General features: G+C 70.0%; 116 protein-coding genes and 1 riboswitch (2 of these 117 cut by a window edge). Of the genes, 69 read left to right on the top strand and 47 right to left on the bottom strand.

Annotated elements, in window-relative coordinates:
- The 4 genes from P5G59_RS13380 to P5G59_RS13365 form a co-directional block, all read left to right on the top strand.
- Positions 1-103: the 3' portion of a GNAT family N-acetyltransferase gene (locus P5G59_RS13380; RefSeq protein ID WP_301219487.1), read on the top strand. 524 nt of this gene lie to the left of the window's left edge; only the last 103 of its 627 coding nucleotides appear in the window; its start codon lies off the left edge, out of view; it ends in the stop codon at positions 101-103.
- Between the two features lie 82 nt (positions 104-185).
- Entirely contained in the window at positions 186-836 is a 651-nt protein-coding gene (locus tag P5G59_RS13375) for a hypothetical protein (protein WP_301219486.1), read from the top strand.
- Between the two features lie 62 nt (positions 837-898).
- A complete protein-coding gene (locus P5G59_RS13370; protein WP_301219485.1) occupies positions 899-2,287 on the top strand; it encodes a glycine--tRNA ligase in 1,389 nt (462 codons plus the stop codon).
- Between the two features lie 30 nt (positions 2,288-2,317).
- Complete coding sequence (locus P5G59_RS13365; protein WP_301219484.1) at positions 2,318-4,888, top strand: phosphatidylglycerol lysyltransferase domain-containing protein; 2,571 nt, start codon at positions 2,318-2,320, stop codon at positions 4,886-4,888.
- Here P5G59_RS13365 and P5G59_RS13360 read toward each other — a convergent pair.
- Positions 4,878-5,939, bottom strand: a complete 1,062-nt coding sequence (locus P5G59_RS13360) for a PrsW family glutamic-type intramembrane protease (RefSeq protein WP_301219483.1) — start codon at positions 5,937-5,939, stop codon at positions 4,878-4,880. The two genes, P5G59_RS13365 and P5G59_RS13360, sit on opposite strands and share 11 nt — an antisense overlap.
- A gap of 89 nt (positions 5,940-6,028) precedes the next feature.
- Between P5G59_RS13360 and P5G59_RS13355 the strand changes: the two genes are divergently transcribed.
- The 3 genes from P5G59_RS13355 to P5G59_RS13345 all read left to right on the top strand — a co-directional run bounded on the left by P5G59_RS13355 (position 6,029) and on the right by P5G59_RS13345 (position 9,490).
- The gene (locus tag P5G59_RS13355; protein WP_301219482.1) at positions 6,029-6,430 is read left to right on the top strand and encodes a hypothetical protein; all 402 of its coding nucleotides are present in this window, start codon (positions 6,029-6,031) and stop codon (positions 6,428-6,430) included.
- A gap of 16 nt (positions 6,431-6,446) precedes the next feature.
- Positions 6,447-8,420 (top strand): M13 family metallopeptidase, encoded by a 1,974-nt coding sequence (locus tag P5G59_RS13350; protein WP_301219481.1) that lies wholly within the window; start codon positions 6,447-6,449, stop codon positions 8,418-8,420.
- 161 nt (positions 8,421-8,581) lie between these two features.
- Positions 8,582-9,490, top strand: a complete 909-nt coding sequence (locus P5G59_RS13345; RefSeq protein ID WP_363324686.1) for a serine hydrolase — start codon at positions 8,582-8,584, stop codon at positions 9,488-9,490.
- A gap of 87 nt (positions 9,491-9,577) precedes the next feature.
- Here the strand turns inward: P5G59_RS13345 and P5G59_RS13340 are convergent, their stop codons facing one another.
- From P5G59_RS13340 to P5G59_RS13320, 5 genes are all read right to left on the bottom strand, one after another.
- Complete coding sequence (locus P5G59_RS13340) at positions 9,578-10,048, bottom strand: GbsR/MarR family transcriptional regulator (RefSeq protein WP_301219479.1); 471 nt, start codon at positions 10,046-10,048, stop codon at positions 9,578-9,580.
- Between the two features lie 28 nt (positions 10,049-10,076).
- Positions 10,077-11,771, bottom strand: coding sequence for an ABC transporter permease (locus P5G59_RS13335; protein WP_301219478.1), 1,695 nt, complete (start codon positions 11,769-11,771; stop codon positions 10,077-10,079).
- On the bottom strand, positions 11,768-12,730 hold the full coding sequence (locus P5G59_RS13330; protein ID WP_301219477.1) for an ABC transporter ATP-binding protein: 963 nt from the start codon (positions 12,728-12,730) through the stop codon (positions 11,768-11,770). Before P5G59_RS13330 ends, P5G59_RS13335 begins: the two co-directional genes overlap by 4 nt.
- Positions 12,731-12,782: 52 nt before the next feature.
- Entirely contained in the window at positions 12,783-13,673 is an 891-nt protein-coding gene (locus P5G59_RS13325) for a hypothetical protein (RefSeq protein WP_301219476.1), read from the bottom strand.
- A gap of 88 nt (positions 13,674-13,761) precedes the next feature.
- The gene (locus tag P5G59_RS13320; RefSeq protein WP_301219475.1) at positions 13,762-14,382 is read right to left on the bottom strand and encodes a hypothetical protein; all 621 of its coding nucleotides are present in this window, start codon (positions 14,380-14,382) and stop codon (positions 13,762-13,764) included.
- A gap of 70 nt (positions 14,383-14,452) precedes the next feature.
- Here P5G59_RS13320 and P5G59_RS13315 point away from each other — a divergent pair, with 70 nt between their 5' ends.
- Complete coding sequence (locus tag P5G59_RS13315) at positions 14,453-15,787, top strand: MATE family efflux transporter (RefSeq protein ID WP_301219474.1); 1,335 nt, start codon at positions 14,453-14,455, stop codon at positions 15,785-15,787.
- Positions 15,788-15,803: 16 nt separating this feature from the next.
- Here the strand turns inward: P5G59_RS13315 and P5G59_RS13310 are convergent, their stop codons facing one another.
- Positions 15,804-17,012: an amidohydrolase gene (locus tag P5G59_RS13310; RefSeq protein WP_301219473.1), complete on the bottom strand. Its 1,209-nt coding sequence runs from the start codon at positions 17,010-17,012 to the stop codon at positions 15,804-15,806.
- A 47-nt stretch (positions 17,013-17,059) separates the two neighbouring features.
- Positions 17,060-18,130 carry a LacI family DNA-binding transcriptional regulator gene (locus P5G59_RS13305; RefSeq protein WP_301219472.1) on the bottom strand — a complete coding sequence of 357 codons (1,071 nt, stop codon included), beginning with the start codon at positions 18,128-18,130 and terminating at the stop codon, positions 17,060-17,062.
- 69 nt (positions 18,131-18,199) lie between these two features.
- Between P5G59_RS13305 and P5G59_RS13300 the strand changes: the two genes are divergently transcribed.
- Positions 18,200-19,465 carry an MFS transporter gene (locus P5G59_RS13300; RefSeq protein WP_301219471.1) on the top strand — a complete coding sequence of 422 codons (1,266 nt, stop codon included), beginning with the start codon at positions 18,200-18,202 and terminating at the stop codon, positions 19,463-19,465.
- An 83-nt stretch (positions 19,466-19,548) separates the two neighbouring features.
- Here the strand turns inward: P5G59_RS13300 and P5G59_RS13295 are convergent, their stop codons facing one another.
- The gene (locus tag P5G59_RS13295) at positions 19,549-20,595 is read right to left on the bottom strand and encodes a lactonase family protein (RefSeq protein ID WP_301219470.1); all 1,047 of its coding nucleotides are present in this window, start codon (positions 20,593-20,595) and stop codon (positions 19,549-19,551) included.
- Positions 20,596-20,648: 53 nt separating this feature from the next.
- Here P5G59_RS13295 and nucS point away from each other — a divergent pair, with 53 nt between their 5' ends.
- The 3 genes from nucS to P5G59_RS13280 are packed head-to-tail and all read left to right on the top strand — an operon-like array spanning position 20,649 to position 22,484.
- The gene (gene nucS, locus P5G59_RS13290; protein WP_301219469.1) at positions 20,649-21,344 is read left to right on the top strand and encodes an endonuclease NucS; all 696 of its coding nucleotides are present in this window, start codon (positions 20,649-20,651) and stop codon (positions 21,342-21,344) included.
- Positions 21,344-21,769, top strand: a complete 426-nt coding sequence (locus tag P5G59_RS13285) for an SseB family protein (protein WP_301219468.1) — start codon at positions 21,344-21,346, stop codon at positions 21,767-21,769. Before nucS ends, P5G59_RS13285 begins: the two co-directional genes overlap by 1 nt.
- A gap of 37 nt (positions 21,770-21,806) precedes the next feature.
- Positions 21,807-22,484, top strand: coding sequence for an HAD hydrolase-like protein (locus tag P5G59_RS13280; RefSeq protein ID WP_301219467.1), 678 nt, complete (start codon positions 21,807-21,809; stop codon positions 22,482-22,484).
- On the opposite strand, the gene P5G59_RS13275 is transcribed toward P5G59_RS13280, so the two are convergent.
- A complete protein-coding gene (locus P5G59_RS13275) occupies positions 22,462-23,082 on the bottom strand; it encodes a VOC family protein (protein WP_301219466.1) in 621 nt (206 codons plus the stop codon). The two genes, P5G59_RS13280 and P5G59_RS13275, sit on opposite strands and share 23 nt — an antisense overlap.
- Before the next feature lie 122 nt (positions 23,083-23,204).
- On the opposite strand from P5G59_RS13275, the gene P5G59_RS13270 reads away from it, so the two are divergent.
- A complete protein-coding gene (locus P5G59_RS13270; protein ID WP_301219465.1) occupies positions 23,205-23,648 on the top strand; it encodes a hypothetical protein in 444 nt (147 codons plus the stop codon).
- A 96-nt stretch (positions 23,649-23,744) separates the two neighbouring features.
- Here P5G59_RS13270 and P5G59_RS13265 read toward each other — a convergent pair whose 3' ends face one another.
- Positions 23,745-25,649, bottom strand: a complete 1,905-nt coding sequence (locus P5G59_RS13265) for a BglG family transcription antiterminator (RefSeq protein WP_301219464.1) — start codon at positions 25,647-25,649, stop codon at positions 23,745-23,747.
- Positions 25,650-25,818: 169 nt separating this feature from the next.
- On the opposite strand from P5G59_RS13265, the gene P5G59_RS13260 reads away from it, so the two are divergent.
- From P5G59_RS13260 to P5G59_RS13215, 10 genes are all read left to right on the top strand, one after another.
- Positions 25,819-26,127 carry a PTS sugar transporter subunit IIB gene (locus P5G59_RS13260; protein ID WP_301219463.1) on the top strand — a complete coding sequence of 103 codons (309 nt, stop codon included), beginning with the start codon at positions 25,819-25,821 and terminating at the stop codon, positions 26,125-26,127.
- A 63-nt stretch (positions 26,128-26,190) separates the two neighbouring features.
- Entirely contained in the window at positions 26,191-26,457 is a 267-nt protein-coding gene (locus P5G59_RS13255; RefSeq protein WP_175337259.1) for an HPr family phosphocarrier protein, read from the top strand.
- Between the two features lie 16 nt (positions 26,458-26,473).
- Positions 26,474-28,183: a phosphoenolpyruvate--protein phosphotransferase gene (gene ptsP / locus P5G59_RS13250; protein WP_301219462.1), complete on the top strand. Its 1,710-nt coding sequence runs from the start codon at positions 26,474-26,476 to the stop codon at positions 28,181-28,183.
- Entirely contained in the window at positions 28,180-29,808 is a 1,629-nt protein-coding gene (locus P5G59_RS13245; RefSeq protein ID WP_301219461.1) for a PTS mannitol transporter subunit IIBC, read from the top strand. Before ptsP ends, P5G59_RS13245 begins: the two co-directional genes overlap by 4 nt.
- On the top strand, positions 29,805-30,245 hold the full coding sequence (locus P5G59_RS13240; RefSeq protein WP_301219460.1) for a PTS mannitol transporter subunit IIA: 441 nt from the start codon (positions 29,805-29,807) through the stop codon (positions 30,243-30,245). Before P5G59_RS13245 ends, P5G59_RS13240 begins: the two co-directional genes overlap by 4 nt.
- Complete coding sequence (locus P5G59_RS13235) at positions 30,242-31,411, top strand: mannitol-1-phosphate 5-dehydrogenase (protein ID WP_301219459.1); 1,170 nt, start codon at positions 30,242-30,244, stop codon at positions 31,409-31,411. The genes P5G59_RS13240 and P5G59_RS13235 overlap by 4 nt, the downstream gene beginning before the upstream one ends.
- Positions 31,412-31,497: 86 nt before the next feature.
- The gene (locus P5G59_RS13230; protein WP_301219458.1) at positions 31,498-32,658 is read left to right on the top strand and encodes a type III polyketide synthase; all 1,161 of its coding nucleotides are present in this window, start codon (positions 31,498-31,500) and stop codon (positions 32,656-32,658) included.
- A 25-nt stretch (positions 32,659-32,683) separates the two neighbouring features.
- Complete coding sequence (locus P5G59_RS13225) at positions 32,684-33,211, top strand: isoprenylcysteine carboxyl methyltransferase family protein (protein WP_301219457.1); 528 nt, start codon at positions 32,684-32,686, stop codon at positions 33,209-33,211.
- A complete protein-coding gene (locus P5G59_RS13220) occupies positions 33,208-34,248 on the top strand; it encodes an NAD(P)/FAD-dependent oxidoreductase (RefSeq protein ID WP_301219456.1) in 1,041 nt (346 codons plus the stop codon). Before P5G59_RS13225 ends, P5G59_RS13220 begins: the two co-directional genes overlap by 4 nt.
- 152 nt (positions 34,249-34,400) lie before the next feature.
- The gene (locus tag P5G59_RS13215; RefSeq protein WP_301219455.1) at positions 34,401-34,709 is read left to right on the top strand and encodes a ParB family protein; all 309 of its coding nucleotides are present in this window, start codon (positions 34,401-34,403) and stop codon (positions 34,707-34,709) included.
- Between the two features lie 87 nt (positions 34,710-34,796).
- Here P5G59_RS13215 and P5G59_RS13210 read toward each other — a convergent pair whose 3' ends face one another.
- The 3 genes from P5G59_RS13210 to P5G59_RS13200 all read right to left on the bottom strand — a co-directional run bounded on the left by P5G59_RS13210 (position 34,797) and on the right by P5G59_RS13200 (position 38,863).
- Positions 34,797-36,587 carry a beta strand repeat-containing protein gene (locus tag P5G59_RS13210; RefSeq protein WP_301219454.1) on the bottom strand — a complete coding sequence of 597 codons (1,791 nt, stop codon included), beginning with the start codon at positions 36,585-36,587 and terminating at the stop codon, positions 34,797-34,799.
- Between the two features lie 89 nt (positions 36,588-36,676).
- Positions 36,677-37,609, bottom strand: coding sequence for a hypothetical protein (locus tag P5G59_RS13205; RefSeq protein ID WP_301219453.1), 933 nt, complete (start codon positions 37,607-37,609; stop codon positions 36,677-36,679).
- A gap of 48 nt (positions 37,610-37,657) precedes the next feature.
- The gene (locus tag P5G59_RS13200) at positions 37,658-38,863 is read right to left on the bottom strand and encodes an MFS transporter (protein ID WP_301219452.1); all 1,206 of its coding nucleotides are present in this window, start codon (positions 38,861-38,863) and stop codon (positions 37,658-37,660) included.
- A 114-nt stretch (positions 38,864-38,977) separates the two neighbouring features.
- Between P5G59_RS13200 and P5G59_RS13195 the strand changes: the two genes are divergently transcribed.
- Positions 38,978-39,430, top strand: coding sequence for a MarR family winged helix-turn-helix transcriptional regulator (locus P5G59_RS13195; protein WP_301219451.1), 453 nt, complete (start codon positions 38,978-38,980; stop codon positions 39,428-39,430).
- Positions 39,431-39,433: 3 nt separating this feature from the next.
- On the opposite strand, the gene P5G59_RS13190 is transcribed toward P5G59_RS13195, so the two are convergent.
- Positions 39,434-39,934: a hypothetical protein gene (locus P5G59_RS13190; protein ID WP_301219450.1), complete on the bottom strand. Its 501-nt coding sequence runs from the start codon at positions 39,932-39,934 to the stop codon at positions 39,434-39,436.
- Between the two features lie 47 nt (positions 39,935-39,981).
- Here P5G59_RS13190 and P5G59_RS13185 point away from each other — a divergent pair, with 47 nt between their 5' ends.
- Positions 39,982-40,344 carry a nuclear transport factor 2 family protein gene (locus P5G59_RS13185; RefSeq protein WP_301219449.1) on the top strand — a complete coding sequence of 121 codons (363 nt, stop codon included), beginning with the start codon at positions 39,982-39,984 and terminating at the stop codon, positions 40,342-40,344.
- A gap of 27 nt (positions 40,345-40,371) precedes the next feature.
- Here P5G59_RS13185 and crcB (P5G59_RS13180) read toward each other — a convergent pair whose 3' ends face one another.
- Genes crcB (P5G59_RS13180) through P5G59_RS13170 form a run of 3 tightly spaced genes read right to left on the bottom strand, consistent with a single transcriptional unit; the run spans position 40,372 to position 41,716 of the window.
- Complete coding sequence (crcB, locus tag P5G59_RS13180) at positions 40,372-40,749, bottom strand: fluoride efflux transporter CrcB (RefSeq protein WP_301219448.1); 378 nt, start codon at positions 40,747-40,749, stop codon at positions 40,372-40,374.
- Positions 40,746-41,213: a fluoride efflux transporter FluC gene (locus P5G59_RS13175; protein WP_301219447.1), complete on the bottom strand. Its 468-nt coding sequence runs from the start codon at positions 41,211-41,213 to the stop codon at positions 40,746-40,748. The genes crcB (P5G59_RS13180) and P5G59_RS13175 overlap by 4 nt, the downstream gene beginning before the upstream one ends.
- Positions 41,192-41,716: a universal stress protein gene (locus P5G59_RS13170; protein ID WP_301219446.1), complete on the bottom strand. Its 525-nt coding sequence runs from the start codon at positions 41,714-41,716 to the stop codon at positions 41,192-41,194. Before P5G59_RS13170 ends, P5G59_RS13175 begins: the two co-directional genes overlap by 22 nt.
- 88 nt (positions 41,717-41,804) lie before the next feature.
- Here P5G59_RS13170 and P5G59_RS13165 point away from each other — a divergent pair, with 88 nt between their 5' ends.
- Genes P5G59_RS13165 through P5G59_RS13150 form a run of 4 tightly spaced genes read left to right on the top strand, consistent with a single transcriptional unit; the run spans position 41,805 to position 44,219 of the window.
- The gene (locus P5G59_RS13165) at positions 41,805-42,233 is read left to right on the top strand and encodes a phage holin family protein (RefSeq protein WP_301219445.1); all 429 of its coding nucleotides are present in this window, start codon (positions 41,805-41,807) and stop codon (positions 42,231-42,233) included.
- On the top strand, positions 42,230-42,508 hold the full coding sequence (locus tag P5G59_RS13160) for a hypothetical protein (RefSeq protein ID WP_301219444.1): 279 nt from the start codon (positions 42,230-42,232) through the stop codon (positions 42,506-42,508). The genes P5G59_RS13165 and P5G59_RS13160 overlap by 4 nt, the downstream gene beginning before the upstream one ends.
- Entirely contained in the window at positions 42,498-43,553 is a 1,056-nt protein-coding gene (locus P5G59_RS13155) for a YihY/virulence factor BrkB family protein (protein ID WP_301219443.1), read from the top strand. Before P5G59_RS13160 ends, P5G59_RS13155 begins: the two co-directional genes overlap by 11 nt.
- Before the next feature lie 9 nt (positions 43,554-43,562).
- On the top strand, positions 43,563-44,219 hold the full coding sequence (locus tag P5G59_RS13150; RefSeq protein WP_301219442.1) for an NUDIX domain-containing protein: 657 nt from the start codon (positions 43,563-43,565) through the stop codon (positions 44,217-44,219).
- 9 nt (positions 44,220-44,228) lie between these two features.
- Here the strand turns inward: P5G59_RS13150 and P5G59_RS13145 are convergent, their stop codons facing one another.
- From P5G59_RS13145 to P5G59_RS13135, 3 genes are all read right to left on the bottom strand, one after another.
- The gene (locus tag P5G59_RS13145) at positions 44,229-45,224 is read right to left on the bottom strand and encodes a hypothetical protein (RefSeq protein ID WP_301219441.1); all 996 of its coding nucleotides are present in this window, start codon (positions 45,222-45,224) and stop codon (positions 44,229-44,231) included.
- 328 nt (positions 45,225-45,552) lie between these two features.
- Entirely contained in the window at positions 45,553-47,247 is a 1,695-nt protein-coding gene (locus P5G59_RS13140; protein WP_301219440.1) for a sensor histidine kinase, read from the bottom strand.
- A gap of 4 nt (positions 47,248-47,251) precedes the next feature.
- Positions 47,252-47,911: a response regulator transcription factor gene (locus P5G59_RS13135; RefSeq protein ID WP_301219439.1), complete on the bottom strand. Its 660-nt coding sequence runs from the start codon at positions 47,909-47,911 to the stop codon at positions 47,252-47,254.
- A gap of 106 nt (positions 47,912-48,017) precedes the next feature.
- Between P5G59_RS13135 and P5G59_RS13130 the strand changes: the two genes are divergently transcribed.
- The 4 genes from P5G59_RS13130 to P5G59_RS13115 all read left to right on the top strand — a co-directional run bounded on the left by P5G59_RS13130 (position 48,018) and on the right by P5G59_RS13115 (position 50,392).
- Positions 48,018-48,635 (top strand): hypothetical protein, encoded by a 618-nt coding sequence (locus tag P5G59_RS13130; protein WP_301219438.1) that lies wholly within the window; start codon positions 48,018-48,020, stop codon positions 48,633-48,635.
- Between the two features lie 73 nt (positions 48,636-48,708).
- Positions 48,709-49,446, top strand: a complete 738-nt coding sequence (locus P5G59_RS13125; RefSeq protein WP_301219437.1) for a YcnI family copper-binding membrane protein — start codon at positions 48,709-48,711, stop codon at positions 49,444-49,446.
- Positions 49,443-50,129 (top strand): copper resistance CopC family protein, encoded by a 687-nt coding sequence (locus P5G59_RS13120; RefSeq protein WP_301219436.1) that lies wholly within the window; start codon positions 49,443-49,445, stop codon positions 50,127-50,129. The genes P5G59_RS13125 and P5G59_RS13120 overlap by 4 nt, the downstream gene beginning before the upstream one ends.
- 119 nt (positions 50,130-50,248) lie before the next feature.
- A complete protein-coding gene (locus tag P5G59_RS13115; protein ID WP_301219435.1) occupies positions 50,249-50,392 on the top strand; it encodes a hypothetical protein in 144 nt (47 codons plus the stop codon).
- A 7-nt stretch (positions 50,393-50,399) separates the two neighbouring features.
- On the opposite strand, the gene P5G59_RS13110 is transcribed toward P5G59_RS13115, so the two are convergent.
- The gene (locus P5G59_RS13110; RefSeq protein ID WP_301219434.1) at positions 50,400-50,531 is read right to left on the bottom strand and encodes a hypothetical protein; all 132 of its coding nucleotides are present in this window, start codon (positions 50,529-50,531) and stop codon (positions 50,400-50,402) included.
- 108 nt (positions 50,532-50,639) lie between these two features.
- Here P5G59_RS13110 and P5G59_RS13105 point away from each other — a divergent pair, with 108 nt between their 5' ends.
- Positions 50,640-51,827: a MarP family serine protease gene (locus P5G59_RS13105; protein WP_301219433.1), complete on the top strand. Its 1,188-nt coding sequence runs from the start codon at positions 50,640-50,642 to the stop codon at positions 51,825-51,827.
- 55 nt (positions 51,828-51,882) lie between these two features.
- A complete protein-coding gene (locus tag P5G59_RS13100) occupies positions 51,883-52,902 on the top strand; it encodes an NADPH:quinone reductase (protein WP_301219432.1) in 1,020 nt (339 codons plus the stop codon).
- Here P5G59_RS13100 and P5G59_RS13095 read toward each other — a convergent pair.
- A complete protein-coding gene (locus P5G59_RS13095; protein WP_301219431.1) occupies positions 52,886-54,139 on the bottom strand; it encodes an MFS transporter in 1,254 nt (417 codons plus the stop codon). The two genes, P5G59_RS13100 and P5G59_RS13095, sit on opposite strands and share 17 nt — an antisense overlap.
- 88 nt (positions 54,140-54,227) lie before the next feature.
- Here P5G59_RS13095 and P5G59_RS13090 point away from each other — a divergent pair, with 88 nt between their 5' ends.
- The 3 genes from P5G59_RS13090 to P5G59_RS13080 are packed head-to-tail and all read left to right on the top strand — an operon-like array spanning position 54,228 to position 55,847.
- Positions 54,228-54,773 (top strand): TetR/AcrR family transcriptional regulator, encoded by a 546-nt coding sequence (locus P5G59_RS13090; protein ID WP_301219430.1) that lies wholly within the window; start codon positions 54,228-54,230, stop codon positions 54,771-54,773.
- Positions 54,774-54,804: 31 nt separating this feature from the next.
- Entirely contained in the window at positions 54,805-55,545 is a 741-nt protein-coding gene (locus P5G59_RS13085; protein WP_301219429.1) for an AzlC family ABC transporter permease, read from the top strand.
- Positions 55,542-55,847, top strand: a complete 306-nt coding sequence (locus P5G59_RS13080; protein ID WP_175337226.1) for an AzlD domain-containing protein — start codon at positions 55,542-55,544, stop codon at positions 55,845-55,847. Before P5G59_RS13085 ends, P5G59_RS13080 begins: the two co-directional genes overlap by 4 nt.
- Positions 55,848-56,279: 432 nt before the next feature.
- Here P5G59_RS13080 and P5G59_RS13075 read toward each other — a convergent pair whose 3' ends face one another.
- The 7 genes from P5G59_RS13075 to P5G59_RS13045 form a co-directional block, all read right to left on the bottom strand.
- Positions 56,280-56,933 carry a GntR family transcriptional regulator gene (locus tag P5G59_RS13075; RefSeq protein ID WP_301219428.1) on the bottom strand — a complete coding sequence of 218 codons (654 nt, stop codon included), beginning with the start codon at positions 56,931-56,933 and terminating at the stop codon, positions 56,280-56,282.
- Positions 56,934-57,161: 228 nt separating this feature from the next.
- The gene (locus P5G59_RS13070) at positions 57,162-58,253 is read right to left on the bottom strand and encodes a substrate-binding domain-containing protein (protein WP_301219427.1); all 1,092 of its coding nucleotides are present in this window, start codon (positions 58,251-58,253) and stop codon (positions 57,162-57,164) included.
- A gap of 44 nt (positions 58,254-58,297) precedes the next feature.
- Positions 58,298-59,650, bottom strand: coding sequence for a multiple monosaccharide ABC transporter permease (gene mmsB, locus P5G59_RS13065; RefSeq protein ID WP_301219426.1), 1,353 nt, complete (start codon positions 59,648-59,650; stop codon positions 58,298-58,300).
- A 2-nt stretch (positions 59,651-59,652) separates the two neighbouring features.
- Entirely contained in the window at positions 59,653-61,200 is a 1,548-nt protein-coding gene (gene mmsA, locus P5G59_RS13060; protein ID WP_301219425.1) for a multiple monosaccharide ABC transporter ATP-binding protein, read from the bottom strand.
- 119 nt (positions 61,201-61,319) lie between these two features.
- Positions 61,320-62,504 carry an ROK family transcriptional regulator gene (locus P5G59_RS13055; RefSeq protein ID WP_301219424.1) on the bottom strand — a complete coding sequence of 395 codons (1,185 nt, stop codon included), beginning with the start codon at positions 62,502-62,504 and terminating at the stop codon, positions 61,320-61,322.
- Positions 62,505-62,583: 79 nt separating this feature from the next.
- Entirely contained in the window at positions 62,584-63,087 is a 504-nt protein-coding gene (locus tag P5G59_RS13050; protein WP_301219423.1) for a hypothetical protein, read from the bottom strand.
- The gene (locus tag P5G59_RS13045) at positions 63,084-63,836 is read right to left on the bottom strand and encodes a hypothetical protein (protein WP_301219422.1); all 753 of its coding nucleotides are present in this window, start codon (positions 63,834-63,836) and stop codon (positions 63,084-63,086) included. The genes P5G59_RS13050 and P5G59_RS13045 overlap by 4 nt, the downstream gene beginning before the upstream one ends.
- Before the next feature lie 84 nt (positions 63,837-63,920).
- Here P5G59_RS13045 and P5G59_RS13040 point away from each other — a divergent pair, with 84 nt between their 5' ends.
- The 7 genes from P5G59_RS13040 to P5G59_RS13010 all read left to right on the top strand — a co-directional run bounded on the left by P5G59_RS13040 (position 63,921) and on the right by P5G59_RS13010 (position 67,686).
- The gene (locus P5G59_RS13040; protein WP_301219421.1) at positions 63,921-64,565 is read left to right on the top strand and encodes a LysE family translocator; all 645 of its coding nucleotides are present in this window, start codon (positions 63,921-63,923) and stop codon (positions 64,563-64,565) included.
- A 33-nt stretch (positions 64,566-64,598) separates the two neighbouring features.
- A complete protein-coding gene (locus tag P5G59_RS13035) occupies positions 64,599-65,414 on the top strand; it encodes a shikimate 5-dehydrogenase (protein ID WP_301219420.1) in 816 nt (271 codons plus the stop codon).
- Between the two features lie 81 nt (positions 65,415-65,495).
- Entirely contained in the window at positions 65,496-65,738 is a 243-nt protein-coding gene (locus P5G59_RS13030) for a DUF6458 family protein (protein WP_175337216.1), read from the top strand.
- Between the two features lie 22 nt (positions 65,739-65,760).
- Positions 65,761-66,210, top strand: a complete 450-nt coding sequence (locus tag P5G59_RS13025; protein ID WP_301219419.1) for a MarR family winged helix-turn-helix transcriptional regulator — start codon at positions 65,761-65,763, stop codon at positions 66,208-66,210.
- 62 nt (positions 66,211-66,272) lie between these two features.
- Positions 66,273-66,671, top strand: coding sequence for a MerR family transcriptional regulator (locus P5G59_RS13020; protein ID WP_301219418.1), 399 nt, complete (start codon positions 66,273-66,275; stop codon positions 66,669-66,671).
- 147 nt (positions 66,672-66,818) lie between these two features.
- On the top strand, positions 66,819-67,079 hold the full coding sequence (locus tag P5G59_RS13015) for a hypothetical protein (RefSeq protein WP_301219417.1): 261 nt from the start codon (positions 66,819-66,821) through the stop codon (positions 67,077-67,079).
- Positions 67,080-67,131: 52 nt separating this feature from the next.
- Positions 67,132-67,686 (top strand): dihydrofolate reductase family protein, encoded by a 555-nt coding sequence (locus tag P5G59_RS13010; protein WP_301219416.1) that lies wholly within the window; start codon positions 67,132-67,134, stop codon positions 67,684-67,686.
- A 1-nt stretch (position 67,687) separates the two neighbouring features.
- Here P5G59_RS13010 and P5G59_RS13005 read toward each other — a convergent pair whose 3' ends face one another.
- Positions 67,688-68,620 carry a hypothetical protein gene (locus tag P5G59_RS13005; protein ID WP_301219415.1) on the bottom strand — a complete coding sequence of 311 codons (933 nt, stop codon included), beginning with the start codon at positions 68,618-68,620 and terminating at the stop codon, positions 67,688-67,690.
- Positions 68,621-68,781: 161 nt separating this feature from the next.
- On the opposite strand from P5G59_RS13005, the gene P5G59_RS13000 reads away from it, so the two are divergent.
- From P5G59_RS13000 to P5G59_RS12990, 3 genes are read left to right on the top strand one after another with little or no spacing between them, the layout of a single operon-like run.
- Positions 68,782-69,549: a hypothetical protein gene (locus P5G59_RS13000; RefSeq protein ID WP_301219414.1), complete on the top strand. Its 768-nt coding sequence runs from the start codon at positions 68,782-68,784 to the stop codon at positions 69,547-69,549.
- Entirely contained in the window at positions 69,546-69,962 is a 417-nt protein-coding gene (locus tag P5G59_RS12995) for a phage holin family protein (RefSeq protein WP_301219413.1), read from the top strand. Before P5G59_RS13000 ends, P5G59_RS12995 begins: the two co-directional genes overlap by 4 nt.
- Positions 69,959-70,537, top strand: coding sequence for a DUF3618 domain-containing protein (locus tag P5G59_RS12990; RefSeq protein ID WP_301219412.1), 579 nt, complete (start codon positions 69,959-69,961; stop codon positions 70,535-70,537). The genes P5G59_RS12995 and P5G59_RS12990 overlap by 4 nt, the downstream gene beginning before the upstream one ends.
- Before the next feature lie 90 nt (positions 70,538-70,627).
- On the opposite strand, the gene P5G59_RS12985 is transcribed toward P5G59_RS12990, so the two are convergent.
- From P5G59_RS12985 to P5G59_RS12975, 3 genes are all read right to left on the bottom strand, one after another.
- Positions 70,628-71,947 (bottom strand): sensor domain-containing diguanylate cyclase, encoded by a 1,320-nt coding sequence (locus tag P5G59_RS12985; RefSeq protein ID WP_301219411.1) that lies wholly within the window; start codon positions 71,945-71,947, stop codon positions 70,628-70,630.
- Between the two features lie 59 nt (positions 71,948-72,006).
- Positions 72,007-72,768 (bottom strand): EAL domain-containing protein, encoded by a 762-nt coding sequence (locus P5G59_RS12980; RefSeq protein ID WP_301219410.1) that lies wholly within the window; start codon positions 72,766-72,768, stop codon positions 72,007-72,009.
- Between the two features lie 107 nt (positions 72,769-72,875).
- A complete protein-coding gene (locus tag P5G59_RS12975) occupies positions 72,876-73,571 on the bottom strand; it encodes a hypothetical protein (protein WP_301219409.1) in 696 nt (231 codons plus the stop codon).
- Positions 73,572-73,686: 115 nt separating this feature from the next.
- On the opposite strand from P5G59_RS12975, the gene P5G59_RS12970 reads away from it, so the two are divergent.
- From P5G59_RS12970 to P5G59_RS12940, 7 genes are all read left to right on the top strand, one after another.
- Positions 73,687-75,075 (top strand): APC family permease, encoded by a 1,389-nt coding sequence (locus P5G59_RS12970; protein ID WP_301219408.1) that lies wholly within the window; start codon positions 73,687-73,689, stop codon positions 75,073-75,075.
- A 13-nt stretch (positions 75,076-75,088) separates the two neighbouring features.
- Positions 75,089-75,784 (top strand): aspartate/glutamate racemase family protein, encoded by a 696-nt coding sequence (locus P5G59_RS12965; RefSeq protein ID WP_301219407.1) that lies wholly within the window; start codon positions 75,089-75,091, stop codon positions 75,782-75,784.
- Positions 75,785-75,887: 103 nt separating this feature from the next.
- Entirely contained in the window at positions 75,888-77,258 is a 1,371-nt protein-coding gene (locus P5G59_RS12960) for a ferredoxin reductase family protein (RefSeq protein WP_301219406.1), read from the top strand.
- Positions 77,255-77,782, top strand: a complete 528-nt coding sequence (locus P5G59_RS12955) for an FMN-binding protein (RefSeq protein ID WP_301219405.1) — start codon at positions 77,255-77,257, stop codon at positions 77,780-77,782. The genes P5G59_RS12960 and P5G59_RS12955 overlap by 4 nt, the downstream gene beginning before the upstream one ends.
- Complete coding sequence (locus tag P5G59_RS12950) at positions 77,779-78,531, top strand: FAD:protein FMN transferase (protein WP_301219404.1); 753 nt, start codon at positions 77,779-77,781, stop codon at positions 78,529-78,531. The genes P5G59_RS12955 and P5G59_RS12950 overlap by 4 nt, the downstream gene beginning before the upstream one ends.
- Positions 78,532-78,551: 20 nt before the next feature.
- Complete coding sequence (locus P5G59_RS12945) at positions 78,552-79,220, top strand: response regulator transcription factor (protein ID WP_301219403.1); 669 nt, start codon at positions 78,552-78,554, stop codon at positions 79,218-79,220.
- A complete protein-coding gene (locus tag P5G59_RS12940) occupies positions 79,217-80,425 on the top strand; it encodes a sensor histidine kinase (RefSeq protein WP_301219402.1) in 1,209 nt (402 codons plus the stop codon). The genes P5G59_RS12945 and P5G59_RS12940 overlap by 4 nt, the downstream gene beginning before the upstream one ends.
- Before the next feature lie 13 nt (positions 80,426-80,438).
- Here the strand turns inward: P5G59_RS12940 and P5G59_RS12935 are convergent, their stop codons facing one another.
- Both P5G59_RS12935 and P5G59_RS12930 read right to left on the bottom strand, forming a co-directional pair.
- The gene (locus tag P5G59_RS12935) at positions 80,439-81,872 is read right to left on the bottom strand and encodes an APC family permease (protein WP_301219401.1); all 1,434 of its coding nucleotides are present in this window, start codon (positions 81,870-81,872) and stop codon (positions 80,439-80,441) included.
- Positions 81,873-81,900: 28 nt separating this feature from the next.
- Positions 81,901-82,998, bottom strand: coding sequence for an alcohol dehydrogenase catalytic domain-containing protein (locus tag P5G59_RS12930; protein ID WP_301219400.1), 1,098 nt, complete (start codon positions 82,996-82,998; stop codon positions 81,901-81,903).
- Between the two features lie 113 nt (positions 82,999-83,111).
- On the opposite strand from P5G59_RS12930, the gene P5G59_RS12925 reads away from it, so the two are divergent.
- A complete protein-coding gene (locus P5G59_RS12925; RefSeq protein ID WP_301219399.1) occupies positions 83,112-84,557 on the top strand; it encodes a PucR family transcriptional regulator in 1,446 nt (481 codons plus the stop codon).
- Positions 84,558-84,576: 19 nt separating this feature from the next.
- Here P5G59_RS12925 and P5G59_RS12920 read toward each other — a convergent pair whose 3' ends face one another.
- From P5G59_RS12920 to P5G59_RS12905, 4 genes are all read right to left on the bottom strand, one after another.
- The gene (locus P5G59_RS12920; RefSeq protein WP_301219398.1) at positions 84,577-85,476 is read right to left on the bottom strand and encodes a class C sortase; all 900 of its coding nucleotides are present in this window, start codon (positions 85,474-85,476) and stop codon (positions 84,577-84,579) included.
- Between the two features lie 173 nt (positions 85,477-85,649).
- Positions 85,650-87,254: a SpaH/EbpB family LPXTG-anchored major pilin gene (locus tag P5G59_RS12915; RefSeq protein WP_301219397.1), complete on the bottom strand. Its 1,605-nt coding sequence runs from the start codon at positions 87,252-87,254 to the stop codon at positions 85,650-85,652.
- 100 nt (positions 87,255-87,354) lie between these two features.
- Positions 87,355-90,336, bottom strand: coding sequence for a DUF7927 domain-containing protein (locus tag P5G59_RS12910; RefSeq protein WP_301219396.1), 2,982 nt, complete (start codon positions 90,334-90,336; stop codon positions 87,355-87,357).
- 251 nt (positions 90,337-90,587) lie between these two features.
- Positions 90,588-93,617, bottom strand: coding sequence for a DUF7927 domain-containing protein (locus P5G59_RS12905; RefSeq protein ID WP_301219395.1), 3,030 nt, complete (start codon positions 93,615-93,617; stop codon positions 90,588-90,590).
- Between the two features lie 536 nt (positions 93,618-94,153).
- Here P5G59_RS12905 and P5G59_RS12900 point away from each other — a divergent pair.
- Positions 94,154-95,002, top strand: a complete 849-nt coding sequence (locus P5G59_RS12900; RefSeq protein ID WP_301219394.1) for a serine/threonine-protein kinase — start codon at positions 94,154-94,156, stop codon at positions 95,000-95,002.
- A 71-nt stretch (positions 95,003-95,073) separates the two neighbouring features.
- The gene (locus tag P5G59_RS12895) at positions 95,074-96,171 is read left to right on the top strand and encodes a hypothetical protein (RefSeq protein WP_301219393.1); all 1,098 of its coding nucleotides are present in this window, start codon (positions 95,074-95,076) and stop codon (positions 96,169-96,171) included.
- Here the strand turns inward: P5G59_RS12895 and P5G59_RS12890 are convergent.
- The 6 genes from P5G59_RS12890 to P5G59_RS12865 all read right to left on the bottom strand — a co-directional run bounded on the left by P5G59_RS12890 (position 96,168) and on the right by P5G59_RS12865 (position 102,303).
- Complete coding sequence (locus tag P5G59_RS12890) at positions 96,168-96,797, bottom strand: hypothetical protein (protein WP_301219392.1); 630 nt, start codon at positions 96,795-96,797, stop codon at positions 96,168-96,170. The genes P5G59_RS12895 and P5G59_RS12890 overlap by 4 nt on opposite strands.
- An 822-nt stretch (positions 96,798-97,619) precedes the next feature.
- Positions 97,620-98,072 carry a hypothetical protein gene (locus P5G59_RS12885; protein ID WP_301219391.1) on the bottom strand — a complete coding sequence of 151 codons (453 nt, stop codon included), beginning with the start codon at positions 98,070-98,072 and terminating at the stop codon, positions 97,620-97,622.
- Positions 98,051-98,458, bottom strand: a complete 408-nt coding sequence (locus P5G59_RS12880) for a hypothetical protein (RefSeq protein ID WP_301219390.1) — start codon at positions 98,456-98,458, stop codon at positions 98,051-98,053. The genes P5G59_RS12885 and P5G59_RS12880 overlap by 22 nt, the downstream gene beginning before the upstream one ends.
- A gap of 178 nt (positions 98,459-98,636) precedes the next feature.
- Positions 98,637-99,245 carry a histidine phosphatase family protein gene (locus P5G59_RS12875; protein WP_301219389.1) on the bottom strand — a complete coding sequence of 203 codons (609 nt, stop codon included), beginning with the start codon at positions 99,243-99,245 and terminating at the stop codon, positions 98,637-98,639.
- Positions 99,242-100,774 carry a MutS-related protein gene (locus P5G59_RS12870; RefSeq protein ID WP_301219388.1) on the bottom strand — a complete coding sequence of 511 codons (1,533 nt, stop codon included), beginning with the start codon at positions 100,772-100,774 and terminating at the stop codon, positions 99,242-99,244. Before P5G59_RS12870 ends, P5G59_RS12875 begins: the two co-directional genes overlap by 4 nt.
- Positions 100,771-102,303 carry a MutS-related protein gene (locus P5G59_RS12865; RefSeq protein ID WP_301219387.1) on the bottom strand — a complete coding sequence of 511 codons (1,533 nt, stop codon included), beginning with the start codon at positions 102,301-102,303 and terminating at the stop codon, positions 100,771-100,773. Before P5G59_RS12865 ends, P5G59_RS12870 begins: the two co-directional genes overlap by 4 nt.
- 34 nt (positions 102,304-102,337) lie before the next feature.
- A riboswitch (Fluoride riboswitch) is annotated at positions 102,338-102,400 on the bottom strand.
- Positions 102,401-102,575: 175 nt separating this feature from the next.
- Here P5G59_RS12865 and P5G59_RS12860 point away from each other — a divergent pair.
- From P5G59_RS12860 to P5G59_RS12825, 8 genes are all read left to right on the top strand, one after another.
- On the top strand, positions 102,576-103,094 hold the full coding sequence (locus tag P5G59_RS12860; protein ID WP_301219386.1) for a universal stress protein: 519 nt from the start codon (positions 102,576-102,578) through the stop codon (positions 103,092-103,094).
- On the top strand, positions 103,085-103,849 hold the full coding sequence (locus tag P5G59_RS12855; protein ID WP_301219385.1) for a 2,3-bisphosphoglycerate-dependent phosphoglycerate mutase: 765 nt from the start codon (positions 103,085-103,087) through the stop codon (positions 103,847-103,849). Before P5G59_RS12860 ends, P5G59_RS12855 begins: the two co-directional genes overlap by 10 nt.
- A gap of 90 nt (positions 103,850-103,939) precedes the next feature.
- Entirely contained in the window at positions 103,940-104,371 is a 432-nt protein-coding gene (locus P5G59_RS12850; RefSeq protein WP_301219384.1) for a fluoride efflux transporter FluC, read from the top strand.
- Positions 104,368-104,748, top strand: coding sequence for a fluoride efflux transporter CrcB (crcB, locus tag P5G59_RS12845; protein ID WP_301219383.1), 381 nt, complete (start codon positions 104,368-104,370; stop codon positions 104,746-104,748). The genes P5G59_RS12850 and crcB (P5G59_RS12845) overlap by 4 nt, the downstream gene beginning before the upstream one ends.
- 157 nt (positions 104,749-104,905) lie before the next feature.
- Positions 104,906-106,282, top strand: a complete 1,377-nt coding sequence (eno, locus tag P5G59_RS12840) for a phosphopyruvate hydratase (protein ID WP_301219382.1) — start codon at positions 104,906-104,908, stop codon at positions 106,280-106,282.
- A gap of 109 nt (positions 106,283-106,391) precedes the next feature.
- Positions 106,392-107,615 carry an MFS transporter gene (locus tag P5G59_RS12835; protein ID WP_301219381.1) on the top strand — a complete coding sequence of 408 codons (1,224 nt, stop codon included), beginning with the start codon at positions 106,392-106,394 and terminating at the stop codon, positions 107,613-107,615.
- A 119-nt stretch (positions 107,616-107,734) separates the two neighbouring features.
- Positions 107,735-108,544: a hypothetical protein gene (locus P5G59_RS12830; RefSeq protein WP_301219380.1), complete on the top strand. Its 810-nt coding sequence runs from the start codon at positions 107,735-107,737 to the stop codon at positions 108,542-108,544.
- Between the two features lie 86 nt (positions 108,545-108,630).
- Positions 108,631-108,924 carry a hypothetical protein gene (locus P5G59_RS12825; RefSeq protein WP_301219379.1) on the top strand — a complete coding sequence of 98 codons (294 nt, stop codon included), beginning with the start codon at positions 108,631-108,633 and terminating at the stop codon, positions 108,922-108,924.
- A 6-nt stretch (positions 108,925-108,930) separates the two neighbouring features.
- On the opposite strand, the gene P5G59_RS12820 is transcribed toward P5G59_RS12825, so the two are convergent.
- Entirely contained in the window at positions 108,931-109,209 is a 279-nt protein-coding gene (locus P5G59_RS12820; RefSeq protein ID WP_301219378.1) for a hypothetical protein, read from the bottom strand.
- 124 nt (positions 109,210-109,333) lie between these two features.
- Here P5G59_RS12820 and P5G59_RS12815 point away from each other — a divergent pair, with 124 nt between their 5' ends.
- The 3 genes from P5G59_RS12815 to P5G59_RS12805 all read left to right on the top strand — a co-directional run.
- Positions 109,334-109,756: a hypothetical protein gene (locus tag P5G59_RS12815; protein ID WP_301219377.1), complete on the top strand. Its 423-nt coding sequence runs from the start codon at positions 109,334-109,336 to the stop codon at positions 109,754-109,756.
- A gap of 339 nt (positions 109,757-110,095) precedes the next feature.
- Entirely contained in the window at positions 110,096-110,989 is an 894-nt protein-coding gene (locus P5G59_RS12810) for a site-specific integrase (RefSeq protein WP_301219376.1), read from the top strand.
- Positions 110,986-112,467, top strand: partial view of a hypothetical protein gene (locus P5G59_RS12805; protein WP_301219375.1) — the 5' portion only. The gene runs 270 nt beyond the window's last position; 1,482 of the gene's 1,752 nt are visible here — the first part of the coding sequence; the start codon lies at positions 110,986-110,988; the stop codon falls past the right edge of the window. Before P5G59_RS12810 ends, P5G59_RS12805 begins: the two co-directional genes overlap by 4 nt.

Raw genomic sequence — 112,467 nt, 5'->3', positions numbered from 1 at the left:
GCGGCAGGAGGCGCTGCTGCGCGAGACCGAGATCTTCAAGGGCGAGTGGTCGGACACCGCCGTGTACGCGATCCTCGAGCAGGAGTACCGCGCTCAGAGCTGACCCGGCGGCGCGACACGCCGTCATAGACGGGGTACGCACTACGTCCTCAAGATGACCGACATCTCGAGAGGACGACCCGCCCGTGACCGACCACCCCACGCGCCAGATCCGGGCCGCGCGCCGCCGGCGGGCTGCCGCAGCGGTTCTCGTCGTGTCCACCCTCTCCGTCGCGCTGGGCGGCTGCGCGACCGCGGCGGGCGCTTCCGGAAGGCCCGACCTGCTCACCTGGCGCGGCGCGATGGGCCTCGGCGCCTCCGACCGCCCGATGTGGAGCGAATCGCTCGCTGCGACGGCGGACTGGTCGCCCGACCCCTCGCTCGGTGCCCGGAGCGAGGGCCGCTGGGGCTACTCCTCCGCCTCGACCGGCTGCACACTGCAGCTCGCGGAGGCCCACGCCGGCTACGAGCTCATCGTGCCCGACGACGACCGGGCGAGCACCGATGCCCTCATGGGCACGCTGTGGGGAGCGGAGTGGCCGGCCATGCGCGCGTCTGCCGAGCAGCACCCGCTCCGCGTCACCCGCCCCGGCACCGCCGGCCGCATGCCGAAGGCCGTGGCGGACGGGATGCTGGTGCGCGGCACGGGCACGCGCGCCGGCGTCGAGGTCTGGGCCCGGGCGTACGGCAGGCCCGAGGTCGTCACGTATCTGATGGGCAGCTGCCCGGACGCGAAGGACCTCGCCGCGGTCGAGCGGGCGCTCGCGAAAGTGGCCGTCACCCTCCCGATCCGGTGAGCCGCCCGCATCCTCAGTAGGATGGACGCGTCCCCACACACCCGCACCGCACAGGGAGCACCATGGCAGCACCGTCGAGACTGGATTCCGTCATCACGCTCGCCCAGCACCGCGGATTCGTCTTCCCCTCCGGCGAGATCTACGGCGGCACCCGGTCGGCGTGGGATTACGGTCCCCTCGGCGTCGAGCTGAAGGAGAACATCAAGCGGGAGTGGTGGAACGCGTTCGTGCGCGGCCGCGGCGACATGGTCGGCCTCGACTCCGCCATCATCCTGCCCACCGCCGTGTGGGAGGCCTCCGGTCACGTGCAGGTCTTCAGCGACCCGCTGACCGAGTCGCTCATCACCCACAAGCGCTACCGCGCCGACCACCTGTTCGAGGCGTACGCTGCCGAGCACGGCCACCCGCCGGCGAACGGGCTCGACGACATCGCCGACCCCGACCACCCGGACAAGGTGGGCCAGTGGACGCCGATCCGCCAGTTCTCGGGGCTCATGAAGACCTACCTCGGCGTCGTCGACGACGAGTCCGGCCTCCACTACATGCGCCCGGAGACCGCGCAGGGCATCTTCACCGACTTCGCCCACGTGCTGCAGGCCGCCCGCAAGAAGCCGCCGTTCGGCATCGGCCAGATCGGCAAGGCGTTCCGCAACGAGATCACGCCGGGCAACTTCATCTTCCGCACGCGCGAGTTCGAGCAGATGGAGATCGAGTACTTCGTCGAGCCCGGCACCGACGAGGAGTGGTTCGACACCTGGATCGACCTCGCCTGGGAGTGGTTCACCGAGCTCGGCATCAAGCCGGAGAACATCCGCCGGTTCGAGCACCCGAAGGGCTCGCTGGCGCACTACTCCAAGCGCACCATCGACATCGAGTACCGCTTCGATTTCGTCGGCAGCGAGTGGGGCGAGCTGATGGGCGTCGCGAACCGCACCGACTTCGACCTGAAGACGCACATCGAGCACTCGGGCAAAGACCTGAGCTACTTCGACCAGAACAAGAACGAGCGCTACGTCCCGTTCGTGATCGAGCCCTCCTTCGGCCTGACCCGCGCGCTGATGGCGTTCCTGGTCGACGCCTACGACGAGGAGCAGGTGCCGAACGCCAAGGGCGGCACCGACAAGCGCACGGTGCTGCGCCTCGACCCGCGCCTCGCGCCGGTCAAGGTCGCCGTGCTCCCGCTGTCGCGCAACGAGGCCCTGTCGCCTCTGGCGCGCGGCCTCGCCGACCGGCTCCGCAAGCGCCGCAACGTCGACTTCGACGACTCCGGCGCGATCGGCCGTCGCTACCGGCGCCAGGACGAGATCGGCACGCCGCTCGCGGTCACCGTCGACTTCGACTCGCTCGAGGACGACGCCGTGACGGTCCGCGACCGCGACACGATGCAGCAGGAACGCATCCCGCTCGAGGGCCTCGACCGCTACCTGGCGGAGCGTCTGCGGGAGATCTGAGGCGGAGCGCTTCAGGCGACGGAGGCCGGCATGAGCACCGCAGACACCGCGAGCACCAGGCCCGCTCCCGGCTCGCCACCCACCTCTCCCCCGCCGCCCCACGAGCGCGGTGACGGCTTCGGCCGCGCGCTGCTCCGCTACGCCCGCATCGCACCGGCGAGCATCGCGCTCGCGGTCGTCGCACTGCTCACCTCGGTCGCCGCGGGCACTCTGTACCTGCCTGCGACGACGGCCGGCCAGGCGCAGCTGTGGGCGGCGGGCATCTCCACGACGATCCGCTCCGGTCAGTGGTGGACGCCGTTCACCGCCCTGTTCGTGCCGGAGGACGCCCTCCAGCTGATCGCGACGGTGCTGCTGGCGCTCACCGTCATGGCCGCGGCGGAGCGGTTGCTCGGCACGGCGAGGACCGTGCTCGCGTTCCTTGTCACCGGCGTCGGCGCCGTCCTGCTCGGGGTGCTGCTGCAGTGGGCCGCGCTGAGCGTCGGCGAGCTCTGGGCGACGGTCACCGAGTTCGACACCACCCTCGATCCGACCATCGGGATCGTCGGGACCCTGATCACGGCGAGCGCGTTCGCGAGCGCGCTGTGGCGGCGGCGCATCCGGCTGCTGACCTTCGCGGTCGTCCTCGTCTTCGTGCTCTACAACGGCGACCAGAACAACGTGTACCGGCTCATCGCGGCGCTGCTCGGGCTCGCGCTCGGCGCACTCCTGCGCCGCGGAGGCATCCGGAGGCTGCACCGCAGCTCGCACGCCGAGACCCGCAACCTGGTCGCCGCGATCGTGGCGATCACGGCGTTCGGGCCGCTGCTGGCGCTGCTGCCGCCCGACGGCTTCGGCCCGCTGTCGTTCGTGGCGACGCTGTTCGAGCGGCCGGCGGTGGATGCGGCGAGCGTGATGGCCCGCTGCGACGTCTCGTACACGAGCACCTGCCGCACGGAGCTGCTGATGGTGGCCGTGCAGGGGCCGGGTCCGCTGCTGCTGTCGATCCTGCCGCTCGCGCTCCTCATCCTGACCGCGATCGGCCTGCGCCGGGGACGTCGCTTCGCGCTGCTGCTCGGGATCGTCGTGAACGCGGCGATGCTGCTGCTGCCGCTCACGGCGATCGGCGGCGATGTCGAGCTGGAGGTGGAGAGCGCGAAGGCGCTCACCCCGGCGATCGAGGTGCTGGTCTGGCTGCTCGCGGCGATGGTCGTGCCACTCGCGTCCATCGCGCTGCTCATCGCCACCCGGCGGCAGTTCCAGATCCGCGCGCCGCGTGAGGCTGTCGCGCGCTTCGTCATCATCGTGGTCTGCAGCTTCGGGCTGCTCGCGCTGGCCTACCTCGTCGCGGCCCTCGCGTCGCTGGTCGAGTTCGTTCCCGATGCGACGGTCGCCGACATCTTCGCCTCAACGCTGCGCCGCTTCGTGCCGGCCGGCTTCCTGTCGCTGCTCGGAACCCCGATCGTGCCGACGACGCCGATCGTCGTGCTGCTCTACCACTGGGTGGGCCCGGTGTTCTGGACGGTGTTCGTCTTCGCCACCCTGCAGCTCTACCGGGCGACCTTCACCGGACGCACCATCGCCGACGAGGAGCACTTCCGCGCGCTGCTGCGCGAGGGCGGCGGCGGGACGTTCGGCTTCATGGGCACCTGGCCCGGCAACGTGTACTGGTTCTCCTCCGACGGGGAGTCGGCGATCGCGTACCGGGTGATCGGCGGCATCGCCGTCACGCTCTCCGATCCGGTGTGCCCGCCGGACCGCGCCGAGCGGACCATCGCCGAGTTCGTCCAGTTCTGCGACGTGAACAGCTGGACGCCCGCTTTCTACAGCATCCACGGCGCATACCTGCCCGTCTTCGACGCCCTCGGCTGGCCGACCATGTCGGTCGGCGAGGAGACCCTGATGCACCCGCAGAGCTTCGACCTGGTCGGCAAGCCCTGGCAGAAGGTGCGGCAGGCCCACAACCGCGGCATCAAGGAGCAGATCACGACGCTCTGGACGACGTGGGACGACCTGTCGCCGCTCATCCAGACCCAGATCACCTCGGTCAGCGAGCAGTGGGTCTCCGAGAAGGAGCTGCCCGAGATGGGCTTCACGCTCGGCGGCCTGGCCGAGCTGAAGGACCGCGACGTGCGCCTCTACCTCGCGTTCGGGCGCGACGGCGAGCTGCAGGCGGTCACCAGCTGGCTGCCGAGCTGGCGCGACGGTCGCGTGGTCGGCTACACCATCGACTTCATGCGGCGGGCCGACGGCTCGATGCCCGGGATCATGGAGTTCGTCATCGCCTCCGCCGCCCAGCGCATGCGCGAGGACGGCGTGGAGGTGCTGAGCCTCTCCGGCGCGCCGCTCGCCACCAAGCCGGCCGACGAGGCCGAGGAGCCGACCGAGCGGACGGCGATGGACCGGCTGCTGGCCTTCCTCGCCAAGACGCTCGAGCCGGCCTACGGGTTCGCGTCGCTGTTCGCCTTCAAGAGCAAGTTCAACCCCACCTACGAAACGATCTACCTGGCGTATCCCGACCCGGTGGCGCTCCCGGCGATCGGCAACGCGATCGCGAAGGCCTACCTGCCGGACGCGAACGCGCGCGAGTACGTCGCGCTCGCCAGGACGCTCATGCGCTGAGGTCGTCCGCGGCCCTGCGCGCCTCGGTCGTCCTCCGGATACGCCGTGCGATGGCCCACCAGGTGAGCCCGCTCGCGACCACGAACACGAGGTCGAACAGCAGCAGCAGCAGACCGCGCACCGCCTCCGGCCACGGGAGCACCTGGGCCAGCCAGGCGGCACCGTTGAAGACGCCGTGCGCGGTCGCGACGGCGAGGTAGGCGAGCACCACACTCCAGGTCAGCCGGAACCGGCCCGCCCTGGCCGCACCGAAGACCGCCGCGCCGAGCAGCGCCGAGAACACGGGATGCAGGAACGGCCCCGTGAGCTGCCGCCCGATCGTGGTCACCAGGAAGACGCCGAAGCCCATCCCGTTCTCCTGGCCACGGGCGAACGCCTCCTGCAGGTAGCCGAGGTTCTCGATGACGCTGAACCCGAGCCCGACCGCGCCTCCGACGAAGAGGCCGATGCGCGCATCCTTCACCGGCAGCCGCCACGCCAGGACCACCGCGGCGGAGATCTTCACGAGTTCCTCCACGACGCCCGCGCAGACGAGCGCCACGCCCGACGGGTGAGCCGCGGTCCCGCCGCTCAGCACGTCGATGATGCTGTTGATGGGGCCTGCGACCAGGGTCGCGGCAAGTCCCCCGACCCCGGCGATGATGACCAGCCGCGACGCGCTCAGCCTGTCCTCCGGGCGAAGCCGGTAGGCCATCGTGTACAGGATGGCGGCTGCGGCCGTGGCGGCGCCCGTGACCAGCAGGTAGGGCGAGAGCACGGCGGGGGCGTCGTCCTTCGCGTGCGGGGCGATGGCGCCGAGCAGCAGGCTGGACCCGAACAGCCACAGCCAGATGAACGCGCTGCAGCCGACGATGATCCAGCCGCCGAACCGGCCGATCCACTTGCGCGGAGGACGCGGCGGGCGCACCGGCTGCACAGGCTGATCGGGCGGGCGCGGCGCGGTGTACTCGGTCCAGCCCGCACCGCTCCACCAGCGCAGCGCGGTCGGGTCGGAGGGGTCGCCGTACCACCCGGCCGGCGGCGTCTGCTCATGAGCGGGGACGAAGGTCACCGGGCAAGCATACGGAGCAGGGCGAGCCTCCAGCCGTGCCACGCGATGGTCTGACATTCTGGATGCCGAACCACCCAGGGGGAACCACCATGCGCTTCACAACCACCGGCCAGAAGGCGGTCGTGATCGCTGTGCTCGTGGCCGTGAGCGGGCTGCTCACCCTGCTCCTCGACGCGCTCCACTCGGAGGCGGGCTCGATCGTGCTCACGGTGCTGCAGGTGCTGGCCTGGTATCTGGTCAGCCGGATGTTCCGCGGGCCCGGCGAGCCGGTGCGCGCCGCGCGGCCGTGGTGGCGGATGACCAACCGGCCGCTGCTGAGCGGAGTGCTCGCCGCCGTCTACGGCCTGCTCGCGCTCGTCAACATCGGCTTCTCGTTCGCCGGATTCGGCAGCCTCTCCGGTACGGTCTCGATCCTGGCGGAGCTCGCCCTCGGCGGGTTGTTCGCCATCTCATACCTCCGGCTCGCGTCGCTGGCCCGCGCTGCGGCCTGACCCGTAGGCTGGGCGCATGACGCTCGACTCCGGCATCCGCACCGACGAACTCGACCCCGCCGTCCGTCCGCAGGACGACCTCTTCCGCCACGTCAACGGCAAGTGGCTCGAGCGCACGGAGATCCCGGCCGACAAGGCGCGCTGGGGCTCGTTCATGGTGCTCGCCGAGGAGTCGGAGAAAGCCGTGCACGAGATCATCGAGCAGGCGCAGCAGGCCGACGAGGGAACGGAGGAGCGCAAGTTCGGCGACCTCTACACGAGCTTCATGGACGAGGAGCGCATCGACTCCCTCGGCGTCGAGGCGATCCGCGACGAGCTGACCTTCGCCGACGGCGTCGACAGCATCCCGAGTCTGCTCGAGACGGTCGGCAAGCTGGAGCGCCGCGGCCTCGGCGGCTTCTACCAGCTGTTCGTCGACAACGACCCGGGCGATCCGGAGCGCTACCTGGTCTTCCTGGAGCAGGCGGGCATCTCGCTTCCGGACGAGTCCTACTTCCGCGAGGAGCGCTTCGCGCCGGTGCGCGAGGCATTCGTGGCGCACATCCAGCGGATGTTCGAGCTCGCCGGGTTCGACGACGCCCCGGCCCGCGCCCAGCGCGTCTTCGACCTGGAGACCGCGATCGCGTCCAAGCACTGGGACAACGTCGCCTCGCGCGACTCGGAGAAGACCTACAACCTGTACAGCTGGGCCGACGCCAAGGGCGTCTTCTCGGGCGGGGCGGCGGGCAGCGCTCCCGACCTCGACGTCTGGGCGCAGGCGCTCGGCGCACCGCAGGACGCCCTCGCCGAGGTCGTCCTGCGTCAGCCGTCGTTCACGGCCGGCCTCGCCGAGATGCTCACCGAGGACCGCCTGGAGTCGTGGCGCGACTGGCTGTCGTGGCAGGTCGTGCACGGCGCGGCGCCGTACCTCTCCGGCGACTTCGTCGAGGCCAACTTCGACTTCTACGGCCGCACCCTCACCGGCACGCCGGAGATGCGCGCCCGCTGGAAGCGCGGCGTCTCCCTCGTCGAGGGCGCCATGGGCGAGGCCGTGGGCCGCATCTACGTGGAGAAGCACTTCCCGCCCGCCGCCAAGCAGCAGATGGACGAACTGGTCGCCAACCTGATCGAGGCCTACCGCCAGAGCATCCGCACCCTCGACTGGATGGGCGAGGAGACCCGCAAGCGCGCGCTCGACAAGCTCGAGAAGTTCACCCCGAAGATCGGCTACCCGGCGAAGTGGCGCGACTACTCCAGCCTTGAGATCGACCGGACCGACCTGATCGGCAACGTCCGCGCGGCGGCGCTGTTCGAGTTCAATCGGGAGCTCGGCAAGATCGGCAAGCCGATCGACCGCGACGAGTGGTTCATGACGCCGCAGACGATCAACGCGTACTACAACCCCGGGTTCAACGAGATCGTCTTCCCGGCGGCCATCCTGCAGTTCCCGTTCTTCGACGCCGACCGGGACGCGGCGGCCAACTACGGCGCCATCGGCGCGGTGATCGGCCACGAGATCGGCCACGGCTTCGACGACCAGGGCTCCAAGTTCGACGGCGACGGCCGCCTGGAGGACTGGTGGACGGAGGCCGACCGTGCGGCGTTCGAGAAGCGCACGGCCAGCCTGATCGAGCAGTACAACGCGCTGGCCCCCGCGCAGGTCCCCGACCACCACGTCAACGGCGCCCTGACCATCGGCGAGAACATCGGCGATCTCGGCGGCCTCGGCATCGCGTGGAAGGCCTACCTGCTCTCGCTCGGCGGCCAGGAGCCTCCGGTGATCGACGGTCTCACCGGGGCGGAGCGCTTCTTCCTGTCGTGGGCGCAGGCGTGGCAGCAGAAGGGCCGGGACGCTGAGGTCATCCGCCTGCTCGCGATCGACCCGCACTCGCCGAACGAGTTCCGCTGCAACCAGATCGTGCGCAACATCGACGCGTTCTACGAGACGTTCGGAGTGTCCTCGGGCGACCGGCTGTGGCTCGACCCGGAGGAGCGCGTCACCATCTGGTGAGCCCGCGCTGTTTTACGGACAGCGACGGTCCGTGTCCCCCGACTACGGGGTAACATCGTCCCTGTCGTCGCCGCGGGAATCGCGGTGGGGGCGACCCGCGGGGCCGGGGAGGGGCGCCGCAGCACCGTAGGCCCGAACCGGAAGAAAGACCCAGCGACACCGTGACGATGCAGGCTCAAGAGTCCGAACGCCGAGCCCGTCAGGCGAGCGCCCGACGCGGCAGGCACAGGGCCCCGGGAGCCGCCGAGTCGTTCAGCCGCGGGTTCGACGCGCTCGGCCGGCTGGCCGTCGGGGGCGTCCAGGTCTCCGCCCGGGCGACCGACCTCTCGACCGGCGCCGTGCTCTTCTCCGTCGACGACCACATCGTCATGCCGACGGCGAGCATCGGGAAGGTGCTGCTCCTCGTCGAGGTCGCCGCGCGCCTGCAGTCGGGCGAGCTGAGCCCGCTGGCCCACCTCGATCGCGACCCTCGCGACGTGGCGGGAGAGTCGGGCATCTGGCAGCACCTCCACGTGCCGTCCCTGCCGGTCGCCGACCTCGCCGCCCTCGTCGGCGCGTCCAGCGACAATCTCGCCACCAACGTGCTGCTCCGCCGCGTCGGGCTGGAGGCGGTCAGCGCCCGCACCGAGTCGCTCGGGCTGACGCGCACCGCTCTGCTCGACCTCGTGCGCGACCACCGCGGGCCGGACGACGCGCCCCAGCTCTCCGTCGGCAGCGCCAATGAGCTGACCTGGCTGTTCTCGGCGCTCGCCCGAGGTGAGATCGTCAACCCGGCGACCAGCCAGCGGGTGATCTCGTGGCTCTCGCTGAACAGCGACTTCTCGCTCGTCTCCAGCGCGTTCGGGCTCGACCCGCACTCGCATCGGCACCCGGAGCACGGCATCCTGCTGGTCAACAAGACCGGCACCGACGCCGGCGTACGCAGCGAGGTCGGCGTGCTGCGCGGCCCCCGCGCCGGCGTGACGTACGCCGTGTCGACCTACTTCGACGACACCAGCCTCCCGGAGCGCCTCGCCGTCATCGAGGGCATGCGCGCGGTCGGCCTCGACCTCCTCGAATACGTCTTCTGACCCTCCCCCCACCGTCGAGTCCGCAAAGACTGCACGGTGGGCCGGCGTGTCGCGTGCAGTCTTTGAGGACTCGACGGCGGGGCGGGGCTAGGAGCGGGCGGTGCGGACCTGCTCCCACTCGGCGATGAGGGTGGGGAGCCGGCGCTGCAGGAAGCGGTAGAAGCCGGCCATGTCGCGCAGCCGCTCGGTCGCGGGAGACTCCGGATCGCCGACCGCGGCGAGGCCGGCCTCAGCCTGGTCGGCCAGGGTGCCGTAGATCGGGCTGTTGCGCACCATGAGCGCGTACCAGTCGCTGGGCAGCTCGTACCGGTCGCGCCGGCTCCCGGTCTGCGAGAGGCGACGGATGATCCCCAGCGTCTGCAGGTAGCGCACCGCCCCGGAGATCGCCGCGGCGCTCACCTCCAGCCGCTCGGCCAGCTCGGCGGCGGTCAGCCCGGGCGACTCGGTCACCGTGAGCGCCATCATGACGCGGGCCGGCATCTTGGGGAAGCCGGCCGCCGTCAGGACCGCGGCGGAGTGCTCCATCACCTCGGCGAGCGCCGCCTCGTCTGTGGCCATGGGCACCGTCTCTCTATCCGATTACTCTCTATCCGATTGCGAAGTCGCGCCGGCGGATCAGGGCCGCAGCGACCGCGAGGGCGACGACGGTGATGCCGAACATCCAGTATCCACCGGTCCAATCGACGTCGCCGACCACGACCGGCGCATCCGCGAACGGCGACAGGTGCCGGACGCCGTCCGGCAGGTCGATCAGGCCGCCGAAGAGGCCGATGAACGCGCCGAGGCCGAGAACGGACCAGGAGACCGGGATGGTCCACGACGGCAGCAGGACGAACACCAGCGTCAGTACCCCGAGGTAGACGAGCGCGACCGGGAGCTGCGCGGCTGCGGCCGCGAACGAGTCTCCGACCGTCGACGCCGGCTGCCCCGACGCGACCGCCGACAGGCCGGATGCCAGGGCCGCCGCCAGCAGCACCGCCACGATCGCGAGCACGCCGACGGCGACGAACGACATCAGCCAGCGGATGCGACCGAGCGGCGTCGACATGAGCGTCTCCGCGCTGCCCGACGCCTCCTCCTGGCGCAACCGGATCACGGCCTGGACGGCGCAGGCGGCCGCGAGCACGCCAACGATCGAGAAGATCGCCGAGATGAACAACTGCGTCAGCGGGCCGGAGCCGCCCGCCCCGATCTTGCCGATCTCCTGCCGGATGCCGGCGAGGCTCGGGTCGTTCGCGATCGAGCTGCCGACCAGGCTGCCGAGTGCACCCGCGAGCAGTCCTGTGAGTGCCCCGCCGACAGTCCAGCCGACCACGATCGGCCACTGCAGCCGCCACGCCAGCCCGAACGCCCCGCTCAGCAGCGGCGAAGCGGACACCCGGCCCGCCCGCTCCGGGATCACACCCGCGCCGGTGTCGCGCACGGCCTGAAGACCGTAGACGCCGGCCACCAGGGCGGCCGCGAAACCGAGCATCAGGAGGAGCGGCCGCCAGTCGTTCGCTGTGTACGGGGCGAACTGCTCGCCCCACCCGATCGGGCTGAGCCACGTGGGCCACGCCGAGCGCACGTGCGTGCCGTCGCCGAACGGGGTCCCGGTCGCGTCGCCGATGCCCCGGAGCGCGAAGGCGAGCACGACCACGGCGGAGGCGAAGCCATTGGCCCCGCGCGATGTGCTCATCAGCTGCGCGAGCAGCAGTCCCACGGCGAAGAAGGCGAGTCCGGCGCCGCCCACCGCGGCGCCGGCGACGAACGACCCGTATAGCGGGAGTCCGGCCGCAGCGAAGCCGAGCGCCGTCAGCACCGCGACGGCCACATCCGCCAGCACCGCGTGCACGACCGTCGCCGTCGTCGGCAGCACCCGGCCGGCCTGGGTGGAGGCGACCAGCTCGGCCCGCCCCGACTCCTCCTCCGCGCGGGAGTGCCGCACGGCGAGGAACGTGTTCATCAGACCGGCCAGCAGCGCGATGAACGCGAAGATCTCGAAGAAGGTGACCGAGGCCAGGCTGGTGCCCTGGGGCAGGCCGCGGAGCACGAGCACAGTGGGGTCGGCGATCGCGAGCCGGATCAGCTGCGTGCGCGCCGCGACGCTGCCGAAGGTCTGCTCGATGCTCCTGGCCGAGAAGAGAGCGAGCACCGCGATGACCAGCACCCAGATGAGCAGCTGCCAGCGGTCGCGGCGCAGGCGCTGGCGCAGCAGCGCACGGAAGGTCGCAGCGGGCCCCGCGCCCCGGGAGGCCTCGTGCGCGTGCGAGGGTTCGAGTCGTGCCGTCGCGGTGCTCATCGCGCCTTCGCCGCCTTAGCAGGGGCCGCGCCGGCCGCCGCAGCTTCGGAGCTCGCCAGGTCGTCGCCGTAGTGGCGGAGGAAGAGCTCCTCGAGCGAGGGAGGCGCGACGGTCAGCCCGCGCACGCGGAGCTGCGCAAGGGCGGCGAGCATGGGCGGGAGAGAGTCGCTGTCCGCCGTGAAGCGCACGCGGCCGTCCTGCGCCCGCAGATCATGGGCGCCCGGGATGCCGGCGAGAGCCGCAGCGTCGTGGTCGCCGTCGGCGAAGGAGACCTCGGTGCGGGTGAGATGGCGCAGCTCCTCCAGGGTGCCCGTCTCGACCGTCCTGCCCGCCCGGATGATGCTCACACGGTCGCACAGCTGCTCGACCTCCGAGAGGATGTGACTGGACAGCAGCACGGTCGCCCCCTCGGACGCGACCCGGTGCACCTCGGACGCGAAGACGGTCTCCATCAGCGGATCGAGCCCACTGGTCGGCTCGTCGAGGATGTAGAGGTCGGCCGGGGTGGCGAAGGCAGCGACCAGCGCCACCTTCTGCCGGTTGCCTTTGGAGTAGGCGCGCCCCTTCTTGGTCGGGTCGAGCTGGAAGACGTCGATCAGGCGCTTGCGCCGGGCGGCGTACGCGGCCCGGTCGGCGGTGCCGCCGCGCAGGCGGGACAGCAGGTCGATCGCCTCGCCGCCGGAGAGGTTGGGCCAGAGGCTCACGTCCCCCGGCACGTAGGCGAGTCGTCGGTGCAGCTCCACCGCATCCCGCCACGGGTCGCTGCCGAACACGGTCGCCCGGCCGCCGTCGGACTTGGCGAGGCCCAGCAGCACGCGGATGGTGGTGGACTTCCCGGCGCCGTTCGGTCCGAGGAAGCCGTGCACGTCGCCTTGGGTCACGGTGAGGTCGAGCCCATCGAGGGCGCGGACCCGTCCGAAATGCTTCTCCAGACCGGAGACGTCGATCACTGCATTCATGGGCGGCATGTTACGCCCGTTTCAGTAATTTGTGAAAACTGTGTTTTGTGAGTCAGGCCTGACCGCACTGCACGGAGTCGATGCCCGCATAACCGTAGGTGGATGCGCTGTCCGGGATCGTGAATGTGACCGGAACGCCCGCCGTGAGGTCGACCGTCGTGCTCCACTCGTCGAGGGTGTCGCCGTCGGGGGTGTCGGCGAACCCGGCGGTCACCGTCGCCGCGTCGCAGGTCTGGGCTGCGGTCAGCTCGAACGTCCAACCGTCGACGTAGTGCACGTGGACGCCGTCGACGTCGTAGTCCTCGACGGCGGGCGGCTGGTCGGAGGGCCCGTCGGACGGGTTGTCATCGGGCGACTGGTACGGAGTGGGTCGCGCCGAACTCCCGGCCTCGGCGACGCGCGCCGCGCTCGCGCCGATCGACGCGATGGCGAACACGGCCACCAAGAGGACGACCAGCCCGGCCGCGATGCTGCCAAGGGTGATGCCGACGACGGCCCCGGTCGACATGGGCTTGCGGCGGTTCGGGGGAGGCGGTGGCGCGTACCAGCCGCCGGGTCCAGGCTGCGGCTGCGGGGCGGTGGGCTGGTAGGCGGGGTAGCCGGGTGCGTAGGCGGTGGGCTGCTGCATCGGAGGGTAGGGCTGCTGCGGCGGGTACGCGGCGGCAGCCGCGGGCTGCTGCGGCGGGTACGCGGCGGCAGCCGCGGGCTGCTGCGGCGGGTACGCGGCGGCAGCAGCGGGGTGCTGCGGCGGATACGGTTGCGGACCCGCGGGCGGCCGCCACGGCGACGCCGCGAGCAGCGCATCCCGGGCCGCGGTGAGCGCATCGATGCGCTGCTGCTCGCCTCCGGTCTCGCCGAGCCGGGAGGCGTAGGCACGCTGCACCTCGTCGGCGCTCGCGGTCGGCGACACCCCCAACAGTTCGGCCGCCTCGTTCGGACTCACCGCACGCCCCCGTTCGATTCCAGACGCCGTGTACTTCCGGGCGCCTGGGTCGATCGTAGTGGCCCGCCGCCTCCCGGCGGCTGCCGACTCAGGCGGGGATGTCGCTGAGCCCGCGGGTGAGCGCTTCGATGTCACGGCGCCCCGGACGCTCCGCGGTAGCGATCTCGCCCAGCTCGCGGACGACGCGGGCGTAGTAGGCGCCCGCCACCCCCGAGCGGTAGACCTTCGGCTGCAGATCGGCCTCGTTGCGCAGGTGGATCTCGGCGCGCGCCGCCTCGATCGGCGTGATGATCTTCACCCCGGCGCGGTAGCGGATGAGGCGGTGCACCCACTGGTCCAGCGGCGCGGGCAGTCCGGCCGGTACGCGGTCGTGCTCCGCCGCGAGCGACACCCGCGGTCGCGCCCCGGAACGCGCATCGCTCACCGTGGCCACCCCCGACTCGCGCTCGGCCTTGCGCCGGTCGGCGGCCAGGACCGAGAGCAGGTCGTCGTGTCGGTTGGCCTGCCGCGACAGCACCTCGAGCTCGTCGAGCGCCGTCGCGTACTCCTCCTCGTAACCGACGTACGACTCGGGATGCGCCGCCCGGTCGTTGGCGAGGTCGGTGCGGGCCGTCGCAGCCTGGGACCGGGTGAGCACCGTGCGACCGTTTCGCACACGCTCCAGCCGCCAGCTCCAGGTGGCGAGAGGTTCCGGCATGAGGTGGCTCATGCGTCCACTGTAGGAACGACCTCCGACATCGAGGCGGCGACACTCGCGTGCCCGGGTAGCGTTGAGGGTCGTGAGCACCATCCTGCGCCGTCCCGTCGATCGGGAGATCCTGCGTTTGGCGGTGCCCGCCCTCGGCGCGCTCGTCGCCGAGCCGATCTTCCTGCTCGCCGACTCAGCGATGGTCGGCCATCTCGGCGTCGAGCCGCTGGCCGGCCTCGGGATCGCGAGCGCGGTGCTGCAGACGATCGTCGGGCTCATGGTCTTCCTCGCCTACAGCACGACTCCGGCCGTCGCACGGCGGCTCGGCGCCGGCGACGAACGCGGAGCCGTCGCCGCCGGGGTGGACGGCTGCTGGCTCGCGCTGGCCCTCGGCGTCGTGCTGGCGATTGCGGGATGGGCGGCCTCGCCCTTCCTCGTCTCCCTGTTCGGCGCATCCGCCGGCGTGACCGAGCAGGCCTCGGTCTACCTGAGCCTGTCGATGCTCGGGCTCCCGGCGATGCTGCTCGTCTACGCGGCGACGGGCCTCCTGCGCGGTCTGCAGGACACCCGCACGCCGCTGGCCGTGGCCGTCGCCGGGTTCGCCGTGAACATCGTGCTCAACTACCTCTTCATCTACGTCGCCGGCCTCGGGATCGCCGGGTCGGCCCTCGGGACGGTCGCGGCCCAGTGGGGCATGGTGCTCGTCTACGTCGTGATCGTCGCCCGGCACGCGCGCCGGGTCGGCGCGCCGCTCCTTCCCCACCACGCCGGCATCGGGCGCACCGCCCGCGCCGGCGGCTGGCTGCTCCTGCGGACCGCGAGCCTCCGCGCCGCCATGCTGCTCGCGGTGTTCGCGGCGACGCAGCTCGGCCCGGACGAGCTGGCCGCCTTCCAGGTGACGATGACCGTGTTCGCGACCCTCGCGTTCGCCCTGGACGCCCTGGCGATCGCCGCGCAGGCACTCATCGGCAAAGGGCTCGGGTCGGGCGACCTCGGGACGGTCCGCGCGGTGCTGAGGCGCTGCATCCAGTGGGGCATCGGCGCGGGGGCCGTGCTCGGTGTGGTCACCATCGCGCTGAGCCCGTTCGCGGCGGGGTTGTTCACGAGCGACGCCTCCGTGGCCGCGCTGCTGCCGCTCTCGCTGGCGATCGTCGGCCTCGGCGCCCCCTTGGGCGGTTACGTCTTCGTGCTCGACGGGGTGCTCATCGGCGCCGGCGACGCGCGCTACCTCGCGCTGACGGGACTGGTGAACGTCGCCGTCTTCGTGCCGCTCGCGGCGGCGGCAGCGACGTGGGGCGGCCAAGACGCGGCCGGCCTCGCCGCCCTGACCGCCGCCTTCGCGCTCGGCTACCTCGGCGCCCGCGCCCTCACCCTGGGACTGCGCGCCCGCGGGACGGTCTGGATGCGTGCGGGCGCGACCGTCTGACCCATGGATGCGCGGGTTACGCCAGCCACTCCCGGGCGGCGACCACGAGCGCACGCACGCCGGTGTCGATCGTGGGCTGCGGGATCGGCGCGAAGAACGGCGAATGGTTCGACGGGATATCGGTGTCCGCCGTCCCCGCGGCCAGCGCCCGCAGCACGGTCTCCGGGTCGGCGCCGCCGAGCATCCAGTAGACGAGCGGCGCGCCTGCCGCGGTCGCCAGGTTGCCGACGTCCTCGCTGCCGGACAGCGCGCCGGGGTGCAGCACCTTGTCCTCGCCGAACTCCGCGGCGAACGCGGCGTTGACCCGCGCGGTCGACTCGGGGTCGTTGACGGTGACCGGGTAGCGCTCGCCCCACTCCAGGTCCGGCTCCTTCGGCGCACCGGAGGCCTGCGACTCCGCCGCGATGACGCGGTGCACGCCGTCGAGCACGCGCTGCCGCACCTCCTCGTTGAAGCTCCGCACGCTGATGCCGAGCGTCGCCTCCGCCGCGATGATGTTGTTCTTGGTGCCGGCGTGCAGGCTGCCGACCGTGACGACGGCCGTGTCGTGGGGCGCGATTTCGCGCGACACGACGCCCTGCAACCGCATGACGGTCGCCGCAGCCATGACGACCGGGTCGATGGTCGTCTCGGGACGCGAACCGTGGCCTCCGCGGCCGTGGAGGGTGACCTCCATGGTGTCGACCGCCGCCATGGCCGCACCCGGATGCGCGCCGACCATCCCGGCCGGGGCCGGGAGCACGTGCTGGCCGAGCACCACATCCGGCACCGGCACCTTCTCGTACAGGCCGTCGTCGACCATGACCTGCGCTCCGCCGCCGTGCTCCTCCGCCGGCTGGAAGAGTGCGACGAGGGTTCCCGACCACTCGTCCTGCGACGCCTGCAGCGCCTCGACGGCGCCGAGGAGGCAGGTGATGTGGATGTCGTGCCCGCACGCGTGCATGAGCGGCACGGTGTTGCCCGCCTCGTCGGTCACCGTCTCGGTCGAGGCCCACGGCAGTCCGGTCTGCTCGCGGACCGGGAGCGCGTCCATGTCGGCCCGCAGCAGCACCGTCGGGCCCTCTCCGTTGCGGAGCACGCCGACGACGCCTGTCGTCGCGATGCCGGTGTGGACGTCGAGGCCGAGGTCTCTCAGCCGCTCGGCGACGATGCCGGCTGTGCGGTGCTCGGTGAAGGCGAGCTCGGGGTGGGCGTGCAGGTCGCGGTAGAGCGCTTCGAGATCCATGCCGCCAGCCTACGACCCGTGCATCCGGCGACTCACGGCACCCGCGGTCAGTGCGCCCGCGGCGCGGCGGTGGTGTTGCCCTGGTGGAAGACGCTGGTGAAGACGGCGGGATGCGGCTCCTCGCCCTCCAGCATCTCGACCACCGCCCGCCCGGCCGCACGGCCCTTGTCGACGGCCGGCTGCACCAGGGTCGTGAGGTCGTAGGGCCAGAGGCCGTCGACGCGCACTCCGTCGAAGCCGACGACACTGACATCCCCCGGCACCTCCAGGCCGAGCTCCTCGGCGGCGCGGATGACGCCGGCCGCGAGAAGGTCGCTCTGCGCGATGATCGCGGTGGGCCGCGAGCGGGCGTCGGCGAGCAGTGCGCGCCCGGCCGCGCGGCCCTCCTCGACGAACGAGCCCCGCGTCACCCAGCCACCGGCGTCGGGGAAGACGTCGCGGGCGCCGCGCAGCCGGTCCAGTGCTGTGGTGGAGCTCGCGGCGGCCAGGCGCTCCGGCGTCAGGGCGCCGCGGGCCCGGTCGCGGGTCAGCGACAGGGTGACGATCGCGACGTCGCGGTGGCCGAGGTCGTAGAGGTGCTGGGCGGCGGTGCGGGTCGCCTCGCGGTTGTCCTGGCCGATGGTGGGGACGCCGTCGGCCGGGTCGCCCTCGATCGCCACGAGCGGGATGCCGCGCTGCCGGAGCATTGCGACCGACTCGTCGAGCCGTGGGCTGCAGCCGACCAGCACCACCGCGTCCATCGGGGCGTCCTCGATGCGCTTGGCCGCCTCCCCGGCGTCGGTGAGGATGAGCAGGCCGGCGTCGATGCCGGCGATCTCCTCCGTGATGCCGTCGAGCAGGGCGATCTTGATCGGGTCGCGGAACGCGTCGCGCACCCGCTCCTCCATCACGACGCCCACGATGCCGGACCGGCCGCGGCGCAGCGAGCGCGCCCTCGGGTCGGGTCCGGCGTAGTTGAGGCGCTTCGCCGCGGCGAGCACGCGCTCGCGTGTAGCCTCGGAGACCGGGCCCGTGCCGGAGAAGGCCAGGGACGCGGTCGAGTTGGACACGCCTGCCAGGCGGGCGACCGCGGCCAGGGTGGGCCGGGAGCCCGCGGGGGCTGTGCTGGGTTCATTCACATGTGATAGCTTAGTCGAATCGTTTCGATCGAAACGATTCGAGCCACCGAAACACCCAGGAAGACGCCGATGTCACAGCCGACCCCGACCACCACGCGCTCCCACAGGGAGCTCACCGCCTGGCGCAACGCGGTCTTCGTCATCTTCATCCTCTCCGGCCTCGCGCTCGCCACCTGGGTGGCCCGCATCCCGGGAATCCGCGACGACCTCGGGCTCGGCAAGGACCCGGCGGCCGTCGGCCTGCTCATCCTCGGGATGTCGGTCGGCGCCATCCTCGGCCTGACGGTGGCGTCGCCGCTGCTCGTGCGGTTCGGTCCGCATCGCGGGATGGTGGCCGGGCTGGGCATCGTCGCCGTCGGCGTGCTGCTCATCGGCACCGGAGCGACGCTGTTCCACTCGATCCCGTCGGTCGCGATCGGCCTCATCCTGCTCGGCTTCGGCAACGGCATGGTCGACGTGATGATGAACGTGGAGGCCACCGCGGTCGAGCGCGAGATCGGCAAGACCCTGCTGCCGCTGATGCACGCGTGCTTCAGCCTCGGCACGGTGCTCGGCGCCGGCGTCGGCGCGGCTGCCGCGGCGCTCGGTGTGCCGGTGGTGTGGCACCTGGTCGGGATCGCCGTCGTGGTCGTCGTGATCGCGGTGGTGGCCGTGCGGTTCATCCCGCGGGAAGCGGACCTGGGAGACGACGCGGGCCCGACCGAGAAGATCCCGTTCGGCGAGCGCATGCGCGCGACGCTGGCGGTGTGGGCGGACTGGCGCCTCATCCTGATCGGCGTCGTGATGCTCGGGATGGCGTTCGGCGAGGGCTCGGCGAACGACTGGATCTCGCTGGCGGTCGTCGACGGCCACGGTCAGGAGAACTCGGTGGGCGCCGTGGTGTTCGGCTTCTTCGTCGTCGCCATGACGGTCGGCCGCGTGGTCGGCGGCCCGGTCGTGGACAGGATCGGCCGCGTCGCCGCCATCCGCATCACCGCCGGGATGGGCGCGGTCGGGCTGGTGCTGTTCATCCTCGGCGGCCCGCTGTGGCTGGTCGTGATCGGGACGGTGCTCTGGGGCTTCGGGGTGTCGCTCGGCTTCCCGCTCGGCATGTCCGCCGCGGCCGACGGCGCCGCGAACCCCGCCGCGCGCGTCTCCGCCGTCGCGATCATCGGCTACCTGGCGTTCCTTGCCGGACCGCCGCTGATCGGCTTCCTGGGCCAGCACTTCGGCATCCTGAACGCACTCTTCCTCGTGCTCGCGCTGCTGATCGCCTCGTTCCTCGCCGCCCCCGCCGTCCGCCCGGCAGCCCCCGCCTCCGCGCGCGCCGCCTCCCCCTCTGCCGACCCCGCCTGACCCGCCTCACCAGCATCGAGTTGCACGTTGTGGCTGCTATTCGGGCCGGATAGCCGCCATAACGTGCAACTCGGCGGCGCGGGTCAGACGAAGGCCAGGCGGACGGGGGTGGGGATGGACGTGCGGCCGAGCGGCCGGAGCGTCCGGGACGCGTCGTCGAACGCGAAGACGGCCACCTCGTCGCTGTCCTGGCAGGCGGCGAGCACGCGGTCGCCGTCCGGTGCGATCACGAGGTCGCGCGGCGCGCGGCCGCCGACCTCCACCACGTCCACGAGAGACAGCCGCGACGCGTCACGGTCGAAGGCGAACACCGCGATCGTGTCGTCCCCGCGGTTGCTGACGAGAACGGTCCGGCCCGACGCGCTGATGCACACGGCCGCCGGCAGGTTGTCGCCGCTCGCGGCATCCCCCCGCGTCGACGTGCTCTGCACCCGCACGAAGCGGTCGCCGTCCCGGCGCAGCACATCCACACTGGAGTCGAGCTCGTTGACCAGCACGGCGTGCCGCCCGTCGGCGTCGAACGCGAGGTGACGCGGGCCGGCCGAGCCGAGCACGACGGTCACGTCCGGGCGCAGCGTCAGCCGGCCGTCGTCGGTCAGCGCGTACCAGCGCACCTCGCCCAGCCCCAGGTCGACCACGACGACATCGCCGGTCACCGGGTCGATGCTGAGCTGATGGACGTGCGGCCCGTCCTGTCGCGACGGCTCGGGTCCGGAGCCCTCATGCTGCACGAACGCGGTGCGCTCGGCGAGCGAGCCGTCCTCGCGGAGGGCGAAGACCGAGACCGTGCCGCCGCCGTACGTGCCCGCGACGAGCAGCGGACGGGACGGATGCACCACCAGGTGCGCGGGCGACGGTCCGCCGCTCGACGCCGAGCCGAGCTCGGTCAGGGTGCCGTCGGACGAGCGCGCGAACGCGACGATGCGGCCGTCCGGCTCCGTCTCGCTCACCGCGTACACCGCCGTGCCGTCCGGTGAGACGGCCAGCCAGGACGGGTTCTGCACCCGCGCAGCGACGACGGGCTCGCTCAGGCGAGTGCCGTCGAAGCGGGCGGACAGCACCCCGTCCGCATGGCCGTCGACGTGCGGGAGACGCTCGGTGTAGGTGCCGATGAGGAGCTCGCGGGTCATGCGCCCATCCAATCACCCGGCACCGCGGGGCCGTCGCCACGTAGGATGTTCCGGTGCGCCTCGTCATTGCCAACTGCTCCGTCGACTACGCCGGACGGCTCAGCGCGCACCTGCCGCTGGCGACGCGGCTGCTGATGCTGAAGGCCGACGGCAGCCTCCTCGTCCACTCCGACGGCGGGTCGTACAAGCCGCTCAACTGGATGAGCCCGCCCTGCACGCTGACCGTCGACCAGCCGGACGAGCTGCAGCAGGAGGCGGGGATCACCGAGGTCTGGCGCGTCACCCAGGCGAAGACGGCCGACATGCTGGTCGTGTCCATCCACGAGATCCTGAGCGACACCTCGCACGATCTCGGCATCGACCCCGGCCTGCAGAAGGACGGCGTGGAGGCGCACCTGCAGAAGCTGCTGGCCGAGCAGATCCACCTGCTCGGCGACGGCCACGTGCTGGTCCGGCGCGAGTACATGACCGCGATCGGGCCGGTCGACATCCTGGCGCGCGACGGCTCCGGCGCCGCCGTGGCCGTCGAGCTGAAGCGGCGCGGCGACATCGACGGCGTCGAGCAGCTCACCCGCTACCTGGAGCTGATGAACCGCGACCCGCACCTCGCACCCGTGACCGGCGTGTTCGCCGCGCAGGAGATCAAGCCGCAGGCCAGGACGCTCGCGGAGGACCGCGGCATCCGCTGCCTGGTGCTCGACTACGACGCGATGCGCGGGCTCGACGACAGCGACAGCAGGCTGTTCTGATGGCGCAGCTGAAGCCCCGGTTCCCGCAGAGCTACGAGAACGTCCCGGTCCGCAAGGCGCTCACGGCCATCGCCGCCGAGCCGACCCTGGAGAACCTGGACGCGCTGCTCGCCGCCGCGGTGAAGGGCGGCCTGGTGGTCGACGTGACCGGCTCGACGCCGCAGGACACACGGCTGCGCACGATCAGCTCGACGACCGGCGAGGCCGTGCTGCCCCTGTTCACCTCGATGAACGCGCTGCGGGCGGCCGTCGCCCAGTCGGCGGAGGGCGAGGGAGCGAAGGTGCAGGCCGTCATCGTGCCTGCCGTGGAGGCGCTGGGTTTCATCCGCACCGCCGACTTCGTCGCCGTGCAGTTCGACCCTGGCGCGACCCACACCATGGTGGTCGCCCGATCGCACATCGAGTCCGCTCTCGGCGAGCAGTGAACGGTCGCACAGGAACCTGACATACGCTAGGACGGCTATGACCAACCCGACCACCACCGTCACCCGGACCTGGACCTGCATCCTGTTCGACCTCGACGGCACCCTCACCGACTCCGCCCCCGGCATCACCTCGTCCCTCGCGCGCATGTTCGCGACGCTCGGACAGCCGGTCCCCTCCCCCACCCAGCTGATCGAGTACGTCGGGCCGCCGCTGCTCGACTCGCTGCAGAGCATCGGAGGGATGACGGAGCAGGCCGCACGGCACGCGCTCGACGTCTACCGCGCCGACTACGCGGAGCACGGCGCCTTCGACTCGGCGGTGTTCCCCGGCGTCCGCGGGCTGCTGGAGCGGCTGCACGGCGCCGGCATCCCGCTCGCGATCGCGACGAGCAAGCCGGAGGCGCAGGCCACGCGCATCCTGGAGCACTTCGGGCTGGCGCAGTTCTTCGACGTCATCACCGGCGCGACGGAGGACGAGAGCCGCAGCGCGAAGGCGGACGTCGTGGCCGAGGCCCTCCGCCGGCTCGGCGAGCGCGGCGTCGACCTCGAGCACACCGTCATGGTCGGCGACCGGCAGTACGACGTCGAGGGCGCCGGCGCGCACGGCCTGCCGACCATCCTCGTCGAGTGGGGCTACGGCTCCCCCGCCGAGGCGGCCGGCGCGATCGCCGTCGTGCACTCCGCCGACCAGCTCAGTTCGCTGCTGCTCGGCTGAGCACCTCCCAGGCGAAGCCGTCCGGGTCGGTGAAGGCGGCGTCGCCGCCGATCGCGACGCGGTGCGACCCGCCACCGGCCTCCGGGACGCCCGCGTCCTTCGCGAGCGCCCGGCGCTTGTAGAGGCCCAGCTTGATGGGCGAGGCGCCGGTGTCGAACTCGACGTACGAGCCGAAGCTCTTGCCGGGCGTCAGGCCGTGCTCGACGTAGAAGCGCTTGCTCGCTCCCACGTCCTCCGCGCCGAGCAGGAGCACGATGCCGTCGAACCGGCGCTCTGCCGGACGGGTGTCCTTCTTGGCGCTGGTCGCGACCTTCCAGATGGTGCCGTCCGGCGCCTGGACCGTGCCGCCGAAGCCCCAGAGGGACTTGGCGGGCGGCTTGATCACGTGCGCCCCCGCAGCCGCGGCCGCGTCGAGGAGCGCTGCGGCGTCGCCCGGCTGGGAGACCGTGAGCGAGAGGGTGAACCCTCGGAACCCCTCCGTCGGCGCGTCGGACTGCCTGACCCGCACCCGGCCGTCGAGGCCGAAGGCCTCGCGGTAGAAGGCTGCGGCGGATGCTTCGTCTGCCACCTCGAGGGTGACCGCTTCGATTGTCGTCATGCCCTTCACGCTAAGGACCGGGCAGGGCCGGCCGCTTCTCCAAACCTGCTCGTGTTCGGCCGGGCCGCCGGGGTAGGGTGGATGGTTGCGATACCGCACCTCATACAGCACTAGGGATCACCATGCGCACACGTAATCCGTTCGTTCCTGCCGCCATCGTCGCGGCCCTCACCATCGGTTCGCTGGCCGCGTGCTCCAGCGACGGAAACAGCAACTACGTCACACCGCAGACGCCCGGGTCGTCGTCGTCCTCGACGCAGGCCGCTGGCTCCTCGGACGAGGCGACCTCGGAGGAGCTCCCCTCCGACTTCCCGAAGGACGACGTGCCCCTCGTCGACGGCACGGTCGTGGTCGCCCGCGGCGACAAGGACAACGGCTGGTCCGTGACGGTCCAGCCGAAGGGCAAGGACGGCTTCGCCGAGGCGAAGTCGCAGCTGGAGGCCAAGGGCTACACCGTGCAGCCCGGCGCCACCGACAGCAAGGCCGTCTACAGCAACGACAAGTACACGGTCGCCGTCGGCACCCCCGGCGTCTCGGTCACCTACGCCGTCACCGCCAACCAGTAACCCACGCCCCAAGCCATCAGCTCCGGAGTTTTTCGAGCGAATCCGTCGATTTCGCTCGAAAAACTCCGGAGCTCTTGGTTTGGCTGGGGGCGCGGGTCAGGCGTCGATGATGCGGACGAGCTCGTCGATGAAGGCGGTGAAGGTGTCCGCCCGGCGGATCAGGGCGAGCACGGCCTCGCGGTCGGAGAACACCTCGACGAACTGGTCGAACACCGTCTGGAACGACGACCGCCCCTCCGCCGAGAACGCGATGAACGCGATCACGTTGACCCGCGCGTCCCCCCAATCGATCGCCGTGTCGTTGACGACGATCGCGATCGCCGTGCGCTGAGCGCTCATGCTCATGGCGTGCGGCACGGCGAGGGAGTCGGTGAACGCGGTGGACGACATCTGCTCGCGCTCGACCGTCTGGTCGACGTACTCCTGGTCGATCGCGCCGACCGCCATCATCCTGTCGCCGAGCGCCCGGATCATCGTGATCGGGTCGCGGGCGTAGAAGTTGCGCAGGAACAGCCGCTCGTCGAAGTACTCCAGCAGCTCGCTCTTGATCCGCGCCCTGTGCCGCTGGCGGCGGATGCGGGAGGCGGCCTGGCGGATGTGCTCCACGTCCGTCTCGGTCAGGAACGGCTGCACGATGACCGTGTTCTCGCGCCTGCCTCGCGGGTCGATCGTGGTGAGCACGAGGTCGGCGTCGAGGTCGTCCCAGTCGGCGTCGGTGGACGTGATGACGCTGGTGATGTCGAGCTCGTCGCCGAGCGTGCTCTCCAGCCGGTCGCGCAGGAGGATGTGCATGTCGTAGTAGTTGGGGCACACGACCGCGCAGGTGACCGCGTCCCGGCGGCGTGACTGCTGCTCCAGGTAGGCGCCGACGTGCATCGCGATGTACGCGATCTCGTCGTCGTTCACCTCGATGCCTTCCGCGGCCTGCAGCCTGCTGGCGATGTAGACGGCGAGCTCGTAGATCATCGGGTAGGAGCTCTTGATCGACCGGGTCAGCGGGTTGCGCGAGAAGGTGTTCTCGTGCGCGCGGGCGACCAGGTTCTGCACGTGCAGCGTGAGCCGGACGATGAAGTTCTCGTCGTGCAGGTCGACCAGGTACTCGGCCGAGGCGCGGTCGATGATGCCGCGCACGACCTCCAGGTCGGCGGGGCTCACGAACTCCTCGACGGTGTCGTGGCCGGCGCCCGGCGCGATCACCCGCGTGCGCATCAGGATGGCGAGGTAGCGCAACTCGGTCGGGTCCAGTGCCGTGCCGAAGTGCTGTTCGATGAGCCGGCCGAGGTCGTGCGCGAGCGAGCGGATGGTCTCGCTCGTCTCCGGCTCCTCCACCGCAGGCAGGACGCGGTTCTTCGCCACCCGGTCGAGCGCGACGGCCATGTGCAGCAGCACGTCGTTGATGCCGTACTCGTTGACGAAGAAGCCGCGCGCGTCGAGCATCGCGACCAGGTCGGACTTGAACTCCGAGAGCCCCTGCGACCCGAACGCCTCCTGGATGCGGGCGACGTCCACCACACTCTGCCGCATCTCGTCGCGGAACAGCCGGCTGAGCAGCTTGCGGCGTGCGATCTCCGGCCCGAGGAGCTGCACCACTGCGCCGTGGCGCTCGAGCGAGAGCTCCGTGCCGGAGAGGAGGCCCCGCATCCTGGTCAGGTCGGATTCGATGGTCGAGTCGGAGACGAACAGGCTCTCGGCGGTCTCGTAGACGTCGACGCCCTCCGGCTCGTCGAGCAGGCGCCGCACCAGGAAGACCAACCGCTCCTGCGGGGAGCCTGCCGTCCCCGTCTCGGAGGTGCCGTCGCCGGCCAGGTAGGCCGCATACGCGTCGGGCTTCACGCGGTAGCCGCTCGGCCCGGACTCGACGATCTCGCCGAGGGCGGCGGCGTAGCTGCGGATGCTGCGGGTCGTCACGCCGATGTCGTGCGCGAGCTCGGCGGCCGTGACCCAGGCAGCACGGCGCGCGAGGATGTCGAGCATCCTCGTCTGCTTCGCCGAGAGCGCCACGCGGAACCGCCTTTCCCGACGAGTCAACCACCCCGCGGCCGTACCGCCGCGCGTTCCGGCCATCTTTCCGCACCCCCGGAAGAAACGCTGCTGGAGACCCGCGGAGCCCGCAAGACACCATTGCTGTCGTTCCATCAGCTCCACCCAGCACCTCGAAAGGCAAGGATCGATGAGGATCATGGTCGTCTGCGGCGCCGGCGCGTCCAGCACCTTCGTGGCGGTCAAGCTGCGCAGTGCCGCCCGTGCCCGCGGCGCGGCCATCGAGGTCCAGCCGGGCAGTGCGAGCCAGCTGGAGTCCCTCGCCGGTGTCGACGTCCTCCTCGTCGGCGCCCACCTCGAGGCCGCCGTCCCGTCCCTGCGCGAGCGCGCCGCCGCGACCGGCACCGCCGTCGTCGTGCTCCCTCCCGTCTCCCCGGCCGCCCTCGACGGAGAGCGCGCGCTGGACCTGGCCCTCGACGCCAAGGCGACGACACTATGAGCAGAGCCATCCCCACGATGGCGGCGGCCACCCGGCCGACACGGAGCGAAGGAGAACACCACCATGGCTGAACGGATCATCACCGTCGGATCCGCACACGGACTGCACGCACGCCCGGCGAAGCTCTTCGTCGAGGCCGTCAACGGCTCCGGCGCGAAGGTGCAGCTGTCGAAGGAGGGCGGCAAGACCGTCGACGCCGGCAGCATCCTCGGCGTGATCTCGCTCGGCATCGACCACGGCGACAAGATCGTGCTCACCACCGACGCGGACAACGGCGAGGCGGTGCTCGACGACCTCGCCGAGATCCTCGCCACGGACCACGACGCGTGATCGGGGAGACGAGATCATGACGGACACGAGCATCCTCACCGGCGCCGGCATCGGCCAGGGCATCGCCGTCGGGCCTGTCCTGCGGATGTCGGCCCCGCTTCCCGAGCCGGCCGACGAGCGCAGCAACCGTACCCCCGACGAGGAGAAGACCCGCGTGCAGCAGGCCGTCGCGGCCGTGGCCGCCGACCTGCGCGAGCGCGCCTCCACCGTCGAGGGCACCGCCGCAGACGTGCTCGAGGCTCAGTCGATGATGGCGGAGGACTCCACCCTCGCCGACGACGTCGCCTCGCGGATCGACGGCGGCAAGACGGCCGAGCGCGCCGTGTTCGAGGGCTTCGCGGTGTTCCGCGACATGCTCAAGGACCTCGGCGGCTACATGGGCGAGCGCGCGGGCGACCTCGACGACGTCTCGCAGCGGGTCGTCGCGGCCCTGCAGGGCAAGCCGGCGCCAGGCGTCCCCCACTCCGACAGCCCGTACGTGCTGGTCGCGCACGACCTCGCCCCCGCCGACACGGCCCTGCTCGACCTGACCAAGGTGCTGGGTCTCGTGACCAAGGAGGGCGGACCGACCTCGCACACGGCGATCCTCGCCCGCGAGAAGTCCATCGTCGCGGTCGTCGGCGCGGCAGGCGCCGACCGGCTCGCCGACGGCGACGAGGTCATCGTGGACGCCGGGGCCGGCACGGTCACCGTCGCACCGACCGACGACGAGCGTGCGGACGCGCTCCGCCGCATCGAGGAGCGCGCGGCCGCGCTCGCGGGCGGCGTCGAGCCGGGAGCCCTCGCCGACGGCACCGCGATCCCGCTGCTGGCCAACCTCGGCTCGGCCGAGGGCGCCGAGGCCGCCGTGGCCGCGGGAGCGGAGGGCGTCGGCCTGTTCCGCACCGAGTTCCTCTTCCTCGACCAGCGGATGGCGCCCACCGTCGAGCAGCAGCGCGAGCAGTACACCAAGCTGCTCAGCGCGTTCGGCGGCGGCAGGAAGGTCGTCGTGCGCGTGCTCGACGCCGGCGCGGACAAGCCGCTCGAGTTCCTCAACGACGCCCACGAGGACAACCCGGCGCTCGGCCTCCGCGGCCTGCGCTCCCTCCGGGCGAACGAGGACATCCTCCGCGAGCAGCTCACGGCCCTCGCCGAGGCGGACGCGCAGACCGACGCCGACCTGTGGGTCATGGCGCCGATGGTGTCCACGGTCGAGGAGACGCGCTACTTCACCGAGCTCGGGCGCGAGTACGGGCTCAAGACCGTCGGCGTGATGGTCGAGGTCCCGTCGGCCGCGCTGCTCGCCGACCGCGTCCTCCGGGTGGCCGACTTCGCCTCCATCGGCACGAACGACCTCACCCAGTACACGCTCGCGGCCGACCGCCTGCTGGGTTCGGTCGCCGGCTTCCAGAGCCCGTGGCACCCCGCCGTCCTCCGCCTCATCGGCGAGGTCGGTGCGGCGGGCGCGGCGCAGGGCAAGCCCGTGGGCATCTGCGGCGAGGCGGCGGCAGACCCGCTGCTCGCGGTCGTGCTCGCCGGACTCGGCGCCACCACCCTCTCGATGTCGCCGGCGGCCCTCGCCGACGTGAGGCTCTCCCTCAAGCGCTACACCCTCGGCCAGGCCCGCTCGCTGGCCGAGACCGCCCTGGCCGCCGATGGCGCGGCCGAAGCCCGTGAGGCGGTCCGTGCGGCCGCCGACCGGTTCACCTCACCAGCCCCCGACAACAGAAACGAGGCACCCCAATGACGACGGCGACAGCGACGACGCCGAACGCGTCCACCCCGAAGAAGCCGAACAGCGCACGCGTCCACGTGCAGCGCTTCGGCACCTTCCTCTCCAACATGGTGATGCCGAACATCCCCGCGTTCATCGCGTGGGGGTTCATCACCGCCCTGTTTATCGCGACCGGCTGGCTGCAGAACACCGGATGGGCCATCAGCCCGATCCTCGGCGGCTTCGGCGACCAGGCCAAGATCGGCTGGCAGGGCGCGGCGACCGTGCTCGCCCAGGACCCGAGCGGCCACACCTTCTCGCAGTACGTCGGCCTCGTCGGCCCGATGATCACGTACCTGCTCCCGCTGCTCATCGCGAACACCGGCGGCCGCATGGTCTACGGCGTCCGCGGCGGCGTGGTCGGCAGCATCGCGACCATGGGCGTCATCGTCGGGTCTACCATCCCGATGTTCATCGGAGCCATGATCCTCGGCCCGCTGAGCGCCTGGATCATGAAGAAGGTCGACCAGATCTGGGACGGCAAGATCAAGGCCGGCTTCGAGATGCTGGTCAACAACTTCTCGGCCGGCATCGTCGGCATGCTGCTCTCGATCGGCGCCTTCTTCGGCATCGCGCCGCTCGTCGAGTGGCTGAGCTCGGTGCTCGGCAACGCGGTGAACTGGCTGGTGTCCATGCACCTGCTCCCGTTCGCCAGCATCCTGATCGAGCCCGGCAAGGTGCTGTTCCTCAACAACGCCATCAACCACGGCGTGCTCACCCCGCTCGGCGTCGAGCAGGCGCAGCAGACCGGCAAGTCGATCCTGTTCCTGCTGGAGGCCAACCCCGGTCCCGGCTTCGGCATCCTGATCGCCTACTCGATCTTCGGTCTCGGCATCGCCCGCGCGAGCGCGCCGGGTGCCGCCCTGATCCAGTTCGTCGGCGGCATCCACGAGATCTACTTCCCGTACGTGCTGATGAAGCCGACCATCATCATCGCCGCGATCCTCGGCGGCATGACCGGCATCGCCACCAACGTCACCTTCAACTCCGGCCTGCGTGCGCCGGCCTCCCCCGGCTCGATCATCGCGGTGCTGCTGCAGACCCCTGCCGACAGCTTCGTGGGCGTGACGCTCTCCGTCGTGCTGGCCGCCGCCGTCTCCTTCATCGTCGCGTCGATCATCCTGCGGGCCAGCCGCAAGCGCGACCTCGCGGCGGGCAATGCCGGCGACCTGTCGGCCGCCGTCGCCGCCACCGAGGCGAACAAGGGCAAGTCGTCCTCCGTCCTCGAGGGCCTCGTCCAGGAGGGCGAGCACGACACCGGCGACGCCCAGGGCGACGCGACCAAGCGCCTGGTTCAGAACATCGTCTTCGCGTGCGACGCTGGAATGGGTTCGAGCGCGATGGGCGCGTCCGTGCTGCGCAACAAGATCAAGAAGGCGGGCGTCGAAGGGGTCACGGTCACCAACCAGGCGATCAGCAACCTCGACGGCACGGCCGACCTGGTCATCACGCAGCGCGAACTGACCGACCGCGCGAAGGGCCAGTCGCCGAACTCGCTGCACGTGTCGGTCGACAACTTCATGAACAGCCCCAAGTACGACGAGGTCGTCGACCTCGTCGCCAGCCAGCAGAAGGCAACGGAGGACGCAAGCAAATGACCGACACCACGATTCTCGACCGGGCGAACGTCGTGGCCGCGGGCTCCGCGACCACACGGGAGGACGCGATCCGGGAGGCGGGTGCGCTGCTCGTCGCAGCGGGCGCCGTCGAGCCGGGCTACGTCGACTCGATGCAGGACCGTGAGAACACCGTCTCCACCTTCATGGGGAACGGCCTCGCCATCCCGCACGGCACCAACGAGTCCAAGGACGAGATCAAGCGGTCGGCGCTGTCCTTCATCCGCTACTCCTCGCCGCTCGATTGGGGCGGCGAGGAGGTGCGGTTCGTCGTGGGCATCGCCGGGCAGAACAACGAGCACCTCGAGATCCTGTCCAAGATCGCCATCCTCTTCTCGGAGGAGGACGACGTGCAGAAGCTGCTCGACGCCCCCGACGCCGATGCGCTCTACGCGCTGCTTGGAGATGTGAACGAGTGAAGGCCGTCCATTTCGGCGCAGGCAACATCGGCCGCGGCTTCGTGGGGCTCCTGCTCCACGAAGCCGGGTACGAGGTCGTGTTCGCCGACGTCAACGCCGAGCTGATCGATGCACTGGCCGCCGCCGACTCGTACGACGTGCACCTTGTCGGCGAGGAGTCGGAGACGAAGACCGTCACCGGGTTCCGCGCGATCAACAGCGCGACGGACGAGGAGGCGCTGGTCGCCGAGATCGCCTCGGCGGACGTGGTGACCACGGCCGTCGGCCCGCGCATCCTGCGCTTCGTCGCCCCGGTCATCGCGCGCGGTCTCGCCGCACGGCCGGACGACGCTCCGCGGCTCGCGGTCATGGCCTGCGAGAACGCGATCGGCGCCTCCGACCTGCTCGCCGCGGAGCTGATGGACGGGCTCCCCGACGACGAGACCCGCGAGGCGCTGGCCGCGAAGGCGGTCTTCGCCAACACGGCCGTCGACCGGATCGTGCCCGCACAGGCACCGGACGCCGGCATCGACGTGACCGTCGAGACCTTCTACGAGTGGGTCGTCGACCGGTCGCCGTTCGGCGGCAGCGAGCCCGCCATCCCGGGCGCCCACTTCGTCGACTCGCTCGGCCCGTACATCGAGCGCAAGCTGTTCACGGTGAACACCGGCCATGCGACCGTCGCCTACACGGGCTTCCTGCGCGGTGCGACGACGATCAGCGAGGCGATCGGCATCCCGGAGGTGCGCGAGGCCGCAGAGGCCGCGCTGCGGGAGACGTCCGCCGCGCTGAGCGCCAAGCACGGCCTTCCGGAGGAGGAGCTGGCCGCCTACCGCGCCAAGATCCTCGGCCGGTTCGCCAACCCGTACCTGGTCGACGAGGTCACCCGCGTCGGCCGGGAGCCCCTCCGCAAGCTCGGGCGCAACGACCGTTTCATCGGGCCGGCGTCGGACTACGCGGAGTTCGTGGGCGGTGTCCCGGTGGCCCTTGTCGACGCCGTCGGCGCCGCGCTGCGGTTCGACGTGCCGGAGGACACCCAGAGCGTCGAGCTGCTGCGGCTGCTCGACGAGGCGGATGCGTCCGCGATCGTCGAGGAGGTCATGGGAGTGGCGGCCGGCGAGGCGTTGCACGAGCCGCTGACCCGGGTCGTGGCCGAGGCGCAGCGGGAGCGCGGGGCGTCCGCCTAGGACTCTCGTCGAACCTGACGGCCGCCCACACTGGGTATCCGCCGACCCCTGGCAGCGGTGGCGGAACCCGGTGGTACGTTTCGCATGTGAGCCGAATCGTGTCGGTGGCGCCGGTGCTCCCCGCCCGGAGCTACAGCCAAGGGGAGATCACCGCTGCGCTGCTCGCGATGATCACGTCCGACCCCGCGCGCCAGCAGGTGATGCGCCGCATCCACGCCTCATCCGGGGTGCAGACCCGCAGCCTGGTGATGCCGCTCGAACGGTACAGCTCTCTCGCATCGTTCCAGGAGTCGAACGACTACTTCATCGCGGAGGGCACCTCGCTCGCCGAGCGCGCCGTGACGGCTGCGCTCGCGTCCGCGGGCCTCCAACCCGCCGACGTCGACTTCCTGCTGTTCACCTCTGTGACCGGGATCGCCACCCCGTCGATCGACGCGCAGCTGGTCTCCCGGCTGGGACTCCGTCCCGACGTGAAGCGCCTCCCGAGCTTCGGGCTCGGCTGTGTGGCGGGGGCGGCCGGAATCGCGCGCGTCAACGACTACCTGGCCGGGCACCCGGACGAGGTAGCCGTGCTGCTCTCGGTGGAACTCTGCTCGCTGACGGTGCAGGCGAGGGACGACTCGATGGCGAACATCGTCGCGAGCGGCCTCTTCGGCGACGGCGCCGCAGCGGTGGTCATGGTGGGCGACGCGCGGGCGGAGGCCCTGGGGCTGCCCGGGCCGGAAGTGGTCGACACGCGCAGCCACATCTACCCCGACACGGCGGACGTGATCGGCTGGGACATCGGCGGCACCGGCTTCCGCATCGTGCTGAGCGCCGGCGTGCCGGACGTGATCGACAGGAACTTCGCCGACGACGCCCGCGGCATCCTCGCCGCGCACGGACTCGACGTGGACGACGTGGGCGCCTGGGCGGCGCATCCCGGCGGCCCGAAGGTGCTGGAGGCGTTCTCGCAGGCGCTCGACCTGCCGGAGGGCGCCCTCGACGCGAGCTGGCGGTCGCTGGCGAACGTCGGCAACCTCTCGTCCGCCGCCGTGCTCCACGTGCTGGCGGAGCAGCTGGACGGGCACCCGCCCGACACGATCGGCCTGCTGTTCGCGCTCGGGCCGGGGGTGACGAGCGAGATCGTGCTGCTGCGCTGGGCCGACGGGACCCGTGCCGCCGAGCGGACCACCTCGCCCGCCGCGGAGGCCCAGGCCGTCCCAGCCACCCTGCCGGCCGCCGCGATGATCGAGCCGACGCTGTGAGCCGATTCGAGGACGGGGCCGACGCGTGATCTGGTACACGGTCCTCGTGCTCGCCACCGGCGCGGAGCGCATCGCCGAACTGATCGTCTCCACCCGGAACGCCAAGTGGTCGTTCGCGCGCGGCGGGGTCGAGTTCGGCCGGGGGCACTTCCCGCCGATGGTGGCACTGCACACCGGGCTGCTGCTCGCCTGCCTCGCCGAGGTCTGGCTCCTGGACCGCCCGTTCCTGCCGTGGCTCGGCTGGCCGATGCTGGTGCTGGTCCTCGCGAGCCAGGCGCTGCGCTGGTGGTGCATCGCCACGCTCGGCCCGCGCTGGAACACGCGGGTCATCATCGTGCGCGACCTGCCGCTCGTCGCCGCCGGCCCCTATCGCTGGTTCAAGCACCCCAACTACGTCGCCGTGGTCGTCGAGGGCTTCGCCCTCCCGCTGGTGTACACCGGCTGGATCACCGCCCTGGCCTTCACGGTGCTCAACGCATGGCTTCTGGCCGTGCGCATCCGGTGCGAGAACCGCGCCCTCGCGACCGTGCTCCCGGCCGAAGCCGGCGCATGAACCCCCAGGTCGTCGTCGTGGGCGGCGGCCCCGTGGGTCTGGCGTGCGCGATCGAGGCGCGCGTGGACGGTCTGGACGTCGTGCTCGTCGAGCCGCGCGTCGGTCCCATCGACAAGGCGTGCGGAGAGGGGCTCATGCCCGGCGCCCTCGCCGCGCTTCATCGCATCGGCGTCGACCCGCCGGGCCGCCGGCTGGACGGCATCGCGTACATCGACGCCGGATCCCGGGTCGAGCACCGCTTCGCCGACCGTCCCGGGCGCGGAGTTCGGCGGACCGTGCTGCACCAGGCCCTCGCGGAGCGGGCGGCCGAGCTCGGCGCCGACAGCATCCACGCGAAGGTCGCCGGCCTTCGCCAGAGCGCCGACTCGGTCGAGCTCACCCTCAGCACCGGCGAGACGCTCCGCACGCCGTGGGTGATCGCCGCGGACGGGCTGCACTCCCCCGTGCGGAGGATGCTCGGGCTGGAGGGCCGCGCCCAGCCGGGCGCGCGCCGCCGCTTCGGGCTGCGCAAGCACTTCGGGATCGAGCCGTGGACCTCGCTGGTCGAGGTGCACTGGGCGCCCGGAGCCGAGGCGTACGTGACGCCGGTCGACGAGCACACCGTCGGCGTCGCGGTGCTCGGCGCACGTCCGCTCGATGTGGACGAGGTGATCGCCGGCATCCCGGAGCTCGCCGGCCGCCTCGACGGCATCGCGTCCGTCACCGATCCGCGCGGGGCCGGTCCGCTGCTCCAGCGGGCGAGGTCGCGCTCCTCAGGGCGGGTGCTCCTCGCGGGCGACGCCTCCGGGTATGTGGACGCGCTCACCGGCGAGGGGATGCGGGTCGGGTTCGCTCAGGCCCGGTCGGCGATCGCGGCGGTCTCGGCGGGCAGCACCGAGCAGTACGAGCGCGCGTGGCGGACGACGACCCGGGACTTCCGGCTGCTGACCTCGGCTCTCGTCGTGGCCGCGCGGTCGCGCTTCCGGCCCCGGATCGTCCCGACGGCGGCCAGGCGGCCCGAGCTGTTCGGGTCGATCGTGGAGCGGCTCTCGCACTGAGCCCGTCCCGGCCGCGGGCGCCCGCTGCGTCCAAAATGCATGCATACTCAGGCATTTAAAGCATGCTTAGCACCTGTGGATTATGGTCCTGGAGAGGGTGGAACGCTTAGTATGTGTCCCAACACCAGATTTCACTTTCGGAAAGGCGCGACATGGAAGGACCCGTCCCGACCCCGACCGATGGCCAGCCGGCCCCGGCGAACGTTTCGAGCCCACTGCGCCCGCAGCGCCCGGTGAAGAAGAGGACCACGGTCACCTTCTACCTCACCGAGGCTATGCGGAACCGGGCACGAGCCGCCTACCGGCAGACCTCCTTCGACGAGCGCGACAGCAGCTGGTCGGAGATGCTCAACAAAGCGCTCCTCGCCGAGGTGCAGCGCCGGGAGGCCGAGTACAACGACGGCCGGGCCTTCGTCGGCAACGAGGAGCCGCTGACGCCCGGGCGGCCGATCGGGTTCTAGGGTCCTCCGCCTGCGTCCGGACATGGCGAGTTCCCGGCACGTCGGCGGCTGGGGAGCTCCGACGTGCCGGGAAGTCAGCACCCGCGATCAGCGCAGGTGGTGGTGGCGCCGTCCGCGGTTGGCCGCGACGAAGGCGAGCATCACCCCGAGGAGCGCGAGCAGGGCGCCGAGGGCACCCAGTCCGAGCTCGTCCGAACCAGTCGACGCCAGCATGCCGGACGTCGAGCCGGCGCCAGCGGCGACCATGGAGACCGCACCCAGCCCGGCGACCGCGGTGGTGCCGGGGTCGGAGGGCGTGGACGGGGTGGTCGGAGTGGTCGGCGTGGTGGGCGTCGTCGGAGTGGTCGGCGTCGTCGGCGTGGTCGGGGTCGTGGTCGAGCCCGTGGTGGTCGCGTCACCCAGGACGCTGATGGCGTTGCCGCCGACCGTCACCGGGACACCGACGTCGACCGGGAGGCCGATCCCGTCGAGCAGGCCGCCGCCGGTGCCGCCGGTGCCGTCGCCCGCGGTCGAGCCGCCGGTCGCGGGAGCCGAGGTGGAGGAGCCGCTCGACGTGGCGTCACCGATCACCGACACGGCGTTGCCGCCGGCCGTCACGGGAACCGCCGCACCGATCGGCGCCTGAACACCGGAGAGCAGGCCACCGTCCGAGCCGGAGCCCGACGTCGCCGTCGTGTCACCCGCGGCCGGAGCCGTCGCCGACGAGTCGGAGGTGGTGGCATCCCCGAGCACCGACACTGCGTTGCCGCCCGCGGTCACCGGCACAGCCGCACCGATCGGTGCGGCAACACCGGACAGCAGGCCGCCGTCCGAGCCGGAGCCCGACGTCGCCGTGGTGTCACCCGCGGCCGGAGCCGCAACATCCGAACCGGAGGTAGACGCATCCCCGAGCACCGACACGGCGTTGCCGCCGGCCGTCACGGGAACCGCCGCATCGATCGGTGCGGCCACATCGGACAGCACTCCGCCGTTCGAACCGGAGCCCGAGGAGGTCGCCGTCGTGTCGCCACCGGCCGGAGCCGTTGCGGCCGCGTTGGAGGTGGTGGCATCCCCGAGCACCGAAACGGCGTTTCCGCCCGCGGTCACCGGGACATCGGCGTTCACCGGCGCCTGGACGCCGGAGAGCAGACCGTCGCCGGAGCCGGAGCCCGACGTCGCGGTCGTGTCGCCCGCGGCCGGAGCCGCAACATCCGAACCGGAGGTGGACGCGTCCCCGAGCACCGACACGGCGTTGCCGCCGGCCGTCACGGGAACCGCCGCACCGATCGGCGCCTGGACGCCGGACAGCAGGCCGCCGTCCGAGCCGGACGACGTCGCGGTCGAGCCGCCGCCGGAACCGGAGGTGGCGGCCGCGTCGGACGACGTGGCGTCGCCCAGCACCGAGATGGAGTTTCCACCCGCGGTCACCGGGACGTCCACCGAGACAGGCGCCTGGAGACCGGAGGCCGTGCCGTCGGCACCGCCCGAGGTCGCGGTCGCACCCGAGTCGGCGGCGGGCGCAGCGGTCGACGACGAGTCGGCGCTGGAGGCGTCTCCCGCGACGCTGATCGCATTGCCCGCGACGGTCACCGGCACGCTGGCGTCGACCACGGCCCGGTAGCCGGTGAGCACGCCGCCGAGCGAGTCGGGCGAGACGGACGCCGACGGCGCCGGAGCGGCCGGGGTGCTGGTGGTGGAGCCGGAGCTCGTCGAGTCGCCGACGAGCGAGATCCCGTTGCCCGAGAGCGAGACGGGGACGGAGACACTGACGACCGCCTGGTCGCCGCTGGCGGTGCCGCTGGCCGGGGCCTCTGCCGCGTTCGCCGCGGCCGTCCCGGCGAGCCACAGGCCGCCGACGCAGAGGGTGAACCACAGCCCTCTGGAGACGTACTTGTTCATGGATCAGCCTTTCGAATGAGTGTGGACCCGGGCACGAAAGGTGCGCGGGAATCGATCGCGTGCTGCCAACCGGGCAGCTGCGATCCCACTCAGTCGGGGCTGATGTCGTGGTCGGCGACGGGGCTCGCGGGGACGGTGTCGTCCGCGGGCGCGCCGCTCAGCCCGCTCCGCACGGATGCGGGCAGGAGGAAGCCATCGGGAGCCGCTCCGGCTCCGGGCACAGGGGCGCCAGGACCGGCGCCTCCCGACGAGCCGGACGCACCGCCGGCGGGCAGACTCCCGCCGGGAACGCCGCCGGGGACACCCCCTGGGCCGTCGTCGCCGGGCAGGGCCTGGCCATTCCCGGACGACCCGGGAACGCCGAACGAGCCGAGAGCACCGGGCCAGGACGCGAGAAGACGCGTGTCCGCAGCGGTCGAAGAGCTGCCGACGAGCGCGGCCGGCGCGGCGTCCGCAACGGCCGGCGACCCGGGTCCGTCCGAGGCGGAGGTTCCGGGGGCGGAAGGCGGCTGCGGCTGGTCGACGAGCGGAGCGACGGCCGAGTCGACGAAGCCCGCTGCGTCCGACACGACCTGGTCCACGGCGCCTGTCACGGGCTGCGTGACCGCGGTCACCGGCGCGGCCGGGAGAACATCCCGCACCACCGGGACCTGCGCGACCACCTCGTCGACGGTCGACGCGACCGGTTCGACCACGCTCGCGACCGGCGACTGGTCGACCACCTGGTCGACGGTGTCGGTCACGGGAGTCACGACGGCGGAGACGACCTGCTGGACGGGCGCGGGAAGCGCGGGGGCGACAGCGGAGGTGACGGAGCCGACAGCCTTGCCTGCCTCGCCTGTCACGTTCGACACGAGGCTGCTGACGACACCCGGAGGCGGAGCCTGCTCTTCGGCCGAAGCCGACGATCCACCCGCGAGGAAGCCGAGGACGGTCAGTCCGGCGCCGGCGATCAGAGAGCCGATCAGTACGCGCGCCGGGGTGAGGATGCGGGTGCGCGACTCTTCGGGCACATCCGACATACGATCACCCCCTGACCGTTCGAGACGAGAGTGAAGGTACTCCTCGTTCTACTGGACTGGAAGAGTTTCGTCAGAATTTCTTGACCGGTCGTTCGGCATGTGTCGGCTCCGGCGACCGGCGGCAAGGGCGGCGACGGCCACGACGACGACGGCGCCGACGGTCATCGCGGCGCCCACCCAGAGCGGGGAGCGGTAGCCGAGACCGGCGGCGATGGTGAGCCCGCCGATCCATGCCCCGAGCGCGTTCCCGAGGTTGAAGGCGGCGATGTTCGCACCGGAGGCGAGGGTCGGCGCGTGCGACGCGTACGAGAGCACACGCAGCTGCAGGGCGGGCACCGTGGCGAAGCCGAACGCCCCCATCAGCACGAGGGCGATCACCGCTCCGACGGGCATGCCGGCGACGAGCGCAAAGGCCACGAGCACCACGGCGAGCGCCGAGAGCAGCCAGAGCAGGGTCCCGTCGATGGAGCGGTCCGCGAGGCGGCCGCCCACCCAGTTGCCGACGAACAGGCCGAGGCCGAACAGGATGAGCAGCCACGGCACCGCGGCCGACGGGAAGCCCGAGACGCCGGTCAGCGTGTAGGCGATGTACGTGAAGGCGCCGAACATCCCGCCGAAGCCGAGCACCGTCGCCACCAGCGAGAGCCACACCTGGCCGGAGCGGAACGCCGAGAGCTCGCCGCGCAGCCCGGCGGAGGACCGCTCGCCCGCCGTGCGCGGCACCAGCACGGCGACCCCGACCAGGGCCACGACGCCGATGACCGTGATCGCCCAGAAGGTGGAGCGCCACCCGAGCGCCTGGCCGAGCAGCGTCCCGAACGGCACGCCGAGCACGTTGGCGGCGGTGAGCCCGGTGAACATGATGGCGATGGCCCTGGCCTGCCGCTCCGGCGCGACCAGGCTCGCGGCGACCACCGAGCCGATGCCGAAGAATGCGCCGTGGCAGAGGGCGGCGAGCACGCGGCCGGCGAGCATGACGCCGTAGTCGGGCGCGATGGCGGAGAGGAGGTTGCCCGCGATGAACAGCACCATGAGGCCCAGCAGCGCGGCCTTGCGCGGGAGGCGGGTCGCCGCGGCCGTCAGCCCGAGGGCGCCGACCACCACCGCGAGCGCGTAGCCGGAGATGAGCCAGCCCGCCGCCGCTTCGTCGACATGGAAGTCGGCGGCCACCTCGGGCAGCAGCCCGGCGATGACGAACTCGGTCAGGCCGATGCCGAACCCTCCGAGCGCGAGGGCTATGAGACCTGCTGGCATGGACGTTCTCCTTGGTTTCCGGGTGAATGCGCTACCCTGTTAGTTGCAGACGCGCCATAAATACTTGCACGTGCAACTACTTGGCGCAACCCGAGCCACGGAAGAGGGACGCACATGGGCATCGCCGACGACGCCGTCGAGGTGCGCGCGCACGGCTGGCGCACGCTGGCGGCACTGCACGGCTACATCGAGGCCGAGCTGGAGCGCGACCTCAGCCGCGAGGTCCAGCTGTCGGTCGTGGAGTACACCGTGCTCGACGCGCTCGCCCGCCAGGACGGCTGGCACATGCGGATGCAGCAGCTCGCCCGCGCGAGCGCCCTCAGCCCGAGCGCCACCACCCGCCTGGTGAACCGGCTCGAAGACCGTGACCTGCTCACCCGGGTGCTCTGCGCGGACGACCGTCGCGGCATCTACACCGAGCTCACGGCCTCCGGCCACCGGCTGCTCGACGCGGCGAGGCCGGTGCACGACGCCGCGCTCAGCCGCGCGCTCGACGGCGCCCGCGCGGTGCCGGAGCTCGCTCCCCTGGTCGACGCCCTGCCCGAGCTGACCGCCCAGCCGGCCTGACCGTCAGCGCAGCACCTCGACGAGCGCGACCCAGGAGAACAGCACGGTCGTGACGATCGCGAGGATGGTGCCGACGGCCACGATGACCAGCCCCGCCGATCCCGAGAGCCCCACGAGCATGACCCCGGCCACCGCGTAGAGCGCGGGCGGCACGGCGAACATGGCTATGCGCTCGGCCGAGTAGCGGCGGTAGCCCGTGCTCACGGCATCCCGGTGCACGGTGACGGCCGAGCGGACCACGACGATGGCGCACAGCGCCGTGCCGACGAGCACCTGGATGCCGTACCCCCAGGTGACCTGCCCGGGGATCAGCGCGGCGCAGCACAGCGCCACCCCGAGGATGAGGGACGCGATCGAGGCGCCGGCGCGTGCGGCGAGCCCGCGCGACTCGGCGATCTTCTGGATGTTGACGGACAGCGCGACGATCAGCAGGCCGCCGAGCGCGGCACCGGCCCCCGCAACGGCGACGTTGAACTCCGACCACGACGCGAAGGGCTCCTCCATGCGGCCCAGCGTAGCGGCGGCCGACGGGCAGGGCGTATAACGGGGGCATGGCGGACGCGATCACCAACTGGATCGACCTCTACCGGCGCGCGTGGGAGAGCAACGAGCCCGACGACATCCGGGCCCTGTTCACCGAGGACGCCAGCTACCGCACCGAGCCGTTCGCCGAGCCGTGGGACGGCCACGAGGAGATCGTCGAGGGCTGGCTGGACGCCCAGGACGACCCGGGCGCCGCCACCTTCGAGTGGCGGCTCCTCGGTCAGGACGGACCGGTGTGGTTCGTCGAGGGCGTGACCGACTACCGCGACGGCCCGATCTACAGCAACCTCTGGGTGATCCGCCTGGCCGACGACGGGCGCGCGGAGGAGTTCACCGAGTGGTGGATGGAGCAGGAGCCCGACCAGGACTGACCGGCCACCGGCCCGGCGGCCAGCCGTTCAGGCCAGTTGCCCCAGCCACAGGCCGAGCCCGGCCGCGGCGAGCGCGAGCGCGAGCATCCCGACGCCGTTCATCAGCGCGGCGCGGTATCGCCGCTGCTGCGCCAGCCGGACCGTCTCGTAACTGGCCGTGCTGAAGGTGGTGTACCCGCCGAGGAACCCCGTCCCGAGCACGGCGCGCCACTCCGGCGGCAGGCCGTGCACGAGCGCGAGCCCGGTGACGAGCCCGAGGAGGAACGAGCCGGTCACGTTGATCACGGTGGTCCCGAGCGGGAAGGAGACCCGGACCCGCGCGCGCAGCAGGCCGTCGAGCACCAGCCGGGCGACGGCGCCCACCCCGCCGGCCAGGCCGACGGCGATCACGAGGAGCACGGTCACGGCTTCCCCCTCCCGGCCTGCCGGCGCGCGATGGCCGAGGCCAGCGCGATGCCGGCGACCGACGCGGCCGCGCCGACGACGATCGTGGCGACGGCGTAGAGGATGCTGAGGCCGACGCTCTGCGCCGCGATCAGCCCGTCCGTGTCGACCGCCAGCGAGCTGTAGGTCGTGTACCCGCCGAGGATGCCCGTCCCGACGAACAGCCGGAGGTCGCGGCGGCCGCCCTCGTCCGGTCCGCGCAGCGCGAACGTCTGCAGCAGCCAGCCGAGCACGAACGCGCCGGTCACGTTGATCAGGAAGGTGACGAGGGGGACGCCGCCGACCGGCGGAACCGACAGTGTCAGCAGGTACCGGGTGGCGGCGCCGATCGACCCGCCCGCGAACACGAGCAGGATGGAACGCCAGCGCAGGTGCAGCGGCGCCGGACCACGACCCTCCCGCACTAGCCCTGCGGGTCTTCCCACGGGAACCGCTGCGCGCCCGGGATGGGGTTCAGCGGCACCACGATGACCGGCCGGTGCTGGCGGTGGGCCAGGTGCACGGCGACCGAGCCGTTGAAGAACTCGCGGACGCTGCCGCGCAGGCCGGCCTCGCGCGTCCCGACGACGATGTAGCGCGCGTCCAGGTCGTCCGCCAGCCGGGCCAGCGACCAGGCCGGGTCGCCCGCCAGCTGCTGCAGCGAGTACGGGATGCCGCGACCGTCGAGCACGCCGCGGATGTGCGCCTCCAGGTCGGGGTCGAAGCGCTCCTCCTCGGTCTCCGGGAGGTCGGGGTCGTACGGCAGCGCGACCACCGTGCCATCCACGTAGCTCGACACCATGTAGCGGTCCGGGTCGACGTTCGCGCACACCAGCGGTACGTCGAGGTCGTCGGCGAGACGAGCTGCCGCCTCCAGCACCGCGACCGGCTGCCCCGGGACCACGGCCGCGAGGATTCCTCCCCGGCCGGCGAGCTCGTTGCCGTTCATGCCCCTAGTGTGCACCATCGCCCGGGTTCACTCGTGCGGTGCCGTGGGGTACGTTCGGGCCTACAGCGTCTGAAGGGAGCCCGAACCGATGGCCGACAAGCCACCGCTGCCGCGGGAGCGCCGCCGCACCACCCGCGGGCTGCGTCCCCTGCCCGAACTGACCAAGGACCTCGTCGCGCAGCTGCGCCGCCTGGTGGCCACGGAGCTGGCCCTCTTCAAGGCCGAGATGGCCGCGAAGGCGAAGGCGGCCGGGATCGGCGCGGGCCTTCTGGTGGGCGCCCTGCTGTTCCTCTTCTTCGCATTCGGCGTGCTGGTGACCGCCGCCGTTCTCGGCTTCGCGCTGATCCTGCCGGCCTGGCTGTCCGCGCTCATCGTGGCGGGCATCCTCATCCTGATTGCGGTCGTCGCCGGGCTCATCGGCTGGCGCAGCCTCAAGCAGGGGCTGCCGCCCGTGCCGGACGACCTGGGCAGCGAGTTGAGCGCCGACGCGAAGGCGCTGAAGGGAGAGCAGCCGTGACCACGGAGACGACCCCCACGGTCAGCAGGCAGGGCCAGCGGCCGGCCGGACGGCCGCCGGTGCCGAAGGGCGCCGGGATCAACACCCTCAAGCTCGACCTCGAGGTGACGCGCGACGAGCTCGCGAGCACCCTCGACGACCTGTTCGCGACCTTCAACCTGCGCGTGCAGATCCGGTCGCATCCCGCCTTCTTCGCCGGGCTGTTCCTCGCGGTGGTGGGCGGCGCCGCCGGGATCGCGACGCTGCTCGTGCGGAGGCGCGGGCGTGCCGGCTGACCAGGGCGGCGTCGGCAGCGATCGGGCAGCGGCGGTCCGGCGGATCGAGGACCGCAGGAGCGAGCCCTGGTACCGGTTGCCGTGGGGTTTCATCCTGAAGCGCACCATGCGCAGCTACTCGACCGACCAGTGCACCGACCTGGCGGCCGGGCTGACGTACTTCGCGGTGCTGTCGCTGTTCCCCGCGCTGCTCGCACTGGTCAGCATCCTGGGGATCGTCGGCCAGAGCAAGGCGGGCATCGACGCACTGTTCGGGATGGTGAACGACCTGGCGCCGGGCATGACGGACGTGCTCAAGGGCCCGATCCAGAACCTCGCCTCCTCCCCCACCACCGGCTGGGCACTGGCGATCGGAATCGTCGGCGCCGTCTGGTCGGCGTCGGGCTACGTCGGCGCGTTCGGGCGCTCGCTCAACCGCGTCTACGGGGTCAGGGAGGGCCGCGGCTTCATCACCCTGCGCCCGGTGCAGCTGGGAGTGACCCTGCTGGCTCTGGTGCTGGTGTCGCTGCTGGCCCTGCTGCTAGTGATCTCCGGTCCGGTCGCGCAGTTCCTCGGCAGCATGATCGGTCTGAGCGACGCATTCCAGACGGCGTGGGACATCCTCCGCTGGCCGGTCGTCGTCGTCGTGATCGTGCTGCTCGTCGCCGTGCTCTACGCCGCGACGCCCAACATCAAGCACCCGCGGTTCCGCTGGCTGACCCCCGGCTCGATCGCCGCGATCGTGATCCTCGGCATCGCGTCGGCCCTGTTCGCCTTCTACGTCGGCAACTTCGGGAACTACGACAAGACCTACGGGGCCCTGGCCGGGATCATCGTCTTCTTGCTGTGGATCTGGATCGCGAACAACGCGCTCCTGTTCGGCGCCGAGCTCGACTCGGAGGTGGAGCGGGCGCGGGAGCTGGTGGCCGGCATCGAGGCGGACGACGTGCTGCGGCTGCCGCTCAAGTCGGACAAGGCGCTGCTGAAGCAGCAGGAGGCGCACGCGGGCGACATCCTCGCCGCCCGTGAGATCCGGCGGCGCTATCGGGACAAGGTGGGTCGCTAGGCTCGGAGCGTGAGCGACGAGCGGCCCGGACACGACATCCCCGACGGTCGCGGCCGCATCGGCCTGCACCGCACCGGCCTCGACCTGATCGGCAACCCGGACGTCCGGGTGCGCGACGTGGAGGTCACTTCCGACGGCTGGCACGTGCTGCGCCGCACCACGCTCGACTACCGAGGCCGCGACGGTCAGTGGTCGACGCAGACCCGTGAGACCTACGACCGCGGCAACGGCGCGACGGTGCTGCTCTACGATCCGGTGGCGCGCACGCTCCTTCTCTCACGGCAGTTCCGCTTCCCGGCGTACGTCAACGGCCACCCGGACGGCATGCTGGTCGAGTCGGCGGCCGGGCTCCTCGACGGTGACTCGCCCGAGGAGGCGATCCGCCGCGAGGCCGCCGAGGAGCTCGGCGTGCGCATCGGTCAGCTGACGCACCTGTTCGACCTGTACATGAGCCCGGGGTCGGTGACCGAGCGCGTCCACTTCTACGCGGCGCCGTACGTCTCGGCCGACATCGAGGGCGGCGGCGGGCTGGCGGAGGAGGGCGAGGAGATCGAGGCCGTGGTCGTGCCCTACGACAAGGCGCTCGGGATGGTGGCCGACGGCCGGATCGCCGACGGCAAGACGGTCGTGCTGATCCAGTGGGCGGCGCTCAACCTCTTCGGCTGAACCGGCCGATCAGCCGTAGCGGAGCGTGGGGCCGGCCGACTTCAGGAAGTCGATGTGCAGGTGGTTGCACGTGTCGTCGAACGGCTTGAAGTTGTCGAGGCTCATCGAGGCGCGGCAGCCGACCTGGCCGAGGCCGGTGCCGTTCGGGACCAGCGGGTCGAGGATCTTGATGAGCTGCACCGACTTCGCGTCGCCGCCGGTGAGGGGCGAGCCGTTGAGCAGGTAGAAGTCGACCGCGTGTCCGCCGCCGTCGGCGTAGTGGGCCGAGTCGGTTCCGGCGCCCTCGATCTGGCCGGTGCAGCGGCGGTTGATGTCGCTGACGCCGACCTGGTTGAAGTTGTCGAGCGCGACGGAGATGGCCTGCAGCACGCGGTAGTCGACGCCGCAGCCCGGGTCGGCCTTGCCCTCGGCCAGATTGGCGATCTCCGGGATATGGTTCGGCGTCGAGCCGACCAGCCGGCCGGCGGCGACCGCGCCCATGATCTGCACCGCGAGGGCCTGGACCGTCGGCGAGACGGTCGTGTTCATCGTCGAGTCGAGCGACTCCGGGCTCTCCTGGATGGAGAGGCCGTCACGGGCGACGACCTGCGTCACACCGCCGCCGGTGAGCGTCTGCACCGCGAGGGCCGTGCGCGCCGAACCGACGGTCGATCCCTCGGCGGTCGTCGCGTAGGCGGGAAGGGCGGCCGTGCCGAAGAAGGCGGCGAGCGCGAGCATGACGACGGTGTGGACCCCCCAGCGGCGACGCTCGTGGTGGCGGATCCTCTCGGGACGCGGGGAACGCGCAGGACGCGACTGACGCGGTGCACGCTCGGCGCGCGGCTCCTTCGTGCGCTCCGCCCGGGTCGGCTTGACCACGATGCGCTCGCGCTTGCGGGAGCGCTCCTCGGCCTCACGCCGCTCGCGGCGGCTGGTGAAGGTCTGCGTCGCGGTCAGCTCCTCGGCGGTGGTGAACGCCGTGACCGGGTCGTCGGAGAGTTCCGGCTGCTGGTCCACATCCACCACGACGGGTGCCCTGAGTGTGCGGCGAGGCCGCACTGAGGGAGTGGACTGGGGCAAGCTGTTGGTACTTCCTGGGCGAGACGGTCGGGGGGACACGCACCGGGACGGGCGCTGAAGCGTACCGAACATTTCTACCCGATTTCGCCTGGATGTTCCATCAATGCAGACGAATAGATCCCGGTCGGGGGCCCATCCCGCGCATTCGGGTCGCGCAGGAGCCCCCATCCGGGACCGGCGACGGAGTCTCGCTCCATCACTGTCGAATCTAGGCATCGGGGCGGTGCGGGATGGCTCGCGGTACGGCTGTTACGACCACGCTCGCAGCCGCCGTTCAGGGGATGGCGACGGCCAGTTCGACACGCCCGGAGCGTTCGCGAAGGGCGACCGTCCCGCGTTCTGAGAGCTGCCGCAGACCGATGCCTGAGCGGTCGCCGATCGCGCGACCGCCGAGGCTGCCGCCGGAGACGATCACGACCCGTACGCCCTCGGGCTCCCCGGGGCGGAGCTCGAGGAGGACCGGCGCGCCGTTGCCGTGCCGCACGGCGTTGGCCAGGCCCTCCGAGATGGTGTCGGCCACCGCCGTCGCGCGGAGCGGATCGGCCAGCCTGTCCCAGGCGCCCTTCCCGACCCGGACGTCGAGACCGATCGCCGACGACCAGCTGTCGAGCAGCGCCTGCACCTGTTCGGCCGGTTCCGGCTCCCCCGCAGCGCCGCGCAGCGCCGTGCGGGCGCGGTCGACGACCTCCGCGATCCGCTCCGCCGTCTTCGCCGGGTCGGCCGAAGGCGCGGCTGTCAGTGCGAGGGCGCCGGCGATCAGCTCGGACTGCACGCCGGCGTGAAGCAGCCGGGCGAGCGCGCCGCGTTCCCGCTCGTAGTCCGCGCGGATGCGGGCGGCCGTCGAGACGCTCACCTGGACCGCGTGCTCGAGCTCTGCCTGGTCGCGGCGCAGCCGGACCGTCAGGGAGGCCACGAACGCGACCCCGAGCGCGATGACCGGGTACATGCCCGCCTGGAACCAGACCGACTCCGGCTCTATCCCGAGCAGCCGCAGCACGAGCGTGTCCACGACCGACAGCAGGATGCCGGCGGCCACGTAGACGAGCATCAGGGCGGTGAGCCGCGCCGCCGCCCGGCGCGGCAGGGGCAGACGCGCCGCCGCCGCGTTGGCCGCGATGAGCACGAGCAGACCGGCCGCGACGGCCAGGAGACTCCCGAGGCCGGAGAGCGTGATGCCGTAGGGCACGACGAGCAGCGAGAACGTCAGGGCCGTGGCGATCGGGGGCGCCGCGCGCATCCCGCCGATCACGGACGCCGACCATTCGCGCGGGCCGAGCGGCTCGGGTTCCTGCGCGGGCTCCGGGGCGCCGTCCGCGAAGACGCGATGGCTCGCGGGGCGCACCACGTCCTGGGCGACGGCGCGCAGCAGTCGCGCGGCCTCCGGCGCCTGCATCGGGTGGGCAGCGGCCTCGTGTGCCGCCTCCTCCAGCGCTGCGACGACGCCGTCGACCGCGGTGGAGCGGAGTGCCTGCAGGCGTTCGCCCGCGCGGGCCGCGTCCCGCTCGGACGCGCGCTGCGCCGCACGCAGCCGGCGGTACACCCCGCGATGCTCCCGGACGAGGTCCACCCCGACGGCGATCAGGGCGAGCACGACGACGAGGCTGACGATGTTGATGGCGATACGCCCCACCAGATCGCCCGGCTCGACGGGGATGCCGAGCAGGCCGCCGGCCTCGAGGAACAGCAGGGGCCGTACGGCTCCGACGACCACGTAGATGAGGAGGACGGCGACGGCACGTCCGCGACCGCGGACCACGCGCAGGACGGCGACGCCCACCAGCAGCACCACGCCGAGGATGGCGTGCTGGAGCCCGGCGACGGCGAACACGGCCGCTGGCCCACCGGTGACGTACTGCTGGCCCGACATGACCGTCAGCGCGAACGGCAGCGTGATCAGCCAGCTCCACCAGGTGACGGCGGAGGGGCCGTAGATGCGGGCGAGGGAGCGCCGCAGATTCGGGAGGACCATCGGGTCAGAGCCCCGTGGCGGGGTCGCCGAACGTCGTCGTGTACAGCGTCGCGACGGCCACGCGCGGCGTCGTGCGGTCGCCGCCCGACAGGCCGAGCGCGGCGAAGACCCGCTCGACGGTCTTCTCGACCGCGCGGACCGAGACGCCCCGGCGACGGGCGATCTCGGCGTTCGAGAGACCGGCCGCGAGCATCCGGGTCGTCTCGAGCTGAGCAGTGGTGAGGCGGAGCAGCTTCGCCTCCGCGTCGGACCCCGTGCGCTCGTGGGCGACGGGACGGTCGGCCAGGACGGCCTCCGCAGCATCCACCAGCTCGTCGACTGACTCGATGGCGCCCTTGTTCACGAACGACGCGCCCTCGACCGTGCTGCGCGCCTGCGCCGCCGCCGCCTCGCGCGACAGGTTGCTGAGGAAGAGCACGGCGACATGCGGGGACCCCTGCCGCAGGATGGTCGCGAGCTCGACGCCGTTCGGCCGCTGACGGAGGTCGATGTCGGTCACGAGCAGGTCGGGGTCGAACGTGCGGGCCTGCTCCAGCGCATCCTGAGCGGACCCCGCGGAAGCGACCTCGAAGTCACGCTGCCGGAACGCGTCGGCGACGAGCGAGCGCATCAGGGCGTGGTCCTCGACCACCAGAACCCTCCGCTGCCACACGCCCACCGCCATGGCCACAGGATAACGCGGCGTGTCGCCCGGATCGGACGGATCGGCCACCCCCCGTTGGGGTTTCCGTAGACTGGTCGCGGACACGGCCGACGTGAGAGGGATGCGCATGGGATCGAGGTGGGCACGCCTCACACGCGGAACCCTCGCCTCGGGCACCGCCATCCTCGTGGCCGCGCTGTTCCACGTCGCCGGCGGAGGGGCGGCTCCTGGACTCGTGCCGCTCGCGCTGAGCATGGCCTTCGCCACCCTCGCCTCCGTCGCCCTCACCGCCCGCCGGCTCTCGCTCTGGCGGCTGACGCTCGCCGTCGCCGTCAGCCAGTTCCTCTTCCACGCCCTCTTCAGCCTGGGCGACGCCACCGCGCGGTTCAGCGCGGAGGGCGGGATGTCGCACCTCCACGCCGGCTCCCACCTGACGATGACGCTCGGCGGCATGCCCGCGGCGCACGGCACGGAGCTCAGCCCGTCGATGTGGGCGACGCACGCCACCGCCGTGCTCGTCACCGTCGTCGCCCTCCGTTTCGGCGAGCAGGCCTTCTGGGGGCTGTTCCGGACCGCGCGGGTGCACGTGGTGCGCGCCGCCGACCGGCTGGTCGTCGTGCCCGTCCCCGTGGTCGCGGCCGCGCCCGTCCCCGCCACGGCGGAGCCCGCGCGCCTTCGCGACCTCGGGCTCCCGCTTGCACGGCTGCGGCATCGCGGACCGCCGCTGACCGCCCGCGCGCTCTGACGGCTCCCGGCGCTCCGGGACGTCGTCGCGCGCGCACGCGCTCATCGACATTCCGACCTGCAAGGGAAGACACATGAAGAAGTCCACGTTCGCCGCGTCCGTCGCGGCGGCATCCACCGCTATGCTCCTGCTCGGCGCGCCCCTGGCCGCCAGTGCCCACGTCCACGTCGACCCCGACCACGCGGACCCGGGCAGCTACACCAACCTCACGTTCAAAGTGCCGACCGAGTCGGCGACCGCCGGAACGGTGAAGCTCGTCGTCGACCTGCCGACGAAGACACCGTTCACCTCGGTGAGCTACCTCCCGCTCCCCGGATGGACGACCACGGTCGACACCGAGAAGCTCGCCGAGCCGGTGAAGACCGACGACGGCACCATCACCGAGGCGCCGATCCGGGTCACCTGGACCGCGGACAGCGGCGTGCAGATCGCGCCAGGGCAGTTCCAGCAGTTCACCGTCTCCGCGGGCGCGGTGCCGAAGACCGGCTCGGTGATGCTCCCGACGCACCAGTACTACTCCGACGGAACCGTGGTGGATTGGGACCAGCCGACCCCCGCCTCCGGCAAGGAGCCGGAGCACCCGGCGCCCACCCTCTACATCGAGGACTCGGCGCCCGCCGAGGACGGCGCCACCCAGCTCGTGGCCACCGCGGCGCCGAAGCCGGAGGCCGCCGGGGCGGGCACGACCGCGACGGTCGTCTCGATCGCGGTCGGGGTCGGGGGGCTCGCACTCGGCGCGATCGCCCTGGTGATCGCGGTGTTCGCCCTCACCCGGGTGGGCCGGCAGGGCGAGCGTAAGGTGCAGGGATGAGGACGACAGGGCTGCTCGCCGGCGTCGCAGGCATCGCCGCGGCCGCCGCTCTCGCACTGCTGCCCGCGGCCGCCGCGGACGCCCACGACTACCTGGTGGGCAGCGACCCGGCGGCGAACGCCACGGTCACCACGGCGCTCGACACGGTGACCCTGACGTTCAACGACCGCGTGCTCGACCTGTCCGGCACCGGCTCGACCAACCTGCTCACGGTCACCGGTCCCGGCTGGGGGACGACGCACTTCGAGACGGGATGCGCGACGGTCGCCGACACCAAGGTGAGCGCGCCGGTCGCCCTCGGCGGCGCGGGCGACTACACCGTGACCTACCAGATCGTGTCGGCCGACGGGCACACCGTGTCGTCGTCGTACGCGTTCGCCTACCAGCCCCCGGCGGGCGCGACCGCGGCGAAGGGATCGGCGACGAGCCCGTGCGGCGCGAAGGGATCGGTGACCTCCGAGGCGCCCGTTCCGACCGCCACGCCCGGCTCCTCCGCGAGCACCCCGCCGGGCGCCGCGGCCTCCACTCCGCAGCCGACGGCCGCGTCGAACGGCACCGACCTGGGCCTCGTCATCGGCATCGCGATCGCCATCGTGGTGCTCGCCGTCATCGGTGTCGTCATCGTGCTGCTGACGGCGCGGCGCAAGCCGCCGGCGGCCGGCACACCCGACCAGGACGACTGACCCGACTGCAGCGGCCCGTCACGTCTGCGCCTGCGCGAGCAGGGGCGGATGCGACGGGCCGCCGCAGTCGTCGGACGCAGGGGCTTTCCCCGCCTCGGACGCCGGCGTAGCGTTCGCGCATGGCCAGACAGAGCACCGACCAGCAGACCGCGGATTTCCCGGACATCGTGCCGGAGGATCAGATGGATCCCGATATCGTCCCCGCACCCCAACCGGTGCCGGACGACATCGACGACTCCGACGAGGAGCGCGACGGCGCCTAGCCGCGGGTCACTCCTGCGGGGACTCGTCGATCTGGCCCTCGTCCGGGTCGTGCGCGGTCAGGTCGGCGCTCGTGTACTGGCGCTCGCCCTCGTCCAGGTCTGCGCGCTCATCGTCTCCATTGGCCCTGGGGTCCGACATGGTGCCTCCTTCGTCGCCGCGCACGATAGCCCCCGCCCATGAGAGCCGGTAGGCCGACGTGTAGCGGAGGTTGAGCCCGCATCCAGTCTTCTGGGGCAGGGTGGCAGCGTGGAGACCGTTGTGGACGTCGTGCTCGTGGTGCTCGCCGTCCTCGCGGTCGCGGCGGGCTGGAGCAAGGGCGCCATCCGCTCGGCCGGCACCCTGATCGGCCTGGGACTCGGCCTGTGGCTTGGTCTCACCCTCGCCCCCGTCGTGGTCGGATGGTTCGCCGCGAGCGGCTTCGGGGCCGCCCTGCAGCGGTCCGTCGTCGCCGGCGTCGTCATCGTGATCTGCGCCGGGGTCGTCTACGCGATCGCAGGAGCGCTCGCCGGCATCCTCGGCAAGCTGCTCCGGCACGGGCCGATCCGCTGGGTCGACTCCCTGATCGGCTCGGTGCTCGGGCTGCTCACCTGGGCCGTCGTCGTCTGGCTCCTGGCGGGCTTCGCGATGGCCACCAGCCTCGCCACCGTCGTGCAGGCGGCGAGCTCCTCGCGCGTCGTCGCCACCCTCAACACCATCGCGCCCCTGCCGCCGTCGACCGTGCTCGGGGCGGTGGACGACGCCCTCGCCGGCGCCGGCCTCCCGAAGGTCTTCGAGGGCGGCGAGACGATCAAGTCCGTCCCCGCCCCGGACGGCTCGGTGCCCGCTGCCGTCGCCAAGGCGCAGGAGTCCGTCGTGACCGTGCTCGCGACCAAGCCCGCCTGCGGCGTCGACTCCGAGGGCAGTGGATGGGTCGTGCAGCGCGGCCGCGTCGTCACCAACGCGCACGTGGTCGCCGGTGCATCCTCCGTCGTCGTCCGGGAGTCCGGCAGCACCTCGGTGGAGCGCGCGACCCTGGTCGCCTTCGATCCTTCACGCGACCTGGCCGTGCTCGACGTCACCGACCTGAACGCTCCCGCCCTCGACATCGGGCCCGACCTCACCGCCGGCGCCGCCGCCTGGGCGGCCGGCTACCCGGGCGACGGCCCGTTCACCATCTCGCCGCAGCGCGTCCGCGACCGCATCACCGCCCGCGGCACCGACATCTACCAGAGCGGCTCCGTCGACCGCGACATCTACTCGCTGCGCGGCATCGTGCGCCCCGGCAACTCCGGCGGCCCGCTGCTCGACGCGGAGGGCGACGTCGCCGGCGTGGTCTTCGCCCGCAGCGCCACCGACCCCGAGACCGGCTACGCCCTGACCCTCGCCGAGCTGCGCCCGGTGCTGTCATCGGTGGGGTCGGCGCCGATCAGCTCGGGGGCTTGTACGGCGGGGTGACGGGTGAAGCCACCGCCGCTGGAACCGAGCCCGCGCACGTGATTGGCTGGGTCCCATGAAGGCTGTCACCTACTCCTCCACCGGCGACTCGAGCGTGCTCACACTCGGCGAGCGCGAGGAGCCGCATCCCGGTCCCGGCGAGGTGCGCGTGCGCATCCACGTCTCGGGGGTGAATCCGACCGACTGGAAGGCACGGCGCGGCAGCGGGCCGAGCGACCTGCCCCGGCCGCAGGTTCCGAACCAGGACGGTGCGGGGGTGGTCGACGAGGTCGGGGAGGGCGTGACGGCCTTCCGCCCAGGGGACCGCGTGTGGGTGTGGGACGCCGCCTACCAGCGTCCCGACGGGACGGCGCAAGAGCTGGCCGTGCTGCCCGAGCGGCTCGTGGTCGCCCTTCCCGACGGGGTGAGCTTCGACGAAGGGGCGTCGTTCGGCATCCCTGCGCTGACCGCGCACCGGGCGCTCACGTCGTACGAGCACGCGCCGACGGAGCTCTCGCCCGGTTCCCTCGACGGACGGACCGTGCTTGTCGCGGGAGGCGCCGGCGCGGTCGGCCACGCCGCGATCCAGCTGGCGGTGTGGGCGGGGGCGACCGTGATCGCCACGGTCAGCAGCCACGAGAAGGCGGAGCTGGCGCGTGCGGCCGGTGCGCACCACGTGGTCAACTACACCGACCCCGACACCGCCAAGGCGATCGGCGCGCTCGCCCCACGAGGCGTCGACATCATCGTCGAGGTGAACGTGACCGCCAACGTCGAGCTGGATGTGAAGGTCGCCGGCGCGAACGCCACGATCGCCAGCTACGCCAACTCGCCCGAGGACGACTCGGTGACCATCCCCGTGCGGCCGAGCATGTCGAAGAACCTGCGCTGGCAGTTCGTGCTCACCTACACCGTCGCGCCGGAGTCGAAGGCGGCGGCGGTGCGCGCGGTGACGGCCGCTGCGGCCGACGGGGTGCTGAAGGTCGGCGCCGAGCACGGCCTCCCGATCACGCGCTTCCCCCTGGAGCGGACGGCGGAGGCCCACGACGCCGTCGAGAACGGCGCCGTGGGCAAGGCGCTCATCGACGTGATCTGAGCGCCTGCACCACCAGGGCGACGATCGCGGCAGTGGCGATGGCGGCCGAGTAGCCGAGCGCCGTCGGCAGGAGGCCGATCCAGCTGATCAGCTCGCCCGCCACGAGCGCCGGGAGGCCGTAGGCGAGGTAGCTCACGAGGAAGATCCCCGCGAAGAGCTCTGCGCGCTGGTCGTTCGGGGCGAGCGGCGCGAGCATCCGGAGCATCGCGGAGAATCCCGCACCGAACCCGCCACCGGCGACAGTCGCTCCGGCGAACAGCAGCGGGAGCGACACCGCAGTCATGCCGATGGCGGCGATCACGACGCCGACGACGATCGCGGCCATGGCCCAGACGACCGTCCTGCGCGCCGGAGCCCGGGTGAGCAGCAGCCCGGCGACAGCGCCGACGGCCGGCGGCACGGCGACGATGGCGCCGTTCAGCAGGCCGCTGTCGAGGTGGAAGACGCCGTGAAGGATGGACGGCGACAGCCCGATGAAGAGTCCGGCGAGCATCCAGGTGGCCAGGAACAGCGGGATGGCGCCGGCGAACTCGCTGCGCGCCTCGCGCGGGATCAGCAGCCTCGGGATGAGCGAGCGCACCGCGCCGGGGCGGCGCTCGACCGTCTCCGGGGAGGCGACGACCACGAGGATGCCCGCCGCGAACAGCAGCGCGAGGGTGACGAAGACGAGCGTGGTGGGCTGCGGGACGAACTGCACGGCCAGGCCGGTGAGGAAGGCGCCGATGGCGATGCCGCCGACCGGCGCGGTGCTCCCGATCGTGGCCCCCAGCTTCTTCTGCGGCTCAGGTGCCAGCTCGACCAGGGCGGCCGTGAAGGTGCTCATGGCGGCCCCGGTCGCGACGCCCTGAACGGAGCGCGCGCCGATGATCCAACCGATGTCGGGGGCGAACAGGAAGACGAGCATGGCGACCACCTGCAGGGCGAGCGCGCCGATCAGCACGGGACGGCGGCCGATGTGGTCGGAGAGCGAGCCGGCCACGAGCAGGGTGATCAGCAGGGTCACCGCGTAGATCGCGAACGCGACCGTGAGCAGCCACGGCTGGAAGCCCCACTCCTGCTCGTACAGCACGAACAGCGGGCTCGGGGCGCCGACGGCGAGCGCCACGGCGACGAAGGCGAGCGCGGTGCCGGCGAAGGCGGCCGTCGGCTGCAGTCGCGGACCACGCCGGGCACTGCGCTCCGTCGTGCGGACGGCCATCATCCCGCCGGTGGCGAGGGATTCCTGGGCAGTGGTCATGTCGACTCCTTAAAGCAAATCCGATTGCTTTTGCGACTATAGAAGGGGATGTGAGAAAAAGCAACAAGATTTGCTTTAAGCTATTCCCATGGAACCGACGACCACTCCCGCCCGACGCACGGGCGGCCGCAGCGCCGCGGTCATCCACAACGTGCGGACCGCGGTCGAGGAGCTCGTCGAGGAGAAGGGCCAGGACCGCGTCACGGTGCCGATGATCGCCGAGCGCGCCGGGGTCAACCCGACCAGCATCTACCGCCGCTGGGGCGACCTCCCGACACTCATCAACGACATCGCCACCTACCAGCTCGATCCCACCCGGCCGCTGCCGGAGAACGGGGACCTGCGGGCCGACCTCACCGCCTGGGCGCAGGAGATCGTGGCGCACTACAGCAACCCCGTCAACGCGGCACTCCTGCGCGGGGGCGCGTCGGCGGCCGGCGAGCAGCAGTCGTACTGCCTGCGCAACCGCCGCATCGAGGCGAACCTGTTCCTCGAGCGCTACCCGGACTCCGGGGTCACGGCGGAGGACATCCTCGACCTCGTGATCGCCCCGATCATCTACCGCGTCATCTTCCTGCCCTGGACGCTGGAGGATTCCACCGCCGAACACCTGGTCGCGCGGCTGTTCCGGTAAATCGCGCGCCGAGCGATAGTGTCGTGAGGCGATGCGCCAGGAACGGACCAGCGAGGAACGCGCCGCGGCCCGGTCGGGCTGGGCGGTCGGCATCGCCACAGCCGCATACGGCATCTCGTTCGGAGCCCTGTCGACGGCCTCCGGCCTCGACGTCTGGCAGACGTGCGTCCTCAGCCTGGTCATGTTCAGCGGCGGCTCGCAGTTCGCGCTCATCGGCGTGCTGGCCTCCGGCGGCGGCGCGGCGGGCGGCACCGCCATCGCGAGCGCCGCTCTGCTCGGCGTGCGCAACTCCTTCTATGCGCTGCGGCTCTCGCGCATCATCGGTCGCGGCTTCTGGCGTCGGGCCGCCGCGACCCAGCTGACCATCGACGAGTCCACGGCCGTCGCCACCGCCCAGGCCGCACCGCGCGCCCAGCGCATCGGCTTCTGGACGACCGGACTCGTCGTCTACATCGGCTGGAACCTCACCACGCTGGCCGGCGCGCTGCTCGGCGACCTCATCGGGGACGTGAAGGCCTACGGGCTCGACGCCGCCGCTGCCGCCGCGTTCCTCGGACTGCTCTGGCCGCGGCTCAAGGCGCGGCAGACACAGGCCGTCGCCGTCGCGGCCGGGTTCGTCGCGACCCTGCTCACGCCGTTCCTCACGCCGGGCCTGCCCGTGCTGGCCGCGGCGGCGGTGGCGATCGTGGTCGGAGTGCTGAACCTGTTCGGTCGCCGCGACGACCCGCCGCATCCCGAAGCCGTGCCGATGGAGCGGGAGGTGGAGCCGTGAGCACCTGGAACGTCATCCTGCTCGCCTCGATCGCGGTGCTCGGGCTCAAGGCGATCGGCTGGATGGTGCCGCCGAAGGCCCTCGACCACCCGACGGTCGCGCGCGTGAGCGACCTGCTGACCGCGGCGCTCCTCGCCGCCCTGATCTGCGTGCAGACGCTGGGCGCCGGGCAGTCGCTGCAACTGGACGCGAGGCTCCCCGCCGTCGCCATCGCGGCGGGCCTGTACGCCCTCCGGGTGCCGTTCATCGTCGTGGTGCCGGCCGCGGCGGCCGTCGCCGCCCTCATCCGTCTCTTCACCTGAGTCGCGACTGCGGCCGTTCGTAACCTCCGCGGGTGCGCGGACACCCGCAGTCGTTCCGCAGCACCGCAGAAGGACTGTCGGCGGGTGCACGTAACGTGACGCCGTGAGCGCGGAATGGCACCCGGTGGCGAATGCGCAGCCCACCGAGTGGCTGCTCCGACAGGGCGCGCTCGGCGCCCCGTACGCTGTCATCCGGCGCTTCGCCTTCGGCGATCCGAACCGGCCCGACGTCTGGTTCCGCGTGGTCACCTGGGCGCCCACCTCGCAGGGCCGCGAGCTGATCGGCTGGTGCCGCACGCTCGAAGCGGCGGCCGCCGTGGCCTGGGACCACCGCTGCGCCGCAGAGTCGTGGCGGCACCACATGGCAGCGCGACGGGTGGATGCGAGCACGATGGCGGCCCAGCGCCCGCCGGCCGCCGAGCTGGTCCGGTTCTACCGTGCCGCGCTGCGGCGCCAGGCGACCACGCCGTCCAGGTCGTCGAGCACGCCGGTGAGGAGAGCCTCCGCGTCGCCGGCGCCGTCGCAGAGCGCCCGGACGAGGGAGACGACCCTCTCGCGCTGAAGCAGCTCCCGCGCCTCCGGCACCAGCAGCAGGTAGCGGACCACGCGCAGGTCGGCCGCACGCAGCGCCTCCGCCAGCACGCGGTTCGGCACGACGGCCGACACGATCGCCATGGCGTGGTGGAAGCCGGGGGCCGGGTCGACGTCGCCGCGCTCGATGCGGGTCGCGAGCAGGGTCAGCTCCACCTCGGTGTCGAGCCGCGGCGATGCGCAGAGCGACCGCAGGGCCTGCGGCCAGAGCAGCCGGAGCACCTCCAGCGCGTCCGCCACCTCGCCGTCGTCCAGCGGAGAGACCTCGGTGAAGCGGTTGGGAGAGGTCTCGACCAGCCCGACCGCCGCCAGCCTGCTGATCGCCTCGCGCACCGGCGTCCGCGACACCTGCAGCCATGCCGTGAGGTCTGCGTCGCGCAGGCGCTCGCCCGGCTGGTACTCCCCCGTCAGGATGCGCTCGAGCACCAGCTCGAAGACATCGTTGCGCAGCAGGCGACGCTCGCCATAGCGGCCGTCCGGCGTGCTCTGATCCACGCGACCCCTTCCAGACAGAAATGTTCACTCCTGTCTAACATACTGGCGGCGCGAGCGGGCACGCATGGCCATATCCGTGCTGCCACCGATGCTGCCGACGCGACACGGGCCATAGCCTGGGGTCGTCTCGGCCAGGGGGAACCGATCCGTCGGGGGGCGGATCGGCAAAGGGCCCGGAGCAGCGAATGCTCCGGGCCCTTTCTTGTTCGCACGTGGTGCGGACGGGAGTTACTTGGTCAGCGGCTCCAGGGTCGGGTCGTTGGCGTACGCCTCGGCCGCGTTGGCCTTGGTGACGATGACCGGCTTCAGCAGGTAGGCCGGGACGACCTTCTTGCCGTTGTTGTACGACTTGTCGTCGTTGGTCGCGGGCTTCTTGCCCTGCTGCAGGTCCTTGACCATGTCGATGGCCTGCTTGACCAGGTTGCGGGTGTCCTTGTTGATGGTCGAGTACTGCTCGCCCGCCATGATGGACTTGACCGACTCGGCCTCCGAGTCCTGACCGGTGACGATCGGGACCGGCTTGCCTGCACCCTTCACCGAGGTGATGATGGCGCGGGCCAGGGTGTCGTTCGGCGACAGGACGCCGTCGAGCTCGGCCGAGCCGTAGCTCTTCGCGAGCAGCGTGTCCATGCGGGTCTGCGCGTTGGCCGGCAGCCAGCCCTGGGTCGCGGTCTGCTTGATGTCGGTCTCACCGGAGACGACCTTCAGCGTGCCGTCGTCGATCTTCGGCTGCAGGACCTTCATGGCGCCGTCGAAGAAGACCTTCGAGTTGGCGTCGTCCGGCGAACCGGAGAAGAGCTCGATGTTGTAGGTCTTCTTGTCCGGGAACTTGGCCTTCATGCCGTCGAGCAGGGCCTGACCCTGCAGCTCGCCGACCTTCTCGTTGTCGTACGCGACGTAGTAGTCGACGTCGTTCGTGTTCAGGATGAGGCGGTCGTACGCGATGACGGTCGCACCGGCGTCGTGCGCGGCCTTGGCCTGCGCGGCGAGCTGGCCACCGTCGACGGCGCCGATGATGACGACCTTGGCGCCGTTGGTGATCATCGACTGGATCTGGGACTGCTGGTCGGAGACGCCCGAGCCACCGGCGTACTGCACGTCGCCCTTGAAACCGGCCTCCTTCAGGCCGTTCTCGAACAGACCACCGGCGAGCACCCAGTTCTCCGACGTCTTGGTCGGGAGGGCGACACCGATGGAGGCGTCCTTGGCGAAACCGGACGCCGTCGAGGTGCCCGAGCCACCGTCACGGCTGGAGCAGCCGGACAGGGCCAGCGCGGCGGCAGCTGCGACAGCCACTGTCGCGAGTGCGATCTTGCGCATTATTGATCTCTTTCTTCTCTGTGGATGGTGCAGGGGATGTTGAGTCAGGAGGTGAGGGACCGCGAGGAGTCCTCGGCCGGGTCGGCGGTCGGCGTCACAGCCGGCTGCTCGGCGCCCGCGGCGTCCGCAGCGGTCTCCTGTCGGCGGCCACGGCCGCCGAAGAGCCGGCCGATCAGCGACGGTCCGCCGCGGCGGTGCGAGTAGACGTCGATGCCGACCGCGATCAGCAGCACGAGGCCCTTGATGATCTGGACCCAGTCGGAGGTGACGCCGAGCAGCTGCAGACCGTTGTTCAGGACCGCGATGACGAGACCACCGACGATGGAGCCGGCGACCGTTCCGATGCCGCCGGAGACCGCGGCACCACCGATGAAGACGGCGGCGATCGCGTCGAGCTCCCAGCCGAGGCCGTCCTGCGGGCCGGAGGAGACCGAGCGGGCGACCGCGATCATGCCGGCGAGCGCGGCCAGCACGGACATGTTCATCATCACGAAGAAGTTGACGCGGCGGATCTTGACGCCCGACAGCTCCGCGGCGTGCGAGTTGCCGCCGACCGCGTAGATGTGGCGGCCGAAGATCGTGCTCCGCGTGATGAACGAGTACAGGATGATCAGGACGCCGAGGATGATGCCCGAGACGGGGAACGAGGTGCCGACGCGGCCACCTGCGAACAGGAACGTGAAGTAGATCACGACGGCGTCGAGGACGACGACCTTGAACACGCTGACCCACAGCGGCGCCTTCTCGGAGCCCATCTTGGTCTGGTTGCGGCGGGTGCGCACCTCGAGCACGGCGATGACGACGGCGATGATCAGGCCGAGCAGCAGCGTGGAGTTGTTGTACCCGGTGTTCGGGCCCCACTCCGGCAGGAAGCCGCCGCCGATGAAGGTGAAGCCGTCCGGCACCGGGATGGTGTTCGCGTTACCGATGAGCTGGTTGAGGCCGCGGAAGATCAGCATGCCGGCCAGCGTCACGATGAAGGCGGGGACGCCGACGTAGGCGACCCACCAGCCCTGCCAGGCGCCGATCACGGCGCCGACCGCGAGGCCGAGCACGATCGCGAGCGGCCAGGGCAGGTTCCAGAGGTTCATCGCCTGCGCCACGATGATGCCGACGACCGCGGCGACCGAACCGACCGACAGGTCGATGTGGCCGGCGATGATGACCATGACCATGCCGATCGCCAGCACCAGGACGTAGACGTTCTGGTTGACGAGGTTGATCAGGTTCACCGGGTCGAGCGTCTTGCCGCCGGTGAGCAGCTCGAACAGCAGCACGATGACCACGAGGGCACCGAGGATGCCGAACTGGCGGCCGGTGGACTGGCCGCCGCCGAACATCTTGCCGAGGTCGCGGATCCCTCCGGACTTCTTCTTTTCAGCGATCTGAGTGCTCATGGTTATCGGGCCACCCTCTTCTTTGCGGAAGTCATGCTTTTCAGGAGTGCTTCGGGGGTCGCTTCCGCGATGGGGAAGTCGTCGGTGATCTGACCCTCGAAGATCGTGTAGATACGGTCGGAGATGCCGAGCAGCTCCGGGAGCTCGGACGAGATGACGATGACGCCCTTGCCCTGCGCGGCCAGCTGCTGGATGATCCCGTAGATCTCGAACTTGGCGCCGACGTCGATGCCGCGCGTCGGCTCGTCCAGGATCAGCAGGTCGGGGTCGGTGAACATCCACTTCGCCAGGACGACCTTCTGCTGGTTGCCGCCGGAGAGGGTGCTGACGCCGCGGTTCACGTCGGGCGTGCGGATGCGCAGGCGCTTCCGGTAGTCGTCGGCGACCGCGAACTCCTTGAGGTCGTCGACCACTCCGCGCTTTGCGATCTTCGACAGCTTCGCGGAGACGATCGACTCCTTGATGTCGTCGAGCAGGTTGAGCCCGAGCACCTTGCGGTCCTCGCTCACGTACGCCATGCCGTTGTCGATGGCCTCCGCGACGTTGCGCACCTGGATCTCGTGGCCGTCCTTGTAGATCTCACCCGAGATCCAGTTGCCGTAGGAGCGGCCGAAGATGCTCATCGCGAGCTCGGTGCGGCCGGCGCCCATGAGGCCGGCGAAGCCGACGATCTCGCCGCGGCGCACGTAGAAGCTGGAGTTCTTGACCACCAGGCGCTCCGGAACCTGCGGGTGCTGGACGACCCAGTTGCGCACCTCGAAGAACGGCTCGCCGATGTTCGGCGTGCGCTCCGGGTAGCGGCTCTCGAGCGTCCGGCCGACCATGCCACGGATGATGCGGTCCTCGTCGACGCCGTCGGCCTTCACGTCGAGCGTCTCGATGGAGTGGCCGTCGCGGATGATCGTGATCTGGTCGGCCACCTGCTCGATCTCGTTGAGCTTGTGGCTGATGATGATGGAGCTGACGCCCTTGCCCTTGAGGCCGACGATGAGGTCGAGCAGGTGCTGCGACTCCGCCTCGTTGAGGGCGGCGGTCGGCTCGTCGAGGATGAGCAGCTTGACGTTCTTGTTGAGCGCCTTCGCGATCTCGACCAGCTGCTGCTTGCCGACGCCGATGTTCTTGATCTGCGTGTCGGGGTCGTCGCTCAGGCCGACGCGGGCGAGCAGCTCGGTCGCGCGGAGCTTGGCCTCGCGCCAGTTGATGACGCCGCCGCGGGCGGGCTCGTTGCCGAGGAAGATGTTCTCGGTGATCGACAGCTCGGGGATGAGCGCGAGCTCCTGGTGGATGATGACGATGCCCTGCGACTCGCTCGACTTGATGTCGCGGAAGCGCATGACCTCGCCCTGGTACACGATGTCACCGCTGTAGGTGCCGTACGGGTAGACGCCCGAGAGCACCTTCATGAGGGTGGACTTCCCCGCCCCGTTCTCGCCGCAGATCGCGTGGATCTCGTCGGCGCGCACGGTCAGGGAGACATCCTCCAGCGCTTTGACACCGGGGAACTCCTTGGTGATCGCGCGCATCTCGAGGATGACTGCGTTCGACGGCATCGTCGCTCCTTGTTCGGGCTCGGAATGGATGTGCCTAAGTAGTAAACGCTATGTTCGGGCTTGTCGTCAAATAGTGAAGACAACGATGAGGTAACGGCGCTCCCCGGCTGGCCCGCTGCTCAGTCGTTGCCCGCGAGCGCGCCCTGGATGACGATCGCGGCGGCCCCGAGCGACTCCGCGCGGTCGCCAAGCGACGACACCCGGACCGTCGTGGTGCCGGCGATGATCGGGATGGCGTTCTGCCTGATCCCGTGCCGGATCGGGTCGAGCAGCGCGTCGCCGAGGCCGACCAGCGGACCGCCGATCAGCACGAGCTCCGGGTTGATGACGTTCGCGATGTTGCCGATCGCCTGCCCGACCGCGGTTCCCGCGTCGCCGACGACCCTCAGCACCGCCGGGTCCTTCTCCAGCCCGCGGCGCAGGATGTCGGAGGTCGTCGTCGCGCCGCTGCGGCCGAGCGACTCCAGCATCACGCTGGTGGAGGCGACCGTCTCCAGGCAGCCGCGGTTGCCGCAGCGGCAGATCACGCCGTGCTCTGCGACCGGTGTGTGGCCGAGCTCACCCGTGATGCCGAGGAAGCCGTAGTAGGGCTGGCCGTTCAGGATGAGCCCGGCGCCGATCCCCGTGCCGATCTTGACGAAGATCAGGTTCCGCTCGCCGCGGTTCGCGCCCCAGGTCACCTCGGCGAGCGCACCGAGGTTGGCGTCGTTGTCGACGACGACGGGGAAGCCGAACGCGTCCTCCAGCTCGCGCCGCGTGATCCCGACCCACTCGGGCAGGATGGCGCCCTGCAGCACCGTGCCGGTGCGGCGGTCGATGGGCCCGGGGATGCCGACCCCGACGGCCAGCACGGCCTGGCGGTCGTGGCCGCCCGCGACCAGCATCCGGTCGAGCAGCGCCGATGCCTGCGCAACCGCCTCGAGCACGTCGTAACCGGGTTCGAGGGCGACCTGCTCCTCGGCGAGCACGTCGTAGCCGAGGGTGGCGAGCACGATGCGCACGTGCCTGCGGCCGAAGTCGACCCCGACCGCGATGTCGCCGGTGTCGGTCAGCTGCACGAGGAGCGCGCGCCGGCCGCTGGAGGTGACCGGGGAGGTCGCCACGACGCCCTTCGCCGCCATGTCGCGGACGATGTTGGACACGGTGGCGGTGGACAGGCCGGTCCCGCGCGCCAGCTCAGCCTGGGTGGAGGGGCCGTTGGCCAGGAGGTACTCGACGAGCCGCTCCTGGTTCAAATGCCTCAGAGCGCCCTGCGACCCGGGATTGCGAGCGCCACGAGGGATCAGCCCCGGAGTGGCGGTCATGCGATAAGAGTGAACGATCCGGCAGTTGGAGTCAAGCTGTGAACGCAACAGTCCACCCCGCGATCAGGTGACTCTTGGGTCAGACGACGTCGAATTCGACCCGCAGGAGCCACTGTTCGAAACTCGGGTCCGTCATCCCGATGTCCCTGGTGAACCCTGCTCTTTCGAAGCACTGCCGGCTGGCCGAGTTCCGGCGGTGGATGTTCGCGCTGAGGATGATGTGGTCCAGGTCCGGAGAAGCGCGCGCCGCGGCCAGGTCGATGGCGTGGTCCACGATTCCGGTACCCGTTGCGGCGCCTCGCCGATCCAGAGCCCTGGCAACGGCCGGAATGTGGAAGAACTCCTCTTCCACATGATCGACGACCACCACCGCGGCCAGCTCGGGACCGGCGAACCCGAGATCTACACTCCGACGCCCGTGGACCGGCGGTTTCAGCTCTCTCACCCAGCTCTGCACCTGCAGCTCCCACGGTCGTGGATGCGGCTCGCGCCAGTTCCGCGGCCTGTCGACCGTGCAGGTGAACGACTGGAGAAGTCGTCGATCGCCTTTCCTCGCCGTCCGCCACTTCAGACGAACGCTCAAGCAGGTCTCCTGACCGACCGGCGACCGACGGCTCCGGTCTCGGCGAGGCGCCGCACGCGTTCCCGCTCGGCCTCATCCCGCTCAGGCCGTACCGACCTGAGGAACGCTTGCCGTTCGAGCCGCTCCACCTGGCTCCGCGCCGTGGGAAGCACTTCGAAGATGGCGCTGGACTGCCGGATTTCGCAGAACAACCAGAGGCCGTCGCCGTCAGAGATCGACCAGTAGTCCAAAAGCGCGCGAGGCAGGTCGAGTCCACCGAGGTCACCCTCGGCCTCGACCTCCTCGATGTGCGCCGAACGCGCGTCCGCAGACGTCACCACCGCGTAAGCGAGGATCGAACTCCAGCCGCTCTCGTGAGCGCGCAGAGCTTCGAGGGTTGCACTCGACATCTCACGGTAGAGATCGGCTTCGGCCTGGCTGTCCCCCTCCTCGAGAGAGCCGACGGCGTGCGCGTAGCGCTCCTCCAGGATCCTCGCTTCGTCGAGAAGAGCTTCTGAGAGCTCTTCCAGCTGCGCCCTCCTGGCGTACGCAGCGATGACCCCAAGCACACTGTGCACGGTGTCGGTTCCTTGGGCTCGCCCGTCCGCTCGGCGCTGGACTCGGACACCCTCAGTCGCTCTGCCGTGCCCCTTGACGGTGCGATAGCGCGCGCGCGTCGGATTGGAGCTCGGTTCGTTCGCGCGAACCACTGCCTGCCAGGTCACCAGGGGCACCGGGGCTTCGCGAGGGCGGTCGTCCACCAGGGTCATACCCTCAGCCTAGCTGAAAGGCTGAATCGACCGCTCAGCAGACGACATCCTTTCACGATTGCCGAACGTCCCTATGATCGACGCATGACGGTCCTCTCGCTGCTCGCGTTCGCCGGGCTGTGCCTTGTTCTGGCCCTGACCCCGGGGCCCGACACCTTCCTCGTGCTGCGCTACAGCATGGGCCGGGCCCGCGACGGCATCGCCGCGGCCGCGGGGACCGCGATCGGGTCGCTCGTCTGGGCGGCGCTCGTCGGGGTCGGCCTCGCGGCGCTCCTGGAGCAGTCCGCCGAGGTGTTCCGGATCGTCAAGATCGCCGGCGGCCTCTACCTGATCTACCTCGGGGTCGCGGCCTTCCTCGCCAGCCGGAAGAGCTCCCACGCGGCCGCGGACCCGACCGCCGCGACGGCCGCGCAGGTCGCGCGCCGCCGGTCGACGCCGAGCCTGCTCGCCGGGCTGCTCTCGACGATGCTCAACCCGAAGGTCGGGCTCTTCTTCATCGCCGTGGTGCCGCAGTTCGTGTCGGCGCACGCCGGGTTCGGCGAGACGATGCTGCTCGGCGCCATCGACGGCCTGATCGGGATGCTCTACCTCGTCGCGGTCGCCCTGCTCGCGTCCCGCATGATCGCGTGGCTGCGCCGGCCGCGGGTCACCCGCGCCCTGGAGCGGATCTCGGCCGGCGTGCTGTCGGCTCTCGGGATCGGGACCGTGATCGCCGGCGCGGAGGGCTGATCCCCGACGCCGTCGTCCTGGGATGATGGGTGCATGCCCATCCTGAACAAGGACATGCAGGTCTGCATCTCCCTCGCCGGCCGCCCGAGCAACATCGGCACGCGGTTCCACAACTTCCTGTACGACGAGCTCGGCCTCAACTTCGTCTACAAGGCGTTCACGACCGACGACCTGGAGGGCGCGGTACGCGGCATCCGCGCGCTCGGCATCCGCGGCTGCTCCGTGTCGATGCCCTTCAAGGAGGCCATCATCCCGCTGGTCGACAACCTCGAGCAGTCGGCGGTCGCCATCGAGTCCGTCAACACCGTTGTGAACGAGGACGGCTTCCTCACCGCCTCGAATACCGACTACGAGGCGGTCGCGCAGCTGCTCGCCGAGCACGACGTGGACCCGGCGCAGCGCGTGCTGCTGCGGGGCTCCGGCGGCATGGCGAAGGCCGTCGTCGCCGCCTTCCGCGGAGCGGGCTTCGACGACCTGACCGTGCTCGCCCGCAACTCGGAAGCGGGGCCGGCGCTTGCCGAGCGCTACGGCTACGACTGGGTGGCCGCCGACCCGGCGCCCGAGTTCGACGTGATCGTCAACGTCACCCCGCTCGGAATGCGCGGCGACGCGGAGGACGTGCTGGCCTTCGGCGAGTCGTTCATCGAGCGAGCGGCGACGGTCTTCGACGTCGTCGCCTTCCCCTCCGAGACGCCGTTGATCCGCGCCGCACGGGAGGCCGGTACGGCCGTCATCACCGGCGCCGAGGTCATCGCGCTCCAGGCGGCCCGCCAGTTCGAGCGCTACACGGGTGTCGCGCTGACACCCGAGCAGGTGGCCCGCGCCTCGGAGTTCTCCCGCGCGGAGTAGCCGCGATCCCGCCGGATGGTGGGATGCGCACACGACCGCGCGGGGAGTAGCTTGAGCGCACCAACCCGAAGGAGCGTTCGCATGGGCATCGGCAGCGGCATCTTCATCTTCGTGGTCGGGCTCATCCTGGCCTTCGCCCTGCAGGTGCAGGTGAGCTGGATCGACCTGAAGCTGACCGGCTACATCCTGATGGGTGCCGGACTCGTCGTCTTCGTCATCTCATTGGCCTTCGCGCTGAGGCGCCGGCCGCGCACCACGGTGCGCCGCGAGACCATCGACCCCGCCACCGGCGAGCGGGTCGAGCGCCGCACCGATGAGTACTGAGGCGCGGCCATACAATGGCCCGATGCCGGACGACCTCCTCGCCCTCGAGAACCAGGTGTGCTTCGGGCTCGCGGTCGCAGCCCGGAGCGTCATCGCGCTCTACCGCCCGGTGCTCGAACCGCTCGGACTGACCCATCCGCAGTACCTGGTGATGCTCGCCCTCTGGGAGCGCGAGCCGCGCACCGTGAAAGACCTCAGCGAGACGCTCGCCCTCGAACCCGCCACGCTGTCGCCCCTGCTCAAGCGGCTGGAGGCGACCGGGTACATCGAGCGCCGCCGGAGCGCCGCCGACGAGCGCGCCCTGGAGGTGCGGCTCACCGCGAGCGGCCGGGCGCTGCGGGCGGAGGCCGAGACCATCCCGCCGCGGATCGTGGAGCAGCTGGGGCTACCGGTGGCGGAGCTCGAGAACCTGCGCGAGAGCCTGCACGCGATCATCGGCGCGGCCGTGCGAGCCGACGTGCGGGCGGTCTGACTCCCGGAGACGGATGGACCCTCCCCCGCGGGTCAGGGTTTACGCTGTGCGGGGAGGAAGCCATGCGGATCAGCGAGCTGGCCGGACGCGCGGGCGTCACGGTCAAGGCGGTGCGCTACTACGAGCGGCTGGGGCTGGTGTCCCCCGCGCGCCTCGCCAACGGGTACCGCGAGTACGACGACGAGCACCTGCGAGCGGTCCTGGAGATCAGGGAGCTCGCCGCCACGGGCATCCCGCCGGGCAAGGCGCGACCGTTCATCGACTGCCTGGGGTCGGGACACGCCCACAGCGACGAGTGCCCCGCCTCCCGGGACGCGTACCGCGAGGGGCTGGCCGAGCTCGATTCCGCTATCGCACAGCTGGAACGCCGTCGGGAGCTGCTCGCGAGCCGTCTCGCGGGGGCCGAGCACCGTATCCCGGAGTCCGCCCAGGGCTGCGGCTGCACCGTCGCAGCGGTCTGACCTCCACCCGCCGGCGAGCCGGGGATCATCCCCGGGTATGACCCCTTCACGACCTCAGGTCGATGCCGCGCGGGGTGGTTCGGCGGTTGACTCGATCTGTCGGCTCGGGCATTCGGCCCGGGGGGATCGACGCGAAGGGGGACACCGATGACGACACTGGGCCACGGACTGCGGACAGCACCGACGCTCGGAGCGTCATCGGCTTCGACGGTGCGGCGGCGGGCGCGGGGGCTGCTCGCCGCCGTCACCGGCAACCCCTACCTCCAGCTGCTGGTCGCCATGGTGTTGATCGCGGTCGGCGCGGTGCTCCTGACGCTGGGCATCGCCGCGGTTCTGGATGTCGTGGTCCCCTGGGTGTTCGGCAACGAGCTGAACGCACTCAAGGTGCTGCTCCCGCAGCTCGGCTGACCGTCGGCGGCCGGCACTGGTCCTCCAGGCGCCCGGGCCCTAGAGTCGGCGCATGGCCCGGCTCATCTTCTCGGCTATCGCCTCGGTCGACGGCTACACAGTGGACGCGTCCGGGTCGTTCGAGTGGGCGCATCCCGACCGAGAGGTGCACGCGTTCGCCAACGACCTGGATCGCGGGATCGGCACCTACCTGTACGGGCGGCGAATGTACGAGACGATGCGCGTCTGGCAGGACATGCCGGAGGACGACCCGCTGATCGCCGACTACGCCGCGGTCTGGCGCGACGCCGACAAGGTCGTCTTCTCGTCCTCCCTCGCCGACGTCGCGACCCCCCGCACCCGGCTGGAGCGTCGATTCGACCCGGAGCTCGTGCGCGAGCTGGTGCGGACCAGTGACCGGGATGTGTCGATCGGCGGCCCGACGGTGGCCGCCGCAGCATTCGCAGCAGGGCTCGTCGACCAGGTGTGGATGATCCTCGTCCCGGTCGCCGTCGGGGGCGGGACGCCCGCGCTGCCGCCCGGCCGCTTCGTCGCGCTCGACCTGCTCGAGGAGCGGCGGTTCGGCAACGGGACGGTCGCGCTGCACTACGCCGTGAACCGCGCCTGAGTCAGGCGGCGTCCCACCAGCGCAGCACGCGCAGGGCCCGCAGCGTCAGCCACTGGCTCGGGAACCCCTCCAGCTCGAACTCGACGAGCACCGAGCCCTCGTGGAGGTTCTCCAGCACCCAGCGTCCATCGGCGTCCGCCTTGCCCCGGACCAGCTCGACCGCCTGCGCGAGCCGCGGGTCCTTCAGGTCCTGCCTGCGGAAGTGCTCCAGTCCGCGCAGCACGTCGTGGTACCAGCGCACCGGGTAGGAGATCATCGTCATCCGCGGGTCGGCGACCGTCCCGTCGGAGCGTCGCCGGAAGAGCCCGCGCTCCAGCAGGTACTCCTCACCCGCCTCGACCGTCTCGGTCGCGCGGGGGTCGTCGCCGCCGGCCCTCTGCCAGTCGCGCAGACCCTCCACCGCACAGATCGTGGAGTGGAACGACGAGACCCGCGCGCCGTACTCCGCCCAGCAGTTCCAGCCGCCGTCGCTGAGGCGCGAACGGACCAGCGTCTCGGCCATCCTGTCGCCGCCCTCGCCGAAGTAGGAGGCGATGGTCAGGGCGACCCCGTTGATGCACGGTTCCGTCTCGCCCTCGAAGTACGGCTCGCCGGCGTGCTCCCAGCGAACATTTTCACGCACGCGGTCGATCGCGCGCCGGGCCTGCGGGCTCTCCGGATCGAGACCGAAGTCGACCAGCTGCTGCAGGCTGAAGTGGGTGGCGCTCCAGGCGTCGAACCCGTCGCGCTCCGGCGGGATCCAGCCGGGACGGTAGGTGCCGCCGTCCCGCAGCCCGTCGTCCGCCTGTTCCGCGAGAATGCGGGCTCCCCAGCCTTCGGTGGCCACCTTCGAGCGCTCCGCGGAGACCTCCTCCGGGGGTGCGTCGGTCAGGTCGGCGAGGACCTGCCAGCGGATCGCGGGGTCGGAGTCGAGAAGCCAGGCGACGGTGTCCACGGCGCTCACGGTAGTCGCACGTTCCGCCCGGAGGACAGTCCTTGCGCACCTGGGTACGCCCCTCGCGGGTCCCCTGTCAATCTCTCGACCCGCCTCCACCGGGTGTCTTCAGTGGGCCCCACAACCCAACCGGACACATCCATCGAAAGGAAACGGCAGTCATGACGATGTCAGACGACCAGTCCGCGGACACACCGATCTTCGACAGCAGGCGCGACGCGCTCGTCCCGGAGGCCGGCCTGCCCGACGCGGTGCGGCCCGGCGACGAAGCCGGGGGCGACGGCTCGGCCGGAGGCGGCCAGGGCGGCGTGAAGGAGGAGGCCGGACGTGTCGCAGGCGCGGCGGCGGAGGCGGGCAAGGACGTGGCCGCCACCGCGGCCGAGCAGGCGAAGAACGTCGCAGGCGAGGCCAAGTCGCAGGCGAAGGACCTCTACCGGCAGACCCAGCAGGAGCTGCGGGAGCAGGCGGCGCAGCAGCAGGAGCGGGTCGCGAGCGGCCTGCGCTCCGTCGGCGACGAGCTCGACCAGATGGCCTCCGCATCCCAACAGGGCGGTGTCGCCAGCGACCTGGTGCGCCAGGCCGCGCAGCGGACCCACTCCGTCGCGACCTGGCTCGACCAGCGCGACCCCGGTTCGCTGCTCGAGGAGGTCAAGTCGTACGCCCGTCGCAACCCGGGCACGTTCATCGCCGCTGCGGCGATCGCCGGCGCTCTCGCCGGCCGGCTGACCCGCGCGCTCGCGAGCGGAGGCGACTCCGGCGACAGCGGCCCGGCCCCCACCTCCACCTCGGTCGGCGGCGCGGGCGCCACCACCGGCGGCTACAGCGCCGGTCCAGGTGCGGCCATGGGCGATGACGACCTCTACGACGACGGCACCGGCAACGATCTTCCCGAGATCCCGGGGTCGGGCTACACCGGGGGTCGTCCATGACCGACCAGCCCAGCCCTGCGGAGGAGCGCGCGGCGACCAGTTCGCTGGGCGAGCTCCTCGGGGAGGTCAGCCGTGACCTCTCCACCCTGATCCGCCAGGAGATGGAGCTCGCCAAGGCCGAGATCCGGCAGACCGCCACCCGCGCAGGCAAGGGTGCGGGGCTGCTCGGCGGCGCCGGCTACGCCGGCCTCATGGCGGTGTTCTTCCTGTCCATCGCCCTCTGGTGGGCGCTGGGCTACCTGGTCGGCAACGCCTGGTCGGCGGTGATCGTCGCCGTCATCTGGGCCATCGTCGCGCTCGTCCTGTACCTGGTCGGGCGCAAGCAGCTGAAGACCGTGAAGGGCGCCCCGCAGACCGTGGAGACGGTCAAGGAGATCCCACCGACACTGAAACCGAACGGAGACAACCGATGAGCGACGACCCCGACGCGATCCGCGCCGACATCGAGGCCACCCGCCGCAACCTCAGCGGCGACGTGGACGCACTGGCCGACAAGGTCACGCCAAGCAAGATCGCCCAGCGCCAGACGCGCAAGGTGAAGGGCGCATTCCACTCCATCAGCGAGAAGATCATGGGAACGGCGGACGACATGAGCAGCAGCGCAGGCGGAGCCGTCTCGAGTGCGGGCGACTCCGTGGCGGACGCCGGCCGCACCGTCGTGCACAAGGCGCAGGGCAACCCGCTCGCCGTCGGCCTCATCGCCTTCGGCGTCGGCGCGCTCGTCGCCTCCCTCATCCCGCCGAGCAGCAAGGAGCAGGAACTCGCTTCCGGCGTCAAGGACGCCGCCCAGCCGCTGCTCCACGAGGCGGCCGAGGTCGGCAAGCAGGTCGCGAGCGACCTGAAGGAGCCGGCGCAGGAGGCCGTTCAGTCCGTGAAGGAGACCGCGCAGGAGGGGGTCTCCACCGTCAAGGAGGAGGCGACCGACCGCGTGGGCGACGTCACAGACCAGGCCGAAGAGTCGGGTCAGCGCCTGCAGTCCGACCAGTAGCGCACCCGCCGAGCGAACGCGGCGGAAGGCTTCCCCCGGGGTCTTCCGCCGCGTTTCGCGCGAGCGGGCCGAGTCCGGGCAGCAGTCTGATCAGGCGACGGGCAGGCCCACGACCCGGTTGCCTCCCGCGTTCTTCGCGGAGTACATCGCGTGGTCGGCCTCGCGGACGAGGCGGTCGGGGTTCCAGTCGGGGTCCTCGGTGCGCGCGATCGACATCCCGATGCTCGCACTGATCGGGAAGCCCTCCGGCAGGTCGTCGAACGGCTTCTCGATGGCCTGGCGGATGCGGTCGGCGACGTCGGCGGCCGCAGCCAGCTCGGGCACCTCGCAGACCACCACGAACTCATCCCCGCCGTAGCGCGCGACGAGGTCCTCCTGGCGGACCGTGGCCTGCAGCCGGCGGCCGACCTCGCGCAGCAGCAGGTCGCCGGTGTGGTGGCCGAGGCCGTCGTTCACCCGCTTGAACCCGTCGAGGTCGATGAAGAGGGTCGCGACCAGGGTCGACACCGACCGCTGGTACTCCAGCAGCTGCGTCTCCAGCCGGCGGCGGTTCGGCAGACCGGTCGTCTCGTCGTGCATGGCCGCGTGCTCCAGCTGGCGCTGCAGGCGGAGCGTCGTGATCGCCTGCGCGGCCTGGTTCGAGAGCGCGTCGGCGAGCGGAGCAGCCTCGGAGTCGAATGTCCGCGGGTGCAGGAAGAACGCGACGAAGACCCCGAAGAGCACGTCGTCGTGCTGGATGGGCGACACGAGCACCGCATCCATGGCGGCGTCGCGCATCGCCTGCCCGAGGACGGGCGAGAACTCGTCGCCCTCGGTCGTGCCGCTGATCGCCACGACCGAGCGCAGCGCCGAGACCTGCGACACGAGCGATGCGGTCTGCTGCGGGTCGCGCAACGGGTTGCTCCCGGAGCTGTGCGCGAAGCCGCCGGTGTCGTCGTGGAGGAACACCGCGACCTGCTCCGCCTGGTACGCCTTGGCGACGGTGCCGACCAGGATGTCGACCAGCTCCTGCTCGGTCGTCGCCGCAGAGAAGGCGATCGAGGAGTCGATGATCAGCTGGAGCCGGTTCCTTGTGCGCTCCTGAAGCGTCTGCGAGCGCACCAGCTCGAGCTCGCGTTCCGCGCGCTCCGTCGCATCCACGAGCACCAGGAGCTCGCCGTCGTCCGTGACGCGGCTGCCCACGATGACGGGCCTGGAGGATCCGTCGACGTTCGCCAGGCGAACAAAACCGTCGGAGCGACCGCCGATCCCGGCGATCCGGGTGCGCAGCGAGGTGAACGGCCGGCCGGTGAGCTCGGCAAGGGAGAGTCCGGTCCACTCCTCGAACACGGCGTTCGCGTCGGTGATCCGGCCCTCTCCGTCAAGCGAGAGAAGGGCGCTCGGCACGTCGTCTGCAGCTATGGGCCGCACCGCACACTCCTTCGGAATCGCATCGGGCCGCATGGCTGCGGGTGGATACCGATATGAACTTAGCGCACGAACGAGCGCAGCCATTCCTCGAATTCCCCCGCTTGACAGGGGCGTGCGATGTAGTAGCCCTGGGCGCGGTCGCAACCTGCGACCGTGACGCGCTCCAGCTGCTCCCGGGTCTCCACCCCTTCGGCGACGACGCGCATCCCGCTCTGCTTTGCCACCGCGACGGCGTCGCCGACGGCCGCCCAATCGCCGGCGGCGACGAGGCTGCGGTCGAGCTTCAGCTCTTTCGCGTGGACGGCGACGGCACGCTCGATGGACGAGTGACCCGAGCCGAAGTCGTCGATCGATACCGTGACGCCCCACTGCTGGATGATGTCGAGGCGACCGGCGACGACGGCGTAGTCCTCGATCCGCTCGGCCTCGGTGACCTCGACGATGAGGTCGGCCGGCGGCAGGCCGGACTCGGCCAGCTGCCTCTCGAGCTCGTCGAAGAAGCGGTCGGTCTGCAGCTGCAGCGGCGAGACGTTGACGGCCACGGCGAGGTCGATCCCGCGCCGGCGCCAGTCGCGGCCGATCCGGCAGCACTCCCGCAGTGCGAACAGCCCGAGGTCGTGGATGAGGCCGCTCGCCTCGGCGAGCGCCACGAACTCCGCGGGCGGCATCGGCCCGAGCCGCGGATGCGTCCACCGCGAGAGCCCCTCCACCGCGACGACATCGCCGGAGGGCAGGTCGATCTGCGGTTGCACGTGCACTTCCAGCTGGTGGTCGGCGATCGCGCGGGCGAGCTCGCGCGCATCCACGTCGGCTGCTGTCACACGTACCTCCTCCTCGGCCACCCCCGCGATAGTTCCCGGCCCGGGGCCGACTGTCAACGGGCTGGCGCCGGCCGCGGATCGCTGCTCACCACGCTCGGGAGGGACGATCAGCGCGGTTCCCGGGAGGCCGGGCGGTAATCGGGCTGCGGGAACTCGGCGTCCACGTCGCCGGTCGGCTCCTCCTGCCGGAGGGTGTCGCCGATGCTGGGGCCTCCGCCGACGCGCGAGAACGCGACCCGGTCGCCGCGCGTGCTGCTCTGGTAGCTGACCGGCCGCCCCCCGACGGTGAGGTCGATCTCCGCGGGAGGGTGACCGTCGTCGAAGGGCACCGCCCGCTGGATCGCCGTGCCGTCCTGCTCCACGAACTCGGCGATCCCGAAGGTCAGCCGGCCGCGGTCGAAGGAGACGCGCACGAGGAGGTAGGTATACAGCTCGTCGTCGGACAGCGCGTCCAGCTCGCCGACGAGCGACGAGAGCGCGCCCGTCTCGCCGAGCCGCGATCCGGCGTCCGTCAGCTCGCCCGCCCAGGCCCGGACGTGCGGGACGAGGTCACCGATCGCCGCCTCGTACGACTCCGGCGACTCCCCTCGGATGCCGTGCTCGCCGAGCTCCGCCCAGTACCGGTCCCGCTCGTCGTCGTGGCCGACGGGCACGGTGACCCGTGGCTCCTCGCCGCGGGACGCCTCCCACGCCGCGAACTCGCCGGCGGTGAACAGCGCCCGCAGCTGCCGGATCGCATCGTCGTCCCCCGGCCCCGCCGCCGAGGCGAGGATCGCCCGCTCGAAGAACGCGTTGTCGTCCACGTCATCTCCTCTTCGTCGCTCCCAGCATCGCAGGCTACCGCCCGGCGGTGAAGTCGGCCGGGCAAACGAAATCGGCTAACGTACGAGGACTGCCCCGGTCCCGAAGGAGTCGCCCGTGACAACAACCCTGCCCGCCACCACCTCGAAGGGCGCCTCGCTTCGGCGGAGCCTCGGCCTGTGGGCGATCGTCGGACTGGGTCTCGGCTACATGACGCCGACCGTGGTGTTCGACACCTTCGGGATCGTTTCGGGGCAGACGGACGGGGCCGTTCCGGCCGCCTACCTGATCGCCCTCATCGTGATGATGTTCACCGCGCTGAGCTACGGCAAGATGGCGGGCGCCATCCCGAGCGCAGGTTCCGCGTACACATACGCCCGGGAGTCCATCCACCCCAACGTCGGGTTCATGGTGGGCTGGACGTCGCTCATCGACTACATCCTGCTGCCGATGGTGAACTGCCTGATCATCCGCCTCTACCTGGAGCAGGTCTTCCCGGCCGTGCCCAGCTGGATCTGGGTGGTCGTCTACTGCGTCGGGGTCACCACGCTGATCGCCTTCACCATGCGCGGCACGTCGAACGTCAACATGATCCTGCTGGTGTTCGCCGTCGTCGTCATGGCGGTCTTCATCGTGATGACGGTCGCGCAGCTTGCCGGAGGAGCGGGCGACGGCACGGTCGCCTCGGTGAAGCCGTTCGCGCACGACGGCGTGACCCTCGGCGCCGTGCTGACCGGCGCGACGGTGGTGTGCTTCTCGTTCATCGGGTTCGATGCGGTCACCATGTACGCGGAGGAGGCGAAGTCGCCGCGCATCATGCCGCGCGCCATCCTGCTCACCGTGCTCATCGGCGGCGCGATCTTCCTGGTCGCCGCCTACTTCACGCAGCTGCGCTTCCCGACCAACACCCCGTTCGGCGACTTCACCGACGACCCGCTGCCGCAGATCGGCCTCATCGTCGGCGGCCCGGTGTTCCAGGCGGTCTTCGTCTCCGCCGGCTTCTGCGCGACCCTGGCCTCCGGCCTCGCCTCGCACGCCTCGGTGTCGCGGATGCTGCTCGTGATGGGCCGCAACAACGTGCTGCCGCGCCGCTTCTTCGGCTACATCAGCCCCAAGACGCAGACCCCGGTGCTGAACATCGTCCTCGTCGGCGTCGTCTCGCTGCTCGCCGTGGCGTTCTCGCTGGAGCTCATCTCGGCGTTCATCAACTTCGGCGCGCTCATCGCCTTCACCTTCGTCAACATCTCGGTGATCGCCTGGTTCGCCATCCGCCAGGGGCGCCGCCGCAAGCCGAAGGACATCGTCCGCTTCATCGTGCTCCCCGGCATCGGGATGCTGCTGACGGGCATCCTGTGGGTCAACCTCCACTCCGACGCGCTCATCGGCGGCATCGTCTGGGCGGTGATCGGCTTCGCCTACCTGCTGTTCCTGACCCGCGGGTTCCGCCGTCCCGTCGCCGGCTTCGACGAGAGCCAGCCGGTGACGGGCTTCAACAAGGCCGTCTGAGACCGGGTCCGGGATGAGACGCATCGGCCTGCTCGGCGGGATGAGCTGGGAGAGCTCCGCGCTCTACTACTCCGCCGTCAACGAGGGCGTCCGGGAGCAGCTCGGCGGCCTTCACTCGGCCGATCTGGTCATGGTCTCGGTCGACTTCGCCGAGGTGGAGCGCCTGCAGGCACAGGGCGAGTGGGAGCGCGCGGGTGAGCTGCTCGCGGCGGAGGCGGTGCGGCTCGAACGGGCCGGCGCCGAGTGCGTCGTGCTCTGCACGAACACCATGCACAAGGTGGCCGACCGTGTGCAGGCCGCCGTCGGCATCCCGCTGCTGCACCTTGCCGATGTGACCGCGGCGGCCGTGCGGGATGCGGGCGTCGGGACGGTGGCGCTGCTCGGAACGCGCTTCACCATGCGGGAGGCGTTCTACCGCGAACGGCTCGCGTCGCACGGGCTCGAGGTGCTGGTGCCGCCGGCCGAGACGCAGGCCGAGCTCGACCGGATCATCTACGACGAGCTCGTCCTGGGAGTCGTGCGGGAGGAGTCCCGCGCGATCTACCGTGAGGCGATCGCGCACCTCGTCGGCTCGGGAGCGGCGGGCGTCATCCTCGGCTGCACGGAGATCGAGCTGCTCGTCCGCCCGGAGGACGCGCCGGTGCCGACGTTCCCGACGACGGCCCTGCACGCGGCCGCAGCCGTCCGGTTCGCGCTCGACGAGGACTGACGGCGGACGCCGACGAAACTCATACTGCGCACATAGCCGGCTCCCAGGCCACGTAAGAATCCGCAAAGAATGCATCTGCATCCTGAGATGTATGGACCCGACCTTGACGGTACCGGCACCGGTCACCCGCCGCGAGCGCACTCGCGGCCGACGTGCCGACCCGCGCGCCGGTTCTCGGACGGTCCGCCTCGTCATGGTGCTCGGCGTCGTCGCGGTGCTCGGGATGTGGTGGCTCAGCGTCCCGTCGGGTTTCGCCGCGACGCCCGCCGACGCGATGACGTCGCTGGGCGAGCTGAGCGGGATGGTCGGCGCCTTCCTCGTCTGCGCCCAGGTGCTGCTGATCGCCCGGGTGCCGTGGTTCGAGAACGCAGTCGGACTCGACCGGCTCGTCTCATGGCACCGCTCGCTCGGCGCGTCCGTCGTCTTCCTCGTGGTCGCGCACGTGCTCTTCCTCGTCATCGGCGGTGAGCTGCTGTCGCGGAACCTGCCGTGGACGGAGTTCCTCTCCCTCCTGAACACCTACCCCGACATGACCGCCGCGCTCATCGGCACCATCGCCTTCCTCGCGGTCGGCTTCAGCAGCGCACGGCTCATCCGCCGCAAGCTCTCGTACGAGGTCTGGTACTGGCTGCACGTGACGACGTACGTCGCGATCTTCCTCACCTTCCTGCACCAGCTGAGTGGGGGTGCGCACTTCGTCGCCTACCCCGTCAACCGGGTGATCTGGATCGCGCTCTACCTCGGCACCGCCGCCGCCGTGCTCACGTGGCGGTTCATCCTGCCCGGGCTCGACGCGTGGCGCGGCAGGATGCGGGTCGTCAGCGTGGTGCCGGAGAGCCAGGGCGTCAACAGCGTCTGGCTGACCGGGCCGCACATCGACCGGCTGGGCGTGCGGGCGGGCAACTTCATGCTCTTCCGCTTCGTCACCTGGGGCCACCTGGCCACGGCGCACCCCTACTCGGTCTCCGCCGTGCCCGCGAACGGCTATCTGCGCATCACCGTCGGCGCGCTGGGCGACCACTCCAGCCGGATGCCGGCCCTGCGCCCCGGCTCCCTGGTCTTCGCCGAGGGCCCCTTCGGCCGGTTCACCGCCGATCGCGCCAGCCGTTCCCGCATCCTGCTGGTCGCCGGCGGCGCCGGCATCGGGCCGATCCGCGCTCTGGCCGAGGAGCTGGTGCGACGCGGCGCACGGCCCGTCGTGCTGTACCGCGCACGCTCGGCGCAGCACCTGGCCCTGCTGGGTGAACTGCAGTCGCTGCCCGGCGTCACGGTCGTGCCGCTGGTCGGCCGACGCTCCGAGCTCGGCTACGACCCGCTCGACGTCGACCCGCTGCGGCGCATCATCCCCGACCTGCACGACTGGGAGGCGTTCATCTGCGGCCCGGAGGGCATGGGCGAGCGGGTCGAGGCGTCGCTGAGGATGCTGCGGATGCCGAAGCGCTTCATCCACCGAGAAGAACTGAGCATGTCATGAACAGCAGATCCTGGCGGGGCACCGTCCTCTTCACCGTCATCCTGGTCGTCATGGGCGCGACGGTGGGGCTCAAGCTCTACGGGGTCGGCGAGCAGGTGGCCGCGGCTCCGGCCGCCTCCACGTCGACGTCGACCTCGACCTCGACCGGCACAGCCGGCACGGGCACGGCGGCCGGTTCCGGCTCCTCCGCCTCCTCCGGCACGACGACCACGGCGACGCCGACCCCCACTCCGTCCGCGAGCAGCACCGCGACGACGAAGACCGTGACCGGATCAGCCGTGGACACCCGCTACGGCACCGTCCAGGTCAAGGTCACCTTCTCCGGCAGCACGATCACCGCCGTCGACACGATCCAGGCGCCGAACGGCAACGGCCGCGACATCGAGATCGACCAGCAGGCCCTGCCGATGCTGGAGCAGGAGGTGCTGGCCTCGCAGTCGGCGAACATCGACACGGTGTCGGGAGCCACGTACACGTCGGAGGGCTACATCCAGTCGGTGCAGTCGGCGATCGACCACCGATGAGGTTCCTCGAGACCGTCATGGGGATCCCGATGTCCATCGACATCCGGGACACGGGCGACGTCGCGGCCGCCGCCGAGCGGGCGTTCTCGGCGCTGCGCGACGCAGACCGGCGGTTCAGCACCTACCGGTCCGACAGCGAGGTGAGCCGCGCCAATGCGGCCGGAGGGGAGGTCGCGGAGCCGAGCGACAACTTCCGCGAGGTCGTCGCGATCGGCGAGGGTGTCGCGCGTGCCTCAGGCGGCGCGTTCCGCATCCGGCGCCCGGACGGGACCTGGGACCTCGACGGCGTCGTCAAGGGCTGGGCCGCCGCCAGGGCCGCGCGCGAGCTCGACGCGGCCGGACTGCACGACTACTGCCTGAACGCCGGAGGGGACGTCGTCGTCTCCGGGAGCCCCGGCGACGGCCGGCCCTGGACCGTCGGCATCCGCTCGCCGCACTCCCCCGCCGGGATGCTGGCCGCCCTCTCCGTGCGGGACGGCGCCGTCGCCACCTCCGGCGCCTACGAGCGCGGCGACCACATCGTCGACGGACGGGACGGCTCGACCCCGCACGCCCTGCTCAGCGCGACCGTCGTCGCGGACGACCTCACGACGGCCGACGTCTGGGCGACCGCGGTCTTCGCCCTGGGTGCTGCGGGCATCCCGCTCGCACTGCAGGCCGGCGCGCGCGGCGTCCTGGTGCTCGACGCGGCGGGCCGCCTGGCCGGCGCGGGCGAGCTGACGTTCGCACCCCCGGCGAGCGCCGCGTGACCGAGACCTATACTTCGGACGTGAGCGGAAAGCCGCGGGTGCTGGTCGCGGAGGACGACAGCCGGCTCGCCGGGATGCTCGACAGCCTCCTCGCATCGGAGGGCTTCGAGGTCAGCCGGGCGGGCGACGGCCAGCGTGCCCTGCACCTGGGCCTGTCGGAGGCGTTCGACGTGATGGTGCTCGACCGCGGCCTCCCCGCGATCGAAGGGCTGGACGTGCTGCGGCGCCTGCGCGAGCACGGCGTCACGACCCCGATCCTGGTGCTCTCCGCGCTCGGCACGGCGCCCGACCGCGTCGACGGCCTCAACGCAGGAGCGGAGGACTACCTGGCGAAGCCGTTCGACATCGACGAGCTGGTGGCAAGGGTGCGCGCGCTGACCCGGCGGGCCGCCGCTGTGGTGCCGACCGTCCGCTTTCCCGGCGGCCGCATCGACACCGGGAGCCGCACGGTGACCCTGGACGACGGCAGCCGCACGGTGCTCTCCGAACGCGAGGCCGCGCTCCTGGAGCTGCTGGCCCGGCGACCCGAGCAGGTCTTCTCGCGCGCACTCCTGCTCGACGAGGTGTTCGCCGCGGCCGACGACCCCGGCGTCGTCGACACCTACGTGCACCACCTGCGGCGCAAGTTCGGCCGCACCCTCGTCGAGACGGTCCGCGGGGTCGGCTACCGGATGGGCGCCCTGCCGTGACCAGCGCCGACGAGCGCGAGCTGCGCACCGCATCGCGGCGGCTCGCCCTCCAGTTCGCCCTCATCATCGTGGGCCTCTTCGTCGCGCTCGGCGTCGTCGTCTTCTCGGTCGTCGCCGCGGGCCAGGCCGAGGCCGCGCGCAAGGTGCTGGCCGACGCCTCGATGGTCGACTCGCCGCACGATGCACCGCGCAACCTCCTGGTGACCGCCGTCGGACCGGACGGCAGCCGGGAGAGCTCCCCCGACCTGCCGGAGGGCCTGCCGGACGAGCAGGCACTCGCCCAAGTGGAGCAGAACGGCGGCTCGGTCTCCGGCGAGGTGGAGGCGGACGGCCGGCGCTACCTGGTCGAGACGGATGTGCGCAACGGCCGCGTCGTCCAGATCGCCTACGGCCTCGGCGAGCAGCAGGAGGAGCTCGCCCGCCTGCTCGTCGCCCTGGTCGCCTCCGGAGTGATCGCCACCGTCGCGGCCGCGTTGGTCGGCCTCTTCCTCGCCCGCCGATCGATCCGCCCGCTGGCGGACGCGCTCTCGCTGCAGCGGCGGTTCGTGGCCGACGCTGGCCACGAGCTCCGCACGCCGCTGACGTTGCTGAGCACGCGCGCCCAGCTGCTGCGCCGGCACGTCGTCTCGACGGACGCCGACGAGGAGGTGCGGACCGGCCTCGACGAGATCGTGGACGACAGCCGCGCACTCACCGAGATCGTGCAGGACCTGCTCACGGCCGCCGACCCCCGGCAGACCGCGGAGGCGGTCGAGGTCGACCTGGCCGAGCTCGCCGGCGCCGTCGCGCGGGCCGCAGAGGGCCGCGCGGAGGAGCGGGACGTCACCATCGACGTGTCACCGGAACCCGGCTCGCTCGTCACCGGCGCCCCGGTGTCGCTCCGCCGCATGATCGTCGCACTGATCGACAACGCCCTCGACCACGCCCGCTCGCACATCTCCGTCACCGTCGGTCCGCACCGCGACAGCGTGCTGCTCACGGTGCAGGACGACGGACCCGGCTTCTCGGAGGGCGTCGAGGATCGCGCGTTCGACCGGTTCGCCAGCGCTCGCGACGCGCAGACCGCCGAACCGCACGGGCGCCACTACGGACTCGGGCTGGCGCTTGTCGCCGAGGTGGTGAGCCGCCATCACGGGACGGTGGACGCGTCCAATCGCCCGGAGGGTGGTGCGGTCGTCACTGTGCGGCTGCCGAAGCGGCAGTGACGCGCCTGGCCGCCTAGCCGACGCCCTCCAGCGCATCCGTCTCGGTGTTGCCGATGTTCTCGATCACCTGCGGCCGGCGCTTGCGCAGGTACGCGAACCACACCACCGCACCGACCAGCGTCAGCAGGAAGAGGTACGGGATGACGTTGAGCGGGAACGCCGGCACCGGCCAGACGTTCGCGAAGAACACGTACGCCATGGCGGCGACCGCGACGACCGCGCACACCCAGACCAGACGGTTCGGGATGCCCGCACGGCGGGTGTAGACGATGCAGGCGATGGCGACCAGCGCGTACGCGACCATGTAGCCGTAGGTGCCGTACGTGTCCACCCAGACGACGATGTCCATCGGGTTCGCGCCGACCGCGAGCAGCATGATGTCGAGCACGATCGCCGCAGGCCCCGCGACCAGGAGGACGCGGTGCGGGGTGAGGTGACGCTCGTGCGTGCGGCCGAAGCGCTCGGGCAGCACGCCCTCCTTGCCCATCACGTAGAGCACGCGGCCCACGACGTTCAGCGGTGCGACGACCACGGCGAAGAACGACGCGCCGACGCCGAAGGTGAGCACGGGCGCGAACCAGGACGGCATCCCGATGAGCTTCGCGATGTCCTCCAGCGGGCTCGCGCTCGTGGCGAGGTCGTCGTGCAGCACGGCGATCTGCGTGTAGGCGGCGAACACGTAGAGCACGCCGACGACGACGGCGCTCCACATGATGGCGCGCGGGATCGCGGTGTACGGGTTCTTCGCCTCGCGGCCGAGAGCGTCCGCCGACGAGAAGCCGACGAAGCCGAGGATGCCGAGCACCATGCCGGCCGCGATGCCCTGGAACGGCGCCCCCTGGGCGAAGACCTGTGCGGGATCCCAGGCCGCAGGTCCCGCCCACACCAGAGCGGCGACCAGCAGGATGGTGATGATCGTCACCGACACCAGCTCGAGCACGAGCGAGACCCGGGCGGAGAGGCGGATGCCACGGATGGTGAACAGCGTCGCCAGCCCGCCGAGCACCACCGCGAGGCCGATGTACCAGCCGACGCCGCCCGCGGGAACGCCCAGCAGCACGAGGAACTGGTTGAAGTACGACACCGCGCCGCCGAGCGAGCCGGCCGCGATGCCCCAGCAGCCGATCACCAGCGTGACGCCGGCCAGGTAGGCGCCGGTCGGGCCGAGACCCTTCGCCACGTAGGTGTAGAGGGAGCCCGCAGAGGCGTGCTTCCGGGCGAAGACGACGACGCAGTAGCCGACGCAGAGGATGACGATGGTGGCGAGGATGAACGAGTAGATCGTCCCGTTGCCTGCGCCGACGAAGATCGACATGGCCGTGAAGGCGATGACCGCGCTCGGGGCGATGTTGGCGATGGCCTGGGCCGCGAGCTCCGGCCCGCTCATCACGCCGTGGCGGAGCCCGGCGTCGGTCGGGCTGCTGGCCCGGGTCTGTGTGGTTGACATGGCTCTCCAGTGAGTCGTTCGGGTCGGGCTAGGGGATGAGGAGGGTGCGTAGGACGGACCCGGCCTCGAGGTCGTCGAAGGCCTCCGCCGCCTCGGCCAGGGGTCGGCGGCCGGAGATCAGCGGGTCGAGCTTCAGCTGGCCGTCCATGTAGCGGTCGACCAGGGCGGGGATGTCGATGGACGGACGGACGGAGCCGTAGTTGGAGCCGAGGATGCGCTGGTCGGCCTCCGCCAGCACGAGCGGCTCGAACGACGCCTTCGCGCCCGTCGGCGGCAGGCCGACGATCACCGCGGCGCCGCCGAGGCCGAGCATCCGGATGGCCTGCTCGGTGGTGGTGGTGCGCCCGATCGCGTCGAAGGCGTAGTCGACGCCGTCCGGGATGAGCTCGAACAGCTGCTCGACCGCGTCGGCCTTGGAGGCGTCGATGCGGTCGGTCGCGCCGAACTGCAGCGCCATCTGGGTCTTGTCGGCGAGCACGTCGATGGCGACGATCCGCTCGGCTCCCGCAAGCTTCGCGCCCTGTACGACGTTGAGTCCCACTCCCCCGCAGCCGATCACGGCGACCGTCGAGCCGGGCTCGACCGCGGCGGTGTTGAGGACGGCGCCCACACCGGTCGCGACGGCGCAGCCGACGACCGCGATCACGTCGAGGGGCGCGTCATCCCGCACCTTGACCGCGCCGGAGGCCGGGACGACGACCTCCTCGGCGAACGAGGAGACGCCGAGGTAGTGGTGCACGGTCTCGCCGTCGCGCGACAGCCGCGAGGTGCCGTCGAACAGCACGCCCTTCGGCGCGACGACCGTCGCCACCTTCTGGCAGCGGGCCTCGTGACCGGACCGGCAGTAGCGGCACTCGCCGCACGGCGGTACCCAGCTGAGCACGACGTGGTCGCCGACCGCGAGCGACGTGACGCCGTCGCCGAGCTCGGTGACGACTCCCGAGCCCTCGTGGCCCATCACGAGCGGTGCCGGAGCGTCCCACTCGCCCCGCTTCACGTGCAGGTCGGAGTGGCAGACGCCCGCGGCGGCGATCTTCACACGCACCTCGCCCGGGCCGGGGGCGGCGAGCTCCACTTCGGTGAACTCGATGGCGGCGGACGGTTCGGTGAAGACGACGGCCTGCATGGGTACTCCTTCGTGTGCGGGTCTCGCTCGATGCTAGGAACCGCCCCCTCCCCATGTCATTCACAGAAATGCCGAATCCTCGGGGCTCCTTCGACATTTCGTACACTGTGACCGTGACCCGCGACATCGCCTCCATCGCCCGCACCCTCGGCGGACGCGTGGTGGAGGGACGCGTGGATGCCGGGATGCCGGTCGACTCGGCGGTGGCGCTCGACGACTTCTCCGTGGTCGCCCACCCGGCGTTCGCGACTCTCGTGGTCGCCCCTGCCGCGGCGGTCACGGCTGCCCTCTCCGCCGGGGACGCGCGCGCCGAGTCCCTGCGCAGTGCGGTTGTCGCCTGCCACTCGGAGGATGCAGCGCTGCTGCACGCGCTCGAACGAACCGGCACCACGGCGATCGTCGGCACCGCACCCACCGACGACCTGCTCGAGCCCGTGCTCGCGGCGCTCCTCGCCGTCGACCAGGCCGCGGAGGATCGTGCGGTGACGAGTGCCATGAAGGTGCTCACCCTGGCCGCGCGGCGCGGCGGCGTCTCCGGCGTCGTCGCCGAGCTCGCGCACCGGATCGACGGTTGGGCGGTGCTGCTCGACCGGCACGGGCAGGTGATCACGAGCGCCGGCGCGGGGGCGCTGCACGTTCAGGATGCGATGGCCGTCGCGCTGTCGCGTCCCGTGCGCGTGAGGCACCGGGCGCTGCAGGTGCACGTCGTGGGGTCGGGCGAGGACCTCTCGGCGCGACTGGTGGTGAGCCCGCGCACCGAGTCGTCGAGCCGGGCGCGCGAGCTCGGCTCGCAGGCGGCCGCCCTCCTCGACCTCGTGCTCAGGACGGACGACCCGACCAGGACGGAACGGCTCGGCCGCGCGGTGATGATCGATGCGCTGCTCGCGGGCGGGCCGGCCGCGGCGTCGCTGCTGCGGCAGTGGGGCGTGCACGAGAGCTCGCTCACCGCGTTCGCGCTGACCGCGCGGTCCACGTCCGTCGAGGTGGAGCGGCTGGTGTCGCACTGGCTCGACGAGCTCGGAGCCGCGCACATCCTCACCGAGCGGCACGGCGTCGTCACCGGCTTCCTGCGCGACGACCAGGTGGATGCCGTGGCCGCGCGCGTGGAGGCGTACTCGTCCGCGATCTTCCTCGGCGTCGGGAACCCGGCCGCGACGGACGCGCTGGCGGGAAGCGCGGCGGAGGCCGGCCATGCCGTCGAGTCGGCGCGCGCGGAGGGGCGGCGCGTCGTCCGCTATCGAAGCATCCCGACGATCGAGCTGGTGCTCGATCGCCTCGCGGACGAGGACGCCGTCCGGGTCGCGAGGCTGCTCGACCCGCTGCGTGACGACGGCGGCCGGCACGGCGACCTGACCGAGACCCTTCGCGTGTACCTGGCCGAGAACGGCGCGTGGGGCGCGACGGCCGACCGCCTCGGCGTGCACCGCCAGACTCTGACCTCGCGCATCCACCGGATCGAGGGGCTGCTCGGCCTGTCGCTCGCCGACGCGGACGACCGCACCGCCGCCTGGCTGGCCCTGCGCGCTCTCGGCGGATCGGCGCGGCCGGCGTCGGGCTGACGGGCCGGGGCTCGGCTGGTCACGGGCCGGCGCCGACCCCGGGCGGGTTGCGGCGCGAGCCGTGCAGCCTTCTGCGGGGAGCCCTGCGGCGTCCCGAGCGCTTCCGGCCGTCGGGGAATTCGTCCTTCGGGTAGCTGCGGCCCGCCCACCACGTGTACGCGACGATGAGCAGGATCGCGGTCAGGTAGACCACCGCCCACCAGGGGAACTGCAGCGTCGCCGTCGTCCTCTTCGCCGTCGCCTCGTCCTTCGGCGGCGTCGGCGTGATCCGCTGGCCCGTCACCAGGATGCGGTGCGTGTTGATGCCGAGCGGCGTGCAGGTCACCAGGGTGACCAGGTCCTTCCCTGCCTGCTGCCGGAGGGTGGTGGTGTCCTCCGGGTCGACGACGCGCGTGTCGATGACCTGATACGTGAGGACCTGCCCGAAGGTCGTGACGATGAACCGATCGCCGACCTGGATCTTGTCGAGGTCGGTGAACATGGTCGCGTCCGCGAGCCCGCGGTGCGCGGTGATGACCGAGCGGGTGTTCTTCCCGCCGACGGGCAGCGATGTGCCCTGGAGGTGGCCGGCGCCTTTGAGCAGGGACTCCTCGCTGGTGCCGTGATAGATCGGGAGGTCGACGCCGATCTTGGGGATCTGGATGCGTGACATGGTACGGCTCGGTGTGTCGAGCAGCTTCCAGTAGTCGAACTCGTCGGAGCTGCTCTTGCCGCTTCCCGTCGGGACATTGGCGTTCGCCTCGAGGACGGCGCCGCTGGAGAGCGCCTTGTTGTAGCGATGCGCCTCCTCCAACTGTTCGGACGCCGTCGGCTGGACCTTCTTGATCGAGTCGGCGTACTTACTGATGACCAGGGACTGGTTGTAGGCGGACAGCCAGCTCGCCGCGGGCGAGTACGCGAGGACCGTCGCGCCGAGCACGGCGAGGACCGCAGTGATGAGGAGGAGAGGACCGGGACGCCACCGGCGCCGCGGCGGCGCATGACGTGAGCGTCGACGGGACATGTTCTTCGGGTCTCGGGTTCGGGTTCGGAATGTGCGAAGGGGGCGGACCGGACAGGCCGGCCCGCCCCCTCAGTCGGTTGCGAGACCGATCAGGCGTTCTCGTTGCTCGTCGCGCGGCGACGACGGATCAGCATGACCCCGCCGAGCGCGATGACGAGCAGCGCGATGCCGCCGACCGTCAGCGCCACCTGCACGCTGGAACCGGTGAACGGAAGCTCGGGCACGCCCTGCTGGACGTTCTCGATCTTCACGAGCGGGGTGGTGCCGTTGGCGCCGACCTTGACCATGACCGCGGTGAGGGCCGCGGTGCCGGTCGGCAGGACGAAGCCGTTCGGCGCCAGGATCTCCTTCAGCACGTAGCAGCGCTGCTGGAAGTCGTGGCCGGCCTTGGTGGTGTTCGACACGGTACCGTCGGCCGCGACCGTGGTCTCGGTGTCACCGATCCAGAGACCCGGGATGAAGACCTTGCCGCTGTCGTCGGAGGTGACCTGGTACGCGTTGCCGCTCGCCGGGTCCTTCACCTGGGTGAAGCCGGTGCTGATGTCCGGGAGGCACTGACCCTGCTGGTCGGTGGTGCCCTGGTAGACCTCGAACTTCGCGCCCTTCAGGCCGTCGTTCGCGTTGGACTTGTTGACCTTCTGGACGGTCAGGTCGCCCCAGCGGGTGACCTTCTCGTTGGTCGGAGAGCCGTCCGGGGTGTTCGGCTGGCCGGGGGTCAGCACGAAGTCGTTGAGGTTCACGTACGCGGTGTTCTTGATCTCGCCCGGGGCGTTCGCCTTGGCCTGGAAGCCGACGACGATGTTCTTGCCCGGCACGAGCTTGGCGAGCCCCGCAGCGGTGAGGGTGACCGTGAGCTTCTGACCGGCCCAGGTCGCGGTGAAGTCGGTTCCCGCGACCAGCGCGGTGCCGTCGAGCTTGACGGTCACGGTGCCCGCGGTCGTGATGGGGGTCAGCTTCGTGTCGAGGTCGTCGACCACCGAGAACTTGGTGTAGGTCTGGCCCGCGGCGAGCGCCGGGATCAGCTGGGTGACCTCGTATTTCACCGGGGCACCGAGAACCGCGCCGCTGTTCTCCTGGTCGACCACGTTCTTCTTCGGGGCCTCGGCGACCGTGTTCTTCGGGTAGACGTTGACGTCGTAGACCCAGTTGCCGTTCAGGTTGACCTGATCGTTCGCCTTCTGCGGCGTCGGCAGGGTCACGATGAACGGCGCGGACTTCTCGACCACGCCGGCGGGGGCCTGGACCTCGCGCACGAAGTACGGCCCGAGCGGCAGCTTCGCCGAGGTCGCCGTGCCGTTGGCATCGGTCGCCGCCAGCCTGGTGCACTGGCCCAGGTTGTAGTTCGCCAGTTTCGTCCCGGTCTGGGCGGCGATCTTCTGAGCCGGCGTTATCGCGTTCAGGGCGTCCCACCCGGCGTTCGTGCCGTCGAACAGATTGACGCCGGTGATCGGGCAGTACTCGAAGACCACGCCGGAAATCGGCTTGGTGGTCGGGTTCGTGCCGGTGCCGTCGGGTGTCTGCTTGCCGTCGCCGGTGTTGGCGAACTTGTGGACGATGATCGACCCCTGCTGACTGGTGTCGATCGAAGCGGCGTTCGCCGCGGCACTGGATGCGAATGCCCCGAGGACACCCAGCGTCAGGGCCGTTCCGACAGCCAGGGCCCTGCGCCCGCGGTGCCGTGTGATTGCGGTCATTGAGGTTTCGTTTCCTTTCTCCACCGCTCTGGTGCGATGCGAGCTCTCATCTATGAAGACGTGGATCTGGGCGATTCACGACGCGGGATCCGGATCGGATTCAGACATTCCGTCGACGGCGGATCAGCTGCCATACGCCGAGGGCCAGCGCGACGGCGAAGACGCTGAGCGCCGTGAACGTCAGAGCGTCCGTGCCGAGGCCACCCGTGAACGGGATGGCCGGGACGGGCAGCTGCACGTTCGCCACGTCGGGCAGCTGGACCGTCGTCGAAGCAGACGTCACGGTCACCGGGATCGGCTTCGGGTCGAGCCTGAAGCCGATCGGGGCCTGGGTCTCGACGAGCTGGTACGTGCCCGGCCCGAGATCGGTGAGCCGGAAGACTCCACCGATCGGATCGATGTCGGGCCCCGTGCACTGCGCTGCGAAGGCCGCGACGCAGTCGTTGACGACGATCGCCGGTCCGGTGGGCTTGCCCGTGCCGTCCACGGGGGTGAACGTCCAGGCCGCGCCGGTCAGGATGTTGGCGGACGCGCTCGAGTCGACCTTGTGCCACGCGACGTCTTTGACGTCGATGGGGACCGTCACGGTGCACTTCGCGTCTTTCGACCCTTCGGCACAGTTGGTCTTCCAGGTGGGCGAGACGACCGTGTTGACCAGCGAGTGGTCGCCGCCGTCCGGGCTCTTCACCGTCACCGAGTACGTGACCGTGACGGTGGCACCGGAGGCGAGCGGCCCGGACCACGAGATCTTGGGCGCGGTGTAGGTCACCACTCCGGAGGTCGCGGCGTGGTCGGCGTTGTAGATCGCATCCTTCAGGAGGTCGGTCAGGTCGTCGGAGAACGCAGCGCTGTTGTAGTCGAGCTGTCCGTTGTTGGTGACTGTGACGCTGTAGGCGACCTTCCCTCCTGGCACGGCGCTCTGCACGCCCGAGGTCTTCTTGATCAGCAGCGAGCACTGATACGGATCCGCCGAGACCAGATAGCTGACCGGGCCGGTCGTGTTGCCGCCCGGCTTGTCGTTTCCGGCCGCCGAGACCGTCACCGCGTTGGCGGAGTTGGAGATCGTCGCGGGCCCCGTCGCGTCGCAGGCGACTCGCGGGATGACCGTCTGGAAGCACATCTCCGGCGGCTTGCCCTGCCAGGTGATCGAGATCTGGCCGCTGACGACGCCCGACGGATCGTTGATGCCGTTGATCGTGACCGATGCGGTGATCGAGGTGACGGAGGTGGGGATCGACGACAGGTTCAGCGTGCCGCCGGCTGCCAGCGTCACACCGTTGAATCCCGGGATCACGGCGTTGTTCTGGTCTTTCAGAGTGATGGTCGAGTTCGTGTAGGTGCCCGCGACCAGCCCGGGAAGGGTGAGGGCGTTCCAGCCCGTGAAGCCGGCGGCGCCCGACCCGCAGTAGTAGCTCGTCGGGGTGACCGTCAGGTTCGCCGGACCCGAGACGCCGGTGCACCCTCCGCCGGTGATCGCGTTGAAGAAGGTGATCACGCCGTAGTCGCCGGTCGCCACGAGGCAGTTCGGGGCAACGTCGGAGGCGGAGCGGACGGTGTAGTTGATCGAGTTGGACGGACGGGTGAACCCGGTGCAGTTCGGAACGGTGCCCGTTCCCGAATACGAGGCGAAGTCGACGCAGAAGACGGTGCTCCCCGCGCTCCCGTAGACCTTCGTCCCGATCACGTAGGTGTCGCCTGCGCCGTTCCCGTTGCCGGTGTAGGCGGCGCCCGTCCCGGTGTACGGGTTGTTGGACAGTGCCGTGCCGCTGAGGTTCCAGCATTTCGAGGAGGTGCCCGCGCCGTTGGCGATCGTGCAGATCCCGGTCAGGGCGCCGGTGCTCGAGAGGATCGGGGCGAACGGCGTCCCCGTGAAAGCGGGCGGGATGGACGTCACGACCGGCCAGCTGCCCGAGCAGAGGGCGTTGGTGCTCGGCCGGTAGCAGTACGTCTGCCACGAACTGGACGTGTTGGTCGGCTGCACGCTCGCGAACACGTAGTCCCCGAACGTGGCGAGGGTCGGCGGGTAGAGCGTGCTCACCCCGCTGTTGAGCGTGGCGCCGCCGGCGCACACCGCTCCGGCCGTCGGACTGACACAGAAGATGCTGTTCCTGGTGCCGCCGCTGATCGTCGCAACGTAGATGTTCCCGTTCGCAGCGGGGATCGCGGTGCTGCCCACCTGAGCGCCGTTGTTGAAGCCCGGGATCTGGCCGTTCGCGATCACGCTGTAGCCGCAGCTCTTCGCGGTCGAGATGTCCAGGCAGGCGACGCCGGCGCTGGCCGCCGTGGTCAATCCGGCCAGCCAGTAGAGCCTGTTCCCCGAGATCCATGTGCCGCCCTGCCAGCCCGTGAAGCCCGCGAACTGCGTGCCCGTTCCGATCGGCGTCCCGATGACATCCGACCAGTACTGCGCATTGGACCCGGTCGGCCACCCGGGGCAGGTCGTCCCGTCCATCCGGGAGCAGTACACGACGTTGCCGGTGCGGTGATGGTAGACGCCGTAGATCAGCCCATTCTTGACGACGACGTTGTACGCGTCGCCTCCGCTCGTCGCCACCACGTTCGCGGTCGGGCTCGGGAAGTTGGTGGACAGCTGCCTCGTTCCCTGCGGAACGACGGTGCCCGTCCACCCGATTCCGGTGGCGTTCGCCGGAGCGGTTCCGGAGACCCAGGAGTTGCCGTTGTCGATCGAGTACTGCGGGGTCAGTGCGCCGAGGCCGTTCGGGTTCGGGGGCAGCCGCACGGATCCGGGGATGAAATTGCCCGCGTTCTTGATGTTGTCGGTGAGATTGACCGTGGCCGGAGCACTGGTGTCGTTCTGGTAGCTGACGACCCACTGGATCGTGTCGCCCGGCGCGGCCTCGCCGACGACGGCCCCGGCGGGCGAGTCGCTCGATGAGGCCTTGGAGCCGATGGCGAGGTTGGTCGCGGTCTTGTACAGCGTCGACACGCCGTTCGAACCCGCGTTAGAGAAGTACTGCGGCAGCACGAGCGTCGCGACGACGACCCCGACGGCCACGCAGAGGGCGAGGATCCCGGCCAACCGCCGCCGGCGGGTGGCGAGCACCCGGTAGGTGACCATCATCGACCGGTCACACCCTTTCGGGCCTCGACCGTGCGAAGGGTGCACGGGGTCGGGTGGGTGGCGGCCCCCAGCAAGGGGCGCATGGCGTGTTTCATGTCCGGTTGATCCTCAGCGAACCATCCGTGAGCCGACCGGGGTCGGCTCACGGATGCGGGTGTCGGTGTCAGCTAGGGCCGGGGTAATCAGCCCTTCACCTTCAATGACGCAAGTAATGCCGATGCATTACGCGATGCGCTGAAGAAAATGCATGCTCACGCGGTCCTGCGTCGCCGGAGGAGGTGCCAGCCTCCCAGGAGAGCCACGAGGCCGAGGAGCCCGAGCCCTCCGAACGTGTAAGCGTCCGCCCCGATACCGCCCGTGAACGGGATCGCGGGGACCGGCAGCTGCTTGTTCACCACGTCCGCCAGCGACACCGTGGTCGCCGACGCCTGCACCGTCACCGTGATCGGTGTCGAGTTCAGCCGGAACCCGAACGGGGCCTTCGTCTCGACGAGCCTGTAGGTCCCTGCGCCGAGGTTGGTCAGGCGGAACACGCCGGCGACCGGGTCGATGTCGGGCCCGGAGGACGCCGATGCGGACCCCGCGACGCAGTCCGTGACCACGATCGGCGTGCCGATCGGCTTGCCCGACCCGTCCACCTGGGTGAACGTCCACTCCGATCCCGCGAGCACGTTCTTCGAGTCGTCGACCTTGTGCCACACGACGTCCTTGACGTCGACCCGGACGGTCACCACGCACGCCGGATCGGTCGAGCCGGCCGGACAGTTGGTCCCCGGCGTGTTCGACACGATCCGGTTCACCATCGAGTGGTCGCCGGCATCCGGGTTCTTGACCGTCACCGAGTAGGTCACGGTGACGGTCGCGCCCGCCGCCAGCGGCCCGGTCCACGCGAGGGTCGGAGCCGCGTAGCTCGCGGTTCCCGCCGTCGCAGCGTGGTCGCCGTTGTAGACCGCATCCTTCAGCACGTCGGTCAGGTCGTCCGTGAAGTTCGCTGCGCGGTACGGCTGCGTTCCCGTGTTCTTCACCGTGATCGCGTAGGCCACCTTGTCTCCCGGCCCGGCGTTCTGCACGGGCGATGTCTTGGCGAACGCGATGCCGCACTGCGACGGGTCGGCTTTCACGACGAAACTCGCCTTGCCCGTCGTGTTTCCGTTCGGGGCGTCCGTGGCCGCGGGCGACCTCGTCACCGCCGTCGCCTGGTTGAACAGGTCGGCCTGGGCCGCGTCGCATGCCTGATCCGGGACCGTCGTGGAGAAGCACATCTCCGGCGGTGCGCCCTTCCAGCTCACCCCGACCGTGCCGCCGGAGGCGCCGATGTTCTGGTCCACGACGCCCTGCAGGGTGACCTCGACGGTCAGCGCGGAGGTCGCTCCGGTCGCCGGGATGGACGAGATGTCCAGCGTCGTGGTGCCCGACGGCAGCTTGACGCCGCTGAATCCGCTCACCGGCTGACGGTTCCGGTCGTAGACCGTGACCAGGGCGTTCGCGTAGCCCGCCGCCGGGGTGTCGACGAGGTCGATGGAGCTCCACCCGGTGAAGGCCGCGGCTCCCGAGCCGCAGTACGACGTCACCGGCTCCACGGTCACCGACGCGAAGGTCGAGAGGCAGGGACCGCCCGTGTCGGCGTCGAACGTGTTCATCAGGCGGCCGTCGCCGGCAGCGATGAGGCAACCGGGCACGCCGGCGATGGTGCGGGACGTGTAGTTGATGGGATTGGGTGGCGACGTGAAGCCGGAGCAGGGCTGGGCAAGTCCGCCGGAGACCTTGCTGAAGTCGAAGCAGCCGACCGCGTTGCCGTCGCTGACCGGCACGTAGACCTTGGTGCCGATCGTCAGGGCGTCACCGGCGTACGAGTCATGGAATCCGGCAGACGCGGGGTAGGGACTGGACACCTTCGCACCGGAGAGGTTCCAGCAGTTGTCCGTCAGATTCGAGACGAGGGAGCACACACCGGTCAGCGCGCCCGATGTGCTCAGCATGGGAGCGAGTCCGCCGTGGGCCGACGATCCGTACGGGATGCCGTCGGGCATCGCCTGGGGGTAGCCCGGGCAGAGGGAGTTCGTGGAGATCCGGTAGCAGTACAGGTTCGGGTTCGTGCCCGGCGGGACGCTCGCCGGCACCCAGGAGGGAACCAGGGTCGCGAAGACGTAGTCACCGAAGGTGAGCGTGTGCGGCGGCCGGTCGGAGCCCTGGATGCCGCCGACGTCGAACGTTCCGCACAACCCCGTCGAGGAGACGTCCGTGCGCACGAACTTGGACGGGTCGAAGCAGAGGATCTTCCCGTTAGCCGTCGCGAAGTAGTACTTGCCGTTCGACGCAGGAATACCGGTCCCGCTGATCTGCGGATTGTTGCCGGCGAAGTACGGAGCGTAGTTCACCTTGTCGATCGGGTGGAAGCCGCAGCTGACCAGGGTAACGATGTCGATGCACATCATCCCCACCGGGTACTTGCCGGTGGCATCCGCGACGGTGGCCTGCGCCTCCCAGAACAGTGTCGTCCCGACGAGGAAGGTCCCCTGCTCCCACCCGGTGGCCAGGTCGGCGTACGGGCCGGTGCCGATCTTCGCTCCGGCCTGTGTCGACGCGTAGGTGTACGTGGCCGGCCACCCTGGGCACACGCCGCCTGTCGCGGTCACGCACACCAGGGCCTGCTGGGTCGTGTTGTGGTGGTACGACGTGTACACCTGGTACTGGCCGTTCACCTGCGCGACGACCCCGTTGTACGCATCGCCGCCGTTCTGGTTGAAGGCGAAGCCCACCGGCTTCTGGAACGCAAGTCCGAACTGAGTCTGGAGTCCCTTCGCGGACGAGGCGACGCCTCCGGTGAACCCGACGCCGTTCGCGTTCGTCGGCGGCGCACCTGCCTGCCAGGTGCTTCCACCGTTCGTGCTGAACTGCGGCGCGAACGGCTGGCCCGGGATCTGCGCGGCCGGCAGCCGCAGCGAGTCCGGCACGTAGGCGCCGGCCGAGCTCAGGGGGTCCTTCACATCGACCGTCCCCGTCCGGCTGGTGTCGTTGCGGTAGCTGACGACCCAGTCGATCGTGTCACCGGGCTTGCCCGTACCCGTCTTGGCGCCGCCTGGTGCATCGGAGGATGCGGCGACCGACCCGTTCGTGCGGTTCTTCGCCGTCTTGTAGATGGTCGACACGCCGTTGCTCCCCGCGTTCGACAGGAACTGCGGCACGATCAGCGTGCCGGCCACCACCCCGACGGCCACACTGAGCGCGATCAGCCCGATCAGCCCGCGCCGGCGCCGCGTCCACGCGCGGTACGACACCATCACCGCTTCACCACCTCGTCCGAGGTGGACGCATTGGGGTGGTTGAAAGACGTATTGCGCATCTGGATAGTCCTCGTCGTCCTCCGAGCGGCACCGTGAGCTCACGGCTCGGGGCGGCGCTCGGATGCTCGAGCGGTCATCGGAAAGGACAGAACCTGCCCTTAACCCCTACAGACGAGCCCGACCCCGGAGCATGACGCGCAATACCGACAAAAAAGGCTGAGGCCCCGGGGATACCCGGGGCCTCAGCCATTTCGTTCGTCGTGGGTGCTTTTCGGAATCCGGTTGTTCAATGGCGGTAAGGGACGCCTGATTCGATGGTGTTCGTTATCCCAACCTTAGGCGCCGGTTCATCCGCCGCGTGCTTCGGCTGATCAGTGAAACAGCCTCGCTCCGCCGCTCTGCCCCGACGCGGAATGCCATTGCCGCTGAGACGCCGGAAAACGGCGTGTCCGCGCGTAGCCATGCCCCTCGCTGTGGGTATGGCGGGGAGGGAGTTGCTCCGAATATCGTCTGAGATGACTTGCGAGGGGGACATGAGCGCCGAAGAGATCGTGGTGGCCGCAACGGCGGCCGCCGGAGTAACCGATGTCCAGCCACTCACGCAAGGCGGTCAGAAGTTGGTGTTTTCGGCCCGACTTGCGGGTAACCCCGTGGTGCTGAAGGTCGTCATGATCCAAGCGGGTCCGACAGCAGAGGTAGCCGTCGAGCGCGCCCACCGAGAGGTGGAGTTACTCGCGGCCGTCGATTCCCCCCACGTCGTAAGCGTGCTCTCTGACGCCATAGAAATCGGGGATAGTCCGGACGCCGTGGTTTGGATCGAGGAGCGCCTAGACGGACACGATCTGCCCCAACTCGTTCCGCCACTCCTGGACGATGTGCAGATAGTCGACTTCCTCGTGCAGACGGCAAGAGGACTGAAGGCCTGTCACGACCTGGCTGTCGTGCATCGCGACCTTTCGCCGGCCAACGTAAGGAGAAAGGCGAATGGTACCTATGTCCTGATGGACCCTGGCCTCGCGCGCCACATTGAGCGAACGGCGATCACTGGCGACTTCCAGCCAGGTACGAACGGCTTCCGAAGCCCAGAGCACGTGTGGGGAGGAGAGCCCACTCCGGCCAGCGACATCTTCTGTTTGGGAATCCTGGCGTTTTTCCTTCGAACGGGCCACTTGCCCGTCGATCCACGCGGCACACAGGGGGAGTACGACAGACGACTTCGCATCGAGCAGGCGCCGTCGATTCTTTCGGTTGACTCATCCATCGACCCTGGCGTAGCGCACGTCATCGACACATGCTTGCTTCGGCAGGCGGCCCGGCGCTATCTGGATGGCTCAGAGCTTCTTGTTGCCCTCGAAGAGCTGACCAAGGGACACACCTCGTGAGCGGCTTACTCATCCATGACGGTCGACGAAGCGGTCACCGCGGATGGTGCGAAAGCGCCGTACGTGCGGGGGTGGCCGACGGGATATTCATCTCACCCTTTGCTACTCCGCGCGTCGCGCAACCTCGAAATCCAAGTGGTTCCGAGCTCAAAGACGCTATTTCAGCGGTCGGTGGTGAGGTCATCTTTGACGTCGCCACCCACGCAGCTCTGTTGCCGACAACTGACCGGGTCGACTTCTACGACACATGGGAGCTGTGGGGACCAGACGGACCGGTCCTCGACACCCCCGCCCGTCAATTGCAACACGTAGAAAGAGTCTTTGAGCGCCAAAGCGCGCTTGGAGTTCCGCTGTTGGCACCGACTGTAACGGTGACTTCGCTAGATGACAGCTCCTCGCAGATAGCTATCGGCGTCGCGACTGTAGCGGCAGGCCTTGCGAAGCACTCCTGGCAGACGCTCGTCGGAACTCGAGCATTTTGGCGATCCGATTACCGTCTCGATGAGTATGTAGGGCGCCTAGCTGCGCTCCGGAGCCCCACCTGGGTTGTGACAGTCGCGAACGAGATGGTTATGAACCATGAGCCCGATTTGGCTGACGTGGAAGCCTTCTCTGGCCTGCTGCGAACGATTCACTCGCTGTCCGAGCGGTCACGAGTGATTCTCACGAACGCTGACTTCGCAGGCTTGCTCGGAGTGGCTGCCGGAGCAGACACGATCGGTACGGGCTGGGACCGGTCGATGCGCACGTTCGATCCGCAGGCTTTCCACGTGAGTTCCGACGCGGGGCCAAGGATCCCGGCCTCGTACGTGACGCAGGGCGCCCTTTCGGCGGTGCTGCGACGGGATACCGCCGACGCGATCGAGCGGTGGAACCCGACGGTCGCTCAGGCCGTTCGTGGTGGACCTATGCCACCGAGCGAACAGGCAGAGCGCGAGCATCATATGCGGGCTCTCCGGGAGACCGCTCTCTCGGTCGCAGCAATTCGTGATCGCGTCGACAGAATCGCCAGGCTACGAGAACACTACGAAGCGGCCGGCAGAAACTTCGATCTTCTCATTGCCAATGTGCAGCCCTTCGTGAAGGCCAGCGACAAGGCTACTTGGCAGGCCCAGCAGCTTACGACGTTGGAGTCGTACGCCGTTGCTGAGGGTCTTTGGCGCATCTAGAAAGCGGTAGCAACTATACGTTCGGAGGCGACAAGTCGAGCGCCGGTGAAACTCTCTCGCCGTCGTGGGAGGTTTGGCTGCACCAACCACCGGTCCCCGTGAGCGACGCCGATGCGCAAGCGCCGAGCCGCAGCAAGCATGTCTGTGCTATCTCTGGGCACCGTTAGCAGGACGATGGCAACCGCATCTGACCATGAGGCGTACCTCACCGCTTGATGCGATGCCTTCCGCCATTCTGAGACCTTTGCTTCGAATGCAAACAACCTGCCCACCGGTCGGAGCCTGGGGTGGCGGCGAAATCCGGAACCGCTGGCCTCGATGACACCCTGCGCTTCAAGGCTCCGAACGTAGCCGCTCACCTGTCGCTCTGACATCTGCAGAGAGTTCCCGATAGCTGCCAACGTGGTGGTGCGTTTGGCGCTCACGGCGGCAGCCACCGTCGCAAGCGTGAGATTGAGCACCGGCGGAATGCCTGCCTCAAGCCGTAGCGAGAGTTCTTCTCTCGGATCGACAAGGGCCACCATGTCGGCGACTCCAATCGGACCAGAGAACTCGGGCACGACCAACACGCCACGCTCTGCTCCGGGTAGACGAGCTGCAAGAGATCTCATCGGCTCGTCGAGCACCCGCTCATGAATAGGCTCAAAGCGCCTTCCGGCTCTGACGTGGGCCGAAGCGCCCTCCACCAGTCTCGGGCCAACTCTGGCAGGAGACCACTGTTCCATGATCGAACCCACGACCCTCCCCGGATGATGCTCCAATGTACAGCGTACTTCCGACACCGCGAGCGCTACTGCACGTGCGGTGCACCAGGTCGCTCCCACTATGACGGTCGTTGTAACGTTCCTTAGCCAGCAGGGGTGCGCATCAGACGGTGCCATGCAGTACACGACTGTCGGTTCGTTGTTCCACAAGACCATCTCGTCAGCGTTCTCCAGCGAACCATATGTTCGAGTCCAGCAACCGGGACAGACAAGTGGGCATTTCGAGCAAGACCTGGTCGCGACGACGTCAGATCCATCGACTATCCCAACCAACTGGCTGCAGCGCGCTCTGCAGCGCGAATCACCTCATTCACTTCCCCGGCGACTAGCCGGTCGATATGGCGCCGGGGCGGAATTCCCACGGGGACGTTGAGGAACTGAGCGCAGGTCAGCGGGTCGCATGGCCCAAGAGCGATGAGGACCTCGTGTAGGCCGGCGATTACAGCGTGCGACCTCACCTGGAAGCCGGGAAAGACGTCCACACCGTCGATTGTCGATACGCGTAGGAGACGCTTCTGGTTCGCCGCTTCGGTGATGTCCGCGGGGCTGAGACCGAGTTCTCGTGCCAGGGCCGCCGTCGTGTACACCGGTCCGAGAATCGCTGCCCACGCGGACCCTCCGTGCGCGGAGTTCACCATTGCGCCCCCTCGTGGAGACGCACGCTTCGCCGAGAGGTGCACGAGTTCATAAGCGATCGCCGAGATCAGTCAGGCGGGACCGTAGCGCTCGGACAAGCGGCGTAGCCTCCAGCCACTCATTCACATCTCGACCGCTATCCATGCCTGTGGCTTCCACGATGTCGAGAACCCGGATCTGAAGGTGCGCGATGACGTTCACCACGTAGTCTGGGGACATCTCCGCGATCCGGTGCGGGCGCCGAAAGGTGTCTATCCACCATTCATCCTGCATTGTCACGACCCGCGGGTCGAAAGTCCCGGGGGGTCTGGAATCCAGTTCGGTGACAGGGGCGTTCGCTGTCTCTTCTAGCCCGTGCAGCCGCAAGTACCGCAGCGTGCGAACGTACGCAGCCGCTACATCCCTGAGGGGCACTTCGCGCTCCCACGCCGCCGCGATGACCGCCTCTGGGTCTATATCGAACGCGTACGCCAGCTCCGTTACGAGTTCCAGGTCGTCCACCCGTCGTCCTCCTCGTCGTCGTCCTCATCGTCGTCCTCATCGAGCGCATCGGCGTTCCGAACCATCTGCGCTGCCACCAGCACAGCGGCAAAGTCGTCGGCAGCTATCGCGTCGGCCGGCCGCTGACCCACGAGTGGATTAAGCGTGAGCAGCCAGCCCATGACGAAGTCGTCCCCGTGTCGGTCAAGCATTTTCCAGGTCGCGAACGCGACCCGCACGCGAGCCGCCTGCGACGCATCTGGACCCGGGTCAGTGGGTTCCGGCCACGCGTACGACCCCAGCGGTCCATCAGCGTCGGACAGCCGTGAGAGTACCCGGGCGCCGATGCTGTCCAGCAGGCACTGAGCCATCCAGGTGACCTCACTGTCTTTCGCTCGCTTCGCCACAGGAGAAGTGTTAGCCCATTGCTGTATCAATGGCAACGGTAATCTTGTCGACAAGTAAGTCACCGAGGACGACTACAAAGGTCGGCCACGGTCGACGACTGATGTTCCCGTTCAGGTCGCCTCTGAATTTCGGCTGGAGCCGCCCGGAAGCTGAGCGAAGGAACTCGAGCCGGAGCCGTCAGTCGGCCGAGCGCCGGGGAGTCTGGCCTTCCGCTTCGCGCATAGGGGACTTCTGATCCAATTGCGCTAGCGACCACTTGCCGTCGTCGAGCGTCAACTCACTCCAGGATCCGGTGAACACACGCGCCGTGCTGTTCGCAGAATCAATTTTCTCGAGAATCGGTCGGATGACGGCGTCGTGGGTGACGACGCACACCGCCCCGTCGGACGCTCCCACGAGCCGCTCGAGCGCGGGCATGGCCCGTTCGAGGACACGAGACAGGGGCTCCACGCCCGGAGCGGCGTCGACGCTCCCGAACTCTGCGACGACTTCGTGTTTGACGTGGCCCGTCCACGGCCCGTAGTCGCGGTCGTTGAATGCTTGGTCGGTCTTCACCGAGCATCCGCAGCGTTCCGCGATGATCCGCGCCGTTGTGACGGCACGGTCCAGTGGACTGCTGCGAACTTCCTCGATTCCACGAGGGGCGAGCGCTTCGGCGACGGCATGTGCTTCGGCGATGCCGGTCTCGTCGAGGGGCGGGTTGGCGAGACCGCGCAGTCGGCCTTCGGCGTTGAGGGCCGTCTGTCCGTGCCGGACGAGGAAGAGGTGACGCGGGCCGTTGTTCATGTCGCTCCTTGGGATGGGAGTGTCGGTTGCAGCTCGTCGGGGTCCAATGTCGTCCCGAAGACCTGCTCGTATAGGTCGGCGCCGAAGCTGGTGGGCAGCGGGATGCCCGGGCGGACGCGAAAGTCCCTGTGTCCGTCATCCTCTCGGCCGGCCCGCAGAAAGGCGGTGTCCGTTCGCTTCTCCGCGTGGGCCCGGCTCGCATACTCGTACAGGTGGGTGACGAAGGCGACGGAGACGCCGCTGTCGCGGAGTGCCCTGATCACGTTTCGGGCGATCTCCGATCCTTCACGCTCGTTCGTCGAAGCAAAGGACTCGTTGAGCAGGATGAGGCCGCCCCGTTGGGCTGCGTCGACGATGGCACTCATGCGTGACAGCTCCTCGTCGAGGCGACCGCTGGTCCGCTGGGCGTCTTCTTCGCGGGTGAAGTGGGTGTGGATGGTGGTGCGCAGGGCTGTGGAGAAGGATTCGGCCGGCACGAACAGGCCGCAGTGTGCCAGAAGGGTGGCCTGGCCGAGGCTGCGGAGGAAGGTGGATTTGCCGCCTCGGTTCGCCCCCGTGACGACGGTTACGGCAGCGTGACTCAGGTCCAGCGAGTTTGCCACCGCGGGTGACCTGGACAGCAGGACCAGGGCGGCATCATAGAGGCCCGTGCACATGACCCCTGGACTCGCGTGGAAGGTTGGCAGCGCCACGGGCTCGTCGAAGGAGGTCAGGGCATGGTGAAGATTGTTCGCGCCGACGAAGAAGGCTGCCTCTGTCCGTAAGGCGTTCCAGAAGCCGGTGAGGTGCTCCGCCGCCTGACTCAGCGCGTCGGCGACCGGGTCCAGTGTGCGGTCCTTGAGCTCGCTGAGCGCCTTGTATCCCGCTTCGTCCCGGTCGGGAAGGGTGAAGGTGTGGTCGGGACGCCGGAACCCCAGGCGCACCAGGAGCGAGGATCGGGTCAGCGGTGGCCGAGTCAGGCTGATGCCGGTGGCCTTGTTCGCGGTGCCGAGTGTGGCGACAGCGTCGACGCCGCGCGGGAAGGTCAACTCAGTAAGCAGCGAGGTGACCTGCTCGAGCCACTCGTCTGACACGTTCTGCTCGAGTGCCGCGAATAGATCAGTGAACGCCTGCGACTGGAACTTCGCGGCGTTCTCACGAGCGAGTTCGCGAAGTGCTCGAAGGTGTCGAAGGTGGATGCGGAGCACCTCGATGGAGTGATGCACCACTCCGGCGGGCGTGAACAGTCCCCAGCCGTACGCCTTCTTGACCTCGTCCAGGGCGCGCTTGGGCGCCTGGTAGAGCTCCAATACCGTCTCGGGATTCGCCAGCGCATCCCGCACTGCCGCCTGTCGGTAGGCGATGGCGGCTGGGTCGTTGAGCGGTTGGTGCAGTATCGCCGTCGCGACGGTCTCGACGGTCTTATCGTCGTGGGCCATCGACCGCACGAGGGCGCCCAGCTCGAGGTCGACGAATCGGTCGCGCGTAAGCTCATCGGGTTGGTATCCGACCGTGGCGTCACGGTCGCGATACAGCAGTCGCGGCCTCATGAGAGGACCCGCTCCCGGATGCGCTGTGGCGACAATCCGTACTTCTCGGCGATCGCGGTGGCGTGCGCGAGCCCATCCGGTGGCCGGCGGACGATGCGGAATGCGCGGTTCGTGGGGTCGTCCGCAGCGACCTCTGCCACGACGCTGACCAATGGTGGCGCCATCACCGCCAGCTCGTCAAGGAACGTGACCGTGACCCCGATGGCCCTGGCTTCGAGCAACGCGTGGAGGACGCGTTCGTTCAGGGCGAGCGCGTCCTGGGCGGTGGTCGAGCTGAAGAGCTCGTTCGCGATGACGATGGATTCTGAGGTCACGCGCTCGAGGATCGCCCGCACCCGCACGAGGTCGTCTTCAAGGCGGCCTCGCAGCTGAGCCAGGTCCTCCTGACGCTCGAAGTGCGTCAGGAGGAGATCGAAGCGAGCCAGTCTTGCGGTGCGTGCGGCGACCGGGAACCCGAGCGCGGCCATCCAGTGCAGTTGACCGAACACGCGGGCGAAGGTCGACTTGCCGCCCTGGTTGGCCCCGGTGACGACGAGGAACTGCTCGCCCGGCGCCAGGCGGATGTCGTTCGGGACGATGGACATGCGCGTGTCGGGCTGGGCGGCGAGCTGCAGGTCGTAGCTGTCACCGACCTGAACGCTTCGGTCCGTGGTGAGCTCGGGCAAGCAGGTGCATAGGGTCGTGCCGGCCGCCGCCTTCAGATAATCCACGACGGAGAGGTACAGGTGCAGTCCGCGTTCTAGTCCCCCGACAGTCGTATCCAGGAAGGCGGCGTGCTCGCGGGCGAAGCGGTCGAGCGCTTGAAATGCGGAGGGGAAGACCTCCGCAACGAGGTCGAGGACTCCCGCTTCGACGCGGTTCATCTCGACAGTGTCGACGAACCGTGTGCGGTGCGAACCGACCTCCGTCTCCTTGAAGCGGGCGAAGGCGGCGGTGACAACAGCACTCTGATCCGTGCCGCTTGCGTCTGCTGCAACGGTGACGCTTCCGCCTTGAATGTGGAAGTCGTACCTCACCGCGTCCAGCTGTGCGGTGACCGACCGGATATCCGTGCTCAAGCGGGTAAATGGTTCAGAGCCCACATACTCGGCCAGCGCTCGCGCAGCGGCTTGCAACGCTGCGGAGCGGAGCGGGCACTTTTCCAGGGCGTCGGCGGCGGTGCCTACGACGCCTGCGTATTGGTGGGCGGCATCCAGTAGAACCCGCTGGGCCTGTCGCGGATACCGCAATCGCCGGGCCAGGCCGAGGGACTCCCGCACCGCCGCCATGCCTGCGACAAACGTTCGGCAGGCAGCGATCACCTCTGGGGTGTCGAGGTCGGCGAACACCCCGTGTCGGTACTCGACCGTGGCAGCATCCGCCACGGTCCAGAACACCGGGGCCAGCTCCAGCGGGTCGTCGCCGAGCACGTCGGTGACGATCTGATCCAGGCCGAGATCAGGGAAGCATCCCGGCTGTTTTTCCGCCAGCTGCCTCGACTGGCCGGGTGGGAAAAGCAGTCTGGTGGGCGTTACCTCGCGGTCGTTCATCGGCGCTCCTCTACCTGGACGCGTGCAGCGTCACATTCAGGTAGAAGCCATCAGCGGTGACCCGCGGTTGCCGGTGAGCCTCATCACCGTGGTGCGTGCCGTAACCATAACACCGCTACCAGCGGACTTGTACCTGCGACGACTTCTGGCATGATGGGAGCTGACGGTTCGCCGTCGCGGTGGTGGGGCTCGCCGCAACCAACCTCGGCTCGCCGACAACGGTCCCTATCTCATGAGACGCGCACGCCCGTGCGCCCGGAGATAGGAGCGCGATGACCGATCACAGGCCCGAGCCGCCCCCGCATGGAGTCATCCTCGTCGGAGTGGCGAAGGATCTCGCGGACGCCGTCCTGATCGTCGCCTCGCGCCTGGCCGCGGACCTGGGATGTGATCTGGTCTGCGCGACGGTGGACCCGAACCGCTATGCCGTCGCTGAAGACAACGACGGCACCGTCCACTCTGTCCCGATCGACCCCGATCTTCCGGAGTTCGACGAAGACGTCTTCGATCCTGCGCTGACCCAGCGGATCGAGAAGCTGCTTTCGGGAACAGGCGTCTCCTGGAGCCCACGAACCCTTGCCGGCGACCCCGCGCGTGCCCTCGGCCACCTTGCGGAGAAGCTCGACGCCCGGATGATCGTCGTCGGAACTCACGAGGCTGGGCTGCGCACCAGCATGCGCGAGTTCTTCCGATCCTCCGTCGCTGTCCATCTCGCTCACCGGCAACACCGACCCGTCCTCGTCGTACCGCTATCCCCGGTCGACGACGGCCGAGCCTTGCCGTGGGAGTGACGGAAGGGGTCGCCGAGGTCTACCTGCTCCGCCACGGTGAGAGCACGGCCAACGCGCGAGGACTCTTCACGGGCGTCCTGGACCCGGAGCTCACCGAACTCGGGCGGGACGAAGCGCGCCACGCCGCGATGCTCCTGCAGGAGGCCGGCGTCCATCCCGCTCGGGTGCTGTGCTCAGCGCTGCAGCGCACCACCCAGACCGCCGAGGAGATGAGCGCGGTCATCGACCTGCCCCCGCACCTCGAAATCGAATGGCGACTCGACGAACGCAACTACGGGGCGCTCACCGGCCTCCCGAAGACCGAGGTCGCGCGACGCGCGGGCCAGGCACGCTACCGGGAGTGGCGACGCTCCTACGACGTCGCGCCACCGCCCATGTCGGAGGCCGATATGGCTCGACTCCGTGGCAGGCCACCCTTCAATCGGTTGCCGGCAGAGGCGCTCACAGCCACAGAGTCCCTCGCCGACGTTGTACGCCGGATGACACCGTTCCTCGACGATGTACTCATCCCCGGACTCGGCGCAGACCGCCCGATGCTGGTGATCGCGCACGGCAACTCCCTCCGGGCACTGCTGTTCGTGGTGCAGCAGCTGACGCGCGAGCAGGTGGAGCAGCTCAACATCCCTACCGGGCACCCGCTGCGTTGCCGTTTCGAGCAAACGGACGGCCGCTTCCGGCTCCAGTCCGCAACGTACCTCGACCCCGAGGCGGCGGCCGACGCCGCCGATGTCCTTCGAGCCCAAGGGGGCACCTGAATGGTGCCCCGTCGTGAAAGGAGCCGACTCCTGAACACCGAGAGCCAGACCATGCCCGTCGATCCTGACCTCGTCGCCGACGATGCCCCGGTGAGACGGACACGCCCTGTCCACCTCCACTGGAGATACATCGGCCTCGTGTTCGGTGGCGGCGCCATCGGCACCACGATCCGCTACCTCCTGTCGCTCTCGGTTCCGACCGTCGACGGGATCCCCGTGATCACATTCGCCATCAACGTGGTGGGGGCATTCGCGCTGGGCTGGCTCCTCGCCGGTCTCTCCCGCGGGCCGGACCGAGGCATCCGACGAGTCGTGCGACTCTTCGTCGGAACAGGGATACTCGGCGGGTTCACCACCTATAGCTCCTTCGCGGTCGACACCGATGGACTCATCGTCGCCTCCAACATCGGGGGAAGCATCGCGTACGCCGTCGCGACCCTCCTCGTCGGCGCGCTCGCCTCACTGGCCGGGATCGCTGTCGGCACCGCCATCAACCGCCGCACGGCCGGAGGGACCCGATGAGCGGGTTCCTGCTAGCCCTCGCGGTCGCCGGCGCCGGTGGAGTCGGCGCTGCCGGCCGCCTTGTGGTCGACGGCTTCGTGAAGTCACGGGTGACCATTCCGTTCCCACTCGGGACGACGATCATCAACATCTCCGGGTCGTTCCTCCTCGGACTCGTGACCGGTCTCGCCACCGCCGCGCTGTTGGCGCCTGAGTGGCGGGCCGTGATCGGAGTGGGGCTGCTCGGCGGGTACACCACATTCAGCACCGCCAGCTTCGAAACCGTCCGCCTCGCGCAGGAGGGCCGGTATCGTGCTGCGGCGGTCAACAGCGTCGGGATGCTCGCCGGCGCGCTGCTCGCCGCGGGGCTCGGCCTGTGGATCGGCTGGCTCTTGTGAGAAAGCCATCCGCGCGTGGTTCCGTTTATCTCGATTCTGTGCCACACTCCCAACCAGCGCTTCGGCGCTTCGGCGGTGGGGCTCGCCGACACCAACTTCGATGCCGACAACAGTCCCTATCTCACGCGATCACGCACGCCTGGAGATAGGAGACACCATGCACGAGCACGGCTACACCGGCCACATCGACGCCGCCCACCAGGGCCACTACATCAGCCACCCTGAGAGCCACCCTGTCGCGATCGAGCGAGTTACCGCCCGCCAGATCCTCGACTCCCGCGGCTACCCCACGGTCTCGGTCACGCTGCACCTGCATGATGGCACGCAGGTCTCCGCATCCGCGCCCGCCGGAGCCTCAACCGGGACGTATGAGGCCGTCGAGCTCCGCGACGACGGCCCCTCGTACTCCGGACGAAGCGTTCACCGCGCGGTCGCCGGCGTCGAGACGGAGATCTCGCCCTTGCTTGCGGGCCGCCACTGGACGACATTGCGCGAACTGGACGACGCCCTCCGCACACTCGACGGAACCGAGAACCTCGCCCGCCTCGGGGCCAACGCCGTGGTGGCGGTGTCCATCGCCGCGGCGCGGGCGTTCGCTCACGCCTCCGAAGTTCCGCTGCATGTGTGGCTGGCCCGGGTCACCGACAGCGCGCAGAGACTCCCCGTCCCACACTTCAACGTGCTCAACGGTGGCGCTCACGCGGCCAACCCGCTCGAGTTCCAGGAGTTCATGATCGCCCCCGTCGGCGCCGCGGATGAGGCCGCTGCGGTCGAGGCCGGCGCAGAGATCTATCACGCTCTCGCCGCCCGGGTGAAGGCACGCTTCCACACCGCGGGGCTTGGCGACGAGGGCGGCTTCGCCCCCGACATCGCCAGCCCCGAAGAAGCGATGGAACTCCTGGTGCAAGCCATCCAGGACGCCGGGTACACCCCCGGCCTGAACGACGTTGCCATCGCGATCGACCCCGCAGCGAACGGGTTCTACGAGCGGGAGGGAATGTACAAGATCGCCGGAAGGCTCCTGAGCCGCGACGAGCTCGTCGACTACTACATCAAGCTCCTCGACGACTACCCGCTGCGGTCCATCGAAGACGGCTTCGCCGAAGACGATCACGCCGGATGGAAGCTGCTCTACGACGCCGTCGGCGCCCGCACCCAGCTTGTCGGCGACGACCTCTACGTGACCGACCCGCGGCGAATCTCCGACGGCGCCCGCAACCACTACTCCAACGCGGCACTGATCAAGCCCAATCAGATCGGTACCGTCAGCTCCACACTGGACGCCATCGCAACCGCCCGACGATTCGGCATGCAGTCGATGGTCTCCCACCGCTCCGGCGAAACCACCGACGCCTTCATCGCCGACCTCGTCGTCGGAACCGGAACCGGGCAGATCAAGTCCGGCGCCCCCGCTCGAGGCGAGCGCGTCGTCAAGTACAACCGACTGCTCGACATCGAGCTGGACAACAAGTCTCTGCCCTACGGGCTCGAGCTGGCTCCAACCCACGCACCCGAGGTGGCGTTGGAGCCCTGAGAACACTTCCGCCCACATCGGGTTATCCACGTGACCCGGCGCGGGAGTGAGAGGGGGAGCGCCCTTATACCGAGGCGCTCCCCCTCGATTTTGAGTTGAAGGAGAGCCGGTGACATTGCCGCATAACGCTCGCAAGGACGAGGACGCGAAGTGGCTCACGCCGGGTGTCGCCTCGATCGGTGCGGCCAGCTTCTTCTCCGATGCCGGCCATGAGATCGCGACGAGCGTCGTGCCGGCGTTCCTCACCACGGTCCTCGGTGGCAGTGCAGCAACACTCGGCCTCATCGAGGGTGTCAGCGACGCACTCACCGGAGCGATGAAGGTGATCGGCGGCCCGCTCGCCAACGACCCGGCACGGCGGCGCAGGCTCGCCACCGGTGGATACATCGTCACCGCTGCAGCCACGGCAGCGATCGGGTTTGCCACCGCGGTCTGGCAGGTGGGAGTCCTCAGGGCACTGGCGTGGGGAGCCCGCGGGGTGCGATCCCCAGCCAGGGACGCGCTTCTGGGCTCCCTCGCCAGACCGCACACTTTCGGGCGCGCATTCGGTTTGGAGCGCGCGGGAGACAACCTCGGCGCGGTCGTCGGTCCACTGCTGGCCGCCGTGCTCGTCGCGTGGTTGGGCCTGCGACCGGCGATCTGGCTCGCGTTCATTCCCGGAATGCTTGCGGCTGTCGCCATCATCGTTGCCGCCCGCGAAGCCAAAGCGCACAATACTGGCGGGCGTCGACCGATTCGTCTGGACCCTCGGGGGCTACGCCGAGCTGGCATCGGGCGGCCGCTTTTGCCCGTGCTGCTCTTCGAGTGCGGCAACCTCGCGACCACCCTGTTGATCCTTCGGGCGACCGACCTGTTCACGACACTCGGGTTCGCACATGCCGCTTCGCTCGCGATCCTGCTCTACGCAGGACACAATGCGGTCGCCGCCTTGGTTTCTCTCCCCGGCGGGTACTGGCTAGACCGTGTGGGGCCCCGCCGCGTGTTCGCATCCGGGGCCATCGCTTACGTCTTCGCGTACGGGCTGATCGCCGTCGCCTCAGTCGACTGGGTGTTCGCCGCCGGGGGCTTTCTGCTCGCAGGAGCAGGCATCGGCCTGGCCGAGACGGCCGAGTCTGCCTTCATCGCTCAGATGTTGCCGGATGAACTCAGGGGTAGCGGATTCGGGGTAGTCGGAGGCATCCAGGCCGTTGGGAACATAGTCGGGACGGTGGTGGCGGGAGTGCTTTACGCGACAGTCTCTCCGGCCACCGCATTCGCGTACGCAGGCGCGTGGATGATCTTGTCCGTCGCAGCGTCTATCCTCCTCAAAGTCCCGAGAGCGGGCGGCGCTTAGCCTCCGTGACACATTGCGCAGTCGCCTCCACCCGCAGGCGCGAACGAACTCGCACCCGGTGACACACTTGGCTTCATAGCTGTGGCATGCCATCCATCTCCGCATTCACAGCTGCCCTTATGACCTACGGTTCGGAAACCGCCTACGAACCCCGAAAGCTCAAGCCAGCGCTCAGCGCTCTGGCCGCTTGGTCTTCACGCCAAGGGCTGCCGCTCCAGCCCGAGGTTGTACTCACTCGCGGGAACATCGCCGCGTTCGTCGACTCGGGAGTGCCTCACCTCTCCCCGGGAACTCGAGGCAACTACCGGTCCCAGCTGCTTCGCATCGCCGAGGTAGCACTTCCCGAGACCCTCGCACCGCAGCGGTTGCCAGCACTGTCGCCCTCATCGCCTGCCGCACCCTACTCACGCGAGGAACAGGACCACCTGAAGGAATGGGCGCGCAGACAACACCGCTCGCGTCGAACCGACGCCACCACCCTGCTCGCGCTGGGCCTCGGCGCCGGGCTGTCCGCGACAGAGATCGGGCGCATCCGCGCCCAGGACGTCATCCTGGACAATTCGGGGGCCGTGATCCTGCGCATCACATCTGGGCGCTCTCGCGACGTGCCCGTACTCCGCCGATGGGAGCGGGGGCTGCGAACGCATGCGGAGAGCCTCTGCGCGAACGACTACCTCTTCTTGCCGGGCCGATCCGCGGCGGGGAAGAACCTGATTTCCAACTGGGTTGCCCGCGAGCCGGGTCCAATCCACGTTCAAACACAGAGACTTCGCGCCACGTGGCTCGTCACTCACATGAGCGCCTCGACCCCAATGGTCGAATTGGTGCGCGCAGCCGGCGTCGACTCGCTCGAGGCGCTCACGCGATACCTGCCATTCGTGGCGGCACGCCAGGAAGCGGACGCGCTCAAGCTGCTGCGGTCAGCATGAGTCGACGATCCTCGGGTCTTGTCGCTCCGACCCTGGGGTGGCTATAGTCACAGCCGTCTGTAGAAACAGCAGCCAAGGAGGGCGGGGTGTTTGAGACCATCCCCCAGGACGAGGGGAAGTACCTCGTCACGACCGAGTCCGGTTCAACGTATGTGTTCGACCTGGAGAACCGGACGGTGAGTCGCACCCCAGGGCCGAGATCGCGGCCGGATTTCACGGACGGCACCTACCGCCTCATCCGCGTCATCCAAGGGACCGTGGGCATCTCGGGATTGTGGACCATGCTGCCACCCACCGACGAGCTGCAGTCGGCCTTCGAATACTTCTGGCAGGCCACCTCGCCGATCGTGTCGATCATGCGGATTCAGGAACCGGAGTGAGCCATGTCACTCTTCGAAGTAGCCAGGCCAAAGGGTCCGCTTGAAGTGGAGCTCGAGCTTTGCGACCAGCTTGGCATCCGGCCACGTCTCGCCGTCCAGAACCATGCGCAGCGAGTTTCGATCCACCTCGGCGCCGATAGCCGTGGAGCGAACGCTTGCCTCGCCCATCGCTTCTCGAAGGTTGAGAACGAAACGCCGCGCAGCCTCGTGGGGATGATCGGTCATCGGCAGAGTCGGCCAACCGTCTCGTCCGAGGTTGGGACGCACTTGGACCGGTCGAGCCATGCCACCACGGTAGACGATCCCCTCCCTCTCGCGCCGCAGCCAAGCCGAAGCGCAGCCCGAGTCCTTTCGCATTGCTGTTTCAACAGCAATGCTAACTCGTATTCTGCGGAACTGGAAGGCTACGGTGACTGACGTGATGGGGACGGTCCAACTGAGTCAGCAGTGGCAAAGGGACTTAGGGCCGTTTCTCACGGCAGAACAGGCCGCGCGCCTGCTCCGATTGACCGTCAGCGACATCAATACCCTCGCCCGGTCGCTCGAGATCCTGGAGCTACGCGACTCGGTCGGGTGCCGGATCTACCCGTGGTTCACGTTCGACTCTTCGGAGGCGGAACAGGGAGAGCTCTCGATCATCGCCGGCCTCGAATCTGTTCTTGTGGCGCTGGCGCGCGCCACCGACGAGACCTGGCTTTGGGCACTGTGGCTCGCAGGGCATGACCCACGACACCGTGGCACTGCGCCAGTGGACGGCCTTACTTGTGGCAGCGCCGCGCGAGTTCTCGAACAGGCCCGCAACGAAGACTGGTCATGGACGAGCACGTGCTGAGCAGGGCCACCAGATCAGCAAGGAGGCTGCCGACAGGCAGAGGATCTCGAGCCGGCGTGACCCCGCGCTCATCGGCACGCGCCCTTTCTCACACCACGGGGGTCGCCCCGCGGCATAGCCGTACCCGTGACCACTTCTCGATCCCCGCGCGCGCCTCGACGCAGCCCGGAGCAAGTTCGGCTCGACGAGCAACTCTCCTTCGGAGACACGACTTGGGCGCGTAAGCATGCATCTGACCTCGAGCAGGCAGTCGGGACCTTCTCTCGGCAAACCGGAGTTGTAGCCGCAATCCTTACCCGATGCGGCCACAACACCATTCCGAGCGAGGCCCAAGAGGCGATGTCCACCTATCGTCCGCGCAGAGATACTGAAACCTGGCCCCTCATCGCAGATTTCGTCAAAGACGCCTGCTCGCTCGCTGCCCCGCAAACCAAGTACACGGCGAAGCTCCTCACGACGATCGCGACCGCGTTCGTCACCTGGTGCGTCGTGGAGCGCGGGCTGCCCCTCGAAGCCGGAGTCATTTTCAGTCGACAAGCGATCGACATGTACGCGACCGAGGAGAACCGCGGCAGAAGCGAGGGCACCCGCCGTAACTACCGCGCCATGCTCCTTCGCATCGCTGAGGTGCTGGTACCCGAGCAGCACAACGAGCGACTGACCCCACTGAGCCGCAAAGGCGTGGCCGCGCCATACAGCGCCGAGCAAATGGCGCACTTCCGCTTCTGGGCTCTCGGACAGCACACTGAGGTGAAGCGTCGCCGCGCAATGCTGATGCTCGTCCTCTGCGCGGGCGCCGCGCTCAAGCCGGTCGAGATCGTGGACCTGATGCCCGGTCATGTGCGAGTCGGTGGCGGTGGGATCCTCATCGAGGTGCACGGGGGCACCAGTCCCCGACTGGTACCGCTCCTTGCGGAGTGGGACGAGTGGATGACTGCCCTCCTCGCCGATGCCGAGCCTGAGATTCCCCTCTGGGGGCCTCCGAACCGGAGCGACGGGGGCAACCTACTGAGCAGCTTCACCCAGTACACAATCGGAGAACACCCGGTTGGGAATCGACTGCGCGCCACCTGGATCGTCAAGCAGCTGCAGGCCGGTGCGCCGATCAAGGAGGTTCACCGAGCACTCGGCTTCGAGAAATTCGAAAACCTCCCCCGATATCTCGCGTATGTCACGCCGCTGGACGACGAGTCGTACCTCTCCGCCCTTCGTCTGGAAGGCAGCGGAAAGTGAACCACGTCAGCGACCCCGAGGAGCTGCTGACCCGAAGGATGCTCGACACGTTCGGCGTTCCCAGCAGCCACGACCTCGCAGTCGAGCGGAAGAAGTACGGGCCGATGTCGAAGGCGTACCTCGCGCTGGCCGCGAGGATCGTTGACCACTCAGGCGTCGTCGGCCGCCTGGAAGAGTGGCACAAGGAGAACCGGAAGAGCAACGCGGGAGCCAAGCCGTACATCCCGTTCCGGGCGGTACTGATCCTTCTTCTGATCCATATCCAGATGGGACACGGCGCGAACTACCAGGAGATCGCTCACACACTGGCGCACCGATTCGATCCAGAACACCGCAGGATGCTCGGAATCGTCGAAGGCAGTGGCACGCACAAGGAGTGGTACCTGCGGATGTGGCGTTCCACGAACACCATGCTCGCGCAGATGGATCCCTATCCGTCTCGGCGCAACAAGCGTCTCTCTGAGGGCGAGTACGCCGCTCAAGTAGCGAAGTGGGAGAGCACACAGGGCCGCATCGACACTAAAATCATGCTCGCGAGACTCGACTGGCTCTGCGAGAAGCTGGTCCACACGACCGTCCGGATGCTCCCGAAGGACATCTGGGACCGATACGCGGGCAACATCGCTATCGACGCAACCAAGATGGAGATTGCCGGAAGACCGAACGCACCAGATCCCCGACGCAAGCGAAGTAACGCAGATCCCTTCGCCGGCCGATACCGACGCGAGGGAAACCACGATGGTCAGGGCGCGAAGACCGACGTCGCAGCCTACGAGCTCGAAAATGCCGTCATGGTGTGGAACAGACCGGGCGAGCGGCACATGTTCCCTTCACTCACCCTCGCCGTCACCTTCCACAGACCCGGCCGCCTCGTCGGGCACGGTTTGCGCCTGGTGCAGTCGGTGGAGCGCCTCGGCGTTCGTCCCGGCCTGATCCTCGCCGACCGCGCCTACAACGGCGAGAGGATCGAAAACTTCCAGATCCCGGTCCGGCTGCTCGGGTGGGAGCTCGTCATCGACTACCCGAAGAATTACCTGGGAGAGCAAAGCAGCTACGAGGACCTGATCCTCGTCGACGGCTCCTGGTACGTCACGTACATGCCGCAGGCACTCATCGACGGCTCGAAGAAGATCCGCAAAGAGGTGAAAGACCCTGTCACCGGCGACAAGAAGACCGTCGTCGACGAAGCCGAACGCGAAAGGCTCATCCGGGCTCGCGAGCCGTATCGCATGATCCCCAAGGGACGGCCAGACAAGGATGGATACCAGCGATTCACCTACCCCAGGCCTGGAAGCTACCTGGCCTACGATCGCGGAGCGAAGAAGGTCATCACGCCTACCACGGCGCGAACCATCACCATCCCGATCGACGCAGGCGACAAGCCGACGAAGCAGAACAAGAAGCCTGTCCCAGCAATCAAACACGTTCAGAAATACCCATACTTGTCCGAAGAGCACCAGGGCTTCTACGGCATGCGA

The organism is Leifsonia virtsii (assembly GCF_030433675.1).
Lineage (GTDB): Bacteria > Actinomycetota > Actinomycetes > Actinomycetales > Microbacteriaceae > Leifsonia > Leifsonia virtsii.
The sequence above is the reverse complement of the archived record's forward strand: the minus strand, read 5'-3'. Positions and strand labels throughout refer to the sequence as shown.

Bases quoted from the DNA above. Each gene is read 5' to 3' on its own strand.
- P5G59_RS13370 (WP_301219485.1), top strand. From the start codon at position 899: ATGGCAGCACCGTCGAGACTGGATTCCGTCATCACGCTCGCCCAGCAC.
- P5G59_RS13365 (WP_301219484.1), top strand. From the start codon at position 2,318: ATGAGCACCGCAGACACCGCGAGCACCAGGCCCGCTCCCGGCTCGCCA.
- P5G59_RS13355 (WP_301219482.1), top strand. From the start codon at position 6,029: ATGCGCTTCACAACCACCGGCCAGAAGGCGGTCGTGATCGCTGTGCTC.
- P5G59_RS13350 (WP_301219481.1), top strand. From the start codon at position 6,447: ATGACGCTCGACTCCGGCATCCGCACCGACGAACTCGACCCCGCCGTC.
- P5G59_RS13340 (WP_301219479.1), bottom strand. From the start codon at position 10,048: ATGGCCACAGACGAGGCGGCGCTCGCCGAGGTGATGGAGCACTCCGCC.
- P5G59_RS13335 (WP_301219478.1), bottom strand. From the start codon at position 11,771: ATGAGCACCGCGACGGCACGACTCGAACCCTCGCACGCGCACGAGGCC.
- P5G59_RS13330 (WP_301219477.1), bottom strand. From the start codon at position 12,730: ATGAATGCAGTGATCGACGTCTCCGGTCTGGAGAAGCATTTCGGACGG.
- P5G59_RS13320 (WP_301219475.1), bottom strand. From the start codon at position 14,382: ATGAGCCACCTCATGCCGGAACCTCTCGCCACCTGGAGCTGGCGGCTG.
- P5G59_RS13310 (WP_301219473.1), bottom strand. From the start codon at position 17,012: ATGGATCTCGAAGCGCTCTACCGCGACCTGCACGCCCACCCCGAGCTC.
- P5G59_RS13300 (WP_301219471.1), top strand. From the start codon at position 18,200: ATGTCACAGCCGACCCCGACCACCACGCGCTCCCACAGGGAGCTCACC.
- P5G59_RS13295 (WP_301219470.1), bottom strand. From the start codon at position 20,595: ATGACCCGCGAGCTCCTCATCGGCACCTACACCGAGCGTCTCCCGCAC.
- P5G59_RS13285 (WP_301219468.1), top strand. From the start codon at position 21,344: ATGGCGCAGCTGAAGCCCCGGTTCCCGCAGAGCTACGAGAACGTCCCG.
- P5G59_RS13280 (WP_301219467.1), top strand. From the start codon at position 21,807: ATGACCAACCCGACCACCACCGTCACCCGGACCTGGACCTGCATCCTG.
- P5G59_RS13275 (WP_301219466.1), bottom strand. From the start codon at position 23,082: ATGACGACAATCGAAGCGGTCACCCTCGAGGTGGCAGACGAAGCATCC.
- P5G59_RS13270 (WP_301219465.1), top strand. From the start codon at position 23,205: ATGCGCACACGTAATCCGTTCGTTCCTGCCGCCATCGTCGCGGCCCTC.
- P5G59_RS13260 (WP_301219463.1), top strand. From the start codon at position 25,819: ATGAGGATCATGGTCGTCTGCGGCGCCGGCGCGTCCAGCACCTTCGTG.
- P5G59_RS13255 (WP_175337259.1), top strand. From the start codon at position 26,191: ATGGCTGAACGGATCATCACCGTCGGATCCGCACACGGACTGCACGCA.
- ptsP (WP_301219462.1), top strand. From the start codon at position 26,474: ATGACGGACACGAGCATCCTCACCGGCGCCGGCATCGGCCAGGGCATC.
- P5G59_RS13245 (WP_301219461.1), top strand. From the start codon at position 28,180: ATGACGACGGCGACAGCGACGACGCCGAACGCGTCCACCCCGAAGAAG.
- P5G59_RS13240 (WP_301219460.1), top strand. From the start codon at position 29,805: ATGACCGACACCACGATTCTCGACCGGGCGAACGTCGTGGCCGCGGGC.
- P5G59_RS13220 (WP_301219456.1), top strand. From the start codon at position 33,208: ATGAACCCCCAGGTCGTCGTCGTGGGCGGCGGCCCCGTGGGTCTGGCG.
- P5G59_RS13215 (WP_301219455.1), top strand. From the start codon at position 34,401: ATGGAAGGACCCGTCCCGACCCCGACCGATGGCCAGCCGGCCCCGGCG.
- P5G59_RS13210 (WP_301219454.1), bottom strand. From the start codon at position 36,587: ATGAACAAGTACGTCTCCAGAGGGCTGTGGTTCACCCTCTGCGTCGGC.
- P5G59_RS13205 (WP_301219453.1), bottom strand. From the start codon at position 37,609: ATGTCGGATGTGCCCGAAGAGTCGCGCACCCGCATCCTCACCCCGGCG.
- P5G59_RS13200 (WP_301219452.1), bottom strand. From the start codon at position 38,863: ATGCCAGCAGGTCTCATAGCCCTCGCGCTCGGAGGGTTCGGCATCGGC.
- P5G59_RS13195 (WP_301219451.1), top strand. From the start codon at position 38,978: ATGGGCATCGCCGACGACGCCGTCGAGGTGCGCGCGCACGGCTGGCGC.
- P5G59_RS13190 (WP_301219450.1), bottom strand. From the start codon at position 39,934: ATGGAGGAGCCCTTCGCGTCGTGGTCGGAGTTCAACGTCGCCGTTGCG.
- P5G59_RS13185 (WP_301219449.1), top strand. From the start codon at position 39,982: ATGGCGGACGCGATCACCAACTGGATCGACCTCTACCGGCGCGCGTGG.
- P5G59_RS13170 (WP_301219446.1), bottom strand. From the start codon at position 41,716: ATGAACGGCAACGAGCTCGCCGGCCGGGGAGGAATCCTCGCGGCCGTG.
- P5G59_RS13165 (WP_301219445.1), top strand. From the start codon at position 41,805: ATGGCCGACAAGCCACCGCTGCCGCGGGAGCGCCGCCGCACCACCCGC.
- P5G59_RS13140 (WP_301219440.1), bottom strand. From the start codon at position 47,247: ATGGTCCTCCCGAATCTGCGGCGCTCCCTCGCCCGCATCTACGGCCCC.
- P5G59_RS13135 (WP_301219439.1), bottom strand. From the start codon at position 47,911: ATGGCGGTGGGCGTGTGGCAGCGGAGGGTTCTGGTGGTCGAGGACCAC.
- P5G59_RS13130 (WP_301219438.1), top strand. From the start codon at position 48,018: ATGGGATCGAGGTGGGCACGCCTCACACGCGGAACCCTCGCCTCGGGC.
- P5G59_RS13125 (WP_301219437.1), top strand. From the start codon at position 48,709: ATGAAGAAGTCCACGTTCGCCGCGTCCGTCGCGGCGGCATCCACCGCT.
- P5G59_RS13120 (WP_301219436.1), top strand. From the start codon at position 49,443: ATGAGGACGACAGGGCTGCTCGCCGGCGTCGCAGGCATCGCCGCGGCC.
- P5G59_RS13115 (WP_301219435.1), top strand. From the start codon at position 50,249: ATGGCCAGACAGAGCACCGACCAGCAGACCGCGGATTTCCCGGACATC.
- P5G59_RS13110 (WP_301219434.1), bottom strand. From the start codon at position 50,531: ATGTCGGACCCCAGGGCCAATGGAGACGATGAGCGCGCAGACCTGGAC.
- P5G59_RS13100 (WP_301219432.1), top strand. From the start codon at position 51,883: ATGAAGGCTGTCACCTACTCCTCCACCGGCGACTCGAGCGTGCTCACA.
- P5G59_RS13095 (WP_301219431.1), bottom strand. From the start codon at position 54,139: ATGACCACTGCCCAGGAATCCCTCGCCACCGGCGGGATGATGGCCGTC.
- P5G59_RS13090 (WP_301219430.1), top strand. From the start codon at position 54,228: ATGGAACCGACGACCACTCCCGCCCGACGCACGGGCGGCCGCAGCGCC.
- P5G59_RS13085 (WP_301219429.1), top strand. From the start codon at position 54,805: ATGCGCCAGGAACGGACCAGCGAGGAACGCGCCGCGGCCCGGTCGGGC.
- P5G59_RS13070 (WP_301219427.1), bottom strand. From the start codon at position 58,253: ATGCGCAAGATCGCACTCGCGACAGTGGCTGTCGCAGCTGCCGCCGCG.
- mmsB (WP_301219426.1), bottom strand. From the start codon at position 59,650: ATGAGCACTCAGATCGCTGAAAAGAAGAAGTCCGGAGGGATCCGCGAC.
- mmsA (WP_301219425.1), bottom strand. From the start codon at position 61,200: ATGCCGTCGAACGCAGTCATCCTCGAGATGCGCGCGATCACCAAGGAG.
- P5G59_RS13055 (WP_301219424.1), bottom strand. From the start codon at position 62,504: ATGACCGCCACTCCGGGGCTGATCCCTCGTGGCGCTCGCAATCCCGGG.
- P5G59_RS13045 (WP_301219422.1), bottom strand. From the start codon at position 63,836: ATGACCCTGGTGGACGACCGCCCTCGCGAAGCCCCGGTGCCCCTGGTG.
- P5G59_RS13040 (WP_301219421.1), top strand. From the start codon at position 63,921: ATGACGGTCCTCTCGCTGCTCGCGTTCGCCGGGCTGTGCCTTGTTCTG.
- P5G59_RS13035 (WP_301219420.1), top strand. From the start codon at position 64,599: ATGCCCATCCTGAACAAGGACATGCAGGTCTGCATCTCCCTCGCCGGC.
- P5G59_RS13030 (WP_175337216.1), top strand. From the start codon at position 65,496: ATGGGCATCGGCAGCGGCATCTTCATCTTCGTGGTCGGGCTCATCCTG.
- P5G59_RS13025 (WP_301219419.1), top strand. From the start codon at position 65,761: ATGCCGGACGACCTCCTCGCCCTCGAGAACCAGGTGTGCTTCGGGCTC.
- P5G59_RS13020 (WP_301219418.1), top strand. From the start codon at position 66,273: ATGCGGATCAGCGAGCTGGCCGGACGCGCGGGCGTCACGGTCAAGGCG.
- P5G59_RS13015 (WP_301219417.1), top strand. From the start codon at position 66,819: ATGACGACACTGGGCCACGGACTGCGGACAGCACCGACGCTCGGAGCG.
- P5G59_RS13010 (WP_301219416.1), top strand. From the start codon at position 67,132: ATGGCCCGGCTCATCTTCTCGGCTATCGCCTCGGTCGACGGCTACACA.
- P5G59_RS13000 (WP_301219414.1), top strand. From the start codon at position 68,782: ATGACGATGTCAGACGACCAGTCCGCGGACACACCGATCTTCGACAGC.
- P5G59_RS12995 (WP_301219413.1), top strand. From the start codon at position 69,546: ATGACCGACCAGCCCAGCCCTGCGGAGGAGCGCGCGGCGACCAGTTCG.
- P5G59_RS12990 (WP_301219412.1), top strand. From the start codon at position 69,959: ATGAGCGACGACCCCGACGCGATCCGCGCCGACATCGAGGCCACCCGC.
- P5G59_RS12965 (WP_301219407.1), top strand. From the start codon at position 75,089: ATGAGACGCATCGGCCTGCTCGGCGGGATGAGCTGGGAGAGCTCCGCG.
- P5G59_RS12955 (WP_301219405.1), top strand. From the start codon at position 77,255: ATGAACAGCAGATCCTGGCGGGGCACCGTCCTCTTCACCGTCATCCTG.
- P5G59_RS12950 (WP_301219404.1), top strand. From the start codon at position 77,779: ATGAGGTTCCTCGAGACCGTCATGGGGATCCCGATGTCCATCGACATC.
- P5G59_RS12935 (WP_301219401.1), bottom strand. From the start codon at position 81,872: ATGTCAACCACACAGACCCGGGCCAGCAGCCCGACCGACGCCGGGCTC.
- P5G59_RS12930 (WP_301219400.1), bottom strand. From the start codon at position 82,998: ATGCAGGCCGTCGTCTTCACCGAACCGTCCGCCGCCATCGAGTTCACC.
- P5G59_RS12915 (WP_301219397.1), bottom strand. From the start codon at position 87,254: ATGACCGCAATCACACGGCACCGCGGGCGCAGGGCCCTGGCTGTCGGA.
- P5G59_RS12910 (WP_301219396.1), bottom strand. From the start codon at position 90,336: ATGATGGTCACCTACCGGGTGCTCGCCACCCGCCGGCGGCGGTTGGCC.
- P5G59_RS12905 (WP_301219395.1), bottom strand. From the start codon at position 93,617: ATGGTGTCGTACCGCGCGTGGACGCGGCGCCGGCGCGGGCTGATCGGG.
- P5G59_RS12900 (WP_301219394.1), top strand. From the start codon at position 94,154: ATGAGCGCCGAAGAGATCGTGGTGGCCGCAACGGCGGCCGCCGGAGTA.
- P5G59_RS12875 (WP_301219389.1), bottom strand. From the start codon at position 99,245: ATGAACAACGGCCCGCGTCACCTCTTCCTCGTCCGGCACGGACAGACG.
- P5G59_RS12870 (WP_301219388.1), bottom strand. From the start codon at position 100,774: ATGAGGCCGCGACTGCTGTATCGCGACCGTGACGCCACGGTCGGATAC.
- P5G59_RS12865 (WP_301219387.1), bottom strand. From the start codon at position 102,303: ATGAACGACCGCGAGGTAACGCCCACCAGACTGCTTTTCCCACCCGGC.
- P5G59_RS12860 (WP_301219386.1), top strand. From the start codon at position 102,576: ATGACCGATCACAGGCCCGAGCCGCCCCCGCATGGAGTCATCCTCGTC.
- crcB (WP_301219383.1), top strand. From the start codon at position 104,368: ATGAGCGGGTTCCTGCTAGCCCTCGCGGTCGCCGGCGCCGGTGGAGTC.
- eno (WP_301219382.1), top strand. From the start codon at position 104,906: ATGCACGAGCACGGCTACACCGGCCACATCGACGCCGCCCACCAGGGC.
- P5G59_RS12830 (WP_301219380.1), top strand. From the start codon at position 107,735: ATGACCTACGGTTCGGAAACCGCCTACGAACCCCGAAAGCTCAAGCCA.
- P5G59_RS12820 (WP_301219378.1), bottom strand. From the start codon at position 109,209: ATGGCTCGACCGGTCCAAGTGCGTCCCAACCTCGGACGAGACGGTTGG.
- P5G59_RS12810 (WP_301219376.1), top strand. From the start codon at position 110,096: ATGTCCACCTATCGTCCGCGCAGAGATACTGAAACCTGGCCCCTCATC.